Here is a 115,343-nt window from a genome sequence, read left to right on the forward strand (position 1 = left end):
CTGTTAGCCAGAGTAGGTGAGGAGCCAAATAACTCGTGAAAGGCTCTTGTATATAAGCAAGCATTATGCGCCTTGAAAGAGAAGCTGGAAGTTCGACCCCGTTGTCACTTCTTCCTCCTATCTCTACATCATACTCTTCCCAGCCCGCCGACCTCTTTCCATAGAAGGCTGTCCCGCTACTCCAATTTGCTTGCACTCCTACGATTTTGAACACATCTTCTCCTTCATTAGAAACCCCACCTAGGTCCCTGGAGAGAATAATGGAGCCACTAGATTTGACTTTCTCATGAACCTTGGCGTAGATAGCTTTGCCGAATTTTTCGCTTTTTGGTGAATCCCAAATTCCCTTTTTCCACTCTTTAGTGAATCTATCTCTGTGGGTTAGGTGAAATCTATAAGCAAACCAGAGCAAAATAACCCACGGGACCCAAATAATCTGATCGGGGGAGGAGAGCTCTAGGCTGAGGAGGCTTAGTGAAATTTTGTCTCCGTCTAAGGAGCCACCCCCAAAATAGAAAACAATAATAGCGCCAGACCAGAGGACTAAATTTCGTCGAGATACATTGTCGTCTTGAATGGGCATGCCAATTCCTTTTGGTAAGTTGTTGGAAAAGGAGATTCTACCAGCAGGAGTGGATGGTGCAAATATCAGGAGTTTTTCAAATCAAGGCCGTTCGAGGTGGTGCGTTTTACCTGCGAATTGAAAAGTTTTATGTTCTTTGTGTGGGTACCGAGCGCTATTGATGCGAAATTAAATTGCCTCAAAGAGGAGAGATTTAACCCTCTCCCTTTATTTTGGGGAAGAGATATACGTTATTTTTCAGCTTGAACCTTAGATTCCGTCTTTTGCGCTATTGGCGTAAAGCCTTCTTGCTGGCGAATCATGCTCATTTTTAATGAAAATTCCTTCTTGGTTATCACGCCATTGTCCAGCATAAGTCGATACTTCTTAATCTGGTCTTCACTTGAGCCATTCTTCGCCAGTTTTTTCTTTCGTTTAACCTCTTCCCGTATTTTGGGCCACACCTCTTTGTATAGATTGTGCGACAGGACTAAGAGCGTTATGGCGACCGAGGCAAAGAAAAAGAAATTGGCAAAGCTAGTTAGCTTTTTGGTATTTTGTCGAGACTCATATCTTGCATCTTTGACTGACTCGTAAACTAAATTGGTGAATTCCTCATCGGCCGCTTTAACTTGAGCAAGCATTTCTATTTTTTGCTTACTCATTAAGCCTGTTTCAGGATCGGTACTTTGCTCGACTGTTAACCCTTCAAGTTTATCGTTTAGTGCGGTTAACCTCTCTTGAGCTTCTCTTGCTTTTGAGTAAGCAAGGGAGTTAGGCTCAACTGGAAATAGACTATTTGACAGTTCATTTTTGAAGTAAAGCGCACTTAGCGAGAATAGCCCTAGTATTATTGGTAACGCTGTCCCTTTGAAGATTTTCATATCAAGTCCTTATGATTGCAAACGTAGTGAATATATTAGATTTAAGTATCAGAGTCATCATTGCTTGGTTTCCAAGTAGCCCGCAGCTCAATTAACCGAGCAATAGTTCGACTAACTCCTGTATCACCATTTTCGCTTTAAATATGTTGGTTTGATACTCAGTTTTGTAAGCGTTTTACTGCCTATTGTTCCGGATCTGAGGCTTAAAGTTCAAAGTCGCGTACATTGTCACGATTTTAGAAGGGCTCCAGGGTGGTCTCTAAGCATCCAGCGGTCTTATAGCCAGTAGGCAATTTTCAACAAAAAGAGAAGGTGCTGCGTAAGCCGGGCTGAAGGTGTAGATGGTCCTTTCTTTTTCAATTGCTCGTAGGAGTAAAACCCTTGCAGGTCATGGGATGCGCTCGAATTGTGGCTTTTTGAAGAAAGGAAGAAGGGACCTGAAAAATTCAGAAAAAATGAGGCTGAGCGGGCAGTTTAGCCACCCGTAAGGGGCAAATATGGCGCTTAAAGTACCTTTTTGTTTGGCGCACATATATTCATCCTTGGTATGTGTCTAAGAGGCCAGTAACGATAATTGCGCGGCGGCAAGCAGCTCGGCTTAGCAACTCAGTATCAGGTGATCATAAGGAGTAAGGTCAGTTCGATTGTGAGTGGAGCCCTTGTACGTTGTCGGTGTTACTAGGTTAGGCTTAACTGAGGTCTTTAATAAGTCAGGCTTCACGTTAAACCTGGTGGGGTCCGCTCATTAAGCTTGTTCAACCCCACCAATAACACCACCAAAAATGGTGGGTTTCTATTAGATCATCTTGGACTAACTTAGACTAGCCGAAAATTAAAAAGCCCCGCGTGCTCTGGGCTTGCGAGGCTTTCTTAGACTATGGTGGTCTTTGATTTGGTGCCCAGGAGAGGACTTGAACCTCCACGGCCGTGAGGCCACTAGCACCTGAAGCTAGCGTGTCTACCAATTTCACCACCTGGGCAGATCGTACAGCATCGCTGTTCGAGGTCGCGCATAGTATTGATTTCAAGAGCAGCTGTCAATCATTTTAGTAGTAAAAAATAGTGGTTTATATCTAAACGCTTCTAGTCCTCGGTCATTTGAGCCAAAAGGTGCATTTCGTCGCAAACTTCCGCTGGGCGGTATCAAGTTTGGCCGTTTTTTCAGCAATTGTTGCTTATTATTACTGGCATACAGCCATAAATTTCAGTTCGTTTTGACAGTGTGCGGTTTTAAACAGGGCGTTTTATGAATATAAACAGCGGGAACAGTTTCAGTATCGCTCAACAAGGCTTGCAGCGGAGTCAGGCTCGTGCCGTAGAGGCGGCCGAATCGATAGCGAACCCTGCCCGGTTTCACCCGGCTGAGGAAACAAAGGGGGTTTTAGAGCCTCTGGCTGAGCCCATCGTTCAGTTGAAGGAATCTCAGCAGTTATTTGATGCCTCGGCTAAGGTCATCGAGGTCAGTAATCGAACGGTGGGAGCGTTGTTGGATATCAGCGCTTAGTCGAGCCCACGGGCCGCAGGGAGAGTATGAACGGGAGTTTGATATGATCAGCTTCAACCCTCAACAACCTACATTAGCCAATACCGTCAGTCCTTTTGAGAATCAGGTCAGTCGCCCCGTGGGCGAAGCCAACCCAGAGGCTCAGCAGAGCACAATTCGTCCGGTCGAAGAAGCCAACAAATCAGAGAAAAGCCTACGTCGTAGTCAGAATGATGAAAATAGCGACAATGCCGATGCCGAACGCGACAGTGAAGAGCAGGAAAAGGGAGATAACCCCCAAGGCCAAAAGGGGGCTGATGGTGAGCCTTTAAGTCGAGAAGAGATGCAGCTGATTCAAAAACTGGCGGCTCGCGATCGTGAAGTTAAGGACCATGAACAGGCCCATGCTGCAGTGGGTGGGGAGTTGGCAGGCGCGCCCAGCTATGAATACCAGAAGGGCCCGGATGGTAAGAACTACGCGGTTGGAGGCGAAGTGCCGATCACTATCCAGGAAGTCGCAGGTGACCCGAAAGCCACTTTGGAGAATGCCCGCAAGGTTCAACGTGCCGCGCTGGCTCCGGCAGAGCCCTCAGATCAGGACCGCCGCGTTGCTGCCCGTGCTGCGCAATTGGAGCAACAAGCCTTGAGGGAGATTAGTCAGCTGGCTGAAGCGCAGCGCCAGGCTCGGGAAGAAGAGGCCGAGATCAGGGCTGAAAAAGCTGCCCAAGAACGTGAAGCGAACGATCTGAGGAAAGAGAAACAGAATCTGGAAGAGCAGCGTGTCAGTCAAGCAGAGCTCAACCGCAAGAGCGTTGAGCTGACCCAAACTCTGGTGGGCATTCAAAATGCGGGTTCTAACCCGAATATCGGCCAGTTGATAAATCGTGTCAGCTAAGGGCTAATCCCCTATAATGAGCCTATTCAATCGATAGGCTCATCCCTCTGCATGAGCCCTACAGGGACTCCATTTTGCCAAAAAACAAACATCCGCGTGATCCTCACGCCGAGCGCGAAGCCCAAAACTACGCCAAACCCATCCCGAGTCGGGAATTCATTCTAAAGCAGCTGGATGCTGCGCCAGGACCATTAACACACCCGGAACTCTGCCAGCTGCTGGAGTTACACGACGAAGAATCGATCGAAGCCCTGCGGCGTAGATTGATCGCGATGGAGCGTGATGGCCAGTTAATGCGGAATCGGCGTTGGGCTTATGGGCCGGTGGATCACCTGGACTTGATTAAAGGTCGGGTGCATGGCCATAAAGACGGCTTTGGTTTTGTGATTCCAGCGAATGGTGGGGATGATTTGTATCTTGCCGGTCGCCAGATGCGCAAAGTCTTCGATGGTGATGAAGTGTTGGTGCGCGACAGTGGCAAGGGGTATCGCGGTAAACGCGAGGGCCATATTGTGGAAGTGATTGCTCGCAACACCCATCAGGTGGTTGGTCGCTTTTACGCTGAGAGCGGCGTCAATTTTGTGCGTCCTGACAATGCCCGTTTGATTCACGACGTGATGATTCCGGCGACTGAAACGGCAAACGCCGAACCCGGTCAGTATGTGGTGGTTGAAATTACCCAACAACCCGATCGTCGTCAGCACCCAGCCGGACGCGTACTGGAAGTCCTGGGTGATCATATGGCACCGGGTATGGAAATTGATGTTGCGATCCGCTCGCACGGTATCCCCCATCTCTGGCCTAGCGATGTCAGTGCGGAAGCGGCCGCTTTAGACAGTGAGGTTGCCGATGGCGATAAGCAGCACCGTGTTGATTTAAGAGATCAGCCTTTTGTCACTATCGACGGTGAGGACGCCCGAGATTTTGATGATGCCGTACTGTGTATCCCCAATAAGAAAACCAAAGGGTGGCGTTTGTTCGTCGCCATCGCGGATGTTTCTCACTACGTTACCTTGGGTTCCGCGTTGGATCGCGAAGCGCAGGTGCGAGGGACTTCTGTCTATTTCCCGGACCATGTGGTGCCGATGTTGCCCGAGGCCATCTCTAATGGTCTTTGTTCTCTGAATCCTAATGTGGATCGTCTTGCAATGGTGTGTGAGATGACCATCAGTGCGAATGGGCGTGTCAGTGGTTATCAATTCTACGAAGGTTTAATTCATTCCCATGCTCGGTTGACTTATACCGAAGTCGGGAAGATGTTGGCGGAGCGTGGTAACCCGCAAAGTGGACCCCGTAAAGCGCGATCAAACATCTTGCCTTACATCGATGCACTCCACGATTTGTATCAAGTTCTCAGACAGAATCGCAATGAGCGCGGGGCCATTGATTTTGAAACAACTGAGACCCGCATACTGTTTGACGAAGATCGCAAGATTGAGCAGATTGTGCCGGTTGAGCGCAATGACGCTCATAAGTTAATTGAAGAATGCATGCTTTGCGCGAATGTATGCGCGGCGCGCTTTTTGGAGAAATTGGAGTTGCCGGCCTTGTATCGTGTGCACGAAGGCCCAGGTGACGAAAAGCTGGATAATCTGCGAGACTTTTTGGCCGAAATGGGCTTAAGTTTGGGTGGCCGGAGCCAACCCAAACCGGAAGATTATCAGCGCTTGCTGCAAAGCATTGCTGATCGCCCCGACGCAGGACTGATTCAAACCGTTATGCTGCGCAGTATGAAACAGGCGGTTTATAGCCCGGATAACCAAGGACACTTTGGCCTTTGTTATAAAGCGTACACTCACTTTACCTCTCCCATTCGTCGCTACCCTGATTTATTGGTACACCGGGCCATTCGTTCGGTGATCCGAGGGCGAGGTGGCTTGGGCCAGCAACTGTTGGCATTGTTCAGTAAGCCTCCTGTTCAAAAAGTGAAAGGAGCGAAGCCTTTACCCAAGGGGGATATCTACCCTTATGATATGGCAACGATGTTGAGCATGGGGGAAACCTGCTCGAGCTTTGAGCGCCGCGCAGATGAAGCCAGTCGTGATGTCGTGAGCTGGCTAAAATGTGAATATCTTCAAGACCGTGTGGGTGAGACTTTTGAAGGTATTATCAACGCCGTAACGGGTTTTGGTATTTTCGTTGAGTTGAAAGACATTTACGTTGAAGGCTTGGTTCACATCAGTGCTTTGCCCCATGACTACTATCACTACGAAGCTTCTCAGCATCGTTTGATTGGCGAGAAGAGCCGACAGGTTTTCCGCCTGGGTGATGAGTTACGAGTGCAAGTAGTTCGAGTGGACCTGGATGAGAGGAAAGTGGATTTGGAGTTGGTCGAACGCCTGCAAAGCGCCAGAAAAAAACGCAAAACAGGGAACTCCTCCCCAAAGATTAACGCCCGGGCGAATATGAAAAAATTACGCACCATGGCTGATGAAGATGCGGCATCAGATCAGTCGGGCGGGAAGTCAGCAAAGAAAACAACACAAAAGAAAGGTACTCCTTCAGGGAAAAAGAAACCCAGTAAGGGCAAGCAAGTTCGCAAGGCGAAATCAGCCAGCGCGTCCAAAAAACACCAGAAGAAAGTGAAGAAAGCGACCGGCGCAAAAAAGCGTCAGTAATCGCGCATGTAATCGATTGTTGAGTAATTGAATGGCTAAGTTAGAAACTGTTTTTGGTCTGCATGCCGTGCAGGCGTTATTGAAATCCAGTCCTCAGAGAGTGAAGGAACTCTGGGTGTTGAAGAACCGCAATGACCAGCGTTTGCAAAAGGTGTTGGCGGCGGCGCAGAAAATGTCTGTGGCTGTGACGTCCGTCAGCCGAAAGCAGTTGGATGAAAAAGTCGAGGGCAACCATCAAGGGGTTATTGCGTTTGCGAGCCCAGGTAAATTACACGATGAAAAATACCTCTATGAGCTGATTGATGGTCTGGATGTACCGGCGTTCTTGCTGGTGTTGGATGGCGTCACTGACCCTCATAATCTGGGTGCCTGTTTGCGTACTGCTGAGGCGGCAGGCGTTCAGGCCGTCATTGCCCCGAAAGACAACTCGGCGAGCCTGAATGACACCGCTCGAAAAGTTGCCTGTGGTGCGGCTGAAGTCTTGCCTTACATCAGTGTTACCAATTTAGCTCGCACCTTGAAGTCATTGCAGGAAAAAGGCGTTTGGATCATCGGCACGGCCGGCGAGGCTGATGGGGGTGTCTACCAGAGTGATCTAAAAGGGCCGATGGCTTTGGTGATGGGCGCAGAGGGGAAAGGCATGCGCCGTCTGACTCGAGAGTGTTGTGATTCCTTGATTAACATTCCAATGGCGGGAGAGGTGAGTAGTCTAAACGTTTCCGTGGCGACCGGTGTTTGTCTATTCGAAGCGGTACGTCAGAGAACATAAGGCTGCCAAGGTCATGAGGAGCGGGGCATTGGCCCCGTTTTTTGTTTCGATCCGGCCTTTTCCCCTGCATCAGGTATTTTTTTGCCTTCTGGTCATTCATCGCAGTCAGATTTCACTTCAACGGATTCCCCGTATTTTTCGGTTTTTTTCCGAATTCTCTGTGTCATTATTTTTCTAAGCATCGTCTAAGACAAAGATACTTAATAATGATTGTGCTGACAGCACTCGGAGGAAGGGCCCCATGAAACGTATATTGTTTACACTCGCTGCAGCATTATTGCTGCCATTGTCACAAGCTTCCGCCAATAATGGCCTGGCGGATATTCAGCAATCACCTGATCAGTCTCACTTTATTGCTCGAATGACAGCGGAGAACAATGCTGGGCGTATTCTGATCGTTGACGCAAAAGCAAAAAAAGCCATCACTGAATTTGCCAAACCACGTGACGCTATCATCGATTGGTATCGTTGGGTGGACAATGACCGCGTGGTTTATCAAATTAAGTTGGAGTCTGACAAAGCAGACGCGCTGAATGGTCTGGTAATGGTGTATGCCATGGATAAAGATGGCAGTAATCGTAAGCAAATCTTCGGCCATGGCTTAGAGCGCTTCAAGCGTGATACACGTATCAATAAACGCAAAGAAATCAAAGCCCAGCTGGAAATCGTAGATGTTTTACCTGCTGAGAAAAAACTGATTCTGGTGGCAGAATACCCATTAAAACGAGATGGCATGAACAACTATTTACGTGCAAAAGAACGCCCAGTCACATTAAGTCGTCTGGATGTGTATTCCGGTAAGCGTAAAATGGTGAAGAAGATCAGCTACACTGAGGCCCAGAAGTTGGGGTCTTGAACCTATTTAATCTGATAGGCTCAGGAATGCCCCTGAGCCTATCGCACTTCAGAATTCTGTCTCAGTTCGCTATCTGAATCGTACTTAAGTGCGGTGTTTTCTGGACTATTGCCTTTTCCCTATTTTCAAACACCTGTTCAATTGCTAGTCTTAGCCTCTTAATCAGGATAGGTGTTTTTAATAGGGAGGTCTCCATGCACTTTTACGCGCTGCGTATTTTCATATCGTTATTCGTTCTCACATCTTTTACCTTAAATTCAAACAGTCTTGTTGCCAAAACCCCTACAGACGGTGAAATTGCTCATTTTGTGAAAAAGGGGGACTACCTGGATGTGAAAATATCACCGGATGGTTCCAGCCTCGCCGCTCGGGTACGCCAAGGTGAGGATATGTTGCTGATGTTTGTTGATATTGCAACGGGCAAGCCTTCTGGGGCTATCAGAGCGAGTAATGGCGATATTGTTTACAACTATTACTGGGCTAACAATGAGCGTGTTGTGTACCAGTTTGCCAAAAAAGTAAGCAGCCTGGATGTCCCTGTGAGTTTTGGTATGTGGGCGATTAATAAGGATAATACCCGCAGGAAGCTAATCTATGGGCACGGTGTTGACAAAGGTAAAACCGGAACAAGACTCAATCAAAAGCAGGAAATCAAAGCCGTGGTTGAGTTTATCAGTCCGCTGGTTGATGACCCTAAAAATGTTTTGATCGTGGAGCATCCTCTGAGCCGTGTTGGTAATTATCTATATGATCTACGCAATATAGCCCCATCCATTTCCAAACTAAATGTATATTCGGGTAAGCGCTATAAATTAGAAACACTTCCTACACCAGGTGCAGATCCTGTTGCTTCGCGACATGGGCGACTGAATGTTTATACCAATCAGAAAGAAAACACCCAGTTGGAAGTGTTTTACCGAGAGGGAAAAGATAAGGACTGGAATCAGGCCAATTTACCATCTAATTACGCTGAGCCAAGAGTTGTTGGTGTGAGTGAGGATGGGAAAGAGGTATTCGTGCGGGCTCGTGATGCCCAAAATGGTTTTTTGACCTTGTACAGTTGGAGCCCGGAAGTTGGAGAAATTGTTCAACTCTTCGAAACAGAGATGGGTGATGTGAGCGACTGGATGGTGGATCCTGTCAGCAACTCACCAATTGCAGCTATTCACGAGCCGGATCTTCCAAAGTATCAATATCTTGAACAAGACTACGCTAAGTTCCACAAAATGTTGGCACGGGCGTTCAAGGGGCAGCGTGTAAGTTTTGCAGATCACTCTTTTGATGGTCGCTATATTGTTGCGTTTGTCGACAGTGATGTTAACCCTGGAGAGTATTACCTCTTTGATACGCACACCAAGAAAGCTGATTTCTTAATGGCGGCCAGGTCGTGGATTGATCCCAATACTATGCGCCCTGTGAAATCCGTCGAAGTAGAAGCAAGGGATGGGTTGACACTCAACGGCTATCTTACTCTCGCCCATCACGATAAAGCGAAGGCACCTCTTGTGGTGTTGCCGCACGGGGGGCCGCATGGTGTTCGAGAGTACTGGCAATATAACAGTGAAGCGCAATTGTTGGCTTTTGGTGGCTTTAACGTCTTGCAGATCGATTTTCGAGGCAGCGGTGGGCGTGGTTTAGAGTTTGAAAGTGCAGGCTATAAGAAGTGGGGTAAGGCCATGGTGGATGACGTTATTGATGCAACCAAATCCATGGTGAAAGACGGTTATGCCGAGGCTGACAAAGTATGTATTTATGGTGCCAGCTATGGTGGTTTCTCTTCGTTAATGGCTGCTGCGAAAGCCCCTGACCTATATAAATGTGCTGTGGGTTATGTGGGGGTTTACGATTTAAATATGATGTTTGAAGCCGGTGATATTCCTGAAATGAGGGTTGGACCGGGATACTTAAAAAAGGTATTGGGGTCAGACAAAGCATCTATGGCGGCTCAATCACCAGTTAATAATGCCGAGAAAATTAAAGCAAACGTTTTGTTAATTCACGGTGAAGAAGACCAGCGAGCCCCAATTGAGCAAGGTGAGGCAATGAAGTCCGCTTTGGAAAAAGCCGGGAATAAGCCGAAATGGATGGTGTTTGGCCGTGCAGGGCACGGTGTTTGGGATAACAAGGATCGCATCAAACTCTATCGAGAGCTGATCGACTTCCTAAATGAAAATATCGGTTCTTCCTAGAAACAAATAAAAAGGGCGCTCAGGCGCCCTTTTTATTTTTAATGGACTAGCGGGCAATTCGGCAGCGATCGATTAACGCATTTACATCAATACCTTTGGGCAGCATGCCGTAGGTATGCCCAGAGTTGCCATCTAAGCGGCCGGCGCAGAAGGCATCAGCAATATGACTATTACCGGTTTGAATCAATAAACTTCCTTGCAGCCCTAACGCCATTTGTTCGACGATGTGGCGAGCACGGTATTCAACTTCATCCAAATTACGAAATTCCTTGGCAAGCTTACTGAGGTGGGCATCAAAGCGCTTGTCGCTGCCTCGGGATTTTTCCAGCTCACTCATAAAAGCTTCCAGTGAACTGGGCTCCCGGCTCATGGCTCGCAGCACATCCAAACACTGAACGTTACCACTGCCTTCCCAGATGGAATTGATGGGGGCTTCTCGGTAAAAGCGGGGCATTAAACTGTTTTCCATGACAGCGGAGCCACCGATGGTTTCCATAGCTTCATAGGCATGACCAGGAGCGCGTTTACACACCCAGTATTTACATACAGCGGTGGCGATACGGGTGAAGGCATCCGCTTCTTCGTTCATTCCCGATTCGTCCATACCCCGCCCCAGGCGCATAGCCATGGCCGTTGCCGCTTCGGCTTCGAGCGAGAGATCTGCTAACACATTTTGCATCAACGGTTGTTTGTCCAAACGATTGCCAAAGGCTTCTCGTTGACTGGTGTGGTGCACAATCTGATACATATGTGCACGCATTTGCCCGGCGCTGCCGCTCACACAATCGAAACGGGTACAGGCAACCATTTCGAGAATGTTGGCGATCCCTCGACCTTCTTCACCGATTAACCAGCCAAAGGCGCCGCGCAATTCGGTTTCACTGGATGCGTTGGACACATTTCCCATTTTGTCTTTTAGTCGAATGACTTGCAGTGGGTTCTTACTGCCATCGGGTCGCCAGCGAGGAACCAGAAAACAGGAGATTCCTCCTTCTGCTTGGGCCAGCACTAAAAAGGCATCGCACATTGGGGCGGAAACAAAAAATTTATGGCCAACTAACTCATATTCCATGCCTGGGCCGCGTTGGCCGATGGGATAGGCGTGGGTTGAATTTCGACGCACATCCGAACCGCCCTGTTTTTCAGTCATGGCCATGCCAATGGTCAGGCTTTGTTTGTCCTGGTAGGAGACATTGCGAGGGTCGTACTCTGAGGACATCACTTTGGGCAGCCAGTGCTCTGCAATATTCGCCTGTTTTTTTAACGTAGGTACGCTGGCGTAGGTCATGCATACAGGGCAGAGGTGTCCCGCTTCCACTTGGCTTTGCATGTAGAAGCTGGCAGCGCGAGCAACGTGGGCGCCAGCTTTGGGTTCTGCCCAGGGAAGGCCGCCAATACCGTTCGCGAGCGAGGATGTCATCAGTTGATGATAGGCGGGGTGAAATTCCACTTCGTCGATTCGACGCCCATAGCGGTCATGGGTTTGTAGCGTAGGTTTATTCTGATTGGCTTGGGAGCCTGCGAGAATGGCTTCTCGGCTACCACACACTTCGCCGAAGGTTTGCAGGCGTTCAAGGGCCCACTCTCCCCCTTCGCGAAGAACGCCTTCTTTCAGGGCAGGGTCGTTATTGAAAACATTATAGTTTTCCAGGACAACAGGCATGTTTTCGACGTCATGGGTGTTGGCTTTAATTCGCTCAGCCATAGGGTATTGATTCATAGTGGCCTCCATTATCAGTTGCCTCCATTAATGTGATTCGTGAATAAGGAAATCCAAGTCTGCTTGCTTGGCCTGCTGGTGCGCGCCTAGGGCGTTCAGGCACAGGCGGCTGATATCGAGAGCCAATTGGTGGCTGTCATAGGGCGTCTTATCCCCACTGTAAAAGCGATGCAGGGGCTCTAAAAGAGGTTCGGCCAGCATGCCCACAATAGCGAGGCTGGCGGTTTTACTGTCCTGAGGGCTGAAATCCCCTGAGGAGATACCTCGCTCTATAACGTGTCGATATACCTCGGCGTAGGATCGGCGATAAACCAGGCGTTCCATTTCCAGAGCTGGATCCAAGGGTTCGGCGATCAAGGCATAGGACTGAGTCGGGGCTCGAAAGGCCCGTTGTATGAAGTTAAAGCAGCAGCGAGCCATCGCTTCAAGCGGTGTGAGATCCATTTGGGCAATGGTGTGCATTTCGCCTACCTCCCGGCCGCTGAGTTGGCGGAACAGTGCCGTGCACAACTCAACTTTATTGGGGAAATAGCGATACATAGAACCTGTTGCGAGGCCGGCCTGCTTCGCTGTTGCGGCGATGGTCAGTCCGCTGAAGCCACTCTGGGCCACTATCGTACGGGCGGCGGTAAGGATTTTAGCCTTGTTGTCGGCCTTCCGCGCCAGGGCCTTTTCTGTTACTCGATATACCATTTGGTGTCATATTGTGTAATAAGTTAAATAAAGTGAATCATGGTTCACACTTTGAAGTCAAGAATCTTATGACGGAGAGGGGGGTAATGTTGATTGGCGCCGTGGGGGCAGAGCAGCTGATTTTACAGCCAGAGGCCCAAGCGAAAGGCGGCTCCGGCGATCAGAAAACCCACAGACAGCAGGGTGACGGCAATAATATGCCAGGCCATATCCCATAGATTGTGTTGAGAAAGCTTGGGGATCACCCGAAAGCGGGCGTCCAGAGCGAGGGCCATCGTCAGGCCTAATAGGGCAAGCTTGTATTGAATACCTAAAGCCGTGGGGTTGCCACTTTGAAACCACAAGTTGGGGTCGGGAAGCCAGTGGTAGGCCAGCAAAACGCCTGTCACGATTTGGGTTAACAGGGCCGGCATGCCGACCTTTTCATAGGCCGACTCGAAATCCAGCAGCCTTTCCGGTGAGCGCTCTTTTAGCACTTTGGGGAGAATGACCAAGCACAAGACAATGTGGCCGCCGGTCCAGATCGCGGCGCCCAATAGATGGAGAATAAGCAGGCTGCTGTGGCCCAATGGTGTTACCCCATATTCATTACAAGTGTTGAATCTGAGCGTAAATCAAAGCAGCTTCCTGCGAATTGACGTCGATCAGTTGGTTCTATATTTCCAGGTGAATATAGCTTTCCGAACTCTTTTCATCGGTCTGAGTTTTGCAAGTTAGCAAACGTTCGGGTCCGATATTAAACTGCGTTTTCATAAAATCTCGAAGGGCATCCGTGCGGGCTTCAGCCAGTTGTGTCGCGTCTTTGATTTCCAATGTTCGATTGGTCTCAACCGCTTTGGTTTCTTCAGTTTGTGCTTGTGCCTGGACGGTTTGTTGCTGAATGATCCAAGCTTCTTCACTGGCGCTGATTACGGGGCAGGCACGTACGCGAAGTTGCTCTTTCTTTTGCAGCAATTGACCAAGCTTCTGCAGATAATCTTTTTGTTCCTGGCTTAACTCTGTCTGCCCGTTTGTGAAAGCGAGGGAATCCAAGCGTATTTTCTGTGCTTGATCGCTCAGCCAGCTGCCGACACTGATCAAGGTGCCGTATGGTTGGAAGGCGTATTTCAAATAGGCGACACTGGCTTCCTGCAGTGCTCGGCTGCTGACTTGCTTGAGAAGATCACCGCTGCCAAATTCCGGACTGTCGATATTGCCATCGACAGGTAATTCGAGATGAACATCGCCCTGGTCGTCGCGCAGCAAGCCCAGTGCTGAATCCAATGGCATGCTGATGCTTTGATCAACTTGATCGGCTTTGTCGGCCGAGACACGTTCTAACTCGATACTTCGCAAATCAATCTGGTTTTTACTTTGCAATTGTTTGCCATCCAGTTGACCTTGGCTGTCCAAAGACAATTGCCCGGTGTGAATAAAGTAGCCGGTTTGTTTTTCGATATAAGGAGAAAAGGTGACCAGCTTGATATGCTCAAGCTTTAACTTCGCCTGCAAGGCCATATTGTCGGCCAGTGGTTTAATGGCGCCTTCACTGTTCACGATGCCTTGTTTGTCTATATTGGCGGACAACACCCAGCGGCTTAAACTGTCCTTGTCGGCACTATTAAATTGATCGACAACCAAACGCTCAATAGCGATAGGAATGGTGACAGCCGGTTCATAGTTGTTGTCACGGATCTGAATGTCGCTGTTCAACAGTTGAATATCTTCCAGGGCAATGGTGAATGTGTTGCTATTTTCTTTTTGATGTTCTCCCTCGTTTTCCTTTTGGCCTTCCTCTGTATTGGTGGTGACGTTGGCGGTGTTCGCGGCCGGTTCATTGTGTGGGGGATGTGTGGGCGTTGATTGATTGTCTGCGGGTGCAATTGTGGCTAGTAGTGTATTCAGCTCTTCTTGTACACCCAGTTTATAGTTATCAAGAAAAGCCAACTGGCTACGTAAACCGGTAATGTGAATGCCTTGGGCATTCAGTGTGGCCCTGTCAGCGTCAGGGTGGTGCTCGATGTTAGCGATGCTGAGTTTTTGAAGTTCCTGCTCCTGTTGATGTTGTGGAAACAGGGCAAGATCTTCAATTAAAAAACCGGTCACTTGGCTGTTGGCTTTGCTTAAAAAAGCACTGTTGAAACGGTCCAGTTTGATTTTTCCAAGTGACAACAAGGCTTGCTCGCTATTGTTGTCATTCTGTAATAGTGAGGCGGCGAGCCTACTTAGTTCAAGTTGACCTTTGAGATCCGGAGTGCCTAAGGCACCTGTAGCGGCGAGTGTCAGATTGAGACGGCTGCCAGTGGCTATTTTGATGGTGTGTTGGGGGTTGAGGGAAATCGTTGTCTCATTAATGTTCAGGGCCAGTTCGGCCTCACTTGTTAACGTGCTGGATGCGGTGTCGAAGTGATCCAACTTCAATGATTCAACATCGAGATCAGTGTGCAGTTGTTCGGAACGAACAGAAACCGCAATGTCTTTGAGTTGAAAGTTGTTGAGGATAAGTTGCCAAGGGGCCGAGGCCTCAGGAATGTTGGAGTTGATGTCAGTAGGGGGGTGGGACTGTGAAGTTTGCTCTGCGTCGCTTGGGACCGGCAAAGACAGACCCCGTAAGCCCCATTGTCCCTGCTTTTCTTCAAGGGTCAGTTTGGCCTTGTCGATTCGAACACCATCAATAGTCAGTGTTTGGCCCAGAAGCCCACTCAGTAAACCTTGGTCGCGTATGTCTACAGAGAGACTCGCAATGCTTGCTTCGGTTTTACCATCTTTCGTCAGTTGAATGCCGTTCAGAGTGATGTCGGCCTTACGCCACTTAATGGCCAGCTCGCGAATATCCAGTTGGGCACCTGACATATAGTCGGGGCTGAACTTACGTACCGCAGCGGGTAGCCACAACTCCACCGAAGCCAAAATGCCTGCAAGCAGCAGAAACAGGCAGAGAAGGAAAATTAAAAGGGATTGAAGGGTGCGTTTCATAGGGCTATCTATCTAGAATAATATGTTCACATTATGACAACGAAATATGAAGTTTAGCTTAAGCGATTTGACGGTCGTTTCCCGAATTCTTGAATGGTCTGAATCAATGACTTGCAGGCCCTATCGGATTGCTCTCCCTTAGGAGTGAAGGGGGGCGACTTGGCTGTATTCGGTTAACGTAATTAAGTGACTGGTTAATTAATATGCTAGCACGATTGGTGGGCGAAGTGTGCGATATTAATGGACGTGTCCAGACGGCGTGGATGGTTGAGAGGGACAGGAGTGAGGCGTAGGGTGTGTTCCATACGCCTCATATTTTATAGCTTATGTTGTGCATTTAGCCAATAGCGCTTTGGCGGTTTTAGAGCCGTTATCGCGATTGATGGCTGTACAAATGAAATCGCCGGCGTGAATCAGTGCGTTCAAATCAATGCCGGTTTCGATTCCCAGGCCATTCAGCATATACACGACATCTTCTGAGGCTACATTACCGCTGGCGCCTTTCGCGTAGGGGCAGCCACCGAGTCCGGCGACGGAGCTATCGACGACGGCAATGCCGAGTTCCAGTGCGGCATAAATATTTGCCAATGCCTGACCATAAGTATCGTGCAGGTGCACAGCTAACTTGTCAGCGGGCACTTTTTTCAAAACCGCATTCAACATTGTTTTTACACTGGCTGGGGTGCCAACGCCAATCGTGTCGCCAAGAGAGACTTCATAGCAACCCGCTTCGATCAGCTTTTCAGCCACGTCGGCGACTGTTTCGGGGTCAATATCGCCTTCATAGGGGCAGCCCACCACACAGCTGACATAGCCGCGCACTTTTAAGCCGTCGGCCTTGGCCGCTTCCATAATAGGTGCGAAGCGTTCCATGCTTTCAGCGATGCTGCAGTTGGTGTTTTTCTGGCTAAACGCTTCACTGGCGGCTGCAAAAATAGCGACTTCATCGGCGCCAGAGGCCTGAGCACGCTCATAGCCTTTCATATTGGGTGTCAGGGCCGCGTATTCCACACCGGCTTGTTTTTGAATGCCTTCAAATACCGCTTCACTGCCGGCCATCTGTGGCACCCATTTGGGGTTAACGAAACTGCCGGATTCAATGTAGCGGTTGCCTGCTGCGGCGAGCTTATGGATTAGCTCAATTTTGGTTTCGGCACTGATCGGGGTGGCTTCATTTTGCAGCCCGTCACGCGGGCCAACTTCAACAATGCGCACTTGCTTGGGCATGCTCATAATTTAATTCTCTTGATACACAAATGTATGAATCACAAATGTTTCGTCTGGGTTTCTGCGGGTCGTTAGCCACTCGCAGAAACCCAGGTGGTCGTGAATTATTCCTCGGCAGTGAAATCGAGAAGCAGGGCACCACCATCTACCAGTTCACCGGGCTGGAAAAAGAAGCTGTTCACTACCCCGTCGGCTGGCGCGCGAATAGTGTGTTCCATCTTCATGGCTTCCATAACCAGCAGGGCATCGTCTTTCTTGACACTGTCTCCAACGGCGACCAGATGAGTCACCATGGTACCGTTCATGGGGGCTGTTAAGCCACCTTCACCGGCAGTATCCAAGTCTTCTCCGGTATCCGGCTTAGCTACTTTAAAGCTGACAGCGCCTTTGCTGGTATACAAGCTGAAACCACCATCGTGAGAGGCAACGGTGGCACTGAGGCGATGACCGTTCAGGTCGGCACGTAGGTGATTGCCCTCCAGTCGACCTTGTGCACTGATGACGTCACCACCCATATCGATCAGGTAAGTGGTTTGGCCGTGACGCTGTTGAACTTCCACATCAACGGGGCATTCCTGCTCGTGGTGCAACAGGTTTACCGTTTGAATGTGGGGTTCATTCAATCGCCAGTTGTCGCTGTTATGCCAGGGTGAGCTTCGATCGCCACAGGCAGTTGCGCGGGCATGGGCTTCTTCCGCTTGCTGCAATAACACAAACAAGGCGGCTAGAGGCAATTCATTGGTCAACGCATTTTCATCATCGTGGAAAATATCACCGTGGTGTTTTTCGATGAAACCGGTGTCTAAATCCGCTGCCTTGAACGCGGGTGCATTCGCGAGGTTGTACAGAAAGTCGAGATTCGTGGTCAGGCCGCTGATGCGATATTCTTTCAAGGCTTTGCTTAAGCGAGCCAAGGCCTTGTCTCGGTTCTCATCCCATACAATCAGTTTGGCAATCATTGGGTCGTAATACACGCTGACTTCATCGCCTTGGCGTACACCGGTATCGACACGGACATGCTCGCTTTCTTCCGGCGCTTGTAAAAATTCCAGTACTCCGGTTGCTGGCAGGAATTCATTGTCAGGATCTTCGGCGTAAACCCGTGCTTCGAAAGCGTGTCCACTGATGTTGAGTTGGTCCTGACTGAGTGGTAGATGTTCACCCGAGGCAACGCGTAATTGCCATTCGACCAGATCTTGCCCGGTGATGTATTCGGTAACGGGGTGCTCAACCTGCAAGCGCGTGTTCATTTCCATGAAGTAGAAAGAGCCATCGGTATCCAACAGGAATTCTACGGTACCGGCGCCCTCATAACTGATCGCCTGAGCGGCTTTCAGGGCGGCTTCACCCATTTGTTGGCGCAGTGCTTCGGTCATGCCCGGAGCCGGAGCTTCTTCAATAACTTTCTGATGACGGCGTTGAACAGAACAGTCGCGCTCAAAGAGATACACGCCTTTGCCAAAGGTGTCACAGAATACTTGGATCTCAACGTGACGAGGCTGGGTTAAATATTTTTCCACCAGCATGTGGTCATCGCCGAAGGCGTTCATGGATTCACGTTTTGCCGCCTCAAGGCCTTCGTCAAATTCGGCTTCATTCCAGACCTGACGCATGCCTTTACCGCCACCGCCGGCCGCTGCTTTTAACAGTACCGGGTAGCCCATATCGTCGGCGGCTTTTTTAATAATATCCCGGCTCTGATCTTCGCCGTGGTAACCGGGTACCAGAGGTACGCCGGCCTTTTCCATAATTTGTTTGGCGGCTGACTTGGAGCCCATCGCTTCTATTGCCGCAATGGGTGGACCAATAAAGACAATGTTATTGTCGGCACATCGACGGCAGAAATCAGCGTTCTCTGATAGGAAGCCGTAGCCGGGGTGGATAGCTTGTGCGCCGGTTTTTAGGGCGGCCTCAATGACGTTATCACCCAGTAAATAAGATTCCCGTGACGGAGCAGCTCCGATATGAATGGCCTCGTCGGCCATAGCAACATGCAAAGAATGCGCATCGGCATCTGAGTAGACAGCGACAGTGCGCACACCCATTTTCTGTGCTGTTTTGATGACCCGGCAGGCAATCTCACCGCGGTTAGCAATTAAAATTTTGTTAAACATAATCATCTTCCCGCTTATTGGATCCAATTAGCTTGGCGTTTTTCCAGAAAGGCTGTTAACCCTTCCTGGCCTTCTTCTGATACGCGAATGGCGGCAATACGCTCGCTGGTATTGGCAATCAATTCGCTGGTAATTTCTCGTTCAGCCACATCGGCCACGAGTGTTTTGGCTTGTGCCACGGCTTGTGGGCTATTGCTCAGTAGGGCGTTGATCAGCTTGTTCAGAGACTCATCCAGTTGTTCTTCAGCAACCACCTCGCTGACTAATCCTAGAGACTTTGCTTCCAGAGCCTTGAAACGTTCCGCCGTTAAAAAGTAGCGACGTGAGGCACGTTGACCCATGGCAGCGATTACGTAGGGACTGATTGTCGCCGGTATCAAACCAATTTTCACTTCGCTCAAACAAAAACTGGCTCGTTCACTGGCAACGGCCATGTCACAGCAGGCCACTAAGCCGACGGCGCCGCCAAAGGCTGCGCCTTGCACTCTGGCAATGGTTGGTTTGCTCATGAAGTTCAAGCGGCGCAACATGTCAGCAAGGGCATTGGCGTCACTCAAGTTTTCTTCATAGCTGTAACTGGCCATGCGTTTCATCCAACCGAGGTTCGCGCCAGCTGAAAAGCTTTTCCCTTCGGCTGCAAGCACGACGACGCGCACATTGCTATCTTGATCGGCGTCGGCAAAGGCTTCGCTCAATTCGGCAATGACGCTATCGTCAAAAGCGTTGTGTATCTCCGGGCGACCCAGGCTGATGGTGCGAACGCCGCGGGCATCAGTGCGGATCTTCAGAGTCTTTTCATTTTCGTTGCTCATGATGACCCCTTACATGCGGAAGATGCCGAACTTGCTATCGTCAATATCACGATTCAAGCTGGCTGAAATACTTAAACCCAGAACCATGCGGGTATCGGCTGGGTCGATGACACCATCATCCCAGAGGCGAGCCGAGGCGTAGTAGGGGTGCCCCTGATGTTCATAGCTGTCGATAATAGGCTGCTTAAATTTCGCCTCTTCTTCGCTGCTCCAGTCTTCCCCTTTGGCTTCGTACTGATCTCGTTTTACCGTAGCCAGTACGCCAGCTGCCTGCTCGCCGCCCATGACCGAAATACGTGCATTAGGCCACATGAACAGGAAGCGTGGGTCATAGGCTCGGCCGCACATGCCGTAGTTACCCGCACCGAAGGAACCGCCAATCAAGACGGTAAATTTAGGCACTTGGGCACAGGCAACGGCAGTAACCATTTTGGCGCCGTGCTTGGCGATGCCGCCGGCTTCATATTGTTGACCAACCATGAAACCGGTAATGTTTTGCAGGAACACCAGTGGGATTTTGCGTTGGGCGCACAGCTCGACAAAGTGTGCGCCTTTCTGAGCGGACTCGCCGAACAGGATACCGTTGTTGGCAACAATGCCGACGGGGTAGCCAAAGATACGGGCGAAACCACATACCAGTGTTGTTCCGTACAAGGCTTTGAATTCATCAAACTCGGAACCGTCAACAATACGCGCAATCACTTCGCGTACGTCATAGGGTTTGCGCGAATCTTTGGGAATCACTCCGTAGATTTCTTTGCCGTCATAGGCCGGTTCTACGCTATCTTGAATGTCCATGTTCAATGGCTTTTTGCGATTCAGGCGCGCGACGGCCTGGCGTGCCAGCTGCAAGGCGTGGTGATCGTTTTGGGCATAGTGATCAGCAACACCGGAGGTGCGACAGTGCACGTCGGCGCCGCCGAGATCTTCAGCACTGACAATTTCGCCGGTCGCCGCTTTTACCAACGGCGGTCCACCGAGAAAAATGGTGCCTTGCTCTTTGACGATGATGGATTCATCAGCCATGGCTGGAACGTAGGCACCGCCTGCCGTACAGGAGCCCATGACGGCGGCAATCTGTGGGATGTTCTTCGAGGACATATTGGCCTGGTTGAAGAAGATGCGGCCAAAATGTTCGCGGTCGGGAAATACGTCATCCTGACGTGGCAGGTTGGCACCACCGGAATCCACCAGAGAGATACAGGGCAGGTGGTTTTGTTCAGCAATGGTTTGCGCTCGCAAATGTTTTTTTACGGTCAGCGGATAATAGCTGCCGCCTTTTACCGTCGCGTCGTTGGCGATGATCATGCATTCCTGACCACTGACTCGACCGATACCGGTAATAATGCCGGCGGCGGGTACCTTATCTTCATACACGTCGTGACCCGCCAGCTGGGACAATTCCAGGAATGGTGAACCGGGGTCGAGCAGGTGTTTCACTCGATCACGGGGAAGCAGTTTTCCTCGGTTCACATGACGTTGCTGAGAGCGCTCTCCACCACCTTGTTTGATGGTGTCCAGTTTGCTGTGCAAGTCATCAACTTGTTGCTGCATATGCTCGGCGTTTTCTAGGAAATCGGCCGCGCGTGCATTTAGCTTGGATTGAATTTTAGCCATAGCGAATTCTCGCATTCCTGTTGGGTTATTGTTTCAAAATTTCTGGGGTCTCACCGCGGTGAAAGCCCTCGAAGGCGGGGTTGTTTTTTTCGGCAACTTTGAGATCGTACAAAGGTGAACTCAGGCACAGTGAGCTGCCACCATCGACGGGAATGGTCGCGCCATTGATGTAAGCAGCACCGTCACTTAATAGGAAGCATACGGCAGCGCTGACTTCCGATTCGGTGCCCATTCGACCGCTGGGTACGGATTGCCCAAATTTGGGGATGCGGGCAATCATGTCTGGGTCTTCGTAACTGTCCATGCCGGAAGAGGCGATATAACCGGGCGCAACGCTGTTGACGCGCACACCGCTGGCCGCCCATTCGATCGCTTGGGTTTGGCTGAGGTTTTCCATGCCGGCACGTGCGGCGCCGCTGTGCCCCATTAATGGCATGCCACCGAAATAATCGGCGGTGATGTTCACGACGCTGCCGCCGTGTTCTTGCATGCTTTGTTTGAAGGCTTCTCGAGCGACGATAAAGCCACCGACCAAGTTGTTGCGTACGACGGCGAGGAAGCCGTTGGCGCTGATGTCTTTCAGTTCGGCGGGGAATTGGCCGCCGGCATTGTTAACCAGTCCGTGAATTGGGCCGTGCGTTCTGATAAAGTGTTGGATCACCTCGCTTACACCGGCCTCGTCACGAATGTCGACGCTGCCCCAATCGGCTTGGCCGCCATCGTCCTGAATTTCTTGTTGCACATTTTTAAGTTTATCTTCGCTACGGCCAAGCAATAATACTTTGGCGCCGAGTGAAGCCAGTTCATGTGCGATGCAGCGTCCGATTCCTGAGCCACCACCGGTTACTAATACGGTTTTTTCTTGAAAGCTGTTTGCTGCGAGTGAGGATTGATAGCTCATTGGCTTTCCTTTGTTTCAGCGCTTTTTCTTTTGTGCTTTTAAATATGTATATGAATGGTCCGGTATGCTACAGGCTGGGATCTTTAAAAAACGCGTAAATACATCCCTGTAGCTCCCCCACTGCTTCCCTGCAGTGAGGATTTTTAAAGATCCCAGCCTGTAGCATCCCTGGTGTGTTGGTACAAAAACTTGTCTCGCATTTATACCCACACGAATCCTGTTACTTGGTTTCGTTAAACAGTTCGCGACCTATCAACATACGACGAACTTCAGAAGTACCCGCACCGATTTCGTACAGCTTGGCATCGCGCAGTAAACGACCCGTTGGGAATTCATTGATGTAACCGTTTCCGCCCAAGGTTTGGATCGCTTGCAGTGCCATTTGAGTGGCTTTTTCAGCGGTGTACAGAATGACGGCTGCAGCATCTTTGCGAGATTCTTCACCACGGTCGCAAGCCTTGGCTACGGCGTACAAGTAGGCGCGGCTGGCGTTCAGGTCGGCATACATATCGGCGACTTTACCTTGCATCAATTGGAATTCGCCGATGGATTGTCCAAATTGTTTGCGATCATGAATGTACGGTACAACGATGTCCATGCAGGCCTGCATAATTCCAATCGGGCCGCCGGATAATACGGTGCGCTCGTAATCGAGGCCGCTCATTAATACCGCAGCGCCTTTGTTAAGCTGGCCGAGGATGTTTTCTTCCGGTACTTCGCAATCTTCGAAAACGAGTTCACAAGTATTAGAGCCGCGCATGCCGAGTTTGTCGAGCTTCTGATGACGGGAGAAACCAGGGAAGTCACGTTCAACAATAAATGCGGTGATGCCACGGCTGTGGGCAGCCACATCCGTTTTGGCGTAGATTACATAGGTGTGGGCATCGGGACCATTGGTGATCCACATTTTATTGCCGTTCAAAACGTACTTGTCGCCTTTCTTTTCGGCACGCAATTTCATGCTGACGACGTCAGAGCCGGCATTGGGTTCAGACATGGCCAATGCACCAATGTGCTCGCCGGAGCACAATTTTGGCAAGTACTTTAATTTCTGCTCGTGAGTGCCGTTTTTACGAATTTGGTTTACACAAAGGTTGGAGTGTGCGCCGTAAGATAGGCCAACCGAGGCGCTGGCACGGGAAATTTCTTCCATTGCGATAACATGTGCCAAGTAGCCCATGTTGGTGCCGCCATATTCCTCTTCTACGGTCATGCCCAGCAGACCCATGTCACCGAACTTACGCCACATGTCCATTGGGAATTCGTTTTTCTCGTCGATTTCCTGGGCGCGAGGGGCCAGTTCTGCTTGTACAAACTGGTATACGGCATCGCGTAGCATGTCGACGTCCTGGCCGAGGTCAAAGTTCAGGGTAGGGTAGGAAACGTTCATTTTCGGGCTCCGTCAATTGGCAGAATTTAGTCAGTTTTCAATTGTTCGAGGGCTTCGAGCGCTCTATTTTCAGATTCTTGCAGATCCAGCATCATGACTTCGATGTCGTGGAGCTGTTGTTGCAGGTAACTTTTGCGTTCACGTATCTTGGCCAGCAAGGTCTGTAATTGGTCTTCATTGCTCTGGCCTGGGTTGTACATACCGATGATGTCTCGGCTTTCATCCAGGGTGAGCCCCAGGCGTTTGCCGCGCAGGATCAGTTTGAGCTTGGTGCGGTCGGCGGGTGCGTAAATTCGGGTCTGCCCGCGTCGGCCAGGGTTTAGCAGGCCTTTATCTTCGTAAAAGCGAATGGCTCGGGTGGTAATGTCGAACTCTTTGGCCAGTTCCGAGATGCTATAGGTCTTATTCTTCTGTTCCATATACCCGTGGCGCCATTGTTTAGATAATCGTCACTATAAATAAAGTTGACGTTAACGTAAAGGTAAACTTTGTGCTCTGTTTGGTTGACTGCCTGCACCCTTGACTTGGACTTATGTAGGTAAGCGGTAACTAACCTCTGAAGGCTCTGGTACTTTCAGCTTGAAGCTGATCTGTTTAACAGGTTAAATGTAAAAGCATGATTTTTGAGCAGTTCTAGAACTTATCAAGTCGACCAGGTATACGCTAGGACGGGTTAACGCTAATGACACGTGTGACATTCCATAATGCCAGTAAGCCATCCGATTCCTACAAACGCTGATCGCCAGCAACTCGATGCCACCCTGTTGTCCAATTGGGTGGAATTGTTGTATCGCTGCATTGCTTATCGTGGGCTGGATGCGAATGCGTTGTTCACCCAGGCCGGGGTAGATGAATCCATGCGTGGTGCTGATCAGCGGGTTCAGGCGAGTAAAGTCAAGCACCTGTGGGAATTGGCGGCACAAAGAACCGGTGACGATGCCTTTGGCTTGACGGCCGCTGAGGTGGCTTACCCGGTGATGTTTGATTCTTTGAGTGTGGCGATGAGCTCCAGTGCGACTTTGCTGGAGGCCTTGCAGCGCTTTATTCGTTTGCGACGAATTATCGATTCTCAGTGTGTGAATACGCTGGAAGAAGTGGACGGCGGCTACAAGTTTGGTTGGTCGAATGCCGAAGGTTGTGAGTCTCAGATCGGTGCTGAAGCCTTTGTGGCCGCGATGATTACGCTATGCCGATGGGGCAGTGGACCTGCCTTTTCTCCAGCATGGGTATCGCTTTGTCATGAAGAAACCGAATCCGCCCAGCGCTATCGTCGCTTCTTCAATGCGCCAGTAGAATTCCAGGCCAGTGAAAATGCCCTGTTGTTGTCAGAAGAGACCTTGTTGCGTCCTTTGATCACCGCCAACCGAGAACTGGCCTTGAGCAGCGAAAAACTGAGTCGGGCGTATCTGGCCCAAATTGAAAAAACCGGTGTGGTGAGTTTAGTTCATAACAAGTTGGTTGAATTCTTGCCTCAGCGCACATTCACGGAAGACATTCTGGCCGAAGAGCTGGGTATGAGCTTGCGTTCGATGCAACGGCGTTTGTTGGAAGAGGGCTCTTCCTATGAATCCCTTTTGCAGTCTGTTCGAAAAGAGACGGCCCTGCAGTTGCTTCAAAAAGATGCACTTTCCATTGCCGATATTGCCCAGCAATTGGGTTTTTCGAGTGCAAGTAATTTTGGGCGTGCTTTTAAGCGTTGGACCGGGCGCACGCCCGCCAGCTTCCGCTAAGGTTCTCCAATGATTCCCTCTATTTCACTTTGTGGCAGAAAAAGAATAGTGCTCTGTCGCCTAATGAATAGTCGATGTTTGTAGACTGAAATCATCATAATTGAGAGGTAATCCTATGGTGTTGGAAGTCAAAAGTCTTGGTTTATTGGAAGAGTCTCTAGGGGTACTTGAGCAATCCTTCAAGGAGATGCCCGCTTTTGAAGCGAAGCCTTTAGGGGATCGTGAGCGCGATATTCTTTTGCGAGTAGCCGAGCGCATGCAGGACAACTATCCCTATCCTCATCCTCTCTACGCTGGACAAATGCTGAAACCGCCTCACCCGATTGCGCGACTCGCGTATATGTTGTCGATGTGGGTGAACCCGAACAATCATGCTCTTGATGGTGGGCGTGCGAGTTCGGCGCTGGAAAAAGAAGCGGTTGCTGAGATTGCGGCGATGTTTGGCTGGGATCAATTTCTGGGGCATTTAACCGGTGGTGGCACCATGGCCAATATGGAAGCGTTATGGGTTTCCGGAAGGCTTCAACCGGGTAAACGCATTCTTGCGTCCAGCATGGCCCACTACACCCACGGTCGAATTTCGGAAGTGCTGCAATTGCCTTTCACCGCTGTTGCGGCCGATGAGTTGGCGCGCATGGACATCGCTGCGCTGGAGTGCGAGCTGAAAAAAGGTGATGTGGGTACGGTGGTGGTAACATTGGGGACTACCGGTGTGGGCTCGGTAGATCCTCTGCATAAAGTACTGGAGTTAAAGAAACAATATGGCTTCCGAGTGCATGTGGATTCAGCTTACGGTGGTTACTTTGGTTTGGTCGATAACCTGGAGACGAATGCGGCCACGGCGTACAGCCAGTTGAATGAGGTCGATTCCATCGTGATCGACCCCCATAAGCATGGATTGCAACCTTATGGTTGTGGCTGCGTTTTATTCCGCGATGCCAGTGTGGGTCGATTTTACAAACACGATTCTCCGTACACCTATTTCAGTTCCGACGATATGCATTTGGGTGAAATCACTCTTGAATGTTCGCGCGCGGGGGCTTCCGCTGTTGCGCTGTGGGCAACTCAAAAATTATTGCCGCTGCATAAAGGTGGTGAGTTTGCCAATGGTTTGGCGAATGGTCGTGAGGCAGCTCTGGCGTTGTATAAATGCCTGCAGGATGATCCGAAATACAAAACAACTTTTGAGCCTGAGTTGGATATTTTGATTTGGGCGCCAGAGGCCAAATCAACCCAGGAAATATCCAAACAGTCCCAAGCACTTTTCAATCTTGCCGAGAAAAATCACTTGCATCTGGCGTTACTGGAATTGCCCTTGAGTCTTGCAAAAGCGTGTTGGGGTGACAGCGTGGAATACAACAGTGAGACTGTCAGCTGTCTGCGGTCGACATTGATGAAACCAGAGCATCTGGAGTGGGTTGCGGAGATCAAGCGAATTATGGATGAATCTCTGGCTGGAATCTAATCTGGGTCTTGTTTATTCCAATGCCCCAATTGGGGCACTCTGATGGCATTTAATGAACTGGATGGATTGATACTCTTTTGCCGAATGTTTGATTGCTAATCAATGCATGGCGAGTCTTTTAAGCGAATTCAGCTCTGTTTTCTCTTCCGCTCCGTTTCGCTTAAAAACCCTGTATTTATGGCTCACTATTCACCAGAGGAATTTGTTAAGTTGGGGGGCTGGGTGTAACTTGGTACGAATTTTAATGACTAATTTTGGTCGAGATGGACAGCCCCTATGCCAATTAAGAAAGTATTGATCGCAAACCGTTCTGAAATTGCTGTGCGTATTGCTCGCAGTTGCCATTTGTCCGGTGTTAACAGTGTTGCGATATACGCCAAGGATGATCGTCATTGCCTGCATATTAAAGCCTGTGATGAGGCGGTGCCGCTGATGGGAAGTGGGCCTGCAGCGTATCTAGACATCGCTGGCGTTCTCTCGGCGGCTAAAGACTGCGGAGCCGATGCGATTCATCCCGGTTATGGTTTCCTGTCCGAGAGTGCCGAGTTTGCCCGTGCCTGTATTGAGGCCGGCCTGCGTTTTATCGGCCCGGATGTTGAACTGTTGGAAAAGTTGGGAGATAAAGCCAGCGCCAGAGAGGAAGCCGAGCAGGCTAATATGCCAATGTTGCAGGGTATTAATCGCCCTTGCAGCTTAAGCGAAATTGAAACGTTTTTTGACCGTTACAGTGACAGTGGTGTGATGATCAAGGCGTTGGCCGGTGGCGGCGGTCGGGGTATCCGGCCCGTGCAGCGCAAAGAGGATTTGGCGGAAGCCTATCAAGCGTGTCAAAAAGAAGCCTTGATCAGTTTTGGCAGTGATGAGGTGTACGTCGAGCAGCTATTGCCTTCAGCTCGACATATTGAGGTTCAAATTTTGGGCGATGGCCAGAAAGCAAGCCATTTAGCTGAACGCGAATGCAGCTTACAGAGGCGTAATCAGAAAATAATTGAGATTGCTCCCAGTCCAAGCCTTTCACCTGCGCAACGTGAGCGTATTCATGCGGCGGCGGTCCACTTTGCCGAGCGGTTGAGCTATCGGGGACTTGGTACCTTTGAATTTCTGGTCGATGGCCACAATCACGACAGTTTCTATTTTCTCGAGGTTAATCCCCGTATCCAGGTTGAGCACACCATTACCGAACAGCTATTTGATGTGGATTTGGTTGCTCTTCAAATGGCTTTGGCGGAAGGAAAGTCTCTGGCAGAACTGGGGTTTCCGATTCAGAAGGCCGGCCGTCATTTCGCCATTCAAGCCCGCGTGAATTTGGAAGCCTGGGATGAACACGGCAACAGTAAAGCCACCGCTGGAAAACTCAGTCAATATATGCCGCCGCGTGGGCCGGGTATTCGAGTGGATGATTGCGCGTTTATCGGTTTTCAGTACAGCCCGGCGTACGATCCAATGATCGCCAAGGTGATTGCCAGCGGGCCGGATTACCCCAGCACATTACGCATTCTGAATCGAGCTATCGAAGAGTTTGATATTCAGGGGGTCGATCACAATCTCGCGTTATTGACGAATCTATGTTCTCACCCCGCCGTTATCAATAACGATGTCGATACGAAGTTTTTGGAACGAAACCTCGATACCCTGATGAACCCGCGAGACCCGAGCCGCTTTGCAGTGGACATGCCTACAGCGAATGTGAATGCTGAAAATCGGCAGGTTGATCATCGTCAAACCATTCAGGCTGCCGAGGGTTGTGAATTACAGGCCGCATCGACCGCATCCGTTGTGGCCAGCTTGGCGGTAGAATCTGGGGACAGTGTTCAAAAAGGCCAGACGATTGTCGTGTTGGAAGCTATGAAAATGGAGTTTCCAATTAAAGCCAGTTGCGCTGGGTTCGTTGACGATATTTATGTTGCTTTAGGGGATGCGGTGAGCGAGCAGCAAGCGTTGCTTAGCATTCGTCGAGATGAACAACTGGAGCACATGGGAATCGCAGAAGAGACGATAGATCTCGACGCTATTCGCGATGACCTTCAAGAAGTTCTGGAGCGTCATCGAAAAACAGGCGATGACTATCGTGGTGAGGCTGTCGCCAAGCGGCACGCGAAGGGCATGCGTACCGCCAGAGAAAACATTGACGATTTAATCGATGCGGGCAGTTTCAATGAGTACGGTGCTATGGCACTGGCGGCTCAGCGCAAAATAAAAAGCGTGGAAGACTTGATTGAGCAGAGTCCTGCTGATGGTTTGATTGGTGGCACGGCGTCTATTAACGGTGAGATCTACCCGGAAGATAAATCCCGTTGCATGGTGTTGTCTTATGATTACACCGTCTTTGCGGGCACGCAGGGTTTGATGAATCACAAAAAAACCGATCGTCTGTTAGGCTTGGCAAAACAATGGCAGCTTCCCGTTGTATTTTTTGCAGAAGGTGGCGGTGGCAGACCATCGGATACGGATTTTGCCGGCGTGGCGGGTTTGGATTGCCATACTTTTTCTGCCATGGCCGAACTTTCGGGTTTGGTGCCCACCGTGGGTATTGTTGCTGGACGGTGTTTTGCGGGCAATGTCGCGCTATTGGGCGTGTGTGATGTCACCATCGCGACTCGAAACGCTACGTTGGGTATGGGCGGTCCGGCGATGATCGAAGGCGGCGGTTTGGGGCGCTACAGTCCGGAAGAGGTTGGGCCAGTTGATGTGCAGGGACCGAATGGCGTCCTGGATATTATTGTCGATGATGAGGCGGCTGCTGTTGCAGCGGCAAAACGTTATCTCTCCTACTTTCAAGGGCCACAATCGACTTGGCAGGCCCATGACGAGCGATTGTTGCGTCATGCCATTCCGGTCAATCGTATGCAGGTTTACGATGTTCATCAGTTGATTGAATATCTTGCGGATGTCGATAGCGTGTTGGAATTACGGGCCGAGTTCTCCAAGGGTATTGTCACGGCATTGATTCGAATTGAAGGTCGCCCGATGGGCTTGATGGCGAATAATCCAAAGCACCTTGGTGGGGCGATTGATGCTGAGGGTGGCGATAAAATGGCTCGCTTTATACAACTTTGCGATGCCCATGATCTGCCTATTCTGTCCTTATGCGATACCCCCGGTTTTATGGTCGGACCGGAGTCGGAAACCCAGGCGACCGTTCGCCATGTATCACGCATATTTGTAACCGCGTCCAGTATCAGCGTTCCGTACCTCACCCTGGTAACGCGTAAAGGTTATGGCCTGGGTGCACAGGCGATGGCGGCGGGGAGTTTTCATAATCCTATGCTGACGGCGGCCTGGCCCTCCGGTGAATTTGGGGCGATGGGTATTGAAGGGGCAGTGCGCCTTGGAGCCGCGAAAAAGCTGGCGGCTATTGAAGATGAACATGAACGACAGCGTGTCTTCCAAAAAATGGTCGATAAAATCTACGAACACGGCAAGGCATTGAATATGGCCAGTTATCTTGAAATCGATGCCGTTATTGATCCGATGGAGTCACGCCAATGGATTCTCAGAGCATTGAAGGCAACGCCGCCTGCGGCCCCAAGAACGGGTAAGAAGCGACCTTGTATCGATACTTGGTGAGGGTTCTTGGGCATGTGCTTATAAAAAAACAATATGATCCGAGTGTGGAATACTCTTGGCGCGCATCTCATAGATGGTTAGACTGCGCCCCTTGCTAAATCACCGTAGGAGAAGTGTATGAACAGTATTTATCAGGATATCGACAGTGCCCTGAGTGGGTTGCTGCAAGGTGAAAGCGACTGGGTCTGCAATCTGGCGAATACCGCGGCTGTGTTGTGGATGTATCTGCCCGAAATTAATTGGGCCGGGTTTTACCTGCGTCAGGGGGATGAATTGGTCTTGGGGCCTTTCCAGGGGAAGCCCGCCTGTACTCGCATTCCCATTGGCCGAGGTGTGTGTGGCACAGCAGCGGCCGAACAAGAGCCGCAATTGGTGGCTGATGTGCACGCTTTTGAAGGGCATATTGCCTGCGATGCAGCTTCCGAGTCTGAAGTGGTCATCCCAATGATCAAAGACGGAGAAGTGATCGGTGTGCTGGATATTGATGCGCCGGTAAAAGGGCGTTTTTCTCAGGAAGATGTGGTGGGCTTGCAGGCCGTTGTTGAGCGTCTGCTGGCCACTCGTTAAGTCGTTCAATGCTCGGGCTGTTCATAACAGCCCGATGTTACCTTTCTGCTCGTGCTTTCTGATTCCGGCTTTCTGCCTGAATCTCTCAGTTACCCAAATAGCGTTTGCGCTTAGCGGCCTTAAGTTTGCTCAGGTCAGCGATGAACAAGCCGTCCAGACAATCACCAAAATCAGGATCGACACTGAATGTCAGTAGCTGAAAGCCATCCCCTTCAAACAAGGCAGTATACTGTTTGAAAAGCACGGGCATTTTGTAACCCGCTTCAATAAACCGTTCCTGTAGCAATTTCATGGCGTCGTCTTTGCTCAGACCTTCATACTCCGCTGCCAATGTCTGCTGGCTTTCCAGGCTGAGTTTATAAGGCTGATTGGCCGTCGCCCAGTTTTCCTTCGCCGCATAAAAATGCTGGTAGTAGTGAACCAGCTGATCCATCAAGGTACGAGGATAGCGTGCACTCATGCTGACCGGGCCAATTAGGTAACGAATGTTGGGGTGGTGGCGCAGGTAGGCGCCAATGCCCTGCCAAAGGTAATCCAGGCTGGCTTTCCCCCAGTAATCCGGATTGACAAAACTGCGCCCCAGTTCGAGGCCCTGTTCCAGATAGGGGGTAAAGTCTTTTCGGAATTCGTAGAGCGAACTGGTGTACAGACCTTCTACCCCTTGTTCGGCCATGATCTTGCCCGCTTCGCCAATGCGGTAGGCGCCGGCAATTTCCAGTTGCTTGTTGTCCCACAGCACTAGATGACGATAGCTTTTGTCGTACTTGTCCAGATCGCGTTTTCCGCCTGTGCCTTCTCCTACTTTGCGAAATGCCACCTCGCGCAGACGACCGATTTCCTTGATCAGCGCAGTACCATTCTCATAATCCGCAAGAAGAATTCGATTCTGGTCTCGGGTTTCGCCAAGCAGGCGTGCCTGATTTAATTCCTGAACCAATTCTTGGCGATCTTCCGGGTGGGCGATGGTCTTTTCTGTTACAAAGATCGGTTGCCGGCGCTTGCCTATCTTGTACAAATGTTTACGCAGGCGCTTAATAATTCCGCGATCGCCCAGCTTTTCATTGTTGAGTGCGCTGGCGGGAATGGCCTCACCGACGCGGAATTGAATTTGTGCAGACTGCTTGTTAAACATCTCGCGGGCTAACAGGGCTGTGCCGAGAGGCTTGAACAACATGGAAGCGCTGTAAAACAACAGGGAATTCTTGGCGCCGATAAAAACTGGCAGCAGAGGCGCTTTCGCTTTGCGGGCAAAATGCAAAAAGCCTGAACGCCAGCGAGTATCTTTTACACCGGTTGGTCGGGCGCGAGACACCTCGCCAGAAGGGAAGATGATCACGGCTTCTTCCCGCTCCAGAGCTTCCATGATCGCTCGGTAGCTTTTGCGCGTGCCTGTGCCCGTCATATTGTCCAATGCAATAAACAGCGGATGCAAAGGATCAAAATTCATTAGCATATCGTTGGCGACAATTTTGACGTCGCGACGGACTTCTCCAACCAAGCGAAGAATGGCGAGACCATCCAGAGAGCCAATGGGGTGGTTGGCAATGATGACGACGCGCCCTTGAGAGGGAATATTATTGCGGTCGCGAGAACCAACTGAATAACTGAAGTTAAAATAATCGAAGACTTTATCGATAAACTCAAAGCCCTGAAGTTCGCCATGTTCCTCCAGAAACTCGTTGATCTCATCTGAGTGAGTCAGCTTTTTGATGAAGGACAGCGTCGGCTTACGGATTAAGTCCGGCTGCTGAGAAAAGTTTGGAAACTTATTGTTAACGGCTTGTTCGATGTCAATCATAGTCAATCTACCTGTGCTCATTCGGGGTAGATTGCGCTCAGAAAATGAACTGTTCATGACAGCTCGATGACATTTCTATGACTGACCTATGGGGCGAAGAGGAAGGCCCAAAGCCAAAGAGCTACCGTTGTTGGCTTTGTAAATGACGAAGCTGTTCTTTCAAAAGATCCAGATAGGGTGCCTTGATGGCCTCCACGTAGACATTGTGCTGGTCTTCTGTGAAGTCCAATTGTTCAAGTACATGCCGATCATCAAGCAAGCGTTTGTCCAACAATAGGCTGGCATGCGCCAGCGCGTCCAGTTGGCTGCGCTGCTGTTGGCTGTCCCGGTAGGCGGCAAACATTTCGCTGTAACTGTCGCCTTCGGCGGGTGGCAGAATAGCCGCTTTAAAATGCAGCTTGATACCCTGACGGCTGCGCCCCAGGTCGACCAATAACTTGGTGGAGCAAATCGCGTTAAAGATGCCCTGGTCACTGTTGTCCATTGAGGTTTGGCGAAAACCACAGTGGAAGGAATCACCATCGACCCAGAGCAGCTCGCCTTGGTAAAGATTCAAAACGGTTTGCAGTTGTTGATTGAATTCGTCGAGCAGTTCTTGGAGGGCCGCTGCACTGAGTTGTTTTTGCAGGCTTGCCAGATTGCCACTTTGAATCACCAGCCAGGCACAAATCGGAGGCGAGTCATTCCCCTCAGGTTCAAGCTCTTGGTCGCCTCCGTGCTCGGGTGTTTTACGGGAAGTGGTCGAGCTGCGTTGTGGCTCGAGGTACATATTAATCAAGGCCGCCGCGAGCAGCAGCAGGGCGAACAATTGTAAGCCATAGGCTTGAGGTTGCTGGCTGAGTTCGGAGCTGTTGAGGCCAATAGTCACATAGCCAGCCACTGAATCTTGCAGATTGATCGGGGCGCTGAAACTCTGCTGCGCTTTGTCAGCTCCTTTTTGCCGGGCGGTTTTGCCCGCCTGGGCCAGCAACTTATTGTCCACGCTGTGGAAGGTAACACTGGCGATGCCTTTTTCGCGTTTGGTGTTTTCAGCGAGAACTTGAAGGCTGACCCAGTCTCGAGTCATGGTTGGGTTTTCGGCCTGTTGGGCCAGCTTGCGTGCCAGCACTTCACCGTAATGCTGATTTAACTCTGCCTGCTGTTGTTGTAGTTGGTTTTGATTGGCCCAGCTTAAAATCAGCACCGTAATAAAGGCGCCAAGTAAAAAGGCGGATAGCTTGGGAATCGGCGGGAGACTCATGGATTAATCGTTACTGTTGTTTAAATCGTTTTTTTCTTGTTAATCACGGTGTTGGTGTGAATACCCTAGTATAGCTCGCCAATGTGAATCCCGGCTGGCTAGGATTATTTTAACCACTTGCCCGAGCCTTGGCCAACATGGCGATTCCTGCAGCGTGGCTTTATAATGGCTTCGCCTTTCATAGTAATACCACCAACACACAATAGCAGAACATACCATGAGCACAGCCGCTACACCCGTTTATCTGAGTCAAAGCAGTCAGCAATGTTCCTTGCTGCAACAATTCATTGAAAATCAGTCCTTTAGTCTGTCAGGTGATTGCCGGCCGAGAGAGGATCAAGCGCGCCTGATCATAATGTCTCCGGAATTCAAGCTGGATCAGCTCGACAAAGCTTGGGCTTGTATTGCCGACTTGAACTTGACCGAGGTCGCCATCGACAAATTGTCCGATCAGGCTTGGCAATTGCCCCTGAGCGAAGCCTTGAGCGATGAGCAGCAGGCTACATTGGCGAATGTGAAGCCCCGCTTGCTGGCATTGGATATCGAAATTAACTATCTGGCGGATGGGGTCGCGCCATTTTTATCGAACACGGGTGCATTGGCCTGTTTCGACATGGATTCCACGCTGATTCAAGTGGAAGTGATTGATGAGCTGGCCAAGGCGGCTGGTGTGGGAGAGCAGGTGGCTGCGGTAACGGAGGCGGCTATGCGCGGAGAACTGGATTTCCGCGAGAGTTTTATCCAGCGTATGTCGACACTTAAAGGGCTGGATGAAGCGGTTCTGGCGGACATTGCTGCTCACATTCCCCTTTCCCCGGGTATGCCAGAATTAATCCAAGGCTTGAAAGCCCTGGGCTTTAAAACCGCTATTTTTTCAGGTGGTTTTGATTATTTTGCGGGCCAGCTGCAACAGCGCTTCGGTTTTGATCAGGTTTTTGCCAATCGTCTGGATATCGTCGATGGCAAGGTCACGGGGCAGGCAAAGGGCGATATTGTCGATGCAGAACGCAAAGCTCAATTGCTTGAGCGCTTGGCGAACGAGTATGGCTTACCTTTGTCGAGCACCATCGCCGTGGGTGATGGTGCCAATGATTTGTTGATGTTGGCGAAAGCGGGAATGGGGGTGGCCTATCGGGCGAAGCCTATCGTTCGCGAGCAGGCACAGTTCAGCATCAGTCAGTTGGGATTGGATGCACTGTTGTATCTACTTGGGCAGAGACAAGACTGATCTGTCATAGAAGGTCGTACACAATGGACGGTTGTGTTAACCGTCCATTGTGAAGTCGTATTCCATCGCTGGGGCCGGGGCTTGCAAATAGTGCCCTTGAATATAGTGCACACCGGCTTGCCAGAGGCTGGATAGGATACTGGCGTTTTCAACCTGTGGAATGAAGCTGGTTTTTCCGGCGTCGTGCAGCTCCCCGAGCAAGGTAATCAGTGCATCTGGGCTTTGATTGTTGTTCTGGATATCCAATGCAAAAGAACCGTCGACCTTATACAAATCTGTGTTCAGGTGTTTGATGGTATTGGATGGGTTCAGTGAGCAGCCAAAGTTAGTAATGATGCAGCTGGCCTTGATACCTTGCACCTCAGTGATAAAGCTTTGGGTATCTTTCAGGTTCTGATTGGCGTCTTTTTCGCTGATCTGGAAGGCAACACTGTTGGCGCCAATTTTAGCAGCCTGCAATACTCGGCTCACCCAGGGAATCAAAGTTCGATCTTGAATGGATTCTGCACTGATCGTCATCATCAGCTTGGTTTTCGGGCTCTGGCTACGTTGTTTGGCCAGCGTCTTCATAGATTCCAGGATCACCCAGCGGTCCAGTTTTGTGGCACTGCCAATGGATTTGGCTAAGTCGAGAAAATGCGCTGGGGAAATTTCTTCACCGTGTTCGTCCAGCATGCGCAGCAATACTTCGTAGAACTCCTCTCCGGAGCCACGCAGTGAAATCACCGGTTGGAAGAGCAGGCGGAAGCGGCCTTGAGAAATGGCCTTTTGGATATCGTCGGCGCTGGTTTTCTCAGAACCTACCCGCTTGGGTTCGTAGATCTTGATCCGAGGGGCGTCATCATCGCTGTCGTTACGAACGCTGTTGATGGCTTCCGCGGCCTGGTCGATCACCGTATCACTGTCGCTGGAGTTTTCATTCACCACAGCCACACCAATACTGGCATTGACCTGAACGGTTTTATGGTTGGCCTCGATGATGCTGTCGCCACAACGTTGCAGGATGCTCTCGCAGCATTTTTGTACCGCATCCATGGTGGGGTGGTGACTGAGCACCATAAAGGCATCATCGGCGAAGCGAGTCAGAACGTCTTTCTCGCCGAGGTTGGGTTGAATCAGTTCGGCAATTTGTTTGAGGACATCATCACTGGCGCTCAGACCAACCTTTGGCTGAATCTGTTCAAAGAAGTTGTCGATCTCAATCAGCATCACAAAGGCTTGAGGCGCTTCGGTGTTGATCAATTGATTGAGGTGCTGGCTCATGTACTGGCGGTTGTAGAGACCGGTGCCGTGGTCGAGATGCTTCATTTTTTGCATCTCTTCGACCATATCCTGATCCTGCGCGTTACTTTGGGTGCGCAGCTCAATACAGGGCTCTTCTTCAAAGCGGCCGTGGTTCAGTGATACCAGTAATTCCTGGACACTGTCATCGGCACAGACACAGCGCAGTTTATATTGTTGCTGGTCCAGTTCATTGCCTTGCAACGTGAATTCCTGCAAAAAAGACTTCACTTCGGACTGCTGGGATTCTTCAACCAAATCGATGACCGGCGTGCACTCGACTTCTTCGGCGTCTTGATATTTCAGTAGTTCGGCAAAAGATTTATTGACGTAGAGACAGAGGCCGTCCTGGATAAACGCGATACCATCACGGGAACTGTCCAACAGCTCGTGGGCGCGTTGCTCCGCTTCCCGGCGTTTCTTGTCGGCTTGAATACGTTGCTGTCGTTGGCGTCGATTTTCAACTTCGCGATCGATCACCAGTAGCAGGTGTTGATCCTGGTCGAGCTGCACCACATCACAGGCGCCACGTTTCATCCCTTCAACGGTTATATGGCTGCCTTCGCGATCGCTTTGGAGAATAACCGGCACGTCTTTATTGTGGCGGCGAATGGTTTGGATACAGTGGTCGACATCAGCGGCACTGTCTTCCGCAATCAGAAGCTCCCAGTTTTGCTCTTGCAGTTGGGCTTCCATGGTTTCGGCGTTAACCAGCTGGGCACGAACGTTTTTGCCTGCATTGTGTAGCATGCTAATCAGGCGTTCTGCTTCGCTTTCTGAATCGTTTAGAATCAGTAGCCGTAATGTCTGGTCAGATATCATCATCGTCCATTAAAACTCGGGGCAAGTACTACTCAAAACATTGCCTAAACCCCTGTACAAGGGGGGCTAATACTAACCCATCAACTTGCAAGGCGAAACCCACAGCACAAGGGTATTTTTTGTTTTTGAGAAGGTCGTTTAGCCTGTCTCTAGGGTCCTGAACTCAAACTGACTGATCGAGCCTGTGTCCATAGTTTTCCTGGTAAGTTGAATGGTCTTTTCTTCTCCGCGTCGGTTCAAGCGGACTTTTTGGCCTTCCTGAAAAGGCACGGAAGGCGTCAACAAGCTCGTTTTACGTCGCAGGCTTTTTTGCTCAGGCAAAAAGAACACACGCATGTAATCGGCATTATCGCCGCTTTTGTGAATTAAAGAGGCCCCGTAGGGGCTGGCCAGTGCGGATAACAGCTCCACACCGAATGAGCTTGAACCGCGGCTTTGGCGAACCCAGCGAATGATTCCGAGAGTCCAGGAGGTGGCGCCAGATTCTTTCAGGGCGATGAGTTCGCCTGATTTCAGGGATTTGGGAACATTTTCCTGCCATTGCAAGCAGTAACCGCCCTGGCTGCGATCTTCACTGATGACGGTATTCACTGGGAATTTGTCTTTTGCCTGCTCGTGCTCACGCTTGGCCAGTTGGGTTTCAATGTCCAGGGTGGAAAACACCAGAGGATCAAAATTACGACCGGCCCCAACACCGGCATCAAAAGCGTTCGACCAGGGGTCATCGCCAATTCGCTCTTCGGTCTGGCCTTTCAAGTAGGGGTTGCCATCCTGTTGCAGGTTGACCTTTCCGGTACTCAGCACAAAGCTCTCAAATGGAATCCCGCCGCTCAAGTGGAAATGGATGCTGCTGATGCCAACCACCGCCTGCAGTTCCTGTTTGTAGCTCATGCGTTCGTGGGCGCGGTGATACTGAGTGCCCCAGGCTTTAATCAAATGGGACAGCAGGGAGCTGCTGATGCCTTTGGGGATACTGAGGACGTCGCCACCTTCCAGTTTGCCTTCCAATTGTTTGTCCAACAGGGACAGCAGTTGGGAAACGTCGACCTCTACGCAATCGCCTTGCTCAGAAATCGGCACCAGGTTTTTCGGGCTGGGCGGGCGATCACTTTGTGGGTTGACCAAGAACAGTGCGTTACTGTTGCTGTGATTCGGGCGCAGTCGGATATGACTCGACCAAAGTTCCAGCAATTTATAACTGGTGGACACATCAAACTGACGCAGTTTGTTGGGGTTGGCACAGGCCAGGAGCAAGATGCGCTGATAGGTCTCACGGAGGGTGCTTTGCTGGATATGAGTCAGCAGTTCATCGGCAATGGGTAGCTGTTCCAGGCTATTGCTCTGAGCCACTTGATACAGGCTGTGCAAGCTGAGCCAGAGCCCTGGAGTGGTGGCTGCGTACAGTTGATAGCTGCGCATCAGCTGGATACCCAGGCCGTTGATGGCGCGATGCAGAGCCATCGTTAGAGCTTGCGCGTGAGGACCTTCAGGGTTACCGTCATTGAGCTTTTCATCGCAGGCAATATCACGAGCCACAATGCAGTAGCCATGGGTAATGTGTTTTTGCAGCGCCAGGGCGACAATCGCGGCTTTCATGGCATCGTCGGGCAAAACCACGGGCTTGTTCAAAAAGCTCTGGGACAGGCCTTCGATGCTACGCTGAACATAGGGGCGAAGGCTCTCTAGCATGGCCAGGCGCTGATTGGGTTTGGCTTGCAGGCGGGCCACTTCAGGTAGGGCCTTATACAGAATAACGCTGGTGTGGTTAACGCGAGTTGCCGGTAAATTGTCGGCCCACGCAGCAACGTCTTGGGGTCGTGAGTTTCTGCAGAAGCTCAACGACTCCAAATCTTGAGGGGGCAATTTCATTTGCCCAAACAATTTAATTGCAATTCCTACAGCGCTCATTGACGACCCGGCGATTCCCATTGGATGCTTTTTATTTGTGCATCTTGATAGTTTCTTATCTAAGTAGCAGCAGTTATTCAGCGTCTATTCAATAGGCTGCTACTCAGCTTTTCTATTTTATGTGAAGCTTATCACAATAATAGACTAAACTAGGGGAGTTTTCGCAGCTTTGCCGGGTATTTCTTGGGTAAGAAGTGGAACCAGGTAACCCGGTAGTTTGGCTCTAAGTTGGTAGTAAAGTTGGCGAGCTTTCTCATCCTCAACTTGAAAATGAGCGGCACCTTGGACCTTGTCGAGTTGATGCAGGTAGTAAGGTTGAATGTGATTTTCAAACAGCGCTTCACTCAGTTGCGCAAGAATGTCGCTCCTGTCATTGATTCCTTTCAACAGAACCGATTGATTAAACAATCTTACGTCGGCGTCTTTGAGGCGTTTGCAGGCTTGGCTGAGTTCCGGTGAGATTTCCTGCGGGTGGTTTATGTGCAATACCATGGAGGTTTGCAAGCGCTCACTGCTGAGCCATTCCAGCAGTTTGTCATCGATTCGTTTGGGTAAAACCACCGGCAAACGGCTGTGGATTCTAAGGCGTTTGATGTGGGGTATCTGTTCCAATTGGCTTGCCAGCCAGGCCAGTTGCTTATCGCTTTGAGTAAGCGGGTCGCCACCGCTGAGAATGACCTCGCTCAGACTTTCGTCATGCGCAATATAGTCGACAGCATCCAGCCATTGCTTACGGCCCAGGTGATGCTCCTGGTACGGGAAGTGGCGGCGGAAACAGTACCGACAGTTAATGGCGCACTGATTACTCGCCATCAACAGCAGGCGCCCCTGGTATTTGTGGATCACACCAGGCAGGGGGGTAAACTGTTTGGTCTCTTCCAGTGGCTCGCTGCTGTAGCCTGGGGTCTCCACCGTCTCTGCGAGACCCGGTAAAACCTGCAGCAGCAGAGGGTCGTTGGGGTTTCCGGCTTCCATTAGCCCGACGAAGTGGCGGGTGACCCGAACTTCAAACTGCTCGGCGGCTTCAGGGCACAGTTGCTCCGTTTTCAGTGCCAGCAATTCCGCTAGCTCTGCAGGGTGCTTGATCAAATCCTGCAAGTCTTGTTGCCACGTTCTAGGGTGGGACTCGAGTGGGTGATGCGGCAGGATTGTGTTCATAGTTTTCGGGGCATTTGCGTACAACAGGGGGCGCATTGTAGCAGTTCTGTCAGATGCCGGGAGACTCTCGAACTGAAGCGCAATGCTGGGTATAATGGCCGGCTTTACGCTCGATGCCTCAAGTTGCCGACGGAAGTTGGTGCTCTGAATGTGTATTGAGGCAAGTCTTGAACATGAAATTGGGAACAATCATGGCAAATTACTCCACCAATGAATTTCGTAGCGGCCTGAAAGTGATGCTGGACGGCGAGCCATGCTCAATTCTGGATAATGAATTCGTGAAACCCGGTAAAGGCCAGGCCTTTAACCGCGTAAAGCTGCGTAACCTGAACTCCGGTCGCGTATGGGAGCGCACCTTTAAGTCCGGCGAGAGCTTAGAGGGTGCGGACGTTATGGATTACGATATGGAATACCTTTACACCGATGGTGAGTTTTGGCATTTCATGGATCCGAACAGCTATGAGCAGCACCAGGCCGATGAGAAAGCGGTTGGTGATTCCGCCAAATGGTTGCGTGAGCAGGACACTGTGACGGTGACCTTGTACAACGGTTCTCCTTTGGCGATTACGCCGCCAAACCACGTTGAGCTTGAAATTACCGAAACCGATCCAGGCTTGAAAGGTGATACCGCACAAGGTGGCACCAAGCCGGCGACGCTGTCTACAGGTGCTGTTGTGAAAGTACCTCTGTTCTTGTCCCAGGGCGAGAAGATTCGAGTGGATACCCGTACCGGTGAATATCTGGGCCGCGCTAAGGATTAAGCTGTTATCAGGCTGATGTCGGCCTGCCTTCAGCCATACTAAACAGGCCAGCTAATGCTGGCCTGTTTGCTTTCAGATATTAATATTGTTCACGCCCAAGCAGGATAAACCCATGAATTCCCAGGATTGGCAGCCCAATGCACATTCCGAGATGCTGCAACTCAGAGGCGCAGTCAATCGGACCGTGCGTGATTTTTTCCATCAACGCCGGGTATTGGAAGTGGAAACTCCGCTGCTTGCACAGCATCCTGTCAGTGACCCCTATATTGAATGTTTGCGCTGCTCCCATCAGGGGAAGCCTTACTATCTGCAAAGCTCACCAGAATATGCCATGAAGCGTATGTTGGCCGCCGGCAGTGGTGATATCTATAGTCTGGCGAAGGTGTTTCGGGCGGGGGAAAGTGGCCGCCGCCACAATACTGAATTCACGATGTTGGAGTGGTATCGAGAGGGTTTTGATGATCGGCAACTTATGACAGAGTTAGAAGCTCTGATTCAAAGTGTCATGCCGGTTTTCTCTGAGCATCACAGCAACCGAGCCTCAGCCGAAAGGGGAGCGTTTCGCTCCATTCTTCCGGTGGTTTACAAAAGCTATGGTGATTTATTTTGCGAGCATCTGTCCGTTGATCCTCACTCGGCCAGCTTGGCGGAATTGCAAGCTTGTATTGATCGACACCTCGATATGGGGGGATACCGTTGCGACGATATCAGCACGGCGTTGGATGTGTTAATCAGTCAGCATATTGAGCCCCAACTTCCACAGGGGTTGGTGTTTATTTATGACTATCCGGCGTGTCAGGCCGCTTTGGCGCGAGTGATGCCTGATGATCAGGGGCGGTTGGTAGCCAAGCGTTTTGAGGCGTTTGTTGATGGCATGGAATTGGCCAATGGTTATTGGGAGTTGCAAGACGCACAAGAGCAGCGCGAACGATTTACCGCAGACAATCAGCAGCGTCGGAACCGTGGTCTTACTGAAGTCAGTATTGATGAGCGTTTGCTAGCCGCGATGGCATCGGGTTTGCCGGATTGTGCTGGGGTGGCTTTGGGGCTTGATCGTTTACTGTTGCAACTCAGCGAAGCTGAGCACATTTCTGAAGTGCTCAGCTTCGCCTGGTCGCGGGCCTAGGAACTCGGGATCAGAGTTTGTCTAAATCGCAATTCAGCTGATGATCCATATTCAAAGCGGGTTGCTGGGTATCAGGACAGCCGACAACTTTAGCGGGCACACCGGCAACGGTGGTGTGTGGTTCAACATCTTTCAATACAACGCTACCTGCACCTACTTTGGCGCCTTCACCAATTTCAATATTGCCAATAATTTTTGCGCCTGCACTGATCAATACACCGGCTCGCACCTTGGGGTGGCGATCGCCAGAAACCTTGCCGGTTCCGCCGAGTGTAACGGCCTGCATAATGGATACATTGTCTTCGACAACAGCGGTCTCACCAATCACAATGCCTGTGGCATGGTCGAGCATAATGCCCTGGCCAATGGTGGCCGCAGGGTGAATATCAACTGAAAAAACCACTGAGATACGGTTTTGGAAAAACAAAGCCAAAGCCTGGCGTTCATGGCGCCACAACCAATTTGCAATGCGAAAAGCCTGCAATGCGTGGAAGCCTTTGTAATACAAAAAGGGAATCGATAGGGAATTGCAGGCGGAATCTCGATGTTTAACGGCAGCGATATCCGCACGCATGGCGGCACCAATCGTTGGGTCTGCGCGCAATGCCTGATGAATGACTTCTCGAATTAACAACGCGGATGCTTCTGGGCTCTCCAGTTTGTTGGCGAGATGGTAGCTGAGTGAGCACTCCAGAGATTCGTGATTCAGAATGGTGGCGTGCAGAAAACTGGCTAAAATGGGTTCTTTTTCGGCTTGTTGCTGGGTTTCCTGACGAATACTTTCCCAGACGAAATCACCGTGTTCAGAACCGCTGTTTGCTTTTGCGGTATGGGCTGTATTTGGGGCGCCTATATTCATTCGCCTTCACCTATATCATGATTTTCGCATGTAACTATATCCTATAAGCCCGGAGGCTGCCCCCAGGCTAACAAGGATTGGCTATCAATTTTTGTAAAGTCTGACCAGTTGCCCTGGAAAGCCGACAAGCCGAGTAAACGCGTTAATAAACCTGCAGGGCGGGTTCCTGCATGGCCGCCAATTGCTCCCGTAGGGAAAGGATATGTTCGGCCCAATAACGTTCGGTATTGAACCAGGGAAAGGCTTTTGGAAAAGCCGGATCACCCCAGCGTCGTGCCAGCCAGGCTGAATACTGCATCAATCGCAAGCTGCGTAAGGCTTCGATCAGTTGGATTTCAGCCGTGTCAAAATCACAGAACTCACGGTACCCCTCAAGGATTTCGCTCAATTGTTCGGTCTGTTGAAGGCGAGTGCCCGACAGCAACATCCACAGATCTTGTACCGCCGGGGCCATTCGCGCGTCATCGAAGTCCACAAAATGAGCGGTGTCGTGTCGCCAGAGAATATTGCCGATATGGCAGTCCCCGTGGCATCGAATCCACTTGGCATCACTGCGAGCAAAAGTCTCTTCGACCCGTTGCAAGATGTCCAGACTGAGGCTGTCATAGGCGGGAATTAAATCATCCGGAATAAATTTCTCAGCCAGCAAAAATTCGCGGCTGGCCCGGCCGAAACTTTCAATGTCCAGTTTGGGACGATATTGAAAGTCGCTTTGTTTGCCCATTTGGTGAATACGTCCCAAGGCTCGGCCAATGCTGAATAGTTGGTCCAAATCGCCAGTTTCAGGCGCGTGTCCTCCCTGGCGGGGGTACAGCGCAAAATAGAAACCGGCATGTTCGAACAAAGTGTCCCCCTGTCCATTTTCCCAAGGGGCAACCACCGAGAGATCCAAATCTCGCAGAGCTTGGCTGAACTGGTGTTCTTCCAAAATCTGTTCCCGGCTCCAGCGTTCCGGGCGGTAGAACTTTCCAATTAACGCCGGTGCATCCTCAATGCCTATCTGGTAAACCCGATTTTCATAACTGTTCAATGGGTATATACGCAGATCACAAATCAGCCCCTGGGATTCCACTGCGTCGATTACGGTCTCGGGATGTAAGGCATCGTAGGGGTGTTGCATAGGGACTCTCTTCATTCTGTCGCCGCGTGGGAACGCTTGTTGCTGGCACAGGTGGTTGTGCCCATCTCAGGCATAGGATACGCGAAAAGCCGACCCTGGGGATATGGGAATGTGTATAAGGCCCTGTCTTAATGCCTCATGGCAGGTATAATCCTTGGCTGATTTTTAATCCGCATTCAGAGGTGTAGGGCATGGCCATCCCAGGCATAAAAGACGTAATTCTCACATTGCTGTTCTCTGTGTTGGTGAGTTCTGGCTTGGCGGGTTCTGTATCAGCACAATCTGCTGATCAACCGCCTGTAGAAGTCGCGGCAACGGATGTGGGGCTTGATGAAGCAACAGGGGGCGACTCTGTTTCCGAAGCCGATGCGCAAGCACTAACTGAACCGGTGCCGGAGGCTGAGGAAAAGCAAGCCTATGGCTTTTTGCAAAGCCACAGTGTGTTCTCAAAGGTGTTGGATGAAGAGCGTCGTTACAAAGTTTATTTGCCTGCCAGCTATTACGCCAAGCCGGATTACAATTATCCTGTGCTGTACCTGGTTGATGGTGATTACAACTTCTTGAGCATTGCGGCCATGGTTGAGAATCTGGCGAAGGGGAATAATCCTTTGATTCCAGAGATGATCGTAGTGGGTATTTCGGCGAAAGGTATCGCCAGCTACCGAAATAATATGCAGCCTTCCTTGCCCCTGGGCAAAGGTGGAGATGCCGATGATTTTCTGAGCTTTATCCAAGATGAGTTGAAAGCTGAGATTCGGCAACACTATCGCAGTTCGGGTTTTGATATTTTGGAGGGACAATCCATTGGGGGGCTGTTTGTGGTGAACAGTTTGTTGACCAACAGCGACAGCTTTTCCGCGTACATTGCGATCAGCCCAATGATGTGGTGGGAAAGTTATCGCATGGAAGGCAAGGTTGAAGACTACCTGAAAAAAATCAAAGCGCCGACGAAGAAGTTGTATTTATCGCTAGCCAATGAGCCTCGCATGGGGGTGTACGGTTTGGTGGAGCAGCTTGATCGCCATCGCCCGCCTGCTGTGGATTGGGACTTCAAACACTTTAGCCAAGAGAACCATGATTCCGTGACGCTTCCGGCATTGCGTCATGCGTTGAAAGATCTGTTTGCGGGTTGGTACATCTCCTATAAAGATTTGGCGGCCTATGAGAATTTCGATGCCGTACGCAATCATTATCAAGGATACTTGCAGCGTTTTAATTTGCAGCAGGCCATTCCTGCCTACACCTACAAAGCCTTGATGCACCAATATCCGAAAGAGGAAAAAGCAGAAAAGGCGGCGAGCCTGTATTTGCAGACCACCCAGCATCTGCCACTGTCACTGATCGATCTGCGTAACCATTTGGCGGCTTTGGCCATCAAAGAAAAAGAATATGACAAAGCAGGTGAATTACTGCAGGCGTCTTTTAAGGAAAACGCCAACGACTTCAGTGTCCAGCAGGCGATCTCGAAATGGCATCGTGCTCAACGCCAATGGGATGAAGCGGAAGAAGCGGCAAGCAATGCTCTGGCACTGGCCAAACAGCAGTTACAGCGAGACTGGATGATAGCGATTCTTGAAGATGAGTTAGCGGAGATTCGAGAACGAAAATAAGAAACATGTACGAATAGACAATAAAAAAGCCGGCAAATATGCCGGCTTTTTTGTGTCGCTGTGAAGTGGGTTTACGCCTGGTGATTGTACAGATGCACATCGCGTTGTGGGAAAGGAATGCTGATTTTTGCCTTATCCAAAGCCACTTTCATTTGTTCATTGATGTCGAAGTATACATCCCAGTAATCATCTGGCGTCGCCCAAGGCCATACGGCTAAATTTACCGAGCTGTCACCCATGGAGTCCACACCGACAAACGGTGCTGGGCTGTCCATCACTTTGGGGTGTGACTCCATTACTTTCATGATCACTTTTTTCGCTTTGGCGATATCTGAATCATAAGAAATGCCAATGCTCAGGTCGACACGCAGCTGGCCTTCGCCACTGAAGTTCACCACATTGCCATTGGACATGGCGCCATTGGGGACAATGACTTGTTTGTTGTCCAGGGTAACCAGAACGGTGACAAAAATCTGAATATCTTTCACGACACCCAGTTCACCTTGAGCTTTGATTAAATCGCCAACCTTGTAGGGTTTGAACAAAATAATTAAAACGCCACCTGCAAAGTTAGCCAGGCTGCCCTGTAAGGCCAGGCCTACCGCCAAACCGGCTGCACCCAGAACGGCGATGAAGGAGGTGGTTTCGATGCCGACCATCGATGCAACGCTGAGTGCCAATAGGGCTTTTAAACCCCAGGAAACCAGATTGCTGATAAAGCTGATCAGGGTCTCATCGGTGTTGGATTTTTTCAGCCCGGACTGAGTAATTTTCACCACAATGCCAATCAGCCAAAGGCCGACAAGTAGAGTGGCGAGGGCCAGTAAAAGGCGTGGTGTGTAGCTCATAAAGAGCTCGACTGCGACTTGAGAGTAATGGTTAATCTGTTCCATTTTTATATCTCCATGATAGATAGAGTGGAACAGATGCTAGCAAGAGGGAATGAATTGAAGCTGAACTGTGCAGGGCGGGATCGCCCTGCGCTGTGTGTGCTCGTCGCGTGAACTAGCGTTTGCGAACGACCAGGCTGCCAATGGAGTAACCGGCGCCAAAGGAACAGATCACGCCGTGATCTCCGGCTTGCAGATCCTGAGAATACTTGTGGAAGGCAATCAGTGAGCCCGCTGATGCGGTGTTGGCAAACTCGTCCAGAACGATGGGCGCTTCTTCCGCGCTCGCGTCGCGGCCCAGCAGCTTTTTGCTGATCAATAAATTCATATTGATATTGGCTTGATGCAACCACCAGCGTTTTACATTTTCAGCCGTCAGATCATGGCGAGAGAGATGCTCGCTGATGTGTTCGGCCGCCAATGGGCACACCTCTTTAAACACTTTACGGCCGTTCTGGTGGAACAGGTTTTCCTTCCAGAATGGATCGACGTCGTTGGTGCGAGCCGCATGACCAAAGCTGGAACGAATATTGTTAGAAAACGAGGTGAAGGCCTTGGTGCTGAGAACATCCCAGCAGTTTTCTGAATTGGCGGTTTCTTCTGCCTCTACGATGGTCGCGGTGGCAACGTCGCCGAAAATAAAGTGGCTGTCTCGATCGGAGTAGTCAATCTGCGGCGTGGTGAGTTCAGGGTTGATGCAAAGCACGGCTTTGGCGGTACCAGCGGTCACCATTTCATAGGCTCGTTGCAGAGCAAAAGTTGCAGCCGAGCAAGCTACCAACATGTCGAAGCCGAAACCTTCAATACCCAAAGCGGTTTGAACCTCGATCGCAATCGCGGGGTAGGAGCGTTGTGTGTAAGCGCAGCTGACGATAACGGCATCGATATCCGCCGCTGTCTTATTGGCTGCAGCCATAGCATCTTTTGCAGCTTCAATGGCCATCAATGCCTGGTCACTGGTTTCGTCCTCCGCTTTCAGGGGGATCACAGGATACAGGCGATCAACATCCAAGATACCTTCTTTGCGATACACATAGCGGCTTTTGATGCCGGATGCCTTCTCAATAAATTCCGCACTGGATTTGGCTTTGGCGGTCAGTTCGCCAGCCTCGATGGCTGCGGCATTCTCTTCGTTGTACTTATCAGCATAGGCATTTAAGGCCTCAACCAGTTCTTCATTACTTACGCTGTGTGGGGGGGTGTACAGGCCCGTGCCGCTAATGACGATGTTCTTATTCATAATATTGTTGTGTTCCAAAATGCGGTAAAACTCATGGGATTTGCCGTTAAATGGTCAGCTTTATGGCGATATCAGCTGTTTTCCGGCGAACAGTTGCATAACAAAAGCATGTGGCTCAATTGTCGCCTAGGCCTGTAGTGAGTGTCTAATTTCGCTGTGGATTAACTGGTCATATGTTGGGGTGTTCTGGCCAGGCAGGCGATATCAACTGATGTGGCGTCATGCTCCATTAAAAGCTGGCTGATGACATTGGCTGTGCTGGCGGTTGTCATTACATCATCGACCAGCAACAGCTTGAGGCCGGCGACTGTGCTGCGAATCTGAAAGCTGGTTTTCAAATTATTCAGCCTTTGTTTGCGGCTTAATCCTTGCTGACTCCGGCTCCAGCGCCTTTTGGCTAATGTAGAGCGGTATGGAAGCTGACAGGTTCGGGATAGGGCCTTCGCCAACAGATAGGATTGGTTATAGCCTCGCCAAAACCGCTTCAATGGGTGGCTGGGTACGGCTAATACCGCATCAAATGTTTCACCGCTCTGTTCCAGATACATATCAACGGTTCGGCTTAATTGGGTTTCTAAAAAACGCCTCGCGGGCCGATCGGCCTGATATTTAAAGCGTTGAATCAAAGTGCTGATCGGGAATTCGTATCGCCAAAGGCAAAGACAATGCCTGAACGCCGGGGGTGCTTTCAAGCAGTGTGGACACAGTTCGGCACCGTGGCCTAAAGGCAATGCACAGCGCTGGCAGCAATGTTCAAGCCAGGGCAGGCCAGCGAGACAAGGTGAACAGGCGGGTTCGTCGGGTTTGCCGCAAAACAGGCACTGGTCGGGGAAGCACTTTTCGGCAATATTAAGAAGAAGACGGGAGGTTATTGGTGTGGGCATGATGGCTTGAGTATCTCCTTCGAGTGTGGACCTGGAAACCTTAGTTAACCGTTTGGGGTTTTTGGGTTGACAGGGTGATTTCAACTCTTATGATGCTAGCTCTATAAGATCAGGGCTAAAGCCCAAAGTGTGATTTAGCTGCCGAGCTGCCAAACAACGTGCACTTGCCCACATACGTATAAAACGAGAACAAGAGAGATCACCATGTTCAACGCCGACATTCGCCACGACTGGACCCGCCAGGAAATCAGTGAACTGATGAATTTGCCTTTCAATGAACTGATGTTTCAGGCTCAGGTGATACACCGCCAGAACTTCGATCCGAACCAAGTGCAGGTGAGTATTCTCTGTTCCATCAAGACTGGCGCTTGTCCGGAAGATTGTGCCTACTGCCCCCAAAGCGCCCGATACGATACCGGTCTTGAAAAAGAACGTCTGATGCAACTGGAAAAGGTACTGAACGAAGCCAAAGACGCTAAGGCCAAGGGCGCTACCCGTTTTTGCATGGGTGCCGCCTGGCGCTCTCCCAAGAAGAAAGATATGCCCCATGTAACCGCTATGGTTCGTGAAGTGAAAGCTCTGGGGCTGGAAACCTGCATGACTCTAGGGATGTTGAGCGAAGATCAGGCCGGTGAGTTGGCTGAAGCCGGTTTGGATTATTACAACCACAATCTGGATACGTCGCCTGAATTCTATGGCGACATCATCACCACTCGCACTTACGGCGATCGTTTGGAAACATTGGATCATGTTCGCTCAGCAGGCATGAAGGTGTGCAGTGGCGGGATTTTGGGAATGGGTGAAGAACAGAACGATCGTATTGGTTTGATTCAGAATTTGGCCAACCTCCCTGAACACCCAGAATCCGTACCTATTAATATGTTGATTCGTATTAAAGGCACGCCGCTGGAAAATATGGACGATATTGATCCATTAGAATTTGTACGAGCGATTGCTGTTTCACGCATTGTCATGCCCAAATCTTATGTGCGTTTGTCAGCGGGTCGTGAGCAAATGAGCGATGAGTTGCAGGCGATGGCATTTATGGCTGGCGCAAATTCGATCTTCCTGGGCGATAAGCTGTTAACGGCCGCCAACCCCGGTGAGGGTAAAGATGCCAAATTGTTCAAACGTTTGGGCATCAACGCAGAAACCTTGGAACAACCTCAGGAAGTTGAGCAAGACGATCAGGCTGTGGAAGAAGAATTACTGCAAGCCGTGAACGAAGCCAAATTCGATTCGCATTTCTACAATGCGGCAAAATGATCCGTGTCTGTACTGCTTCACCGTTTGAATCAGAAACTGGAAGAGCGTCGAGAACAACAGCTTTATCGTAAGCGATTGAATCTCGATTCTCCCCAGGGAGCTGAGATTCAAATGGGCGACAAAACCCTCCTGAATTTCAGTAGCAATGATTACTTGGGGCTGGCAAATCACCCCGCTTTGATTGCGCGTGCGAAACACAGTTTTGAGCAATTTGGTTTTGGTGCCGGCGCTTCACATCTGGTTTGCGGTCATAGCGATCTGCATGGTGAATTGGAACGGCGTTTAGCCGAGTTTACCGCTCGAGACCGTGCACTGTGCTTTTCTTCCGGCTTTGCCGCCAATCTGGCTGTTCAACAGGTGTTGCTGGCAAAAGGCGATGCCGTATTTCACGATCGTCTGAATCATGCCTCCCTGTTGGATGGTGCTCAGTTAAGCGGCGCAAGACTGTTACGCTTTTCCCACAATGATGTGTCGCATTTGCAACAGCGTCTGAATTCGACAACGGCTGCAGGTAAATTAATTGCGGTCGATGCGGTTTACAGCATGGATGGTGATCTGGCGCCACTGAAGCGCTTAGCCGACATAGCTCGAGAAGACGGCGCCCTATTGTTGGCCGATGATGCTCACGGCTTTGCCGTTCTGGGCGAACACGGTGCTGGTAGCGCCGAGTATTGGGGTTTGAGTCAGGACGAACTCCCTATTCTCATGGGAACATTGGGAAAAGCCATGGGCAGTTACGGTGCCTTTATTGCAGGCAGTGAAGCACTGATCGAAGGCTTGATTCAGTTTGCGCGACCCTACATTTACACCACCGCGTTGCCGCCCAGTGTGGCAGCAGCCAGTTTAGCGGCCTTGGACATTGTTCAGGGTGAGCCCGAACGTCGCCGTAAGCTGATGGACTTGATTGCTTATTTCAGGGCGCGCGCTCGGGATTTGGGCTTGCCTCTGATGTCCTCACCGACGGCCATTCAGCCTTTGTTATTGGGTGATGCCGGCTTGGCACTGGACACGGCGAACGCTTTGCGGAAGCACGGTATTTTCCTCGCGGCGATCCGACCGCCAACCGTTCCTCAAAACAGTGCGCGTTTGAGAATTACCTTGACGGCCGCCCATGAGCGAGCGCATGTCGATCACCTATTGAACATGCTGGATCAGAACGTGCCAGATTCAGTTCGTCAACAGTGAAAACGGGTTATGAATATTTTAGCGAGCAAGGTGCTCGAAAACGAAAGGCCCCAAAGAATCACTCTCGAACGAGTGAGTTACCCAGCGAATTGTGACGATGCTGAGCACTTTGTGCTGATTCACGGTTGGGGATTGGGAAACGATATTTGGCACCAGATCTTGCCACAGTTGACGCATGTTCATGTGCACTGTGTCAGCCTGCCGGGTTTTGATCAGTCCTCTGCAGCGGACTACGCTCTGGATGATCTGTTGGCGGCCATCGAAGATGCATTGCCCGCGACTTGTCATCTATTGGGGTATTCACTGGGGGGGTTATTGGCTCAGCGCCTGTTAAACAGCGACAAGGTTGCAACGGTGACGTGTCTTGCCGCTGGCCCTCAATTTGTTGCGAACTCCGATTGGGCCCATGGCATGGCAGCCGATACTTTTATCGAGTTCTGTGCTTTCTTCGAGCGAGCCCCTGAAGCTTGTTTGCGTCGTTTTATGGGCTTACAGAGCCAGGGAGATGGGCAGCAGAAAAAATGCCTTGTTCGGAGCCTTGGCTTGATGAAAAACAATGGTCTGGATACGGACTACTTTGAACGCCCTCAATACAAATCTGCCTGGAAAAGGGCTCTTACGTTGCTGGGTGAAATCGATAATCAAAGCATACTCATCGAGAACATTAACAAACCCGTTCACTTTGTGTTTGCAGAGCAGGATGCCCTGGTTCCTGTCGCGTCTGCTGATGCTGTTCGGGCTTTGTCTTTGGATAATGTTCAGGTAAGCACGATTCCTGGCGCTCATTGTGTGCCCTTTTATTTGGGACAAACTGAGCATGCGGCGTTACTGCTTGAAGCGAGCCAGCATGACAACCAAAATCGTTATCGCCTCGATAAAACACGTGTTGCCCGAAGCTTTTCACGGGCCGCGTCAAACTATGACAGTGTCGCGGGGCTACAGCGCCAGGTTTGTGAGCAGTTGTTTGAGACATTGTCTACCATCGGTTTTCAGGGTAAAACGGTTGTAGATCTGGGCTCAGGCACCGGTTACTTCAGTCAGTTGCTCAAGCAGAATTCGAACTTGGGTCAGCCGGAAAGTCTGCTGAATCTGGATTTAGCTGAAGGCATGCTTCGGTATTCAAGAGAACAAGTTCACAATATCCTGCCTGCAAGTCGCTGGATTGCCGCTGATGCAGAGAGGCTTCCACTGGCCAACTGCAGTGTAGAATGTCTGTTTTCAAGCTTGGCAATTCAGTGGTGTCAGCAGGAAGACCAGCTATTTCGAGAAATCTATCGAGTGCTTAAGCCCGGAGCGAAGGCGCATATTGCTACTTTGGGGCCTGACAGCTTATGGCAATTGCGTGAGGCCTGGGCCCAGGTCGACAATAAGGTGCATGTAAACCGATTTACGCCTTGGAGCGATTTAAAGCGTTCAATACAGCAGGCGGGTTTGCAGGCTAATTTTCACAAGGCCGACATAGTATTGGGGTTTGACACCTTCAAGCAGTTACGTTTTGAATTGAAAACCCTAGGCGCACAAAATATGAATTCTGGTCAGGTGAATGGCTTATCAGGTCGACATCGTCTTCAGAAATTGTTGTCAGCATACGAGCTGTTTCGTCAGCCGTGCAGCGAAGGCGGACAGCTGCCGTTAAGCTATGAAGTGTACTACTTAACACTGGAAAAACCGGAAACCTAACGACAAAAGCTATGGCTAATAAAACGTTTTTTATCACAGGTACTGATACCGATGCTGGGAAAACATTTGTTTCCGCAGCACTATTGCACAAGGCAAATGCAGAAGGCCTGAGAAGTCTGGCGTTAAAGCCCGTCGCTTCAGGTAGCGAGATGCATGAAGGTGGCTTGCGGAACAGTGACGCTTTGATTTTGCAAGAATCGATGTCTGAATCTCTGGATTATGATCAGTTGAACCCCTTTACGTTTGAGCCGGCAATTGCACCGCATATAGCCGCAGAGCAAGCCGGCCTTCGATTGACTGCGTCTCGCCTTGCCGGTTTTTGCCGTGGCGCATTGTTTACCCCTCACGATTTTTCGCTCATCGAAGGTGCAGGGGGATGGCGCGTGCCTCTTAATGAACGCGAAGACTTCTCCGATTTGGCGAAGGAAATGAATCTGCCCGTTATATTAGTTGTCGGTTTACGCCTAGGGTGTATTAATCATGCTTTGCTCAGTCTCGAAGCCATCACTCGTGATGGTTTGCAAGTCGCAGGTTGGGTAGCCAATCACGTCGATCCTAATATGAGTTGCATGGAAGAAAACCTAGCTACATTGCAGCGAAGGGTCAGCGCACCTTATCTAGGTTTTGTTCCTAACCTTGCTGGACAAGCCGATGCAATGAAAAAGGCGGCAGAATATCTGGACTTACCCGGCTTGCGCTGATCTCGCTGAATGCTCCGATAGAGTTTCTTTTCAGCATGGCTTTTTGCTCATCGCTACATCTCCGTGAATCGACAATGAGCGAAGCCTGTCTCTGAGGAGAAAGCATTGCAGCCTTCAAATGGTGACAAGGATGCAGAGACAGGGGCGAGCTGGGCATCAGCGCCAGCTGATTGTCTAAGTATTGATAAACGTTTAATGCCTGGCATAAACCCTGGTACGTTGAGCAAAGAACAGGGCGAGGGACATAATTATGAGGCTCCAGAGTGGTGAAGCAGGTACTGAAGAGGCCTGTATGGCGGGTCCTGCAGAAACCGTTTGGTCATTCAGGGCACGTTGTATACCTGCGGAGGCCCAAGCCCCTAACGCACCAGGAGTGAGGGCTACGCCCAGGCCATCGGCATCCAGCTGATTGTTGCTGAAATTGACATTCGCTGGCGTCGCGGGATCGTTGGCAAAGTTCAAGGGAATGGCCCCTGTAAGCTGGTTATTCGATAAATCGATAAGAGTCAGGTTTGGGAGGTCCCCAAGATTGTTCGGAATGCTGCCCGTTAAACCAGAGTTTTGTAGAAAAAGGCGCTCCAGGCTGTTGTTGCTACCAAGTGAGCTGGGAAGAGTGCCCCCTAGGTCGGGGTTTTCGGCAATCGAAATCAGTAGCACGTTCGCCCACCCGCCAAATATATCCGGAATGCCACTGTTTAATTGATTGTTGAATAGAAAGAGGCGTCTCATATTGATCAATGCGCTAAAGCTGCTGGGTATAGGGCCCGTCAAGCTATTTTGGCTAAAGTTTAATTGCCGCAATTCGGTGAGGTTGCCCAAGCTGCTATTTAAGCTGCCAACCATATTGTTGTTGTCCATCGATAGGGTAATCACGTTTTGATTCGGGGCAACCCCAATCAACGCTACTCCATCCCAGTCTCCCGGGTTGCCGGTTCCCCAATTATTCTTGTTGGTCCAGGATTCTCCTGCGGTAGAGGCAAACAAATCTTTTAGCGCATTGCATTCTGCTGTCGGTATTTGACTCTGAGCACTGCAATCGTAAGCCCCGACCGAGGCTTGGGTTTGGGCCTGGCTAACCAGTGGAGTGCAGGCGGCTGCCAGCAACAACAATGAGCCATTTAAAAGGTTTAAGTATTTTTTCATGTGGTATTCCCATTACATATTCCTCTGCTTTGATACCAGCATCGGATTTAAACGATAGTAGGTCGCTTGAGAACGGGTGGTTCTCGATGTCAGATCGTGTATCTGTGTCTTTTGGTCTCTAGCTAGGCAGCTCGAGCGGCGGGAGTAGAATACTGGCGTGGCGAAAGAGGTAACTGAAAAAGGATGATGAATTTTGAAAAGTTTTGAATGCTTGATAAATGAGCAGCTTGGCAAAAATTAGACGCGTTTTTATAAGTTTGCTGTCTATGTGTGGCGCCTGCCTGAACAGGTTTTTCGAGGCGCCATTCGTCTAACTCGAAGGTTCCTATGTGTCATATTACCTGTACAAGGATCTCCTGACTTGCCACGCTGCAATCGCAGTGCTTAACATTGGACTGGTAGCGAGTGCAGATAGTGAAGCGTATGTGGCGAATTCCCAAAGCATCAATTCCCCATTCTTCATAGCATGGCGTGCAGCCAGATAATATTGGCAGAAGAATATAAGCAGAATGCCTGTGCCACGAAGCCAATCTTTAGCCAGCCTGACTTTCCCTGATGATGCTGATGTCTGAACTTTGTTCTGAATCCGAACATAAACCAAGAGAACACTGGCAAGAAGTAAGATGGATAAGTATGCGATGCTCAATATATAACCAAGTTCGATCAGTCTTAGGGTTGAAATCACAGGAAATATCAGTGGGAGAATCGACAGCTGAATCACGCTTGCGGTTCTATCACGGCTCTGCCAAACCGCACAGACCAGCAGCACCAAAAATAGGGGATAAACCCAGAGGGGGGTTCCTGCAATTACACTCATTGTCTGAATCCTCGCTTTATCGTAGGGAAATACTATGTCGGATTCAGATCGCTAATGAGTGCTAAAAGTCATGTTTTTTGTTTAGCGGGTAGAAGCAGCGTTGCACCCGCAGGCCTATCTTGATCCAAGTGCGAATCTAATTTTGGATAGATTAAGGCCCTTGTGGGTGGCTGTGTGGGTTTAAGGGCTTCAAACGATATCTACTCAAAACAGCTCAATTGAGCTCTTTTAGGCGTGAGAGTGCACAATGTTTAACTATTAATTTTATATTCGCTTGTTTAAGCTCTTTATTAAGACGTTGAATGGTCTCTTATGTTTCCCGATACATTCGTTAGAGATCTCCAGGCTAATATACTTTGGATAAGGTATGGACTATACAGAGCTTGTTAAGATTCTTGGTGCATTTTTTGCGATTATGAATCCGTTTGTGAATCTACCGATCTTTCTGGTCATGACGGATGGGCTTGAGCGATCCAGACAAAGGAAACTGGCCTTTAAAATTGTCTGTTACTCAGCGCTTATGTGCATGGTTATTCTTGCCACCGGGCAAGCTATCTTAAGTTTCTTTGGGGTATCTATTGATGATTTTCGAGTGGCAGGAGGTGTTGTGCTTGCTTCCATTGCCTGGTCGATGCTCCATGGTGAACAATCGGCTTCCCATCACGGTTCCGCCTCGGAGAAAGAAGAGATGTCAAATCTCAGTTTGATGGCGTTTTATCCGATGACATTCCCTATGATTGTGGGGCCTGGCACTATCGCCACGATTATCATTTATGTGGCACATGCAAAAACGTATGTTCAGAGTTTAGAGGTCGCTGCAGTTCTACTGGTGATTTTGTCGCTTCTATTGCTTGTTTTCTATAATGCTTCTTCAATTGGCAAGGTTCTGTCTCAAAGTGTGCGCTTGATTATGAACAGATTGATGGGGATGATTCTTCTGGCTATTTCGGTGGAGATGGTGTTTTCTGGAGCAAAGGCGCTCTTATAATTTACAACATAGTCATTTTTATGGGAGTGTTGGTAAGTTAGATCGTGAAAGTCTTACAAATAGTAGTGCTAATGATATTGCGCTACTCATTTTCCTCGAAAAATGAATTTCCCTCTTACAATGTGAAGTTTTTGTGCAGTTTCTTGATTTCACTATTCCTCAGTGCTTTTATTCTTCTATTGCAGACCTAAAACTTAATCAGGTGGATTCTGTTTGTTTTAAGTCGTTGTGTTGATCTATTAGCCTGGGTGAGTCTATGAACAATTTGCTAAAATCTCTCGTCTTTTGTTTCAGTGCTGGAATGGCTTTCGATGCAATTGCGCATGGATACCATCCAGATGTCAGTATTGACGAGCAAACCAAGCAGGCGACGATTCGTTCTGAGGCTGCTGTGATCAGTGAGGAGGCCAATACTCGCTTGATTGAAGCTGATGCCATACCAGATCACGATACTGGGCAATTTCCCAATGCGAGTAACCCCAATAGTATCAGCTCACAGAATTTGAGTTATCGTCTTAGTTTGAATCCCGAACGTTATGTACGTTTGTTGAATGGAGATTTAAATACATTTGGTATTGCAGTAAACGGCGTACCTTTTGATCCTGCCGCAGCAGAGTATTATCAGAATGATCGCGTTAATGGCTGGCGTTATGAGGCCACCAGCGATGCCATTAATCTGGGCCTGGATCAGCACAATGCCCATGTGCAACCCAACGGGACTTATCACTATCACGGTATTCCTCATGGCCTGTTGGAAAATCTGAATGAGCAGGCTAATCAACATTCGCCGTTAATAGGTTGGGCCGCGGATGGCTATCCTATTTATGGTCGGTATTCCTACAGTGATCCCGGTGATGCCAACAGTGTTATCAAGGAAATGAGCAGCAGTTATGTGCTGAAAACCGGAACACGCCCGGACGATGGCAGTAATCCTGGTGGAGTTTACGATGGTAGTTTTGTAGAAGATTATGAGTACCAATCAGCGCAAGGTGATCTCAATGAGTGTAACGCTCGCTTGACAGTAACACCCGAGTTTCCCGATGGCACTTATGCTTATTTTATTACAGGTGGCTTTCCAGTGATTCCTCGTTGCTGGATAGGTATTCCCAACGATTCGTTTTTGCGGCAAGCGGTCGACACCACCCCTTATCTTGGTAAAAGTTCGTCCGGTGCCTGGTACGATATGAATCGAGATGGCGAAGGCTTTCTGGTAGAAATGAACGAGAGTAGCCTTGTTAACAATCAATTGAATGCTTACTGGTTTACCTACGACCAACAAGGTAATCCTTTATTTATTTTCGGTGCCGGGTCTTACAATGATGACGATGAAAAAGTCACGGTCACGGCTTATACCGCCGATGGTACAAGCTGGGGTGAAGACTTTGATAGCAATGCAGTGCAGCGTAGCGAGTGGGGGAATTTGAGTTTTTCTTTTGATGGCTGTAACAGCGGTTTAGTGGAATACAATGGGCAAGTAGCGGGGTTTGGAAGCGGGCAATTCGATGTCAGTCGACTTTCGGCTATTTTAGGTTCGGGTTGCTTTGAAAAAGTTGGTGATAACAGTAGCTCTAAGGCTTCGGGCACTTGGTACAACAGCGAGCGAGATGGCGAAGGCTTGATGGTGCAAGCCTTGAGCGGGAATCGCCTGAACATATATTGGTTCAGTTATCGCCCGGATGGTGTGCCGGTTTATATTTCGGGTGTTGGAGAAACGGATTCGGAATCCCAGCTTACAGTTATTGATGATGCCTATATGACAGAAGGCGCGCGCTTTGGGGAGCTGTTTGACCGCGATGATGTTCAGCGTATTCCTTGGGGTAGTCTTCGCTTTGAATATATCGATTGTCAGAATGCTCGTATCACTTATGAATCGAGTGACGCTGAGTATGGTTCAGGACAGCATACCCTGACGCGACTTTCTATTAACGAAGGTTCCGGCTGTGGCGAGTAGCGGGTGATATTTTTCACAACAGCTTTGGAAGGAGGCACAGTTCAAACCTGTTGGCCCTAAGGGCATGTTTTTTTCTACCTTTTGATCAAGCCTGCCTATTCAAGCTGCCTCAAGTTTCCAATTAGTACTGATGGTCTAAAATTAGACAAACTCACCTTTCCAGTAAAATCCGACCACATAAATAATCGGCTGAATAATTGCTTGGGGTTTTGTTAACTTATTGATATTTAATTGAATTGTGTGTTTTCGGTTTTGCTGAAGATGGACGATCATCATTTGAAACCCGAGATGGCAATCACTATCGTCATTGACTTTCACGCTTCATCTGGGTAATTTCAAACACCTGTTTGAATGACCGGTTTGTCCTTATCACTTGGCTGTATTGTCAGGAGAGCTAAACTGGTACATAACTACCTGATAATCAACGTGAGAGAATCCCCATGGCCGAGTATCAAGCCCCCCTGAAAGATATGCATTTTGTGCTGAAAGATGTATTCGACACAGAGAAATTATGGTCTGAATTGCCTGGTTTGGCGGGCGCTGTGGATATGGATACAGCCGATGCCATTATGGAGGAGGCGGCTAAAATCGCGGGTGAGGTCGTGGGGCCTTTGAACCGTGAGGCGGATGAGCAGGGGTCTCGCTGGGACGATGGTGAGGTGACCGCTCCCGATGGCTTTAAAGAAGCCTATGCGACCTTTTGCGAAGGCGGCTGGAATGGTCTCGGTGGTAACCCTGAGTACGGCGGCATGGGCATGCCAAAAACCTTGACCGCTCACGTGGAGGAAATGCTTCAGGGGGCGTCGATTTCATTTGGTTTGGCGCCGATGTTGACGGCAGGTGCATGTTTATCGATCGATGCACACGCCAGCGATGAGTTGAAGGACAAGTATTTGCCGAATATGTATTCTGGCCAGTGGGCCGGCGCGATGGATTTGACGGAGCCGCACGCGGGTACAGATCTTGGCATCATTCGCAGCAGCGCGAAGGAAAATGACGACGGTAGCTACACCATTAATGGTAATAAGATTTTTATTACCTGGGGTGAGCACGATATGGCTGAAAACATCATCCATTTGGTATTGGCTCGTTTGCCGGATGCGCCAAAGGGACCTAAGGGCATCTCTTTGTTCTTGGTGCCTAAGCTGATGGTCAATGATGATGGTTCTCTTGGGGAACGCAATGGTGTGAGCTGTGGGTCCATCGAAAAGAAGATGGGCATCAAGGGCTCAGCGACTTGTGTAATGAATTTTGACGATGCCAAAGGCTGGCTGGTCGGCGAGCCAAATCAGGGGCTCGCTTGTATGTTTACCATGATGAACTATGAACGTTTGGTCGTAGGCATCCAGGGATTGGGCGCTGCTGAACGGTCTTGGCAATCTGCAGTTGAATACGCGCGTGAGCGTCTGCAGAGTCGTTCTCCAAGTGGTGTGGTCGCGCCTGAAAAAGCCGCGGATCCCATTATTGTTCATCCTGATGTTCGTCGTATGCTTCTCACCATGCGTGCCTATACTGAGGGCTCCCGCGCACTGAATCACTACACCGCGATGTGGTTGGATAAATCCAAGTTTGGTGAAGGCGAGGAGAAACAGCAGGGCGCTGCTATGATGGCGTTGTTGACGCCTGTGACTAAAGCTTTCGTGACCGATAAGGCTTTGGATTGTACCGTTCTGGGGCAACAGGTTTTTGGTGGCCACGGTTATTTGCGTGAGTGGGGGCAGGAACAGTTGGTTCGTGATGTGCGCATCTGTCAAATTTACGAGGGCACAAATGGCGTGCAGGCGATGGATTTGATGGGGCGTAAAGTTGCCGCGAATGGCGGTCAGTTTGTTGAATTGTTTGCGGCAGATATTAAGGAGTTTATTGCAAGCTGCGACGATAGCATGTCCGAGTTTATTCCTGCGCTGGAAGCGGCGTTAACCGGCTTGCAGGAATCGACTCAATGGGTACTGGACAATGCAGGCGACGATGCAGCAATCATTGGTTCTTCGGCCTACGATTATCTGCATCAGTTCGGTCATGTCGCCCATGCTTATATGTGGGCACGTATCGCTAAAGCGGCCATGGCCAAGCAAGGAAGTGATGAATATTACAAAGGTAAGTTGGCTGTGGCACGCTTCTTTTACTCTCGTTTGTTGCCTCAGGCAAATACCCATAAAGAAAATATTCGTGCTGGCAGCGAGCCAATTATGAGCCTGGCGGCAGAGCTGTTTTAAGCTCTCTCGTGTTCTGTTTCTGAAAGCCCCGCAATGCGGGGCTTTTTTGTGCCTCGAGTGAACATACATCGCTTGTGATAAACTACTTTCGGTGCAAGCTATGATGTGAAGGAATCGAGAGGGAAAACGATGTCTGCTATTGGAAGGTATTTGAAGTATCTATTGATTGTTGCCCTGGCCGTCCTGTCTTTTATTGCGGTTTGGGTCTACATCGGATCAATCGACGCCGATGTTTATGACGATCGAGGCATGGAAGCAGAATATCAGAGTTTTCTTGCCAAGAAGGCGAACTCCGATGGCATGAAGCACATGCCGTTCTTGCGAGATCGCCATTTTTCAATATTGAACAATGGCCGGGATCGTTATGCGCTAAAAACGTATTTGAGTAATTTACGTTGGGATAAATCTCGCGTTGAGGTCTACCGTACATTGGGTCACGACAGACTCCCGGCCGTTATGAAATCGTTAGAAGCAGACTACTATCTGATTTCGGAACTCAATTATGCGGATTTAAGGCAGGCCTTTCCGCTTTCCGGTGCAGAAGATTTGTTTTTGCTGCTGCTTCTGGAATCTCAGTGGCAGTTCCATGAAGAGCGATCCGTCGATCAAGCCTACCTGTACCTATCGGCCGCAATGAAGATGAATGTTCGCATGGCAGAGCTAGTCGAAGAGGGGTTTTTAGGCGTGAATATTGCCTCACAATATCGAGCCCTAAGCTACCCATGGTTTTCCTTTTTATCCCAGAGACTTAGCCAGGCGCAGTTGGGAGAATTGAAAGGTAGACTTGTGCAATGGAATTCTCGCTATGAAGAGGCATTAAAGCTTGCATATATTGGCGAGTTCATGGTCGGAAAGCGTTATATGGAATCTGGATTGATGCAACAGAGTGTCTTGAGTCGCCCCAAGTTTCCGAAGGAGGGTGGCCCAGGTTTGCGTTCTGTAAGTTGGAGTGAAAAGCGTTTATATCTATGGGATTTTTTCTATCAATTGCTGTCGAGTGATTATGCAGATAATGACAGCATGCGATCGTTTCTGATGGATTATTTTCCTAGGTATTTTTATCACAAAAACAGGAACCTCCATCGTAATGCCGCCTATTTCTCAAAGCGCCGTGACAGTGTTCTGTCTTTGTGTAAAGACAAGCGTGTTAGCAATGAAAAAAGCTTGGAGGAGTTAAACGGAGCTCGTGATAAACAAAAGAGTATCCCTTGGTATGTGAACGATATTGGCCGATACGAACAGGCAGAGCTTCCCAAAGAAACCATGGAACAATACCAGCATGATGAATGCTTGTATCGTCAATGGAGCCAAGTTTTTTTGGCAAGATTGGGTATTGCTGAGTATCTACACGAGAACAAGGAGCTCCCTGACACTCTCGCGCAACTGCATCCGGGTTTTCTGGCGGAGCTTCCCCGAGATCGTTTTAATGGTGAAGGGCTGGGTTATTCAAAGGAAAAAGCATGGTTATATTCAAGTGGAGCTGATTTCCTCAATGATGGTGGCAGCGCGGATGCCTTGGTGAGTAATACTGGTCGTTGCTCACGGCTGCCTTGCAAGAACAAACCGACGTATCCTTTGTATATTCAGCCGCCCTTTCCGTTGTGGCCAGGCCCAGACTCTACAGAACGAGAATATCGTTGGGAAGCTCATGGAAAACTTTAAAATGAGCTCGCATTTTGTTCTAATCTCCTCTTTTATTTAGAGGGACTGCCGCTATGCGGATTATGAGTTTTAATGCCAATGGCATTCGTGCGGCAGCGCGTAAAGGTTTTTTTGAGTGGTTCGCAGCGCAGGATGTGGACGTGCTCTGTGTTCAGGAGACCAAAGCTCAGGAGCACCAGTTGGATGATGAGGTGTTTTTCCCGGAAGGTTACCATCGTTTTTTATTCGACGCTGAAAAGAAAGGTTACAGTGGGGTAGCTATCTACTCCAAGGTCAAGCCCCGTGAAGTCACGCGCGGTCTGGGTTGGGATCCTGCAGATAATGAAGGGCGCTGGATCGAAGCACGTTTTCGCAATGTGACGGTCATCTCCCTTTACATGCCATCGGGTTCAAGCTCGGAAGCGGCACAGGAAAAGAAATATCGTTTTCTGGAGCTGTTTGAAGCGCGTCTTCAGGAAATGATGGCCTCGGGTGAAAAATACATTATTTGTGCTGACTGGAATATATGCCACAAGGAAATTGACCTTAAAAACTGGCGGGGTAATCGCAAGAACTCGGGTTTCCTTCCGGAAGAGCGTGCTTGGCTTGATAAAATCTACGATGAATTTGGCTGGGTCGACGTGTTTCGGGAGCTTACTGAGGAAGAGGTCTATACCTGGTGGTCTAACCGTGGGCAAGCGTTTGCCAAGGATGTGGGCTGGCGTTTGGATTATCACGTCGTTACCCCGAATATTGCCAAAAAGGCTTACGACTGGCATATTCAAAGAGAGCCCCGTTTTTCTGATCACGCACCGATGTGGATCGATTACAAATTAGTACTGCGCTAGGCTTGAGGTCTAGTGTTAAAGATAGATCAGGCGAGATAATATGAATAATAGTGATGAGCCCAAGCTAAGCCCCGAAGATCAAGCCAAGGTCGATAGATTTGTATCCACGGGCGTGAACAGTATTGAACGCAAACCTTTTCGGCCCTGGTATCTATTGGGTGTTGTTGTTTTGTTGCTGACAGTGTTGAGTGGCGTTAGTTACTGGATCGCTATTGATGCCGGTCTGGTTTAGAGGGGCATAGATGAGTATAACCTAGCTTCGAGCGCCAATTCCGGACGCTTTTAACCTCGGCAGTTGTGATTCAATCCATGGCATAAAATCTCGCGCGGGCATTGGACGCGATATATAAAATCCCTGTGCGATATCACACTGTAAATTACTCACCATTTCCCAATCGGATTCATGTTCAACTCCTTCGGCGACACACTTCAATTGGAGCTTTTTGGCGAGGTCCACGGTTGCCTCAAGAATTCTTCGGCTTGCGTCATTGTCGCTGGCGTATTTAATAAAGCTGCGATCTATTTTCAGTTCATTAAACGGTATCTGTTGCAGCTTATCGAGTGAGGAGTGACCTGTGCCGTAATCGTCAATGGAAAGTTGAAAGCCCCGAAGTCGAAGTCGCGATAAGATATCAATGCTGGTGCCAATGTCTTCCAACATGCTGGCTTCAGTCAGTTCGATAATCAGGTTTTTAGGCTGTATTCCATGGTGTTCTGCCATTGCGCATAGAACATCTGGTAGATCCAGTCGATTTAAATTTAAAGGAGAAATGTTGATGGATAGGCTGATATCGACCCCTTTAGATTGCCAGTGTCCTAACTGCACACAGCAGAAATCGAGAATATAGTTCCCAATCATCTGGATAAACCCATGCCGTTCTGCCATCGGAATAAAGTGTTCGGCAGTGATCAGGCCCTTACTCGGGTGACGCCAGTGAGCCAAGGCTTCTGCTCCGATCAAACGCCCGGTTCTCACGCAGATTTGCGGTTGAAAGTAGGCTTCTATTTCTTTATTCACAACCGCTTGGTGCAATTCAGACACACTGATAGCGGGTTGTTCACTTTTGAGCTCAAGTTCAAAGTTGGCGTTGTATTTACGGAGCAGTGTTTCAATGCGTGATCGGGTCAGAGGTTTAAGCAGAGCCCCGAGGAATTGCAGTCCAAGCTCTCTCGCCAGATGGCGGATGCTGTTGGTTATTCTAGGATCTTCTTCTGTCACTAAAATAACAGCGCTGTTGATATGCAGCTGATGGATATGGCGAATTAATTCGATGCCATCGACGCTTGGCATGTTGATTTTGGAAAAAACAATATCAAATGTTGAATCCGGCTGAAGCATGTCGAGAGCCATGCTTGCATTGTGGCACTGTGAAATATGCTGAATGCCTAAAGCAAGTAATTGTTGCTTCAACATCAGAAGTGTACCGGGATCGTCATTTACGATTAAACAACGTAGGGTGCTCAGATTGATATTCATGATAATGCTTCCAGCAAGCTCATGGCTTGTAATCGAACTACCCGATGTTCAGCAGATGATTAGAGGGTGTGTTTCGAAGAGGCTGTGTTGCACGAACAGAGCTATGGAAAGCTTTGCGCGGCATTAATCATCAACAGTGCTTCCTGTAAGCGGGTGGGTAGAACATCTTGTTAGGCAGACTCACAAGCCTGTCATATCTCGTCTTGAGGCTTAGTATCGACCTCTTTGTGCTTTGGGAGAAGGAAAAAGCTGCTTGAGCATGGAAAACAGTCTCAAAGAACCAAATTGGCCTCTTGTTTTGTTGATATCCAATAAGACTTAAGGATGAGAAGATAATGCCAAAGTGATGAAAGCTTCAATTTCGAGTGTAGTAATAAAGTGCAGGGTGCGAGTTTAGCCCTGGCTATCTTGCCAGACCCAGCGGATAGGGTCCCCAAAATCATCTTTGAGCAGGATCTTTTTAGGCTTGCGCTTGGCAATGGGGTTTTTGCTGTTTTGGCGGCGGGAATCAATGGCTTTAACCACGTCAACAACCGGGGTTCTACTCTGAACTTGGCGTGGGCTAAAACTGTTTTGAATAGCAGCTCCATCGGGTAAGCCGCTCACTCCTTTTTGGAAACTGACCACTTCACCACCCTGATTGAGGAAGCTCTCAATCTGGTTCTCGATCTCAGCGCGAATCTGGGCTTTGGTTTTTGCCGGTTTCACAGTGGGGCCAATTGGTCAGTTCAAAGCGCCAATTATAGCACTGTTGGAAGAAAACCACCGTTAATACTCGGCGAAATACTGTACAGCAATAAAAAAGCGGCCCTAAGGCCGCTCGAATGACAGGCGATGTCACACACTACATTTAAAAGCGGAACTTGGCCTTCGCATAGAACAGGCGTCCCAATGGGCTATGCTGCTTGGGATCATAGCTGTAGTTAGCGGCGTCATACACGCGTGGTGGCTCTTCATCCAGAAGGTTCTTAATACCGAAGGTTAAGGTTGTTTCCGAGTCATCAGTGAAGCCCAGCGGTAGATTAATGCTGTAGTTGGCATCCAGGGTGACGTAGGAATCAATGTTCTGGCTTTCATTTGCTGGAACCACACGGGTGGTTTCATAGCTTGAAATGTAATTTAGAACCAGGTTGGCTCGTTGGTTTTCGTCAATCCAGCTCAGAATCGCATTTGCCTTGGTTTCCGGCAATGAGCGTGCAAAGTTGTCGTGGTTAAAGAAACCGGCCGCTTCAACAGTGCGTCCATCGGCGAGAGTGAGGTCGTAGTTTAGGAAGTGAGATAAGTTAGCCTTCACTGACCACGCATCGCCCAAGCTCCAGATGGCTTCGAAATCTATACCATCCACTTCCACCTCTGAGGAGTTGAAGTAGCGAGTGTTGATGCCAATCAACTGGCCGCTCGGAGTACGGATCACATTTGGATCATTTGGATTAGCCAGCACGATACCTTGGGCACTTTGCTGGGTAATCAGGTCCTCATAGTCCACACGCCAGTAATCCAACTTGAGTTCAAGATCCTCATTAGGTTGGAAAATAAGGCCCAGGTTGTAGTTGGTGGATTCTTCTGGAGTCAGATCCTGAGCGCCCTGAGAAGCTACGCGAATAAACGCTACGCCGCCCTTGGGAGTGCCGTCAGGGTTGATGTCCTGAATACCTTGCAGGCTAACTGCAGTCGCATTCAACTGTGAGAGGGATGGCTCACGGAAAGAGGTCGATACAGAAGCTCGAGCGATCCACTGATCACTGATCTGCCAGCGCATGCCCAATTTGGGGTCGAGACTATTATCATTGTCGAGTTTCTCGTAGCGTACCGCTGCCGTGACCTCCAGATCATCCGTTACCGGCAATTTGGTTTCGGCAAAGACTGCGTAACTGCTGCGATCAACCTTGACCTCTGAAACACCGCCCAAGAAGATCAAGTCAACTGGAATTGGGTTGCCATTGGCATCGAAGGTGATTTCATACACATCGTCGGTTTCGACCTCGTAGTTCTCCTGGCGAGCTTGCACACCAAATGCGAAGCCTGCACTTCCACCCGACATTTCAAACAGCTCTCCTGACACAACAGCATCCCATACCATGAGATCAGTAGTACGGCGGGTGTTGGTGTCATAGGAAATGAAATCGATCAGCTCCTGGCTGTTATTCGCTGGGTTAAACGGATCAAAATATTCATTCCCGCTTGGTCCCCCTTGACCGGCCAGTGCGGCATTCAATCGGGATTGAATGGTATCCGGCTGAATCTGGCGGTATTTGTTTTCCGAGTAGGTCAAGGCCGTGTCGTAAGACCAGCCATTATCAAACTCACCACTCAGGTTTATTGAAAAGCGGCGGTTGTCGTTTTCCCGTGGCGCTTCTGGAGAGGGGAATCCTGCACCCAGTGGTCGGCCCAACCAAACAACTGGGGCACCAAATGGATTACCTGGGTGATTCGGTAAAATGACCGGGAAGGCCAAATAGGGGTAGGAGGGTGATTGGGGGTTGTCTTCCACATTATTGTTGGCCCAACCAGCTTCGGCAAACAGCGTCATACCATTGTCGAATTCATGAGTCAGGTTGGTGTAGATCTGGCGGCGATGTTCGCTGTTCACCAAATTAAAACGCGGGCCATAATGGAAGCCACAACGAGCACCGCTCGGCTGAGGAATCAGGACGCCATCTGGGCTATCGGTACAGCCAGCCAATGGTACATTTTCGAATTGCCCGTAGCTTCCTGCATAAGGGCCATCCGGAACCGTTACCGGCGCAACCGGTAAAAACGTGGTGCCAAGGCTACTGATGGCGTTATCGGCTAACTCAGGACGCTGAGCAACACTGAGCGGTGTGCGATCGAGAAAGTGACCAGAAATGGTGACGTGGGTTTTGTCATTACCGCCACCCCAGATGAAGCCGACGTCGCGGTCTTCCTGGTCATCATCGTCGGTTGTCTGGAAGCCTAGATTAACTTCTAAACCTTCGAAATCTTTGCGCAAAATAAAGTTCACCACACCGGCAATAGCGTCGGAACCGTAAGTTGATGCCGCACCTTCTTTCAAAATTTCAACGCGTTCAAGCGCTTCGGCGGGAATGGTACTGGTGTCGACAAACACACTGCCATCATTGGTCAGTGAGCCGGATATGGTTTGTCTGCGGCCATTAATCAGAACCAGAGTTGAACTCAGGCCCAAACCGCGGAGGTTAATGTTAGAGGTACCTTGGGTCGAGCCCTGGGTGAATGAATCGGATTGGTTTTCCGAACCGGAGCTGATCGCCAGCTTGCTGATGACATCAGCAACCGTAGTGGCGCCAATGGCATCCAGATCTTCACGGCCTACCACTTGTACAGGCACTACAGCATCACCGGGACTACTTTTGATATAGGAGCCTGTGACCATAACTTCTTCAAGTTCAGGTTCTCCGGCTGAGCTTTGGTCCTGTGTCCAACCGGTTTGAGCAAGGCCTATCGAGGCCATGGAGACTGCTATCGATAGCAGCTTTTTACGGGCGAGAGTGTGTTTCAACACGTTGGATTTCCTCCGCAATTATTATACTTATGTAGCGAAGTCATCTTCGAGATGACTATTACAGACGGTGCGCTGCAATGCAGTCAGTGTAATAAAAGCATGAGGCAGTGAATACGGGTTTCTCCTGACTATCACCCCGGCTTATCGATGGGTATACGCTCAATTGATAAAAAAGGGTAAAAATGACACTAAACAGGCGGAATAGGCGTATAAATTCACTCTGGAATAACTTTATTTTCTATCTCTAATTTCGTTTATAAATAAAAAGTCTAATACCTATTTTCGAGAAGGTTGATTTTGGCGACATGTGTTCACACTTTTCCTTGAAGGTCTATTCGTACTTGTTCGTAGATATGGTTGAGCTGTTCCATGTCGAGCTGCTTAACTCCCATGACCATCAGGAGATGAAGAAACAAGGGGGTTCCCAGTTTTCCGGTCGTCATCTTAACCCGCAGATTTCCCTCAGATTGTTCTACACCTGCTTCGGCAAGCCGTCGACTTAGTTCCCGGTAATCCAGGCCTCTCATATTCTTTTCCATGGCGAAATAACGTCGAATGGTTTCGTTCATTTCTGGGCTGTTGAATATTTTGCTCATTTTTCACCCTCTAAAAAATGATTTTGGTGTCATATTTGTTAATTATACTTAACAATAATTGCTTTTAAATTATTTTTCTCATAATATTCATTCCGCGTTAATAATATGTAACAAATTACATTAATAAAGGGCTAATGTTATGTTTGATGCGAGTGTTTTTGTTTGGGCTTTGTTGGCATTTGGTCTGGTTCTCATCTTTAAGGGGGTTCGTCAGGTGCCCCAAGGGGAAGAATGGACAGTGGAGCGATTTGGTAAGTACACCCGAACCCTGAAACCGGGTTTACGTTTAATTGTGCCTCTGGTGGACGGAATCGGGCATAAACAAATTGTGATGGAGCAAGTGCTGGATGTTCAGCCACAGGAAGTCATCTCTGCAGATAACGCTATGGTGACTACAGATGCGGTTTGCTTCTATCAAGTATTGGACCCGGTGAAAGCATCCTATGAAGTGAACAATCTTGAGCGTGCAATGCAAAACCTGGTGATGACCAACATTCGTGCTGTGCTGGGCTCCATGGAGCTGGATGCTATGTTGTCAAATCGAGACGCCATTAATACTTCTTTGTTAACCAAAGTGGATGAGGCGACGAATCCATGGGGTATCAAGGTGAACCGTATTGAGATTAAGGACATCACTCCACCACGCGATTTGATTGACGCCATGGCAAACCAGATGAAGGCCGAGCGAGAAAAACGTGCACAGATTTTGCTGGCGGAAGGTGAGCGTGAGGCGGCTATTAATGTGGCGGAAGGTGAAAAGCGTTCGCAGATTTTGAAAGCAGAGGGTGAACGACAGTCGGCCTTCCTGGAAGCCGAGGCACGTGAGCGTGAAGCCGAGGCTGAAGCCAAAGCTACTCAGATGGTCAGTGTTGCAATTGCAGAAGGCGATGCCAAGGCTATCAACTACTTTGTGGCGCAAAAATATGTCGATGCGCTTGGCAATATTGCAAGTGCCGATAATTCCAAAATCATCATGATGCCTCTGGAAGCGTCGAGTGTTATCGGTTCAGTGGCTGGAGTGAAAGACCTTCTGGATGCGGGTAAATCTGCATAAGGTCTCCGCACTACAGGCCTCCTGGTGAGGCCTGTTCATATACGAATGAATACAGAGGGATAATAATGGAAGCGATACAATTTATAGCCGATATGAACTTTTACCACTGGCTCACCCTGGCCGCAGTGCTTTTGATTGCCGAGATTGCTTTGCCCGGTGGTTTTTTCCTGGGGGCGGCGGCCGGAGCCTTGTTCACCGGATTGATTCACCTGCTCATGCCCGATATGGACTGGCAGGCTGCTCTAGCGATGTACTCAATCAGTTCCGTTGTCTTCAGTTTTCTGGCGGTGAATAAAATGCGAGCCGTTCTGGATTTTCAATCGGACCATGAAGATCTCAATGATCGGATGGCCAACTTGGTCGGGGCTCAGGGAACCATCATGATGATTCCTGGAGAGCCCAGCAAAGTGAAAGTTGGCGATACTCTTTGGGGGCTTGAGCACGATGACCGCTTTTATGATCAAGCCCCGGTCACCGTTGTTGGTGTAGAAGGTATGAACGCTGTTTGCCAGCTGCTTGATCATTAGCTTTTGCGTGCGCATTTTGGAAGTGCCTGATGTGGTGTAGGGCAAACCGAAAAACGAATAAGACACACTCTTGAATGCGCTTGATAATCAATTGTAAGCTAATGATTTATAAGGAAAAACTGGAAAAATAGTAAAATTAAGGCTATGCTGCGCGAAATGGAAATTTCATCTAAAGGTGTTCTTTATGCAAGGTGATAGCGCAGTCATTGATTGGCTTAACAAATTACTTGAATATGAACTGACCGCTGTTGATCAGTATTTTATTCACTCACGCATGTATGAGGACTGGGGCCTTACTAAACTCTATGAGCGTATTGGTCATGAGCGTGATGATGAGTTGGGTCATGCCGATCTTTTGATTCGCCGCATTTTGTTTCTTGGGGGGGTGCCGAATATGGCGAAACGCTCTCCAATGAATATCGGGCAAGACGTACCGGCGATGCTGCAAAGTGATTTGGACCTAGAAATTCACGTAGGCAACGAGCTGAAAGAAGCGATGGCTTATTGTGAATCGGTAAAAGACTATGTGACTCGCGATATCATGCTGAAAATGCTGGATGATACCGAAGTGGATCATGAGTATTGGTTGCGTCAGCAGCTGGGCTTGATTGACCGAATGGGTTTACAGAATTATCTTCAATTTGTTGCTTAATCTTTTTTGGGCCCAGTGACTGGGCCCACTTCTTTTCATTCAGACCTCTCTTCTTTCCTTGGTTTACCTATTCGGTGAGGCCTTCCAGAAAACTGTCTACAAAATCTGACACCAGAAGACTCGATTCCGGCTTACTGGATGACAGAACAACACGCGTGAGTCCATCCACAAGTTCCATCATGAGGAAAAGATGTCTGCGCAGTTTCTTTTTGTCGAGCTGAGGCTGGGTCTTCAACACATAATCAGCCCATATTTCGGCATTTCTTTTTGATTCAGAAATTTCCAGTTCCGAGATGCGTGGGTCCGTGTGTATGGCACAAAAAAGTCGGATTCGAAACGGCTCCTCTCTATGCAGTTCACAGTATTCCAAAAGTGCTTCTTTCAGTTTATCCCGTGCGGAAGTGGGATTCTCAGAGAGTGTCTTAATCAGCCTCTGGCGGTTTTCTTTAAACATCTCACTGGCCATGGAATAAATCAGAGACTGCTTATTATCAAAATATCGATACAAGGCCGCCTTAGTCATGCCGGCGGCTTCGGCAATGGCTGTCATGCTAACGGCTTCGGTGCCGCGTGAGCCGAACAGGCTTGCGGCGGCACAGTGAATGGCTTCCACAGTGGCTTTGCTGCGATCCTGTTCTGGCGTTCTGCGAACTTTCAAGGGAGTGAGTGATTTCGACATGGTGAGCTCTTAAATCAATGCGCTTCATTGACGATAGTATCCCAGCCAATACGGCGAATCAAAACTCGGTAACGTAAGAGAATGACCATTGACAGCTATTGATGGTTTCGGTAATTTTAAAACGTGACCAATGGTAGTGTTTTATGAGTTTAGATAAATACATCCAAAGTGCATTGTATATTTGCCGGCAGTGGGCTCAGCTGAAACGACAATCGTCGGTGTGCCGGGGTGCGTCGAGCTCGAGTATGTTGAAAGTGCGTAGAGAGAAGGTTGAGGGCGTGTGATGAAGACAGTTTCAGAACAAAGGTATTGTCTGCAAGGCGGCTTTGTTGTGGATGGCTCCGGTCGTCCGCCTTTTAAAGCCAGTGTTTTGGTCGACAAGGGAAAGATTGTCGAGATCTCGCAAGAACCGGTGGTAGATGCCGGCGAGTATATTGATTGCACGGGTAAATTCATCGCGCCTGGGTTTATCGATGCTCACTCTCATATGGACTATTACGCAGCGACCGAAAACCCGGACTTTTTTGAATCGTTCACCCGTCAGGGAATTACCTCATTTGTGGGTGGGAACTGTGGTTTCAGTCCCTGCGCAGCAAAGAAAGATGGGCCGCACAAAGAACTTCTGGACAACACATTATTTGAAGTGCCAAGTGACAAAAGTGTGGTGATGGATGATCTTCACCGCTTTGATCAAACTCTCGCCTATAGTGACATCGAGCATGGATTCTATTCCATGGTTGGGCATGGTAGCTACCGAACTTCAATCTCCGGGCATGAAGCTCGAGATCTGACTGAATCAGAAGAGACATTGCTGTTTCAAAAGCTTGAAGATGCTCTGAGTAAAGGGGCCATTGGTGTTTCACTGGGCTTGCAGTATAAGCCTGGCGTTTTCATATCACGAGATGAAATCGTAAAAGTGGCGAAACTGTGCAAAAAACACGGGAAAGTCATGGCCGTTCACGCAAGAGCATTTTCGAAGCTTTCCGGCACCTATCCATTAAAGCCGTTTGGGCGGGCACATAATCTTCTCGCAATTGACGATATGATCAGTGTTGCTGAAGAAACCGGGGTGAAGCTGCAGTTCTCTCATTTGATCTTTGTGGGCAAGCAAACCTGGAAAACGTCCGATGAAGCTTTAGACTTGATTCAAGGTGCTCGTGAGCGCGGTGTTGACATCTGTTTTGATATCTTTCCCTACGATTGTGGTGCAACCTTACTGAATACCATTTTTCCTGATTGGTTTATGGCGGGAATGCCAGAAGCCGCCCAATCCACAATGGCGCGTCTGCGTTTGCGGGCTGAACTAGAAGTGGGATTTCGTTTGGTGGGTTTTGGGTATGAAGATATAGTCATCAGCTTTTCAGGCTCAGAAGAATACAAAGGGTTTGAAGGTAAAAATGTATCCGAAATTGCTTGTCTGAAAAAACAAAGCAGATTTTACACCTTGATCGATATTCTCGAGAAGAGTAAAAGTTTAGCGCGTGTACTGAATAAATCCTACTACGGTCCCGGGCATATTGAGAGGCTGATGAAAAACCCTGCCGTTTTATTTTCAACGGATGCGTGGCCAGAGTTGCATGGTATTCAGAATCCTGCGGCGTTTGGCTCGTTCCCCAAGTTCCTTCAGATATCCAGGGACGAGAATAATATTCCCTTAGAAAACTGCGTTCGCAAAATGACAGGCGCGACGGCGGATCGTTTTGGAATTGCTGACGTGGGTTATTTGAAGCCCGGGTATCAGGCTGACATTGTAGTGTTCGATAGGGAAGAGGTTCAAGACACCACTTCAGCCAAAAATCACTCAGCGAAACCTCTTGGTATAGAGCAAGTATATATCAGAGGGACCAGAATACCTTTGGAAAATAAAGGCGTATCTGTTGGTTAGCTTCACATATACAACAAAGTTGCGCTGAGCAATGTATAAGCGATCGCAGAGGCGATAGCTGACAGTCGGATGTCAATTCGCTTCTGGCTTTCGAGATAGATATACGTCAGGCTGGCACACGCAAGGCTGCTTCCCAAAGCGCTAAGTGTTGGGTAAATGACTAAATGGGTCAGTAGAAAGACTGAGGCAACAAATGCAGTAATGACGATTTTATTTTGTGTTACCTTGTGAATGAGGTGGACCAGTGTAACCTGAAAAATCAGTGTTTCCAGAACCGGGGAAAATACGCCGATATTCACTCTGACATTGATGTCCGGCTGCGCTACCCAACCCGTTAACACAGAAAGATAATCGAAATCGGACAGCACCTCTGGAGTCGTCACAATTGCGAAGAACAGTTCGAACAGCGTAATTGCCAGACAACACCATACCAAGCCCTTGATACAGTGAAGAAAAAAGAATGGGATGTCTTTGTACATATTGTCTCCCTTGAGATATCAAAAGGGAAACTGTAAAGGGGCGGGCTTAATCAGCTCAATGAGCAAAAAGTCAGTTATTCCTATAGCGGATGTAAATAGATGGTCTGAACAAACAGACCGAAGATTAAAAGTTGCACTTTTGCTTTACTAGTGACGGTTTGTCAAACAGGGCTACGCTTCGTTCGGTGAGATCGCCAGCCAAGCAATAGCAGCATGACACTCAAAGCCATCAGGCTTGTAGTACTCATACTCGGGACAGCCTGTGCGCCAGAGGTTGATGCCGGAAATCCGATACCCGTTGGGGTGATGCCGCTGATGTCTGAACCAGGCCAACCTGAATTACCAATGTAATAAGTAATGGTTGCCAAACCCGGGTTATTTCCAAAGCTAGCGAGTGGGTCTGTATCCGTCAGGGTTGGCCGTGTGCCGTCGAAATGCACAGTGGTAAGCGAATTAAAACTGAACGCAAAGTTCTGTATCGTTGTAACACTGGCTGGAATGGTGAGTGTGGTCAGTTGATTGTTGCCAAAGCTTGCTACTCCGATATCTTCAAGCCCCTCATTTAGCGTGAGGCTGTTCAGTGAGGTGTTTGCAAAAGCCTGATTGCCAATACTGGTAATGTGACTGGGAATGCTGAGGTTAATGAGCGGATTTGAGGCAAATATCTCCTCGGGGATGTGTGTCATGTTCGATGGGAGCGTAAAGCTACTGATGTTATTGGATTGAAATATCTGAACACCGAATGTAGTGATACTGCTTGGAATGTTTACGCTGGTCAGAGAGTTATTGATAAAAGCCCGTGTGCCGATGCTGGTCAGTGTGTTGGGCAAATTAATACTGGTGAGATTGTTCTCTCGAAACCCATCTAATCCAATGTTAAGCAAACCATTGGGCAAGTTAACGCTGTTGAGGTTGTTGCCTCGAAAGGCATTATCGCCAATCGTTGTAACACCGGAAGGCAAATTGACACTGGTCAGATTATTATCTCTAAACGCTTGATTCCCAATTGTCACCAGGCTACTGGGCAAGTTTATCGTGTTGAGTATGCCGCTCGACGCTCCGAACGCATTGAAAGCGTCGTCTGCAATTTCAACGACGGGTTTTCCGGGATCGCTCGCCAAGGTATCTGGTATGGTCAGATTGGCAGGACAAACACCGGTGCAACCATCGATTCGCAAAGTGCCGCCAAGGTCGGTGAATTCCAATCCTGAAACGGGGTCGCTCGCGGCGAGCAAATTCTGCTGCATGAGTAAGCAGAGGGAAATCAGAAGACTGTATGTTTTATACATTGTTAATACCTTATTAAACGTCTTTGATGTCGGTATTTAGCCATGGGCGTGTATTACTTTGCCTGTGTGAAAATGAAGACTTTCTGAACAACAGCGTGCAATTGAAAATATAGCCTAGGAAACTACTGGTCGTTTGAATCTTTTTTGGGTTTTGCTTTTCATTTCGGGACGAAATTTTTATTTCTGTCCCCACGGGAAAAGAATTTTAAAGTTTGAAGGAAAATCAAAAGGAAATAGATAGGGAGTTGTTAATCAGAGATCTACTGGGTTGGATTTGGTATCAATGATGAATCATGAATGCCCCTGAAAAGATAATTTAAAGTGATGCTCTAAAAAGGGCAATCGCGAAACTTAACGCAATGAGTAAAGTTTGGACATTTGTTTTCTGAAGTCTTTCTCACCTCCATAGCTTGGATGGCGAACTTTGTATATAGGAAGGTGATTAAACACCTTGGCAGCGTTGGTATAGGCATCGTTTCCAATGGCAACAATTCTTTTGGGTTGTAACAAACTGATGATGCTTTCCAAAACACTCAATCCGTAATCACGTTCCTTACTGGTATGACTTCGATTGCTCAGTGGCTTATTTTCTTCGTAAGGGTGAAAAGGAAATACATTCCAAGTGAAAATATTTTCATTGGATTTTTCGAGAAAGTTCCAGATGTTCAAGGCTGTGCGTTCGGCAAATGCCTCTCCCTTAGTCGCTCGATTGATTTCGGCTTTCCAAAAGTGCTTAGCTTGTTCAAAACGAGCTTCATCGGTCAAGGCAAGGCCGGTTCGTCGTCCGCCTCGGTGCCCCAAATCTCGACCAATCCAGATCGAGTCGACTGTGTTAGTCTGAAGCGAATTCAAAATATTAGAAAGGTTCTTGGAGCGAATGGCGCTGGCATTGTAACGATCGTATACCGGGCAAATATCCGTGTAAGGGTTGAAGACATTACTGCCCTGATAGGATTTGAGTTCACGGATAAATCTGGAGGTGTTCATGGGGTGGTCGATAGCCAATTGTTATCAAGTTCTGAATGTTGATTATATCACCTTGTTCATGGTTCACTAAAGGCAATGCCTTGCGCTTTTAATGTATCGAATAATAAAAACTAGGTGCCTCATGAATCTGGACTATAGCCATGCCACAGGGGAGACAGGGAGCTCTCTGCTCAACACTACGATTGGGGATCAGCTGGAAAAAACAGCTGAGCTTTATCCCGAAAAAACGGCCTTGATCGTGGAACACCAAGGCATTGAGTGGAGTTATCAACAGTTCAATGACAAGGTAAACAGTCTGGCAATCAGTCTTATTAATCTTGGCATCCAGGCGGGCGATCGGGTTGCGATCTGGGGGCCAAATTCTTATGAGTGGGTGCTGACGCAGTTCGCCACGGCTAAGATTGGCGCGATATTGGTCTGCATCAATCCAGCGTATCGCCTTTATGAACTGGAATACGCGTTGAACAAAGCATCTTGTAAGGCGATTGTGTTAGCGGGGGAATTTAAGAGCTCTGATTATGTTTCGATGTTAACAAACTTGGTACCTGAGTTGTCTCAAGAACAAGACGTTCTGAACAGTGAAAAACTGCCTCATATGAAACAGGTTGTCCGTATGGGGGCGCAAACAAGTAGCGGAATGAATAATTTTGATGATTTGCTCGAGATTCAGGCTTCGAATGCAGACGTTCGCGCTTTAAGCCCAGGGTTATCCCCGGACGATGCCATCAATATTCAGTTTACATCGGGCACCACGGGTAGTCCGAAAGGTGCTACTTTGAGCCACAATAACATTCTCAATAACGGTTACTTTGTGGGCGCTAGTATGGCCTTAACGCCTGAGGATAGACTCTGCATTCCGGTCCCGCTGTATCACTGCTTTGGTATGGTTATGGGGAATCTGGCCTGTGTAAGTCATGGCGCGACCATGGTTTACCCTAGTGATGGCTTCGACCCGAAGGCCACACTGGAAACTGTAGAGCGCCGTCGTTGCACCGCTTTGCACGGCGTGCCCACCATGTTTATTGCTGAGTTGGATACCGCAGGGCAATACGATTTATCGTCTCTTAGAACCGGTATCATGGCCGGCGCTCCCTGTCCTGAAGACGTGATGAAAAAAGTGATGGACAACATGCACATGAAACATGTGTTGATAGCTTATGGCCAAACGGAACTCAGTCCGGTAAATCATATCACCTCACATGACGACTCTTTGGTGCGAAGAATTTCCACTGTGGGTAAGCCCGGCCCACACTTGGAAGTTAAAATTGTTGATGAGCATGGCAAAACCGTACCCGTCGGTGAAAAAGGTGAGATCTGTACCAAAGGGTATTCTGTTATGAAGGGTTACTGGGATGAACCGGAAAAAACTTCAGACACGATTGATTCAGATGGCTGGCTGCATTCTGGTGATCTTGGGGTGATGGACAACAGTGGTTATGTCAAAATTGTGGGTCGCATCAAGGATATGATTATCCGAGGTGGCGAGAATATTTACCCCCGGGAAATCGAAGAGTTTTTGATCCGTCATCCTAAAATTGAAGACGTTCATGTGTTCGGCATTCCCGATGACACAATGGGTGAAGAAGTGTGCGCTTGGGTAAAGTTGAGCGGAAAGAATACTTGCTCAGAAAACGATATTCTCAACTTTTGCAAAGGGCAAATCACTCACTTCAAAATCCCCAGACATATATCCTTTGTGTCCGAGTTTCCAATGACCGTAACGGGTAAAGTTCAGAAGTTCAAAATGCGAGAAATCATGGCTCAACAGCTGAACGATAGGCGTTAGAGGGAGTGATTTTTCGAATGCCCCTTGGTATCCAGTATTGAGAAAAGCTGGATACCAAGGAGAGTAAGAATTAATAGCGGAAGCGTTTGACCAGCGCCAGCAACTCATCAGACATGTTACTGGCCTCTGTCATTGCTTCTGTAATGGTGCGAGTGCTGCGGGTGTTTTCAGCGCCCATATTGGAAATGTGCGCAATATTGCGATCGATTTCTTCAGTAACGCTGATTTGCTGTGAAGAAGCGTCCGATATTTGTCCGCTCATCATATTGATGTGATCAATAGAGCCCGCAATGGATACCAGCGTTTCACCGGCATTCTTTACCTGTTCCACCACGGCTTCCGATTGAGAGCGGCTGATGTCCATTACATTGACGGCTTTCTTGGAGCCGGCTTGCACAGTTTCGATCATCTCGCGAATAGATTCAGTTGATTCCTGTGTGCGCCCGGCCAATGTGCGCACTTCATCGGCGACTACAGCGAAACCTCGTCCTTGTTCGCCAGCACGGGCGGCTTCAATAGCCGCATTTAAGGCCAGAAGATTGGTTTGTTCTGCAATACTGCTGATGACTTCCAGGACAGAGCTAATGTTTTCGGTATCTTGCTCAAGTTGACTGATGACCAACGAGGCGTTTTGAATTTGATCGGCAAGCTCCAGCACTTCAGAGGTGGCTGTCCGCAGAACTTGTTCCCCATTGTTGGCCTCCCGACTCGCTTGATTAGCCGCCGCCGCTGTATCGCCTGCGTTGCTGGAAACCTCCTTCGAGGTGTCGTACATTCGGATGGTAGCTTGGGCGACTTGCTCGGTTTCTCTTTGCTGCTCCACAATATTGCGGTCCGCCTGGTAGGCGGTCGTGGAAACGTTCGATACGGTACTGCTCAAGCGTTCAGCCGAAGCATGGATCGTGTCCATAACCTCGATTAACTGGTTTTGCATGTTCCGAATGGGAGTATGAATTTCGTCTTCGCCGGGAATGTCATGGCTTAGATCACCTTCGGCAATGACTTTGAGCCTATTCCCGACCCTATTCAAATGCTCTTGAGTGATTGTGGCGATGCGCCAGCATAAAAGAAAACCAATCAATGCTGAAAATACAAACAGCGTGATTTGTTTGGACTCTGCATCGGCTTCGAGCGTTGTTGCGGTTCGGGCGGCTTGCTCGGTGAAGCTTTCGATTTCAATCACCAGAGTACTCAAACGACTATCCAGTTCGCTTTCAATGTTTACAATATCTTGGGACAGCGCGTGAACCTCGGTAAGATCGCCAGCGGCGAGCGCTCGAAAGATATGGCTTGCTTCTTTGTCGTAGACTTTGTGAAGCTTCTGAACGTCTCGAAGGCCTTGATCGACAGTGCGGAACTCTTTTTCATGCTCTTGGCTATGGGGAATGGCAAGAATCGCCTGGGTCTTCTTCAGGGCGTCTGCAATTTCCACATCCACTTTTTGCGATAATTGTTTATATTTTTCCTTCTCTTCTTGCATAAGGGCAACAACCGTACTGGACGGGTCAGTTTGTTCCCCATAGCGAATAGCGCGTTCGAAATGAACGGCTTGCTCGAGCTGGTGAATCGTGATCTTGGTCAAAACCTCAACAAGAGGAAGGTTTTCCTCAGTAATGTTCTTCAGCTCTTTGCCAATGGAATGCATCGACAGAATAGCGGTTAAGGAGGAGGCGATAAGTAAAGACAATAGAGCGGCGGTAATCAATAAGAACCTGCCGCGAATGGACATGCGCGAAATTAAACTGGACATCAGAATACCTAATGGTCAAATTTTGTTAACAACTAATTTTCATGCGACTGTAGGTAACGCAGTTGCTCACAGGGCTGATGCCCTTTCTCCTAGGTTGAGGCCCAGTGGGTGAGCTGTATTTGATAAGAGCTTGGCTTACGGTGGCGGGAAGTTGAAACTCACTGTCGTAAGCATTTGGCTCAAGGCCTTTATCGGCGACAAAAAGGGATTCTTTAGAAATTTATATTGGATTTTCCACGTGCTAGAGTAATATGAAAAAGAGCAAAACCTTGTAAAAATAAGTGCACTAAAAACGGCTGATGCATTATGTAGCGGCTTATTATTCAAGGTGTTCGTTGTTGACCCGAATGAATCTGACTGCACTTAAGTACTGGTGTTTTGATTTAAGTGAAGCCTTCCACTGGAGGCTTGATTGGCAGCGGAATTTGATTGTGTGCTTTTGAACTATAACTCAAAGTAATGTGTTGTATACATGCCTCCAATGTCTAATGAACTACCGAGTTGGTTGATATCGGCGAAGTGGATGCCCCCAAGGCATCACGTGTCTACTATTGATCGTCCACACCTGATCAACGCCTTAAATAAAGGGTTTCAGCAAAAACTCTGTCTGGTGACGGCACCAGCAGGTTTCGGTAAAACGACTTTGCTCAGCCAGTGGCGCCAACAACTGTTGGCCGAAGGCAATCAAGTGGCCTGGCTTACCTTGGATGAGGCCGATGGTGATGTGAATAATCTGGTGTGTTATCTGATTTTTTCATTGATTTCGGCAGGTATGGATCTTGGGCGTTTGCAGATGCTAGCGGAGCAGGGCTTGTCGGATACTTCTCCAAGGGCTTGTTTGGCGTTGTTGCTGGCCAGTATCGAGAACAGCCGTTCAAATACGGTTTTGATTTTGGATGATTATCATCGTTTCAATTCCAGCAGCGTTGATCAATTTGTGAATGAGCTTTTGGCGAATGTTAGTGATAACTTTCATTTGATCATCAACTCAAGAGAAAAACCTGACTTGGACATTAGCCGTTTGCGATCCCAAGGGCAAATCCTTGAATTTGGCCCTGAACAGCTGCGTTTTAACAGTGAGGAGCTGCAGTTGATAATGGGGCCGGATATGGCTGCGGTGCAGATTGAGTCCCTGCTGGAAAAATCGGAAGGCTGGCCGGTGACGATCCAGCTTTTACGTCAGGCTATTGCCAACGGCAGTAATCGGGAGGATTTGCTCGCTAATTATTCTGGTACGAGTAGCCATTTATCGGAGTACCTGTCTCAGCAGATCCTTGATAAATGCGACATTGAAGTGCAACAGTTTCTGTTGACCACGTCTATTTTGGAGCGAGTGAATAACAGTTTGGGTCAAGCATTGAGCGGCGTTGCTGATGGCTTTGACAAGCTGGAAAAAACCAGCAGTATCGCAACGCTGTTTGTGCCGCTCGACGAAGGTAAGCAATGGCTGCGCTATCATCACCTGTTTTCGGATTTTCTTCGTGAGCAGTTACAACTGCGGTACCCGGAGCAGGTAACCAGGTTGCATTTGCGAGCCAGTGGCTGGTTTGAGCAAGACAATAATCTGATCGAGGCTGTGCGCCATGCCTGCTTGGCGAGCGACTTTGACCATGCCGCCGAATTGATTGAGCAGGCTGGTGGTTGGGAACTGATTCTGTATGGTGGCATTGGGTTCTTAAGGCGCTTATTGCAATACTTCAGTGAAGAGCAACTCAAACAGCATCCGCGCTTACAGGTGGCTCGGGCATATCTGTGTCAAAAAGAAGGTGAAATTCGCTTGTCGCGTGACTATCTCGAGCAAGCTCGAGCGAATAAAATCGTCAGCAGTATCGATTTTCTGGACAAGCGCCAAATCTTTGAGCGAGACCACTCCATCGTAGAAGTGTTGCAAGGCAATTATGAAGATGATTTCAGCATTAGCCGAAAATACCTACAGCGTCCAAAGGCGTCAGAACTTAGGCGTTTAAGCGGTGAGGACAGTATTTTTGATGGTGTTCTGAATTGCTCCTTGTCCCTCTATTTGATGGCGGATTCCAAATTCAGCGACAGTATCAGTCATATTCAACAGGCGACTCAGCAAATGCGCCAAGCACAGAGTATTTTGGGGACGAACTACTGCTATTTGCACTTGGGTACGCTGGCGTTTTACCAAGGTAGCCTCCGCCAATCCGAAGCCTATTGTCGGGAAGCGCAGGCAATGGCCGATGAGAACTTTGGTTCAGATTCAGGGTTGAAATACTTGGCAGATATCTTGATCTATTCGCTGAAAGACTGGCGTTCAGAACTGGATGAAGACCTGCAAGGGTTTGAAAAGGTTCTTCAGCATATTGAAAGTTATGATGGCTGGTTTGAAATTTATATTGCTGCCTATGAGTTATTGCTGGCGAGGGCCTGGCAGGAAAAAAAGGAAGATCTGCTTAGGAATCTTGTCAGTCGAGTGCAAAACGTCGTTGATGAACGGCTCAATCAACGCCTTCAGATTTTTGTTGATACCTGTCAGCTCAGTCTTGCTATTCTCGAAAACAATGAGCTTCATGCCGAGCGTCTTCTCCATCAGCATCGAAATCTATTCGAAGGGGCGTCGGAGCTGAGCTGGCGGCCGATGCAGTATTTTGGGGCGATGGCGGTTCATTGGTATTTACACAAACGGGATTTTCACAAGGCAGAGCAGTGTCTCCAGTTCATGGAACAACGCTGCCGAGAAGCCGGTGCCCAATGCTTCTTGGTGAATTGCCTGGTGCTCAAAGCTGAGTTGGAATTTCATCGTAAGCAATCGAATGTTGCCGCCCAATATCTTTTCGAGGCTGCAAGCTTGGCGTGGCCTGAAAGCATTATGCGGCCATTTATTCGTAACGAACATGCGATTGCCTTGATTGCTGCAGCCAATAACTATAGCCAGGAATTGCCCGTTGACCGCCTCAGCTTGAACTTTCTTCAACAATGCAGTGATCAGGCCAGAAAGCTTAAAAAACACAGTTTGCAGCAACAGCAATTGCTGAGTAGCCGGGAAATGGAAGTGCTATTGCAGCTCCAGCTGGGCCTATCCAATAAAGAAATCGCCCGAGCTTTGGAAATGACTGAACATACGGTCAAATTTCATCTCAAGAACGTCTTCAGCAAGCTCGGCGTTGATAAGCGTACCAAGGCTGTGATTGCCGCCAGGGAGCAAGGAATACTGGATTAAAACGGCTGTTTCGAACGATGAACCTACCCAAAAGGGTAGGTTTCAGTAGGGCAGGCTGAAAACCTAGACATAAAACCCCTCTGGCTACCCTTCTCGTTCGTTGTCGTCTCGCTCCACCCTCCCAATAATAGGCTTCGCAAACAATAACAACACTACTTGCCTGGAGAGATCAGTATGTCAAATACCCGAATTGGAGCATTCGCCTTGCTTGCCCTAATCGGTGGTGGTCAAAATGCCATAGCCCAAGCTGTCAGCGAAGAAAACAGCCTCGCCCTTGAGGAAATTGTGGTTACCGCACGTATGCGTGCCGAAAGCTTACAAGATGTGCCTATTTCAGAAACCGCCTTCTCGGCGCAAGCTATCGAAGATTCCCGCATTGAAACTGCTGATGACTTTCTGGCGTTGTCTCCGAACGTCACATTGGCGAACTCGCAGAGTGCCGGAGTGTCGTTCATGACCATTCGCGGAATTTCCCAGGTGCGCAATGGTGAAGCGCCGGTAGCGGTCGTGGTGGACGGCGTTTTGCAGATCAATAATCGTCAGCTTACACAGTCCATGATTGATATGCAGTCGATCGAAGTGCTGCGAGGGCCGCAGGGCGCCTTGTACGGCCGAAATGCGGCCGGTGGTGCGATTCTGATCAGCTCCAATCAACCGAGTGATGAGTTTGAAGGCTTTGTTAAAACCACCGTGGGTAAAGGTGATGAGTTCGCGGTCACCACGGCTTTTGGAGGCCCAATCATCGAGAACACCCTGAAGTATCGTGTGGCGGCACGCTATCAGGACATTGATGGTTACTTAAACAATAAGCAGCTGGGGCAGAAAGTCGACGGAATTGAAGACAAGACATTCCGTGGCATTCTACAGTGGGATATTTCTGATCAGTTCACAGCAACACTGCGAGGCAGCACCGTGCGCACAGAGGGCGGCGGCCTCAACTTCCAGTTTCAGCCAGTAGAGTTTGATGGCGACAGCTGTAATACCAGTAATCCTTTTGGTGGCCCGACGCCGGACGCGGACTCAGTGTCACGAGAATTTTGTGCCAACAATCTGGGGTATAACGAACGTGAAATTGATGAGCTGTCAATCAAACTGGATTACGACACAGACGGTTTGAGTTTTACCAATATTTTCTCCTACAACAAAGTGACCGAATACGGTGAAGCTGATCAATTTCCTTACACCAATGAGGTCGATGTATTTGGCGTATTTGATGGCAGCCAAACTCAGTTTGTCGATGTCAGTGCCTGGAGTTATGAAACTCGTCTGGCCTCTAACGATGAGTCCCCCTTGCAGTGGATGGTCGGAGCGTATTACCTCGATACAGAGCGTTTTATCTCCACAACGACTGGTGATGATAATCGCTTGGGTATCGAACGTATTGAAAGAACGCCAAGATTTGATAGTGCAATTAACCCAACCCTGTCGTTCATTGCCGATGACAACGATAACCGAGCTTGGGCGCTGTTTGGTAATGTCTCGTATGACATCAGCGAAGATTTGGAAATAGCTCTGGCATTACGCTATGACGAAGACAAACGAGAGCAGAATATTTCACCGTTGAATACGGCCGGTTTGCCTGCTGGTTGCACCCTAAATAATTCCCAGGCCTGCCAGCAAAAAGAAACCTACAGCAAACTGCAACCTAAAGTGTCTGTTCGTTATGCGCTGGGCGAAGATGCCAATGTTTACGCCTCATACGGTGAAGGTTTCCGAAGCGGTCAGTTTAATCAGTTTGGTGTCGCGGCGGCCGCCGCCGGTGCCGGCGTTATTGGTGTAAGTGATCAAGTCGATGCGGAAGTCACCAAAACAGCTGAAATAGGAATCAAATCTGAATTGTTGGACAATCGCTTGCGTTTAAACGCCGGTATTTTTCATACGAAAACCAATCCATTGTATTTTGTATTTGTGGGTGCCGTGGGTGCTCAGGTCTTGGTCAATATTGATGATGTCCGTTTGATTGGTGGCGAACTGGAGGCGGCTTTCAGTGTGTCAGAAGGTCTGGACGTGTACGCTGGCTTTGGGTACACCGACAGTGAAATCCAGCGAAATACATTGAATCCAACCACAGTTGGTAATGAAGCACCGTATATTGCTGAGAATACTTTCAATATGGGCGCACAATACCGCACCGAGATCACAGACGATATTGGTTTTATCGCTCGCATCGATTATGAGCGTCGTGGTGCCCAATTCTGGGATCCGGAAAATTCGACTGACCGAAGTGCATTGAATTTGGTCAACGCCAGAATGGGGATCGAAGCCATCGATGGGAAATGGTCCCTGACCGCGGCCAGCAAGAATCTGACCGACAAGGCGTATAACTCAGAATGGGTGTTGGGTGGTTTCGCTCACCCCGCCGCGCCGCGTACTTGGCATGTTGACTTTAAGTACAACTTTTAAAACCTGAAATCCCTCAATAAGGTAAACGATAGTCATTGGAGCCATCCAGGGCTATCGGCTTGCCTGAAGAAAGTGAACGCTATGGCTAATACCAGAATTTTGTGGATAAACCCCATCAATGTGGATGCCTATGATCTGCCCATGGGTGAATTTATTGACAGCATCCGTTTGCCCGGTACTGAGGTGGAAGTCATTTCCTTCAATGGTGATGTTCCTTTGAACAACTTGGAGTATCGAACCTTTGAAGCGATGACGGTTGCTGACACAGTACGTGCGGCGCGTTATGCCGGAGAGCAAGGCTTTGATGCGGCGGTGGTCGGTTGTTTCTACGATCCGGCACTGGAAGATGCTCGGGAGATTTCCGGTGATGCACTCGTTATCGGTCCTTGTCAGGCCAGTGTCCAGCTCGCGGCAAACTTGGCCAATAATTTTTCGGTGATCATAGGTCAGGAAAAATGGCGAGCTCAAATGAGTGAGTGCATTCACGCCTATGGCTACGGTTCTCGGCTTGCTTCCATGCGGTCCATTGATATCGCTGTTCCGGACTTGCAAAAGGACTGTGAGTACACCGCACAGAAGATTATCGATGCAGGCCGCTTAGCCATCGAGGAAGACAAAGCTGAAGCTCTGATTTTGGGTTGTACCTGTACATTCGGTTTGTTTGAAGAAGTACAGCGAGAACTGGAGGTTCCGGTCATTGACCCTATCGTTGCCGCATTCAAGGCGGCGGAATTCATGGGCAGTTTAAAAAGACAGTTTCAATGGCGCCCCAGTCGTCAATGGACCAGTGCAGCCCCTCCTGAGGAGTTGATTCAATCTTTTGGTTTGTTTGATCAATCTCCTCCTATTGGTAATCGTTACTTATTGAAAGAAAAGCTATGAAAATTTATCCAACTCGAAATATCAGCACTGACAGCCTGGATATTGCTGAATTGTTTACCTTATGCGGCAAACAGAAAAGCCATGATCTTCAGGTCGGTGTTGCCGGTTTTCCCATGGCCTTACGTCACCCAGCAAAGGGGATGGCCGCTCATGAACAAGATGAAATCTCCATCATTTTGGAAGGAGAGTTCACTCTGGAAACAGAAGAAGGCGTATTTACCTGTAAAGCAGGTGATGTGACTTATATTCCGGCTGGAGAAGCCCACGCTTCCAGTTCCAGTACCGGCGGAAAAGTGTTTTACGTTTTATTTGGCCCAGGAGCTTAATACCATGCGAGCAGCAAGCGATGTAGGCGGTACTTTTACCGACTTGGTGTACTACAACTACGATGAAGCAACCGGAGAAAGTGGCCCAGTCAGCGTTGCCAAGGCGGACACAACGCCCCCCAATTTTGAACAAGGGGTTCTGAATGCGATCCACAAGGCCGGTATTGATCCTGAAGCGTTAGGTTTCTTTGCCCATGGCTCTACCGTTATTATCAATGCGCTCACCGAGCGAAAGGGTGTTAAAACCGCGTTGATCACGACCAAAGGCTTTCGGGATGTTTTGGAAATTGCGCGTGGTAACCGCCCGGACTTGTTCAATTTCAATTTCAGAAAGCCCAAGCCTTTTGTCGACCGTTATTTGCGATTGGAGCTTCCAGAGCGTGTGAATCATAAGGGCGAACTTCAGCAAACAGTCGATCTTTCTGAGTTACCGGCAATGATTGAATACCTGAAGTCGGAAGGTGTCGAAGCCATCGCGATCAGTTTTCTGCACGCCTATCTCAATTCAGAGAATGAAATCAAAACCGTATCGGCCATCCAGAAACTGTGGCCAGAAGTGTCCATATTGGCTTCGAGTGATATTTCACGAGAATGGCGTGAGTACGAACGAAGCAACACCACTGTATTGTCGGCGTATGTTCATCCCATTGCTAAAAAATACATCGAATCTTTACAGGATAAATTGGCGAAAGATGGCTTTAAACACCAACCTTATATGATGCAATCAAATGGGGGGATTGCGACCGTTCACAGCGCGAAGAACAACCCTATCACGATGGTTGAATCGGGCCCGGCGAGTGGCATCTTTGCGGCGGCGTATCTGGGTAAGAAAATCGACGAGCCCAATCTGATTGTTTTGGATATTGGTGGCACCACTGCAAAATGCGCCTTGATCGAAAATGCTGAAGTCAAAGTCACCACGGAATATTACATCGAACGAGATGAGAAATCGCCGGGGTATCCAATCCAAACCCCGGTCTCAGAAATTGTAGAAATTGGTAATGGTGGTGGCAGTATTGCCTGGACAGATGAAGGTGGGAAGCTTCATGTAGGCCCTCAATCGGCGGGTGCCATGCCTGGGCCAGCGGCTTATGGCCGTGGGGGCAATAAGCCGACAACGACGGATTCTAATCTCATTCTCGGGCGCATCGACAAAAAGTGTTTTGTCGGTGGTGAGGTTGAACCGGATATGTCTGCAGTGGAACAGGCGTTTGCACCCATCATGGAAACGTTGGACGTCAGTTTGGAAGAGGCCGCACGCGGAGTCGTCCGCATTGCGAATGCCAATATGACCAATGCTCTGCGATTGGTTTCAACCAACAAAGGGTATGACCCTCGCGATTTTGCTCTGGTCGCTTTTGGTGGCGGTGGCGCTATGCATGCCGTGGCATTGGCGGAGGAATTAAAAGTACCCAAAGTGATTGTCCCAGTGAACTCGTCGGTATTTTCTGCCTGGGGCATGTTGCTGACGGATTTGCGACGCGATTATTTGCAAACCCAGCCGATGGGGCTGAACGCAGACAATGCCGCGGCTATTCATGCGCGTTTTGAGCAACTGCAGCAAAGAGCGGTGGAGGACTACAGTCAGGATCAGGTGGGTGAGAATCAGGATCTCGTGTTTGAGCACTTGGCAGACTTGCGTTATCAGGGCCAAGAACATACTGTGAAAATAGCATTGCCCAAGCTCAAGGATGGTGGCATAGACCTCGCCGCGGCGGTAGATGATTTCCATCAAGCACACCTTAAACGCTTTACCTACCGCTTGGATGCCGACGTGCAATTGGTTAACTTCCATCTTATTGCCCGGGTCGAAGTGCCTAAACCGGACATTGCCAAGAAAGCCATTCAGGGAAGAGCCTTAGCCGATACTTTATTGCATAAGCGCATGGTGGATTTTGATCAGCACGGTTGCCACGACAGTTGCGTATATGATGGTCTGGCTTTGGAGCCGGGTATGAGTTTCCGCGGTCCGGCAATCATTCAAGAACCCTCGGCGACACTGGTGATATCACCGGGCCATCGAGCGGAAGTCGATGATTACGGCAATTACATTATCCACCTGCAGCAAGCTGAACAGTAAGGAGCGAACAATGGATATCTTTACGACAGAAATTATCAAAGATTCACTGGTGGCGTTGGGTGATGAAATGTTCAATGCCATGGTGCGCACCAGCATGAGCCCGATCATCTATGAAACAACGGACTTTGCGGTTGGAGCAACCGATGCAAAAGGCAATTTGCTGGCCCAGGGAAATGGCGTGACCGCGTTTCTCGCGACCCTGGACACAGCCGTGCAAAGTTGTTTAGAGCACTACCCTAACAAGGGCGATATTGAGCCCGGTGATGTCATCATCACCAACTCGCCATATCACGGCGGGGGAACTCACTTATCGGACGTTGTTATAATTCTGCCTGTTTTCTTTGACGACGAGCTGGTGGCTTTCACTGTCAATAAAGCACATTGGACAGAGGTGGGTGGTGCCCAGCCGGGTAGTGTGTCGACGTGTGCGACTGAAATTTATCAGGAAGGTTTGCATTTCAAGTTTTTGAAATTATATAACCGTGGGGACATTAATCAGTCGCTGGTGGGCCTGATCGAAGCCAATGTGAGATTACCGGAATCCACGTTGGGTGACATGCATGCGGGAGTCGCTGCGGCGCGCGTAGGCGCCAAACGCATCGGCGAGCTGATGCAGAAATACAATAAGTCTCAGGTTTTACATGCCATGGATGAGCTGCTGGACTACGGTGAGCGAATGACTCAAACCGAGTTGTTGAAATTACCTCAAGGCGAGTATCAAGCGGAAAGCGTTGTGGAAGAAGATGGCTTGGGGAACGGACCGTTTACCATTCGAGTGAAAGTCACCATCGCAGATGGGCGCATGACGGTGGATTACACTGGCACCGATCCTCAGGCCGAGGGGCCGATTAATTGTTCTTACACGGGATTGGTGACCGGTGCCCGCTGTCTGTTCAAGGCGGTAACCAATTCGGAAATTCCCGCCAATGGAGGATGCTTCCGTGCACTCGATATTATCTGCCCTCCGGGAACGGTTGTCAGCGCCCAGTCTCCTGCGCCCGTGTCTTTGTATTACGAGCCTTTGATTGCTGCAATTGATGTGATGTGGCAAGCCCTGGCTCCGGTAGTGCCGGATCGTTTACCTGCGGGTCATCAACGCAGTGTAGGAGCCACGTTTATCAGTGGTGAGCATCCGGATAATGGTGAGTTGTTTGTGATGGGCGAACCCCTGGTCGGTGGTTGGGGCGCCAGTGCGGACATGGATGGTGACAGTGGCCAATTCTGTTGTGCCAATGGTGAAACGTTTAATATTCCAGCAGAGCTGTTTGAGAACCGGTACGGCGTACAGATTCAGCAATACGCGTTTCACAATGAGGATGGTGGCGCTGGAGAGTTTCGCGGTGGTAAAGGGGTGGTACTGGACTATGAGGTCACCGCTGATGTTGCTTATCTGACGTATGCCGCTTCGCAAACAGTAACTCGTCCTTGGGCGATGCAGGGTGGTCAGCAGGGTTCCAATAACTACGCGCTTATTCTACGCAAAGATGGCCGTGAAGAACGACACCATATGTGTACCACGATACCTGTGGAAAAAGGCGAAGTGATTCGTTTATACACGGGAACCGGAGGCGGTTTTGGTGAGCCGAGCCGACGTCCGACTGAAAAAATTGCCGCCGATATTAAGAATGGTTACATCACTGCCGAGCAAGCTCAGCGCGACTACGGTTTTGATGCTCAGCAGGGCGGCTTCAATGGATAACACCCGGGAAGATTTTTCCCGCGAACCGGTACCGCAGGAAAAAACTTTATCTGGGGTTCATATTGCGCTTGTGATTATTGGCGGCACGATTGGCATCCCTGTGTATTTAATGTCCGCCAAATTGGGCAGCAGCCTGGGCCTGGCCCAGGCTGGGCCCGCCTTTTTAATGGGTTGCCTGGTATTGGGCGGATTGGGGGCGCTCACGAGTTTGTCTGGGTCTCGCAGTCATTTATCCACGTATATGTTGGTCGCCTTTGCCTTCGGGAAGCGTGGTGCGAAGATCGTCAATCTCATTATTGCCCTTTCATTGTTAGGTTGGTACGCCGTAACCATGAATGTGTTCGCTCAAGCAATGGATTCGATGGTGTTCGACCTTAGCGGTTATAGCTTTCAGCATGCCTGGTATATTGTTATCGGCAGTTTGCTCATGTGTGCGGTGAGCATCGCTGGCTTTCAGGGCATAGACAAATTGGCCTTGATGCTTGTCCCCATCATGCTGTTGTTTTTACTGTATGCGGCTCTACTTGCAACGGAAACCAGACCTCTTTCGGAAATGTTACATACCCAACAGTCGGCGCTGAGTTTCAGTCAGGCTGTTTCGGCGGTTATTGGTAGTTATATTGTCGGGGTTGTGATTCAGCCCGATTACAGCCGATTCGCGAAGAATGATCGTCATGCAATGTGGGCCGTGTTTTTTGCATTAGGCATTTCTTTCCCCATTGTTATGTTGCTATCTGCCGTACCCGGTGTGGCGACGGGTGAACAGGACCTGGTCAAAATAATGATTCTTCTGGGGATCGGCGTTCCCGCATTTGTGTTGCTATTGCTTGGTTCCTGGTCTAGCAATGTACTTTCCTTGTACTCTTCCAGTCTGTCAGTGGCGACCATTTTTACGCGAGTACACTTGTGGCAAATCATTGTGATGATTGGTTTCTTGGGAACCGTGCTGGCGTTCCTGAATGCTCAAGCCTACTTGGTCGATTTCCTGTTATTGCTGGGAATCGCTATTCCACCGGTGGCGGGAATTTATGCAATTGAAGTTTTACTGTTTCGTCGCGGGCACTGTGATGTCAATTCATTGAGTCAAGAAGCGTCGTTTAACATCGTCGCATTTTCCGCCTGGATAGGAGCCATCATATTCGGCTGGCTCTCCCAGAATCATGCGGTGAGTTTAGTGTCCGTTTCCGCTATCGATTCCCTGATTGTTGCGTGTGTACTGTATTCGACGCTTAGTTGGTCCAAGAAGGCTCTGGCCAAGCGAGTATTTCAGGCCGAAAGGTGAAATATCAGGAAGGTGACCACACTCGAATGCCCGCCAATGATGCCAGACAGGCCTGTTGAGCTAAATGGCAGGCTGGAAGCCTGCCTGGCTACAGAATTTTCTTCATCACCTCACCTAAAAATGTTTCCCCAATGGGGATTTCTGCACTGCCTATCTCAACGTCGTGTTTCGTATAGGCTGAGATGTGTGCAGGGTTGATAATGTAGGAACGATGGGTTTGTATGAAAGAGGGGGGCAGTTTCTTTAAAAAAGCAGAGAGCGTGCTTTTAACCACCCACTTTTTTGTTTCCGTATGAACCTCTACATAGTCCTTGAGGCCGCGAACATACAGCACTTCATCAAAATTGATCCTTACGTCTTTTCGGTCGCAGCGGACAAAAATATGTGTGCTGTTCTCCGACGGGGTTGATACGGACGGTACCTGTAGAGACAAGAAGCGCTCGATCGCCTTGAAAAATCGAGAGAAAGTAATTGGCTTAAGCAGGTAGTCCACTGCTTCCAGCTCAAATCCATCCAGTGCATAGTCGCGATGAGCGGTTGTGAAAATAACCCTTGGCTTGTGTGCAAGGCTCCCGTAGAAATCGGTACCTTTGAGTACGGGCATTTCAATATCCAGAAACATTAGGTCTATGTGCTTCTGGCTCAAAACCTGACTGGCTTCTATCGCACTGGAACACATGGAAGCAATTTCGAATTGAGGCAGTTGTTGTATATGTGCGGCGATCAGGTCTCGCCCCAGGGACTCATCATCAACAATCAAGCATTGGTATCGTTTATCAGTCATGGCATTTGGGTGTTTGAATGGTCAGTTTGGCGGTATATCGGCTTTCGGTTTCATTCAGTGTCAAACGGTGAGAGTGCGGATAGAGCAGTTCAAGTTGTTTTCTCAGATTTTCCAATCCTATGGGAGGGTTTTCGGGCCTGGCCTGTTGAGTTTTGGGCTTGGTGTTGTTGATTTCGAAATCAATTTCACCAGCCTTGGCTGAAAGGCGTATATCAATTTTTGATTGTCCCAGTTCCTGGCTGGTGCCATGCTTGAATGCATTCTCGACCAGAGTCAGTAAGAGCAATGGTGCAACGCTAAGAAGCTCGCTGACATCGTGATGAAATGAAACATTCACTCGATCTCCGAAACGCAGCTTCTCGAGGGCGATGTAGTCGCTGATCATCTGCACTTCTTTTGTCACCAAGACGGTTTTGTCGTGAGTGTGATGGAGAACATAGTCTAGAATACCAGAAAGGCGCTCTACGGCGACCGCTGTCTGATCGGAACGACACAGCGCCAAGGCGTATATGTTGTTCAAGGTGTTGAAGATAAAGTGTGGATTGAGTTGTCCTTTCAGAGCTCGAAGTTCAGCGGCTTGTTTTTGCTCACGTAATTCCAACAGTTGCTTTTGTCTCTGGTAGAAACTGGCAGAAATCAGCAAAGCTGAAGGGAACAGCAACATTGGCCACTTCCCAAGTACGATGTATTTAATCGTTCCGGAGAGTCCCAGCCGTTGCCATATGGATAAATCGGATAAGTTAGCCAGATAAAAGGCACCATATGTGCTTGGATAGCTCGCCTCAAGGTACAGATAGCTGACGAGTACGTAAATTTCCGATGCAAAAAAAACCGTCGCAATCATTGATGTTACAAAAGCAAACAGGCGGTTTCTATCCAGAAGGAGAGGTACCCAGAACGTTAAAGCGATAGCGGCTACCAGCCATTGTAAAACAGTGGCGAGACCGGCAACTTCAATGCCTTCTCGAATCGATGAATAGCGTTGCCATTCAGGCCCCAGGTTCACCATAAATACCACAGCCCAAAACCCAATAAGTAAAGGCAGTTTCTGAAGCTCTATCTTAGACCTACTCACAGTGACAACCAGATGCCAGAATCAAAGCAGCACTATACCTAAATCGGCACAATCTGACATCTCCCGTCGCTGAAGCCGATGCCTCAGTCGACGAAGCCCAGATACGCATCGACCAACCCCTTCAGTTCATCGCGATAAGGCTTGGGCGAGGACAGCTCAAGCTTCGTCTACAAAATCACTCCCATAATCGGTATGTATTTATGGTGCCCTCTCACTTAGTTGCTGGAGGTCACCATGCCATTTTTGATTCGCACCATAACATTTGTATCGATTATCTTTTTGAGTACAACCACAAGCTTTTCCCTCGCCCAGAATGCGAGTGATGAACGCTCCCAGAAGGCGGTTCTTGTAACCGGCGCATCTTCCGGGATTGGTCATCAAATAGCCCTGACTTTAGCGGATAATGGGTATTTTGTGTATGCAGGGGCTCGTAAGGAAAAAGACATTGCAGCGTTAAGTAAGCTGAAAAACATGCAAGGGGTTCGCCTGGATGTTACGAAGAATGAAGACATTAACGCAGCAGTTACCCAGATTAAAGCGGCAGGTAGAGGTTTGTATGGTTTGGTCAACAATGCCGGCGTTTTTGTCTACGACCCGCTAATCGAGATTTCCGAAGATGACATGAACTTCGTCAACAACGTCAATGTGATGGGCCCATATCGAGTCAGCAAAGCATTTGCGCCTCTCATCATCGAAAGCCAGGGACGAATGACGACGATTGGGTCTGTTTCCGGCCTATTCGCAGGCCGATTGTTCGGACCTTATAGCATGGGTAAGCATGCAATGGAGGCCTATTCCGAAGCGCTCGCCAAGGAAATGGAGAAGTTTGATGTCCAAGTCAGCATTGTAGAGCCCGGAAATTTCCGATCCAACATCATGAAAAATATGGAGAGACGTTTGCAATCCATTGATCAAGGAAAGCGTAAAACCCAGTACCGTGATGAAATCGCTAAACTGGCCTCATTTGTTCAGTCTGACCGCTCGCATCATGCCTCGCCAGCCCCGGTGGCGAATGCGGTTTTAGATTTTATGTCGGTAGAAAAACCAAAATTTCGATACTTGGTAACACCGAACAAAAGGGAGTCCGACTACGCGATTAAACGCTCTCTACAAAAAGTAATTGAGCTTAATCGAAATCACGAGTTTAGCCTTCAGGATGAGGAATTAATTGAAATGTTTCAGTCACTTTTGATTCGGACAGAAAAATGACTTCTCTTAGACGGACGATATCCTTGCTTACGCTCATGAGACCTCATGAACAGAAGTCTGCGCTAGCAGCATTTTTCATGGCGCTCATTCTAATGATGGCTTACTTCATATTGCGCCCGGTGCGCGACGCCATGGCAAGTGACTGGAGTGATTCAGAAGTCAGCATGCTGTGGAACATTCAGTTTTTCTTAACGGTAGGGGTTGTAGCCTTGTATGGCTTTGCGGTATCCCGAATGACCTTAAGGCAGCTGGCACCGGTTATCTATGGATTTTTCTCCTTTAGTTTTGTGTCATTTTATTGTGTTACGCCCTTGTTTGAAGACCCTGTTCTTCTTGAAAAAGGGTTCTATCTCTGGGTGACCGTGTTCAGCTTGCTGAACCTGTCTGTGTTTTGGAGTTTCGTGAGCACTATTTTTACGCAAAAACAGAGCAAGCGGCTATTTCCATTTATCAGTGCCGGCGCCAGCGCGGGAGCGATTTTGGGCCCTACGGTGCCACTGTTGTTCAGCCACTCCATGGGTTTAGACAATTTAATGCTCATTGCTGCGATCACGCTATTATTGGCGATTCCCATTGCGATATATTTGAATGGGGCCCAGGGTGTTGACAAGAACGAAGTTCATCATCAAAAAAATAATAATCAGGTCATAGGGGGCGCTTGGTGGAAGGGATTTTCCGGTGTTTTGAATAATCGTTATCTTCTGGGTATCGCGGCGTTTATCTTGTTGTACGTCTTTCTCAGCTCGTTTATGTATTTTCAACAAAAAAACATCTTGGCTGAATTCAGTCGACCTGAACGCACCCAAATACTGGGCGGTATTGATTGGGTTGTAAACCTGATGACATTTGTCTTTGCCTTTGCTCTTACCAGCAGAATGGTTAAGTACTTGGGCATGGGGCTAACCCTCGCGAGCGTTCCTCTGCTATTAGTGCTTGGCATGGGCATCTTGGCCTTTGCGCCGTGGGTAACTGTTTTATTGGGTATTCAAATTGCGCGTAGAGTGGGGAATTACTCCATTACTCGGCCTGCTCGTGAAATGTTATTCACTGAAGTTAGCCAGGAAGAGCGCTTTAAAGCTAAGCCGGTTATTGATGTTGTTGTCTATCGAGGTGGTGATGCGGTCAGTGCCTCAATGTTTGCACTGCTCTCAGATGGCGCTGGTCTCGGGCTTGGGGCGCTTTCCTGTATTGCTGCGGGTATCGCTGCTATTTGGGCAGGACTTGGTGTTCGGCTCGGGCGTTTGTATGAGCGCTCCCACTCTGATGGCGAAGAGGGTGGTCGAGACAGTGGCTATTCAAACGGTAGCTCTTCTTTAACGTCGGCACCTTAATGCTGGATTTGTACGAAAGTATTCAGGAAAGCACTCATGAAGGTGTGGTCGTTATGAAGCCTTTTCCCTGTGCGGCTCTGTACTTTCAGGAAACCAATTGGATGATTCTATGTTTAAACACAAGCCTGCGGTGTTACTTATTTGGATGATCTCAGCAGTTATTGCTCAAGTCTCTTATGCCGATCATACCATTATTGATACAAGCACATTGAAAGTGGTGCAGGCGGCCGTGCAAGACTCAACTCGTCTTGAAAAGGCTCGGGCACGGGATTCGGCGAGAAAACCTCTTGAGGTACTTCTCTTTTCCGAAGTCAAACCCAATGACAGTGTGCTGGAAATTACTCCAGGGGAAGGGTATTACACAGCGCTTCTTTCTCGAGTGGTGGGCGATGATGGCACCGTACACGCTGTGGACCCGGCGCGGGCCTTTGAGCATCTACCCAGGATTCGTAACTTCTTTACTGAATATCAAGAAATGGATGCCCGCAAGAATGTGCAATATTCCGTTCAAAAACTGGATGAGATTCAGCTGCCTGAGAAAGTCGATCAGATTTGGATGGTACTCTATTACCACGATACCTATTGGACAGGTGAAGACAGAATGGAAATGAATCGCCGTCTTTTTGATTTGCTTAAGCCAGAAGGTACTTTGCTGTTAATCGATCATCATGCCAGGCCTCAAGACAGCGATCAGGTTAGCCGAAGCTTGCATCGTATACATGACAGTATGGTGATGACAGAATTAACTCAATCTGGTTTTGTGCTGAATTCCAGCAGTGATATTCTGTCGAACCCCAATGATCCCAGAACTGATTCCGTGTTCTCTCCTAAATGGCGAGGACGTACAGATCGCTTTGTATGGCGTTTTAAGAAACGAAGTTCGGATTCTCTTGGTGAATGAATGGCCCGTATTATTTGAAGTAAAATAATCGATGCTGGGAAAATGATACGCTGTTACAAGTGTTAATGGGTCATGTGGATTAGCAATGACATCACACGATAGTAAATGAAGATAATTTATGGTTTCAACACTATACGCTAATGTGAAGACAAAGTGCCCTGAATTTGAAACCATAAATTGTTATTGGTCTAAATTTCACCAAAGCTTGATTAAATACCAGACTATTATTATGCGATGACATGTTTAATCATCTGATGCAACTTGAGCGCACTAATATTGACTACAATTGCCAGGATAATCCCACTTTAATTACTTGTTGGTCATAAATATAGGTAGATATTGTTGAATCATTATCAGTGTAGCCATATTCTGCAGTGGCAGACCATTGCGGAGAGAGGGACCATTCAAGTTTTAATCGGGCTTTGATATTGTTATCCTTTCTCAGTGTATTAACGATACCAAAATCAGAGTTTTCTTTCCGGTAGTTGCTGTCTCTATAGTCAAGGTTCAAACCGAGCTCAAAATTACCAAGGTAAAGGCGTACTCTACCACCAATGCTATGGCGTATAGGGGAGTAACTTCTGAAGAAGAATGGCGCTTGATTGGAATCTTGTCGGTTTTCATCAATCACCTGATAATTCAATTCCCAATCCCATGTCGCGCTAGGGTGACGCCCTAGTGCGAGTTTAAGCTTCTGTAAGTTCCCATCGAAAACATTATACTCGTCGCCGAGGCTGCTGATATCCCTATAGTGGTAATTGGCACTCCAGTATGAAGACTGTCCTAGTCGTTTAATGGCTCCGATATCGGCCGAAACATTTTGAAGATAACCACTGTGATCTAGCTGGCTTGAGTCAATGGCCACTCCGGTGTGAATATAGCCGTTTGTAATAGGGAAATATTTTCTTACGTCTATTTTTGCAAACCGAGCATTGTAGTCTTTGGTTTTTTCGTATTCAGATTGGTAAACGAACGCGGTAACTAACCATCTATCATTACTATGTTCATTGTCTTGCCAGCGAAAGTATAGCTGAGTCTCAAATATGGAGTCGCTAATTCCTGAGTTTTCTTCCCTCGATGGGGTCAGTAGATTGTCATAGCTTCCCATTTGAGCTTTTGCACCAATGCTCCATTTTCCTGAACCCTCGTTTCCAAGAAACTGATTGTCGGTCTGGGGCAGGTTTTTTAACTGTCTTCGGGACAATTGCAATATTTCCTCATCAAGTGATTTTAGGCTTAAAGAGGCAAAGCGTTTTTTGGCGGAAATAGTATTTCCGAGTTTCTTTTCGGTAATAGCCAAATTGTAACTGATCAAGTCGTCCTCAGGATGCTCGCGCACTAAGTCCAACAATAGTTTTTGGGCTTCACGCCATTGTTCTAGTTTGAAGTAGCAAATTGCCAAGTTATATCGAACTTCGCTGCTGTCGTCAGTTTGGGTTAATGCCAAGAAAGATTCGGCGGCTTTTTGATAGTTGCCTTCACTAAAAGCCTGGGTGGCCAAATGGAATGGGTCGTTTGTTGAGGCACAAACAGGGGGAGCGCACGCAATGATGCATGCGAGAACGCATAGTTTCATATTCATGTAAACTTCTCTAGAGAATAAGGTTGGCGTATTTCTTATCTATTGTGATTATTCTGACTACTTAATCTTGTTGGAAATTAATTCACCTGGTTCTGTTTGGCCTAGGTTGATCAGGTCTACGTTGTCTCCACCTAGTGATTCTGGCCTCATCTTAAGGTTGTCGGCGTCAGCCATCATTTTCAGCTTTAGCAGTTGTTTTTTGGGGCCTGATATCTTCTTCCCGCTGATGCTGTCTTTAGAGACCAGCTTTATTTTTATTTCGTCTAAATCCACTTTGTCGCTACTTGGCTCTTTGCCTTCCGCGGACCAAGCGAGAGAGCAAGGCGATAACAAGAAGATAAAGAAAGCCAAGCGAACGATTTTCGATGCATACGTCATGATCAGGTGAACCTCAAGCTTCACAGTGAAATGGCATTTTGGGGGGCTAGAACGGAATCGGTTTCCAAATGAGAGGAAACGCGAACTGGCAGACTAAAGTTCCGACTGTTTTCTTGATATTGAATGCCTACCAATATATTTTGGCGCTTATCCTTTATCATATCCATACTGAATGCTACGGGAATATCCAATATGTTCATTCCTGCCGCTAAATCTACACGCCAAGCAACGGTGGGCATTTTCTCTAAGCCTTGCCAACGTAGACCTTTAGGAAATTGTAACGATAGCTCCGCTTGTTGCATTGGAGAAGGGACTTCGATGACAATGGATACATTGGTCTGATCTACTCCCTGCCAATGCGATGTGGCAGGATTGTCGTGTGCACGGTGCTCATGCTGGAATAGAAAATATCCTAAGCCAAGGCTCCAGCTCAATAGGCACGCCAGCGCAAAGCCTCTGTAAAAGTTTAGTTTTTCACGATCACTTTTTTGAGTCGTTGTTTTCCAAGGGGCAAGCAATCTTTGTTCTTTTTCCGCATTCCAAATGGGTTCTTTAACCGACTGCATAAGTTCTAAATAACCCCTTGTTTGGAGATACTCAGCCTGGCAATGAGTGCAGTTCTTAATGTGAGGGTAGAGTAAGCTATCCCGGATTCTGTCTAAATCAGCCAGTCCACAGCTGCACAAAAAATCTTCTACTGAGCGGCAACTCATGATCATCTTTCCTCTATTGCATAGCGCTGTAACATGGTGGGCTCTAGCTCTAAGTGTCTCTGTAGAGCCTTTCTGCCGCGATGCAGGTGAGATTTCAATGTGCCTATAGGGAGAGACATGGTTTTCTCTATTTCCGGTAATGTAAATCCACACAGGTCATGTAGGGTAATAACTGCTTTTTGATGCATGCTCAACAGATCGAGCCCTTTAATAAGTTGTTGTTCAAAATACTGTTGCTCATCAAGCAGATCACCGTGTAAGTGTGCTTGCAGCTCGGGATCATCAATATCATTCATGGAGGGTTTTCGGCCTTCGCGACGATAGTGATCGACAAATCGATGATATAGACACCTATTTAACCAAGCTCCAGTATTTTCAATACATTCAATTTTGTCTTGGTTTCGGAAAAAATCCAAAAGAACATCTTGCAGCAAATCCTCTGCATCGAACTCATTCGAGACATAACGATAGGCCTGTCTATATAATGTTTCCAAGTGAGGCTTTAACGATTCTTCAATGGATTGTTTACGTCGACCTAGACTCAAAAACCTAAAAATCTGATTCATACTTACTGTCGACGTTAGTGATGCAGAAAAGGTTGCACTGAGTAACTATTCTTTTTGATAGCAGCATGGCGTGGGCCATGCTGCTGAACATGCGGTCTGCCTATTTAACGACTTTCTTGGTTTTCAGCAGCCCGCCTTTGGCGCCAGCCAGATCATCCAGCTGTAGAGCTTGTTCTTGTTCGATGCCTTTCAGCTCAGGGATCCCGGTAAAATCTTTATTGAGTTCTGGTACACCAGATTGAGCGATAATGTCGGCTGGCTCAGTTGGTAGAACGTCATCGTTGGATATCCCAGACTGAGAAATGATGCTACCAGGGTCAGTAGGAAGCTCTTCATTTGCAAGAACAGGAATTGCCATAGATAAAGTCAGTGCCATTAGGCTTACTTTCAGTGTTTTCATAGTAATAACCTTGTCAGTTTGAATTCCGATCGAGTTATTCGACCGGCCAATAGGAGTTTTAATATTACTCCCACTACTATCGACGGATTCATCAATGAATCGGTTGCAAAACAGAAAGGCGATGTTCGAGCTTGATCGTTTCGGTGCCGTTATTTACCTTAAATCTTGATTCCACCTAACGAGTAACACTGACCCTGCTGTTGTTGGAAGAGGAGTATGATTAATGAGGTTGGTTTTTCTGGCGAGAACGTGATTTATGTCTCGAGACCGCATTCGACTTAATGCCGGTAATGGCTTGGAAACGCCTATGAAGCTTAGGGCAATCGACATTCAAGCACAGGGTAGCCATCTTTCATAAACGTTGAGGGTGATACTCCATGCCAGCGTTTGAAAGCTCTAGAAAAACTTCTCTCATCGCTATAACCCAGTAGCTCAGAAACTTTTTTAATATCATGCCCTTTTACCAAATACTCACTCGCCAGTTTGTTGTTACAATCGTCCCTGATCTCGCGAAAACTGCTTCCATGTTCTCGTAATCGGCGTCTTAGTGTTGCTACGCTCATGCCGAAATCCTCGGCAATATGGTCTTGCTCTACCAAAGAGAAGTTGGCACTGGCGTTAAGTATTTTTGTTTTACAACATTCCAGAAAATTCGACTTCTTGCTTTGCTGCATGAGTTCCAAAAAGTACTGATAATGATGCTCTTGAACATCCAGAATGTCTTCGAAAGAGGGGTGCTGAATATCAAGTTTTGCTTGGCTAATATCGTAACTTAGCTCATATTGACCGTGATCCACGCCCAATTCAGTTTGAAATATGTCCAAATGATGATCATATTTGGGGGGCGTTACACGTTTACTTTGAAATCGCACGACGTTCAGCGGACGGCGGCATAAATAGGATAGGGTGCAATGAATACCTAAAAGCGCTAATTCAATTGCCAGCGGAACCGCTTTCTCCTTATAGTGAAAGTTGCGGTCATCCACACAATAGCTAATGGTCTTGTCGTCCTTGATCACCTGATTAAACTGGCCGCCGTGCAAAATGTTATAGTTCTCCGCCAGGCAAAACAATCCATCCTCTATGGTTTTACAGTTTTGTAATGCCGAAAATATAAGCCGAGTACTTCCTTTACTGAGCTTTCTTTTCGATATCATATGGCTTTCATCAAGAGTTTGATCTTGATGCCGGGCAATCATTTGAAGAGCCTGACCTAATTCAACTAACTCATCCTGATTCGAGTGCCGCCCTTTTTTGGACTTTAATGATTCTGTGTCTCCTTTTGTGTTTCGAGAACAGACCTTTACGTCACCCGTTAATGTTTTTTCAAGGTTTGTATCCCCGTCTCCACCCGCCGATCCGAAACCTTTAATTAAATCCGCTAGCTCGCTAGCACTCACAAAATAGGGTCCCACAATTTACCTGCTACAAGCTTATCCAATTATTCGTTATGCACTATCTTCAGGCTGCATTGACAATGTCAGCGCTTCATTATCTAAGGGGGGGTAATGAAATCCTATTTGGCAAGTTGTCAATATAGGCGATCGTATTGTAAGTAAAAATTTATCCTTGTTTTACTTCGGAATGTATCTTTTTGTATCAATTGGTCCGGCAAAAGCCTGGTAATACGCCATAAACCTTTCAGCTTCAGCCTTGCTGACCCGTGCCAATATTCAGCTGAGCGAAAATGTTACTTGTTGTTGTTCGCTAGGGTCATCGGAATTCCGTTGAATTTACGTATGATGGCGCCCGGATTAAACAGGCAGGACAGGAGTAACCGGCACCGGTGATCTGTTGAGCACTCGAAGTGATTACCAAGTTTAGGTGGAGAGTGGATCAAATCGTTTTCTGCCAAAGCCTGGCTAAGACACAAAAATTTGTCTTCCATAAAATATTAAGTGATTGATCGTTAAGTAAACAGAGGACTGCAATGCTCAAACTATTTTCAGCCAAAATCAATTTGTTTATCGCTTTTATACTCGCGTCGAGTGTGTTTTCGTCCTACTCACATGCGCAGTTGTATACTAACGATTTTGGCGCAGCGCTGGTTACGGTCAGTAACTGTGATGATTGCTTTGAAGGCCCGGTATCTTTCCCCGGTGGTTCCAGCATTAATTTCTTTGGTAACAGCTATAGTGGTTTGTACATTGGTAGCAACGGCTATGTTACTTTCGGTATGGGGGGAACCTCTTTTAGCGCGGATCCATTAAATACACAGGCTGTTGCCCCAATGATTGCGGGCTCATTTACTGATCTTGATTCCAGTTCAGATGCCGCCTCTCTTATCTACTTAAATACCTCTACCCCCCATCAAATCATTGTGACTTATGTTGATCTCGGGCACTTTGATAAGAACTATACAGTTAGAAGTACTTTTCAGCTCGTAATCAGAGCAGACGCCTATAGCGTCGCCGCGGGCGAGGGGCAGGTTGGATTCTTTTACGGTCAAGTAACTGACCCAGCGGTTACCAGCAGTGGCTTTGGTGATGGCTTGCCTGCAAGCAACCCAGGTGAGATTGCGATTACGTCAAGAGCTCCAGGGACCACATTGAATAATAGAGCAGGAGCATGGTACAGCCTAAGTGCTACTGGAGTGCCCAACTCGCCAAATGCTCAAGCTCAATCGGTACCAGTACTACCACTGCCTTTACAGATAGCCTTGGTTTTCGCGATGCTGTCATTGGTTGCTACCAGGGTAAAAAAGTCGTGAGCGAAGTGTCGTTACATGGTGATGTTTTTGAAAGCAGTGCGGGCTTTAAGAAAGTGAGTTCCTCCTAAGTGGAACTCATATCAAACCTTACTTTGAATCGCCACCGGTTTGCTAATTATCTGTCATTCAGGGAATGACAGAGAGAGGCGTTTGCGAGCTTTCAACGTTCTTTATGTCCTTTCATGTTGTAAATGGGAGGGCGACTTTTTGTTCAAGTGTAGAAGAGGCCCTTGTTCGGTGCTCATCACCCAGGCTGATTACCAAAAGCATACCCAGACAACTCAAGTTACTGCCCTTATCGTATGTGGAATTCGGCGAACAACAGGAAAGGCTTATCGCGCCGGAAAACGGTCTTCTGCACTATTTATGCATATTTTGGAGCGTGCTTCTGGAGAAAAGATAAGCCCCTGATCTTATATGGGAAACAGTGTTGCCCATATGGAAAGGCTCTGTCTATAATAGGGCTTATTGTGCACCCAAGTTCAAGGATGAAATGGTACAAAAAAGATACAGCGATAAAGGTTTTTTCGCACTTCGTCTCCAGAGACTCTTTCGCTCGCTAGAGGTATCGGTAACCACTTTACCGATCCTGCCGGTACAGATTGATCGGGGTCGCTTGGTTGCCAAGCGGTCTATTACCCCGAATACTATCGATACTGAGCTGTTGTATCTGCTCAAACCTAAAATCCAGCGTCTACTCGACGCCAAGAAACACCCAGCCTACCGTTTGATTCTCGACCTGACGTGGACTACCAGTGCGCGGGTGTTTGCGGTCCTGACGCCAAAGCCAACATCCTTTGCCGGTGATAGCTACGATTATGGAGTGATCCTCAAAGCACTGAAACCGAGGCCCTGCCAGCCGATACAAAAGGCCTTACAGTGCTCCCTCAAACCTTACATCGCCATGACTGATCATACCCTATCAGACCGAATCCAAAATTACTTCATCACGGGCATTTCGAGAAAGCCGAGCGAGTTTTCCAATGTGCCGGCAGGTGGTGAGTCAGTTATTAGAGTGCGAGTTGGTGGGCACTGCCGAGGGCCCACCGTCGATGGTGTACATTTTTAGAGTGGGTGGATTTTCATTGTTAGTCTGTTTTCGACCCTAAGCGGACGTTTAAGTTTACCCTGACCTGAAGTTTCCATTGGATTATTAACTTCAAGGTTATCTCATAAGTAAAATTCAGTTCCATAAATAGCTTTCAGCAAGGAGGCAGAGTTGAAACTTGAAAATAGCATTACGGGTGAAGTTGTAGAAATTGATGATGAGTATGAAGCTCAAAATTGGATACAATCGACTAGCCCTTGGCAAAAACTTAGCAGTGAAACCATCTCTGCTTCATCTGATGAGGCTTTTGATGAGGACTCATTGTTAGGGCAAATTTTTGAATGGACATCCGGTAAGCTTCCTTTATGGCAGAGAGATGCCGTAAGAAGGTTATTCAAGCAAGATAATGGTTTATCTTCTACTGATTATGATCAGCTTTATCTGCTTCTTAAACACGAGCAAGGTATCTCTGTAGAAAGTCCTCCACAAGCAGTACCCCTCACAAAATCTGATTTACCTGCTACTTCAAGGGTAGGCGAAAAAGTTCTGATCCGCTCGGTAAGGGACTTGAGTAATGTTAACCGTTTGGCAGAAGGTCAAAAATTAGAGTTTGCTGGCAATGGAATGTCTACTATTTATGGAGGAAATGGAGCAGGTAAATCTGGTTATGTGCGTGTACTCAAAAAGGTGTGCCGTGCCCGTGGCGCACCGGAGCTGGTTAGGCCTGACGCAAATGACCCCGAATCTCATAAGCATGTTCCTGAGGCTTTATTTGATATAGATGTTAACTCTGTTTCTAAGCAAGTGAAGTGGTTAGATAGTAGCGAGCCGCCAGAGGATCTAGCGAAAATATCAGTTTTCGATTCTCGCTGTGCGAGAGCATATCTAACAGAAGAGCAAGATGTTGCTTTTCTCCCATATGGGTTGGATGTAATTGAAGATTTAGCAAATAAGGTTATTCCTGAAATCAGCCATCGATTGACTACAGAACTGGCTAGCATAAGTGTTGACAAATCTAGTTTCATGCATCTTGAGGGTGAAACTAAAGTTGGGAAAACTATTTCGTCTCTTAGCGCAAAAACTGATACAAAATCCTTGGTAAAACTTGCAGCCGTTTCAGAAGATGAAATCAATAGGCTTATTGAACTTGATGCCGCGCTTGCGGACTCTGATCCCGCCACTAAAGCAGAAGAGTTTAGAATGTCTGCAGATAGAATTAAGGCTTTAGTGGGGCGCATAGATAAGTCCTTTAGCTGGGTCAGTGAGGACGGTGTAAAGAAGCTAAATGATTTATTGATGAGTGCGGATGCCGCAGGAAAAGCTGAAATTGCAGCAGCAGGGTCACTTCGATCTGGAGAAGATTTGCTGCCAGGCACTGGTGATATTGTTTGGAAGTCAATGTATGAGGCAGCGAGAAACTTTGTTAAAGAAGCTGCCTATCCTGAGTGTGATTACCCTCATTTTGAGAACGATCAGCTTTGTCCTTTATGTCAGCAAAATGTTGGTCCAGCAGTAGATCGTTTGGCTCGTTTTGAAAAATTCATACAAGATGATGTGGCAAAGGAGGCGGAACAAGCAAGGAAAAAACTGGAAACAGCTCAGGGTAAAATAGAGCGGGCAAATTTAGATTTCGGATTTGATACAGCTTTAAGTAATGAAATCGATCAACTGGACGGTAATTTAAAGTCAGTTATTAGTGAGTATTCTGCCTGTATTTCATCTAGGCATGACTGGATGCAGAAGCAAAATAGTGGATTTGAATTATCTAATATGCCTGGTTTATCTCTATCTCCACGAGCAGCTCTAAGAAAGTTGGCTGCAAAGCAGTTGCAGGCTTGTCGTACTTACTTGAAGGCAATAGATAAAGATAAAAAGGAGAAATTATCAAAAGAGAGAGATGAATTAAAATCCAGAGAACAGTTGTCAGTATGTGCTGAATCAGTTGTTGATCTAGTCGAGCGGATAAAGAAAAAAGAAAAGCTCTCTAGATGTTCAAATTACTTAAAAACAAGGCCTATCTCTGATAAATCGAAAGAACTTTCATCAACGGCAGTTACTCTAGAGTTAAAAAAGGCGCTTGATGAAGAGTTTAGTGATCTTGGGATTGGCCATATAAAAACAAAGTTAAAAGATAGGAATCAAAAGGGTAAAGTAAAACATCAGTTGTTGCTCGATCTCCCTGCGGCTAGTGATTTAGGTGAAATATTAAGTGAAGGTGAACAGCGAGCTATTGCCTTGGGGGCTTTTTTGGCAGAGTTAAAATTGTCTGACCATGCCTGTGGGATTGTTTTTGATGATCCAGTCTCATCACTTGATCATCGTCGAAGAAGAAAGCTGGCGAGAAGGCTTGTGAAGGAGTCAGCCATCCGGCAGGTGATAGTTTTTACTCATGATGTAGTTTTTCTTACTCAGCTCCGTGATGAGACTGAAAAGCAAGGCTTGTCCATAGAATTTAGCTTTTTGGAACCTAATGGTGGCTATTATGGTAATGTGGTTAAAGGTCTCCCTTGGGTCCATAAAAGCTACAAGGAAAGGATAGACACGCTTGAAAAAAAACAGCGTGAGTTCGACAGGCTGCCGTGGCCCGCTGATCCCAATGAAGAGCTTTCGCAAGATATGATTAGGCAGTATAGTTTTCTTCGTGCAACAATTGAGCGCGTTATTCAGGACTTTATCTTAGGTGGTACTGTTCAGCGATTTAATGAATATATAAATGTATCTCGTTTGGAAAGGGTTGTTGGTCTTGAAAGTGATGAGGTGACGGAGTTGCTGAGAATCAATCAGCGATGCAATGAGGTTGTCGAAGCACATGACCCATCGTCGATTGACGATGAGCCAGCACCAACTGCGGCAGAGTTGAAGATGGATATTGATGCACTAAAAGAACTTATAGCGAGAGTTGAAAGTAGACGTAAAGCGGCATGATTCTTTGATATGGAAGAAAAAGGGATGCATTTATTTTATGTGATGTCCGCTTTTGGCCGTTGGTGGACAGGTATAAGTTTGTTATAACAACCTAAAACAGAAATTAGCACAGAGAGGCTGGGGTAAGCTCGTCCAGGCCTTAATATAAATATGGATAATATTCTCGGCGTTCAACTAACCAAATATTCATTATCATTTACATCACCATGCTATTTCGGAAATCCAAATAGAGATGATGCAAAGGTAAATAATGGAACAGTAACTCTTATTAAGTTCAGAGGTGAAAGATTTGGGCTCACATGCTTTCACGTGATAAATGAATATAGAAAAAGAGTCGAAGAAGAAGGAGATGTTTCATTATATATTGGGAATATCCTAGTCGAGTTAGACGAGATATGGTTTGACGAAAACGAGGGTTATGATCTCTGCACACTCTATCTAGAGCCCTATGCCGAAGAGAAATTTGGTGCGTATGGAGAAGTACCAACCCATTTTTTTGAGCTAGAAGAATTTACTAATGAGGGGGTTGAAATTGGCAACTTTGTCCTTTGGGGTGGTTATCCCGGTGTTTGGAGAGAGAGGCCATCATCAGACAATGTTATTTTCGACACTATAAGCTCAGGATCTACACTAATCGATGATGCAGCCGCGGATATAATTACCTGTAGATTGGAGGTAGATAAATGCCTAATCACAATCCAGAATGGTCGTGATATGACCGGCGATTTGGGTGGTATTAGTGGCGGGCCTTTATTTTTACACAAAATATCCAGCGCTGGCATTTCATCATTTAGCTTGGTTGGGATTATCTACCAATATAGTCCTAATGTGGATGTATTGCTTTCGCGCCCAGTTACACTAATTAGAGATAATCTTTGGCTTAATGGCTGATAAAGATTAAACAATCAGAGCCAGTCAAGACCTCCGCAAGCAAGCTTGCTCCGGAGCGGCTGTAGCGTCCCTGAATGTCCGCTTCTGGCCGAAAGGCGACTATTATATGTTCTTCATTGCATTCTCTAGAACTGCCTCGGGAGGTCTCCATAAATTGAAGTGGTTGAAGAGTTAACGCGCCTTGTAAATTTTAGGGCTATTTTGACAGATTTCCTCTGCTTATGGATGATGTTAGTAATTAGCGAGCGGCGGCTACGGTGTAAACCGACGGTCTCAATACTGACCCAGTTTCTACAGCGTTAAAATTATATATTCTTATCATGTGTTGGGAGAGGATGGCTTTGGCTTCTCCTCTTTGCCGATAGAAGCTTAGCATTCTGGCTCGGTGGCCAAGTTATGGTTACGACACCAGGTCAGTAAAGGAAGGGGAAGTGGTGGGCCCTCGCGGACTTGAACCGCGGACCTATCGATTATGAGTCGAGTGCTCTAACCAGCTGAGCTAAGGGCCCTGATGTGATGAAAGTCATCAAACAGGCGAGGGATTATAATCGCCTCGCCTGTATTTCGCTAGATCTCTAGCGCTTTTTTTCTCGTGCTTTCAAGGGCTTAGCCAGCTGGGTATACGTAGCTGGATTGCAAGCCAAGTGGGAAGCCTAGGCCCCAGTAGATGAGCAGGAATACGGTCCAGGCAATGATGATGGCTACAGAGTAGGGCAGCATCAGAGACAGTAAGGTGCCGATACCGGTGCTCTTCACATAGCGTTGGCAGTAAACCACAACGAGTGGGAAGTAAGGCATCAGTGGGGTGATGATGTTACTGGAGGAATCGCCCACTCGGTATGCGGCCTGAGTCAGATCGGGGGAGATACCGATTTGCATCAACATCGGAACCAGGATGGGGCCGATCAATGCCCATTTGGCGGACGAAGAGCCAACGAAGAGGTTTACAAACGCGGTCAGGAAGACGATGCCGGCCATGGTTACCATGCTGGGCAGGGCCAGGGTTTTCAGCACTTCGGCGCCGTTGACCGCTAACAATGCACCCAAATTGGATTTACCAAACGCATCAATAAACAGGGCGCAGAAGAAGGCCATGACCACGTAGTACGACATGCCTTCCATGCCTTTGCTCATGGCGCCGATGACGTCTTTGCTGCTTTTGAAGGTGCCGGCGATGTACCCGTATACGGTGCCGGGAATCACAAACAGTAAGAAAATCAGTGGCACGATGGAGCGCATGATCGGCGCGCTGAACGAAGCCAGTTCTCCATTAGCGGCGCGAAGCGGGGAGCTTGTTGGCCAAGCAACAGCAACCAGAATGGCAAGGCCAGCGATCATGGTGACAGTGGCCCAGCGCAGGGCGGAGCGTTCTTTATCGGTCAGTTCACCAAACTTCGGCAGGTCTTCGGTATCGCCATCCACTTTGGTGTTGGCCAGGCGTGGTTCGATAACTTTGTCGGTCAAATACCAACCCAGCAGAATTACCAGCACGCTCGAGGCTGAGGTGAAGAAGTAGTTGTTCAGTGGGTTGATCTGAATCTCTGGATCAACAATCTGTGCAGCACTCAGTGTGAAACTCTGCAAGAGTGGGTCGATAGCCGATGGCACAAAGTTCGCGCTGAAGCCGCCGCTCACACCGGCAAAGGCCGCTGCAATACCCGCCAGTGGGTGGCGGCCCATGGCGCTGAAAATAATACCCGCCAGTGGAATCACCAGTACATAACCGGCATCGGTCGCGGTATGGCTCACAATGGCCACGAGAATTACGGAGGGCGTCAGTAAGCTTTTCGGGGTGGCATCCAACATGCGTTTGATGCCGGCGTTAATAAAGCCAGCGTGTTCCGCTACCGCAACACCCAGCATGGCGACCAGTACTACACCTAATGGGGCAAAGCCGGTAAAGATGGTGACCATTCGTGAAAGAAAATCGGCAATCGAAGCGCCGGTGAGCAAGTTGTTGACCACAATGGCTTCGCCAGTTCGTGGGTCAATGGCGTCGAACTGAAGGTTCGACATAATGGCGGAGAGGGTCCAAACAATAATTAAGCTGATTAAGAAGATGATAGCGGGATCGGGGAGTTTGTTGCCGATTACTTCCACCTTGTCGAGTAGGCGGCTCAGGCGGGTGGATTCCGCGTTGGCCGTTGTGGTCTCGCTCATAAAAAAGTCCTGTGCTTAGAATGATGGGGAGCCTCTGTATACATCCCCTTTTTATACGTCTCTTGTGAAGACGTTGCGACAGAGCGATTATGTCACTATGTGTCAGGAGCGAAAACCGTTAAAGGCAGAAGTTTGCCAAACAGCAGGCACAAAAAAGGCGGCCAAGGCCGCCTTTTTGCTCTGCTTGCTCGATTATTCGTCGAGGAAGCTGCGCAGATGGTCAGAGCGAGAAGGGTGGCGCAGTTTGCGCAAGGCCTTCGCTTCGATCTGACGAATACGCTCACGGGTAACATCGAACTGCTTGCCCACTTCTTCCAGGGTGTGGTCAGTGTTCATGTCGATACCAAAGCGCATGCGCAGAACTTTGGATTCGCGAGCGGTCAGGCCGCCCAGAACATCGCGAGTTGCTTCGGTCAGACCTTCACCAGTTGCCGACTCCACAGGGGAGGTGATGGTGTGGTCTTCGATAAAGTCGCCCAGATGTGAATCTTCATCGTCACCGATCGGGGTTTCCATGGAGATCGGTTCTTTGGCGATTTTCAGTACCTTGCGAATCTTGTCTTCTGGCATGTCCATACGTTCGCCCAGTTCTTCCGGAGTTGGCTCGCGGCCCATTTCCTGAAGCATTTGACGTGATACGCGGTTGAGCTTGTTGATGGTCTCAATCATGTGTACCGGAATACGAATGGTGCGGGCCTGGTCGGCAATCGAGCGAGTGATCGCCTGACGAATCCACCAGGTGGCGTAGGTTGAAAACTTGTAACCACGGCGGTATTCAAACTTGTCTACCGCTTTCATCAAGCCGATGTTGCCTTCCTGGATCAGGTCGAGGAATTGCAAGCCACGATTGGTGTACTTCTTGGCGATCGAAATTACCAGGCGCAAGTTGGCTTCCACCATTTCTTTCTTGGCGCGACGGGCGCGAGCTTCACCGATCGACATGCGACGGTTGATCTCTTTGATGTCGGCCAGGGCCAAGTGGCTGTTCTCTTCAATTTGCTGCAGCTTGCGCTGGGCACGTTGAATGTCTGGCAGGAAGCGCTTCAGGGCTTCTGAGTAGTCGCGCTTCTTCTTGATGACTTCTGGAATCCAGTCATCGTTGATCTCATTGCCAGGGAATTCCTTGATAAAGGTTTTGCGTGGCATTTTCGCTTTGCGTACCACGCGATCCATAATCAGGCGCTCTTGTTGGCGTACTTGATTCAAGGTGTCGCGGATATCGTTATACAGCGGATCAAACTGGCGAGGTGGCAGTTTGAAGAATTTGAAGATTTCACCCAGTGCGGCTTGCTCTTTGGCGGCCTGCTTGCTGTCAGGGCCGTGCTTTTCGAGTGCCTTGACGGTTTTCTTCAACTGGGCTTCCAGTTTGCCAAAGCGCTCTTTGGCTTCTTCTGGGTCAATGCCGTTGTTGTTGTCGTCCTCATCGTCATCGTCGTCACTGTCGGACATGGCTTCTGCTGCTTGGGCTTGAGCCAGGGCAGAAGGTACATCGTCAGCAGGGTCGAGCCAGCCAGAGATAACATCGGGCAGGCGGCGCTCTTCTTTGTCGATCAGCTTGTATTCATTGATCAGGTTTTCCACGGAGCCAGGCCAGTAAGACATGGCCTGCATGAGTTCGCGAACACCTTCTTCGATGCGTTTGGCGATTGAGATTTCGCCTTCACGGGTAAGCAGTTCTACGGTACCCATTTCACGCATATACATGCGCACTGGGTCGGTGGTGCGGCCGGCTTCGGTTTCTACCGCAGCCAGTGCAGCGGCCGCTTCGGCGGCGGCGATTTCGTCGGCGGAGGAGTCACCATCCGTCATCAAGATTTCATCGGCGTCTGGTGCGGTTTCATACACCTTGATGCCCATGTCATTGATCATTTGGATGATGTCTTCAACCTGATCTGGGTCAGAAATGTCCTCAGGAAGGTGATCATTGACCTCGGCATAGGTAAGGTAGCCTTGTTCCTTACCGCGGGCAATAAGTTCCTTGATTCGGGACTGTTGCTGTTGCGTGTTATCGCTCATTCGTGACCTATAAAATATGCTGGCGAAGTAAACAGGAGATTATAGCCCATAAATAGGGGCTTATTCTAGAAAATCAAGCCTGGAGGGTGCTTTTATTTACTCCTGTTATGCTTGATTTGCGGAGGGGTTCAATGGCCCTGCTGGATGAGTTGGCGAAACAGGGTTTTTTCCTCGGTGCTGAGCTCGTTAAAGGCTTTGCTTTTCAGCTCTTTGAGCTTGTTTTGGCGCGATTGTCGTTGTTGCTGCTGGAGCAGTTTGTCTTCGCAAGCTTTGAGTTCGGCGTTGTCGTCAAAGTTTCCTTCTCGCATGGCCGCTGAGAGCACGGATGTGCTCTGTTCGGCGATACCTTTGAGTTTCTGCCATTCCTGTTGTCCATAGCTTGCCAGCCAGTGGCCAGTGAGTTGGTGGATGTTGAAATGGGGGCGGCTCTGCAGACAGCGGGCCAAGCGGAGGAGCAGCTGACTGTCGGCGTCCTTGAAATGGCTGAACAGCTCGATGTCGTCCAGTTCCTTGGCCAGCTCCGGGCGGCTCATCAGCAGGCCAATCAGCAATTTCTGGGGGCTGAGCTTGTTATCCTGCTCCTTGCTGCCGCGGCCTATTGAGTCACTGCTCAGTGGTGCCGAGGGCGGTTCAGACTCTCGGTAGCTGTCAATGGCTGTCGTATAGTGGTCATTGCTGTCCTCGACGTGCTGTTCGGCCAGGGCTTCATAGGCTTGCCAAGGGTTGTCGCCATCGGGTGGCAACTGCTCAGGGAATTCCTGAGGCGCTGTCGTAGTCAGTGCTTCAGCCTGGGGTTCTTCTTTCGGTGCGGGGCTTTCCTTGGGCAGAGGTGGCAAGGGTTGATCGATGAGTTCAAGCAGCGTGTCCAGACTAAGCTCAGTGCGCTTGGCCAGGTGCTTGAACATCAGCTCTCGATAGACGCCCTTGGGCAACAGGTTAAGCATGGGCGCGGCGCGTTTACTCAGCTGGGCCTTGCCGCCCATGGTGCTGGCGTCGATGTCTTCGCATAGGCTGTCAAACAAAAAGTCTTCGAGCGGGCTGGCGGTCTCATCAATGCGTTGCAGGAATTTGTCTTTGCCAAATTGGCGGACGTAGCTGTCTGGGTCTTGCCCGTCTTCCAGAAATAAAAATTTGATTTGCAGGCCGTCGGTCATAACCGGCAGGGAGTTGCTTAACGCGCGCTTGGCCGCATTGCGGCCGGCTTCATCGCCATCGAAACAGAAAATGATTTCCTGGGTGTATTTGAACGCCAGGCGAAGGTGCGCTTCGCCGCAGGCCGTGCCGAGTGTGGCGACGGTGTAGTTAATATCAAACTGAGCCAGGGCGACCACGTCCATATAGCCTTCCACGACCAATAGGCGCTGTATCTGGGAGTTTGCCTGGCGGGCTTCCCAGAGGCCGTAAAGCTCTTCGCCTTTGTGGAATACGGGTGTTTCTGGCGAGTTCAGGTATTTGGGTTTTTCGTCGCCCAGCACTCGTCCGCCAAAGCCGATAACTCGCCCGCGCCGGTCGCGTATCGGGAACATGATGCGTTCTCGGAAGCGATCGTAATAGCTGTTTTTGTTTTGGTTGTGGATCAGCATGCCGGCCTCTTCGAGGCGCTTGCAGGTCGACTGATCGTTGGCCAATTCCTGTTTTAAGTTATCCCAGCCCGCCGGGACATAACCAATGCCGAAACGTTTGCAGATTTCACCACTCAGGCCCCGTGATTTGAGGTAGTTGATGGCTTGGGTCTTATGGGTGTTTTGGCGCAGTTGCAACTGGTAATAGGCGTCGGCCTTTTCCAGTAACGTGAAGATTTCCTGGCGTTGTTTTTCCCGCTCTTTTTGCGCTGGCGAGATATTTTGCTTTTCTTTGGGCACCTCGACGCCGGCCAGTTTGGCGAGTTCGTCCACGGCATTCGGGAAGTCGAGGTGCTCGTATTCCATGACGAAACCGAGGGCGTTACCGGATGCGCCGCAGCCAAAGCAGTAATAGAACTGTTTGTCGGGGCTGACAGTAAAACTTGGGGTTTTTTCTTCGTGGAAGGGGCAGCAGGCGCTGTAGTTTTTGCCGGTTTTTTTCAGCTTCACACGATGATCAACCACATCGACAATGTCGATGCGGTCAAGTAGATCATCGAGAAAACTTTGGGGTATGCGGCCGCTCATGGGCTTAGTTTAGCGAGCCGTTGTGCGGGGCACAATTGGGGCTTGCATGCCCTCAGGACAGCTTGGCTTTGACCAGCTGGCTGACCGCGCCCATGTCGCCGCGACCCTGGATCTGCGGCTTAACGAGTGCCATCACCTTGCCCATGTCGCGCGCAGACTCGGCGCCACTGCTTTGAATGGCCTCGTCGATGATTGCCGACACTTCGTCTTCGCTCAGGGCGGCAGGCAGAAACTCCTGAATGATGACGGTTTCAGATTCTTCCTGTTCGGCCAGATCGATACGGTCGGCGTCACGGTATTGCTGTGCGGAGTCTTTGCGCTGCTTGAGCATTTTGTCGAGAACCACTAATACGCGGGCATCGTCCAGCTCAATACGCTCGTCCACTTCGATGCGCTTGAATTCGGCTTGTACCATACGCAATACGCCCAATCTGGCTTTGTCTTTTGCTCGCATGGCGTCTTTTACAGCGGTGGCAATGGTCTTTTTCAGCTCAGACATGATCATTCCTTATGTGCACAGTGAATTGGGGTATGGCAGCCCTTGTTGAATTGCAAAGGGCCAAACGCGCAAGCCCAGCTCGAGGCTGGGCTTAGATACACTCACTCAAGC

At 48.8% G+C, this 115,343-nt stretch carries 89 protein-coding genes and 2 tRNA genes; 43 read left to right on the top strand and 48 right to left on the bottom strand.

The window, feature by feature from the left end; all coding sequences use genetic code 11:
* From ABWW03_RS15860 to ABWW03_RS15870, 3 genes are all read right to left on the bottom strand, one after another.
* The coding region (locus ABWW03_RS15860) for a hypothetical protein (protein ID WP_353409880.1) at positions 1-583 on the bottom strand (583 nt) is incomplete at its 3' end.
* A gap of 230 nt (positions 584-813) precedes the next feature.
* Entirely contained in the window at positions 814-1,446 is a 633-nt protein-coding gene (locus ABWW03_RS15865) for a hypothetical protein (protein WP_353409882.1), read from the bottom strand.
* An 893-nt stretch (positions 1,447-2,339) separates the two neighbouring features.
* Positions 2,340-2,426 (bottom strand) — tRNA-Leu (locus tag ABWW03_RS15870).
* Between the two features lie 266 nt (positions 2,427-2,692).
* Between ABWW03_RS15870 and ABWW03_RS15875 the strand changes: the two genes are divergently transcribed.
* The 6 genes from ABWW03_RS15875 (at position 2,693) to ABWW03_RS15900 (ending at position 10,256) form a co-directional block, all read left to right on the top strand.
* Entirely contained in the window at positions 2,693-2,950 is a 258-nt protein-coding gene (locus ABWW03_RS15875) for a hypothetical protein (RefSeq protein WP_353409884.1), read from the top strand.
* Between the two features lie 43 nt (positions 2,951-2,993).
* Positions 2,994-3,824 (top strand): putative metalloprotease CJM1_0395 family protein, encoded by an 831-nt coding sequence (locus ABWW03_RS15880; RefSeq protein WP_353409886.1) that lies wholly within the window; start codon positions 2,994-2,996, stop codon positions 3,822-3,824.
* 74 nt (positions 3,825-3,898) lie between these two features.
* On the top strand, positions 3,899-6,442 hold the full coding sequence (rnr, locus tag ABWW03_RS15885; protein WP_353409888.1) for a ribonuclease R: 2,544 nt from the start codon (positions 3,899-3,901) through the stop codon (positions 6,440-6,442).
* A 31-nt stretch (positions 6,443-6,473) separates the two neighbouring features.
* Positions 6,474-7,211, top strand: coding sequence for a 23S rRNA (guanosine(2251)-2'-O)-methyltransferase RlmB (rlmB, locus tag ABWW03_RS15890; protein ID WP_353409890.1), 738 nt, complete (start codon positions 6,474-6,476; stop codon positions 7,209-7,211).
* A 241-nt stretch (positions 7,212-7,452) separates the two neighbouring features.
* Entirely contained in the window at positions 7,453-8,067 is a 615-nt protein-coding gene (locus ABWW03_RS15895) for a hypothetical protein (protein ID WP_353409892.1), read from the top strand.
* 389 nt (positions 8,068-8,456) lie between these two features.
* On the top strand, positions 8,457-10,256 hold the full coding sequence (locus ABWW03_RS15900) for an alpha/beta hydrolase family protein (protein WP_353409894.1): 1,800 nt from the start codon (positions 8,457-8,459) through the stop codon (positions 10,254-10,256).
* Positions 10,257-10,302: 46 nt separating this feature from the next.
* On the opposite strand, the gene ABWW03_RS15905 is transcribed toward ABWW03_RS15900, so the two are convergent.
* The 11 genes from ABWW03_RS15905 to ABWW03_RS15955 all read right to left on the bottom strand — a co-directional run bounded on the left by ABWW03_RS15905 (position 10,303) and on the right by ABWW03_RS15955 (position 24,104).
* A complete protein-coding gene (locus ABWW03_RS15905) occupies positions 10,303-11,976 on the bottom strand; it encodes an acyl-CoA dehydrogenase family protein (protein ID WP_353409896.1) in 1,674 nt (557 codons plus the stop codon).
* 27 nt (positions 11,977-12,003) lie between these two features.
* Positions 12,004-12,669 (bottom strand): TetR/AcrR family transcriptional regulator, encoded by a 666-nt coding sequence (locus ABWW03_RS15910; protein ID WP_353409898.1) that lies wholly within the window; start codon positions 12,667-12,669, stop codon positions 12,004-12,006.
* Between the two features lie 122 nt (positions 12,670-12,791).
* The gene (locus ABWW03_RS15915) at positions 12,792-13,238 is read right to left on the bottom strand and encodes a CopD family protein (protein WP_353409900.1); all 447 of its coding nucleotides are present in this window, start codon (positions 13,236-13,238) and stop codon (positions 12,792-12,794) included.
* Positions 13,239-13,323: 85 nt separating this feature from the next.
* Entirely contained in the window at positions 13,324-15,624 is a 2,301-nt protein-coding gene (locus tag ABWW03_RS15920; protein WP_353409902.1) for a DUF748 domain-containing protein, read from the bottom strand.
* A gap of 324 nt (positions 15,625-15,948) precedes the next feature.
* Positions 15,949-16,857: a hydroxymethylglutaryl-CoA lyase gene (locus tag ABWW03_RS15925; protein WP_353409904.1), complete on the bottom strand. Its 909-nt coding sequence runs from the start codon at positions 16,855-16,857 to the stop codon at positions 15,949-15,951.
* Between the two features lie 98 nt (positions 16,858-16,955).
* A complete protein-coding gene (locus ABWW03_RS15930; protein ID WP_353409906.1) occupies positions 16,956-18,965 on the bottom strand; it encodes an acetyl/propionyl/methylcrotonyl-CoA carboxylase subunit alpha in 2,010 nt (669 codons plus the stop codon).
* Between the two features lie 14 nt (positions 18,966-18,979).
* On the bottom strand, positions 18,980-19,777 hold the full coding sequence (locus ABWW03_RS15935; RefSeq protein WP_353409908.1) for an enoyl-CoA hydratase/isomerase family protein: 798 nt from the start codon (positions 19,775-19,777) through the stop codon (positions 18,980-18,982).
* A 9-nt stretch (positions 19,778-19,786) separates the two neighbouring features.
* Positions 19,787-21,394, bottom strand: a complete 1,608-nt coding sequence (locus ABWW03_RS15940; RefSeq protein ID WP_353409910.1) for a carboxyl transferase domain-containing protein — start codon at positions 21,392-21,394, stop codon at positions 19,787-19,789.
* Positions 21,395-21,419: 25 nt separating this feature from the next.
* Positions 21,420-22,295 carry an SDR family oxidoreductase gene (locus ABWW03_RS15945; RefSeq protein ID WP_353409912.1) on the bottom strand — a complete coding sequence of 292 codons (876 nt, stop codon included), beginning with the start codon at positions 22,293-22,295 and terminating at the stop codon, positions 21,420-21,422.
* A 220-nt stretch (positions 22,296-22,515) separates the two neighbouring features.
* Entirely contained in the window at positions 22,516-23,685 is a 1,170-nt protein-coding gene (locus tag ABWW03_RS15950; protein ID WP_353409914.1) for an isovaleryl-CoA dehydrogenase, read from the bottom strand.
* Positions 23,686-23,711: 26 nt separating this feature from the next.
* Positions 23,712-24,104 (bottom strand): MerR family transcriptional regulator, encoded by a 393-nt coding sequence (locus tag ABWW03_RS15955; protein ID WP_353409916.1) that lies wholly within the window; start codon positions 24,102-24,104, stop codon positions 23,712-23,714.
* Positions 24,105-24,389: 285 nt separating this feature from the next.
* On the opposite strand from ABWW03_RS15955, the gene ABWW03_RS15960 reads away from it, so the two are divergent.
* From ABWW03_RS15960 to ABWW03_RS15975, 4 genes are all read left to right on the top strand, one after another.
* Positions 24,390-25,415 (top strand): AraC family transcriptional regulator, encoded by a 1,026-nt coding sequence (locus ABWW03_RS15960; RefSeq protein ID WP_353409918.1) that lies wholly within the window; start codon positions 24,390-24,392, stop codon positions 25,413-25,415.
* Between the two features lie 115 nt (positions 25,416-25,530).
* A complete protein-coding gene (locus tag ABWW03_RS15965; RefSeq protein WP_353409920.1) occupies positions 25,531-26,880 on the top strand; it encodes a pyridoxal phosphate-dependent decarboxylase family protein in 1,350 nt (449 codons plus the stop codon).
* A 276-nt stretch (positions 26,881-27,156) separates the two neighbouring features.
* Positions 27,157-30,447 (top strand): carboxyl transferase domain-containing protein, encoded by a 3,291-nt coding sequence (locus ABWW03_RS15970; RefSeq protein WP_353409922.1) that lies wholly within the window; start codon positions 27,157-27,159, stop codon positions 30,445-30,447.
* Positions 30,448-30,564: 117 nt separating this feature from the next.
* Complete coding sequence (locus ABWW03_RS15975) at positions 30,565-31,014, top strand: GAF domain-containing protein (RefSeq protein WP_353409924.1); 450 nt, start codon at positions 30,565-30,567, stop codon at positions 31,012-31,014.
* 85 nt (positions 31,015-31,099) lie between these two features.
* Here the strand turns inward: ABWW03_RS15975 and ABWW03_RS15980 are convergent, their stop codons facing one another.
* A complete protein-coding gene (locus ABWW03_RS15980) occupies positions 31,100-32,812 on the bottom strand; it encodes a lysophospholipid acyltransferase family protein (RefSeq protein ID WP_353409926.1) in 1,713 nt (570 codons plus the stop codon).
* Between the two features lie 121 nt (positions 32,813-32,933).
* Positions 32,934-34,052 carry a hypothetical protein gene (locus ABWW03_RS15985; protein ID WP_353409928.1) on the bottom strand — a complete coding sequence of 373 codons (1,119 nt, stop codon included), beginning with the start codon at positions 34,050-34,052 and terminating at the stop codon, positions 32,934-32,936.
* A 217-nt stretch (positions 34,053-34,269) separates the two neighbouring features.
* Between ABWW03_RS15985 and serB the strand changes: the two genes are divergently transcribed.
* On the top strand, positions 34,270-35,280 hold the full coding sequence (gene serB, locus ABWW03_RS15990) for a phosphoserine phosphatase SerB (RefSeq protein ID WP_353409930.1): 1,011 nt from the start codon (positions 34,270-34,272) through the stop codon (positions 35,278-35,280).
* A gap of 36 nt (positions 35,281-35,316) precedes the next feature.
* Here serB and ABWW03_RS15995 read toward each other — a convergent pair whose 3' ends face one another.
* The 3 genes from ABWW03_RS15995 to epmB all read right to left on the bottom strand — a co-directional run bounded on the left by ABWW03_RS15995 (position 35,317) and on the right by epmB (position 40,449).
* Positions 35,317-37,386, bottom strand: a complete 2,070-nt coding sequence (locus ABWW03_RS15995) for an EAL domain-containing response regulator (protein WP_353409932.1) — start codon at positions 37,384-37,386, stop codon at positions 35,317-35,319.
* Positions 37,387-37,521: 135 nt separating this feature from the next.
* The gene (locus tag ABWW03_RS16000; RefSeq protein ID WP_353409934.1) at positions 37,522-39,291 is read right to left on the bottom strand and encodes a hypothetical protein; all 1,770 of its coding nucleotides are present in this window, start codon (positions 39,289-39,291) and stop codon (positions 37,522-37,524) included.
* A 144-nt stretch (positions 39,292-39,435) separates the two neighbouring features.
* Positions 39,436-40,449, bottom strand: a complete 1,014-nt coding sequence (epmB, locus tag ABWW03_RS16005; RefSeq protein ID WP_353409937.1) for an EF-P beta-lysylation protein EpmB — start codon at positions 40,447-40,449, stop codon at positions 39,436-39,438.
* Between the two features lie 191 nt (positions 40,450-40,640).
* On the opposite strand from epmB, the gene efp reads away from it, so the two are divergent.
* A complete protein-coding gene (efp, locus tag ABWW03_RS16010; protein WP_353409939.1) occupies positions 40,641-41,210 on the top strand; it encodes an elongation factor P in 570 nt (189 codons plus the stop codon).
* Between the two features lie 112 nt (positions 41,211-41,322).
* Positions 41,323-42,336, top strand: a complete 1,014-nt coding sequence (gene epmA, locus ABWW03_RS16015; protein WP_353409941.1) for an EF-P lysine aminoacylase EpmA — start codon at positions 41,323-41,325, stop codon at positions 42,334-42,336.
* 10 nt (positions 42,337-42,346) lie between these two features.
* Here epmA and cysE read toward each other — a convergent pair whose 3' ends face one another.
* Positions 42,347-43,195, bottom strand: a complete 849-nt coding sequence (gene cysE, locus ABWW03_RS16020; RefSeq protein ID WP_353409943.1) for a serine O-acetyltransferase — start codon at positions 43,193-43,195, stop codon at positions 42,347-42,349.
* A gap of 142 nt (positions 43,196-43,337) precedes the next feature.
* Positions 43,338-44,315, bottom strand: a complete 978-nt coding sequence (locus tag ABWW03_RS16025; RefSeq protein ID WP_353409945.1) for a serine/threonine protein kinase — start codon at positions 44,313-44,315, stop codon at positions 43,338-43,340.
* A gap of 191 nt (positions 44,316-44,506) precedes the next feature.
* Between ABWW03_RS16025 and ABWW03_RS16030 the strand changes: the two genes are divergently transcribed.
* Entirely contained in the window at positions 44,507-45,925 is a 1,419-nt protein-coding gene (locus ABWW03_RS16030; RefSeq protein WP_353409947.1) for an alpha/beta hydrolase-fold protein, read from the top strand.
* Positions 45,926-45,996: 71 nt separating this feature from the next.
* Here ABWW03_RS16030 and ABWW03_RS16035 read toward each other — a convergent pair whose 3' ends face one another.
* From ABWW03_RS16035 to ABWW03_RS16045, 3 genes are all read right to left on the bottom strand, one after another.
* Positions 45,997-46,818 (bottom strand): mechanosensitive ion channel family protein, encoded by an 822-nt coding sequence (locus ABWW03_RS16035; protein WP_353409949.1) that lies wholly within the window; start codon positions 46,816-46,818, stop codon positions 45,997-45,999.
* Between the two features lie 112 nt (positions 46,819-46,930).
* Positions 46,931-48,055, bottom strand: coding sequence for a beta-ketoacyl-ACP synthase III (locus ABWW03_RS16040; RefSeq protein ID WP_353409951.1), 1,125 nt, complete (start codon positions 48,053-48,055; stop codon positions 46,931-46,933).
* Between the two features lie 161 nt (positions 48,056-48,216).
* Positions 48,217-48,939 (bottom strand): ComF family protein, encoded by a 723-nt coding sequence (locus ABWW03_RS16045; RefSeq protein ID WP_353409953.1) that lies wholly within the window; start codon positions 48,937-48,939, stop codon positions 48,217-48,219.
* Between the two features lie 204 nt (positions 48,940-49,143).
* Between ABWW03_RS16045 and bioB the strand changes: the two genes are divergently transcribed.
* From bioB to bioD, 4 genes are read left to right on the top strand one after another with little or no spacing between them, the layout of a single operon-like run.
* On the top strand, positions 49,144-50,205 hold the full coding sequence (gene bioB / locus ABWW03_RS16050) for a biotin synthase BioB (protein ID WP_353409955.1): 1,062 nt from the start codon (positions 49,144-49,146) through the stop codon (positions 50,203-50,205).
* 3 nt (positions 50,206-50,208) lie between these two features.
* Positions 50,209-51,390, top strand: coding sequence for an 8-amino-7-oxononanoate synthase (bioF, locus tag ABWW03_RS16055; RefSeq protein ID WP_353409957.1), 1,182 nt, complete (start codon positions 50,209-50,211; stop codon positions 51,388-51,390).
* A 9-nt stretch (positions 51,391-51,399) separates the two neighbouring features.
* On the top strand, positions 51,400-53,070 hold the full coding sequence (gene bioC / locus ABWW03_RS16060) for a malonyl-ACP O-methyltransferase BioC (protein WP_353409959.1): 1,671 nt from the start codon (positions 51,400-51,402) through the stop codon (positions 53,068-53,070).
* Between the two features lie 11 nt (positions 53,071-53,081).
* The gene (gene bioD / locus ABWW03_RS16065; RefSeq protein WP_353409961.1) at positions 53,082-53,771 is read left to right on the top strand and encodes a dethiobiotin synthase; all 690 of its coding nucleotides are present in this window, start codon (positions 53,082-53,084) and stop codon (positions 53,769-53,771) included.
* Between the two features lie 192 nt (positions 53,772-53,963).
* On the opposite strand, the gene ABWW03_RS16070 is transcribed toward bioD, so the two are convergent.
* Together ABWW03_RS16070 and ABWW03_RS16075 are read right to left on the bottom strand one after the other, a co-directional pair.
* Positions 53,964-54,914, bottom strand: coding sequence for a hypothetical protein (locus ABWW03_RS16070; RefSeq protein WP_353409963.1), 951 nt, complete (start codon positions 54,912-54,914; stop codon positions 53,964-53,966).
* Positions 54,915-55,251: 337 nt separating this feature from the next.
* Entirely contained in the window at positions 55,252-55,731 is a 480-nt protein-coding gene (locus ABWW03_RS16075; protein ID WP_353409965.1) for a hypothetical protein, read from the bottom strand.
* 367 nt (positions 55,732-56,098) lie between these two features.
* Here ABWW03_RS16075 and ABWW03_RS16080 point away from each other — a divergent pair, with 367 nt between their 5' ends.
* The 6 genes from ABWW03_RS16080 to ABWW03_RS16105 all read left to right on the top strand — a co-directional run bounded on the left by ABWW03_RS16080 (position 56,099) and on the right by ABWW03_RS16105 (position 63,607).
* Entirely contained in the window at positions 56,099-56,719 is a 621-nt protein-coding gene (locus ABWW03_RS16080) for a MarC family protein (RefSeq protein ID WP_353409967.1), read from the top strand.
* A gap of 256 nt (positions 56,720-56,975) precedes the next feature.
* Positions 56,976-58,670, top strand: a complete 1,695-nt coding sequence (locus tag ABWW03_RS16085) for a YHYH protein (protein ID WP_353409969.1) — start codon at positions 56,976-56,978, stop codon at positions 58,668-58,670.
* Between the two features lie 440 nt (positions 58,671-59,110).
* Positions 59,111-60,886: an acyl-CoA dehydrogenase C-terminal domain-containing protein gene (locus tag ABWW03_RS16090; protein ID WP_353409971.1), complete on the top strand. Its 1,776-nt coding sequence runs from the start codon at positions 59,111-59,113 to the stop codon at positions 60,884-60,886.
* 129 nt (positions 60,887-61,015) lie between these two features.
* Positions 61,016-62,548: a hypothetical protein gene (locus ABWW03_RS16095; RefSeq protein WP_353409973.1), complete on the top strand. Its 1,533-nt coding sequence runs from the start codon at positions 61,016-61,018 to the stop codon at positions 62,546-62,548.
* Between the two features lie 53 nt (positions 62,549-62,601).
* A complete protein-coding gene (locus ABWW03_RS16100; protein WP_353409975.1) occupies positions 62,602-63,375 on the top strand; it encodes an exodeoxyribonuclease III in 774 nt (257 codons plus the stop codon).
* A 40-nt stretch (positions 63,376-63,415) separates the two neighbouring features.
* Complete coding sequence (locus ABWW03_RS16105) at positions 63,416-63,607, top strand: DUF3094 family protein (RefSeq protein ID WP_353409977.1); 192 nt, start codon at positions 63,416-63,418, stop codon at positions 63,605-63,607.
* Positions 63,608-63,628: 21 nt separating this feature from the next.
* On the opposite strand, the gene ABWW03_RS16110 is transcribed toward ABWW03_RS16105, so the two are convergent.
* The 4 genes from ABWW03_RS16110 to ABWW03_RS16125 form a co-directional block, all read right to left on the bottom strand.
* Positions 63,629-64,852 carry an EAL domain-containing response regulator gene (locus tag ABWW03_RS16110; RefSeq protein WP_353409979.1) on the bottom strand — a complete coding sequence of 408 codons (1,224 nt, stop codon included), beginning with the start codon at positions 64,850-64,852 and terminating at the stop codon, positions 63,629-63,631.
* A 393-nt stretch (positions 64,853-65,245) separates the two neighbouring features.
* On the bottom strand, positions 65,246-65,560 hold the full coding sequence (locus tag ABWW03_RS16115; RefSeq protein ID WP_353409981.1) for a hypothetical protein: 315 nt from the start codon (positions 65,558-65,560) through the stop codon (positions 65,246-65,248).
* 142 nt (positions 65,561-65,702) lie between these two features.
* The gene (locus ABWW03_RS16120) at positions 65,703-68,354 is read right to left on the bottom strand and encodes a TonB-dependent receptor plug domain-containing protein (RefSeq protein ID WP_353409983.1); all 2,652 of its coding nucleotides are present in this window, start codon (positions 68,352-68,354) and stop codon (positions 65,703-65,705) included.
* Positions 68,355-68,665: 311 nt separating this feature from the next.
* On the bottom strand, positions 68,666-68,950 hold the full coding sequence (locus ABWW03_RS16125; protein WP_353409985.1) for a DUF6471 domain-containing protein: 285 nt from the start codon (positions 68,948-68,950) through the stop codon (positions 68,666-68,668).
* 139 nt (positions 68,951-69,089) lie between these two features.
* Here ABWW03_RS16125 and ABWW03_RS16130 point away from each other — a divergent pair, with 139 nt between their 5' ends.
* The 3 genes from ABWW03_RS16130 (at position 69,090) to bfr (ending at position 71,183) form a co-directional block, all read left to right on the top strand.
* The gene (locus tag ABWW03_RS16130) at positions 69,090-70,004 is read left to right on the top strand and encodes an SPFH domain-containing protein (protein WP_353409987.1); all 915 of its coding nucleotides are present in this window, start codon (positions 69,090-69,092) and stop codon (positions 70,002-70,004) included.
* Positions 70,005-70,069: 65 nt separating this feature from the next.
* Entirely contained in the window at positions 70,070-70,531 is a 462-nt protein-coding gene (locus ABWW03_RS16135; protein WP_353409989.1) for an NfeD family protein, read from the top strand.
* Positions 70,532-70,715: 184 nt separating this feature from the next.
* Positions 70,716-71,183: a bacterioferritin gene (gene bfr / locus ABWW03_RS16140; RefSeq protein ID WP_353409991.1), complete on the top strand. Its 468-nt coding sequence runs from the start codon at positions 70,716-70,718 to the stop codon at positions 71,181-71,183.
* A 67-nt stretch (positions 71,184-71,250) separates the two neighbouring features.
* On the opposite strand, the gene ABWW03_RS16145 is transcribed toward bfr, so the two are convergent.
* On the bottom strand, positions 71,251-71,862 hold the full coding sequence (locus ABWW03_RS16145; RefSeq protein WP_353409993.1) for a TetR/AcrR family transcriptional regulator: 612 nt from the start codon (positions 71,860-71,862) through the stop codon (positions 71,251-71,253).
* 331 nt (positions 71,863-72,193) lie between these two features.
* Between ABWW03_RS16145 and ABWW03_RS16150 the strand changes: the two genes are divergently transcribed.
* Positions 72,194-73,747 carry an N-acyl-D-amino-acid deacylase family protein gene (locus tag ABWW03_RS16150; protein WP_353409995.1) on the top strand — a complete coding sequence of 518 codons (1,554 nt, stop codon included), beginning with the start codon at positions 72,194-72,196 and terminating at the stop codon, positions 73,745-73,747.
* Positions 73,748-73,749: 2 nt separating this feature from the next.
* On the opposite strand, the gene ABWW03_RS16155 is transcribed toward ABWW03_RS16150, so the two are convergent.
* The 3 genes from ABWW03_RS16155 to ABWW03_RS16165 all read right to left on the bottom strand — a co-directional run bounded on the left by ABWW03_RS16155 (position 73,750) and on the right by ABWW03_RS16165 (position 76,502).
* Positions 73,750-74,226, bottom strand: coding sequence for a hypothetical protein (locus tag ABWW03_RS16155; protein WP_353409997.1), 477 nt, complete (start codon positions 74,224-74,226; stop codon positions 73,750-73,752).
* 161 nt (positions 74,227-74,387) lie between these two features.
* Entirely contained in the window at positions 74,388-75,515 is a 1,128-nt protein-coding gene (locus ABWW03_RS16160; RefSeq protein WP_353409999.1) for a leucine-rich repeat domain-containing protein, read from the bottom strand.
* Between the two features lie 351 nt (positions 75,516-75,866).
* On the bottom strand, positions 75,867-76,502 hold the full coding sequence (locus ABWW03_RS16165) for a uracil-DNA glycosylase (protein ID WP_353410001.1): 636 nt from the start codon (positions 76,500-76,502) through the stop codon (positions 75,867-75,869).
* 121 nt (positions 76,503-76,623) lie between these two features.
* Between ABWW03_RS16165 and ABWW03_RS16170 the strand changes: the two genes are divergently transcribed.
* Complete coding sequence (locus ABWW03_RS16170) at positions 76,624-78,288, top strand: AMP-binding protein (RefSeq protein ID WP_353410003.1); 1,665 nt, start codon at positions 76,624-76,626, stop codon at positions 78,286-78,288.
* Between the two features lie 70 nt (positions 78,289-78,358).
* On the opposite strand, the gene ABWW03_RS16175 is transcribed toward ABWW03_RS16170, so the two are convergent.
* Positions 78,359-80,038: a methyl-accepting chemotaxis protein gene (locus ABWW03_RS16175; protein WP_353410005.1), complete on the bottom strand. Its 1,680-nt coding sequence runs from the start codon at positions 80,036-80,038 to the stop codon at positions 78,359-78,361.
* Between the two features lie 541 nt (positions 80,039-80,579).
* Between ABWW03_RS16175 and ABWW03_RS16180 the strand changes: the two genes are divergently transcribed.
* From ABWW03_RS16180 to ABWW03_RS16210, 7 genes are all read left to right on the top strand, one after another.
* Positions 80,580-83,222 (top strand): LuxR C-terminal-related transcriptional regulator, encoded by a 2,643-nt coding sequence (locus ABWW03_RS16180; protein WP_353410007.1) that lies wholly within the window; start codon positions 80,580-80,582, stop codon positions 83,220-83,222.
* A 174-nt stretch (positions 83,223-83,396) separates the two neighbouring features.
* Positions 83,397-85,625: a TonB-dependent receptor gene (locus ABWW03_RS16185; protein ID WP_353410009.1), complete on the top strand. Its 2,229-nt coding sequence runs from the start codon at positions 83,397-83,399 to the stop codon at positions 85,623-85,625.
* 81 nt (positions 85,626-85,706) lie between these two features.
* Positions 85,707-86,507, top strand: a complete 801-nt coding sequence (locus ABWW03_RS16190) for an aspartate/glutamate racemase family protein (RefSeq protein WP_353410011.1) — start codon at positions 85,707-85,709, stop codon at positions 86,505-86,507.
* The gene (locus ABWW03_RS16195) at positions 86,504-86,833 is read left to right on the top strand and encodes a cupin domain-containing protein (RefSeq protein WP_353410013.1); all 330 of its coding nucleotides are present in this window, start codon (positions 86,504-86,506) and stop codon (positions 86,831-86,833) included. The genes ABWW03_RS16190 and ABWW03_RS16195 overlap by 4 nt, the downstream gene beginning before the upstream one ends.
* Positions 86,834-86,837: 4 nt before the next feature.
* Positions 86,838-88,913, top strand: coding sequence for a hydantoinase/oxoprolinase family protein (locus tag ABWW03_RS16200; protein WP_353410015.1), 2,076 nt, complete (start codon positions 86,838-86,840; stop codon positions 88,911-88,913).
* 10 nt (positions 88,914-88,923) lie between these two features.
* Positions 88,924-90,612, top strand: a complete 1,689-nt coding sequence (locus ABWW03_RS16205) for a hydantoinase B/oxoprolinase family protein (RefSeq protein WP_353410017.1) — start codon at positions 88,924-88,926, stop codon at positions 90,610-90,612.
* Entirely contained in the window at positions 90,605-91,894 is a 1,290-nt protein-coding gene (locus ABWW03_RS16210) for a cytosine permease (protein ID WP_353410019.1), read from the top strand. The genes ABWW03_RS16205 and ABWW03_RS16210 overlap by 8 nt, the downstream gene beginning before the upstream one ends.
* An 88-nt stretch (positions 91,895-91,982) precedes the next feature.
* On the opposite strand, the gene ABWW03_RS16215 is transcribed toward ABWW03_RS16210, so the two are convergent.
* Together ABWW03_RS16215 and ABWW03_RS16220 are read right to left on the bottom strand one after the other, a co-directional pair.
* Entirely contained in the window at positions 91,983-92,654 is a 672-nt protein-coding gene (locus tag ABWW03_RS16215; protein WP_353410021.1) for a LytR/AlgR family response regulator transcription factor, read from the bottom strand.
* Between the two features lie 16 nt (positions 92,655-92,670).
* Positions 92,671-93,753 (bottom strand): sensor histidine kinase, encoded by a 1,083-nt coding sequence (locus ABWW03_RS16220; RefSeq protein WP_353410023.1) that lies wholly within the window; start codon positions 93,751-93,753, stop codon positions 92,671-92,673.
* 234 nt (positions 93,754-93,987) lie between these two features.
* Between ABWW03_RS16220 and ABWW03_RS16225 the strand changes: the two genes are divergently transcribed.
* From ABWW03_RS16225 to ABWW03_RS16235, 3 genes are all read left to right on the top strand, one after another.
* Entirely contained in the window at positions 93,988-94,962 is a 975-nt protein-coding gene (locus ABWW03_RS16225; RefSeq protein WP_353410025.1) for an SDR family NAD(P)-dependent oxidoreductase, read from the top strand.
* Positions 94,963-95,039: 77 nt separating this feature from the next.
* On the top strand, positions 95,040-96,293 hold the full coding sequence (locus ABWW03_RS16230; RefSeq protein WP_353410027.1) for an NTP/NDP exchange transporter: 1,254 nt from the start codon (positions 95,040-95,042) through the stop codon (positions 96,291-96,293).
* 109 nt (positions 96,294-96,402) lie between these two features.
* Positions 96,403-97,194, top strand: coding sequence for a class I SAM-dependent methyltransferase (locus ABWW03_RS16235; RefSeq protein WP_353410029.1), 792 nt, complete (start codon positions 96,403-96,405; stop codon positions 97,192-97,194).
* 280 nt (positions 97,195-97,474) lie between these two features.
* On the opposite strand, the gene ABWW03_RS16240 is transcribed toward ABWW03_RS16235, so the two are convergent.
* The 6 genes from ABWW03_RS16240 to ABWW03_RS16265 all read right to left on the bottom strand — a co-directional run bounded on the left by ABWW03_RS16240 (position 97,475) and on the right by ABWW03_RS16265 (position 102,233).
* Positions 97,475-98,776, bottom strand: a complete 1,302-nt coding sequence (locus ABWW03_RS16240) for a tetratricopeptide repeat protein (protein ID WP_353410031.1) — start codon at positions 98,774-98,776, stop codon at positions 97,475-97,477.
* 57 nt (positions 98,777-98,833) lie between these two features.
* Positions 98,834-99,178, bottom strand: a complete 345-nt coding sequence (locus ABWW03_RS16245; RefSeq protein WP_353410033.1) for a hypothetical protein — start codon at positions 99,176-99,178, stop codon at positions 98,834-98,836.
* Entirely contained in the window at positions 99,175-99,867 is a 693-nt protein-coding gene (locus ABWW03_RS16250) for a hypothetical protein (RefSeq protein WP_353410035.1), read from the bottom strand. Before ABWW03_RS16250 ends, ABWW03_RS16245 begins: the two co-directional genes overlap by 4 nt.
* 2 nt (positions 99,868-99,869) lie before the next feature.
* Complete coding sequence (locus ABWW03_RS16255; protein ID WP_353410037.1) at positions 99,870-100,433, bottom strand: RNA polymerase sigma factor; 564 nt, start codon at positions 100,431-100,433, stop codon at positions 99,870-99,872.
* A 100-nt stretch (positions 100,434-100,533) separates the two neighbouring features.
* Entirely contained in the window at positions 100,534-100,833 is a 300-nt protein-coding gene (locus ABWW03_RS16260) for a hypothetical protein (RefSeq protein WP_353410039.1), read from the bottom strand.
* Positions 100,834-101,147: 314 nt separating this feature from the next.
* Positions 101,148-102,233 carry an AraC family transcriptional regulator gene (locus ABWW03_RS16265; protein WP_353410041.1) on the bottom strand — a complete coding sequence of 362 codons (1,086 nt, stop codon included), beginning with the start codon at positions 102,231-102,233 and terminating at the stop codon, positions 101,148-101,150.
* A 530-nt stretch (positions 102,234-102,763) separates the two neighbouring features.
* On the opposite strand from ABWW03_RS16265, the gene ABWW03_RS16270 reads away from it, so the two are divergent.
* From ABWW03_RS16270 to ABWW03_RS16285, 4 genes are all read left to right on the top strand, one after another.
* Positions 102,764-103,543, top strand: coding sequence for a hypothetical protein (locus ABWW03_RS16270; protein ID WP_353410043.1), 780 nt, complete (start codon positions 102,764-102,766; stop codon positions 103,541-103,543).
* A 493-nt stretch (positions 103,544-104,036) separates the two neighbouring features.
* Positions 104,037-104,612 (top strand): hypothetical protein, encoded by a 576-nt coding sequence (locus ABWW03_RS16275; protein WP_353410045.1) that lies wholly within the window; start codon positions 104,037-104,039, stop codon positions 104,610-104,612.
* Between the two features lie 150 nt (positions 104,613-104,762).
* A complete protein-coding gene (locus ABWW03_RS16280; protein ID WP_353410047.1) occupies positions 104,763-107,516 on the top strand; it encodes an AAA family ATPase in 2,754 nt (917 codons plus the stop codon).
* Between the two features lie 150 nt (positions 107,517-107,666).
* A complete protein-coding gene (locus ABWW03_RS16285) occupies positions 107,667-108,407 on the top strand; it encodes a hypothetical protein (RefSeq protein WP_353410049.1) in 741 nt (246 codons plus the stop codon).
* Between the two features lie 432 nt (positions 108,408-108,839).
* On the opposite strand, the gene ABWW03_RS16290 is transcribed toward ABWW03_RS16285, so the two are convergent.
* From ABWW03_RS16290 to ABWW03_RS16310, 5 genes are all read right to left on the bottom strand, one after another.
* Positions 108,840-108,916, bottom strand: a tRNA-Ile gene (locus ABWW03_RS16290).
* 97 nt (positions 108,917-109,013) lie between these two features.
* Positions 109,014-110,567: an AbgT family transporter gene (locus tag ABWW03_RS16295; RefSeq protein ID WP_353410051.1), complete on the bottom strand. Its 1,554-nt coding sequence runs from the start codon at positions 110,565-110,567 to the stop codon at positions 109,014-109,016.
* Between the two features lie 192 nt (positions 110,568-110,759).
* On the bottom strand, positions 110,760-112,583 hold the full coding sequence (rpoD, locus tag ABWW03_RS16300) for an RNA polymerase sigma factor RpoD (protein ID WP_353410053.1): 1,824 nt from the start codon (positions 112,581-112,583) through the stop codon (positions 110,760-110,762).
* Positions 112,584-112,711: 128 nt separating this feature from the next.
* Positions 112,712-114,733, bottom strand: a complete 2,022-nt coding sequence (dnaG, locus tag ABWW03_RS16305) for a DNA primase (protein ID WP_353410055.1) — start codon at positions 114,731-114,733, stop codon at positions 112,712-112,714.
* Between the two features lie 52 nt (positions 114,734-114,785).
* Complete coding sequence (locus ABWW03_RS16310; RefSeq protein ID WP_353410200.1) at positions 114,786-115,235, bottom strand: GatB/YqeY domain-containing protein; 450 nt, start codon at positions 115,233-115,235, stop codon at positions 114,786-114,788.
* Between the last annotated feature and the right edge of the window lie 108 nt (positions 115,236-115,343).

It is taken from the genome of Pseudoteredinibacter isoporae (assembly GCF_040372805.1).
GTDB classification, from domain to species: Bacteria; Pseudomonadota; Gammaproteobacteria; order Pseudomonadales; family Cellvibrionaceae; genus Pseudoteredinibacter; species Pseudoteredinibacter isoporae_A.

Bases quoted from the DNA above. Each gene is read 5' to 3' on its own strand.
- ABWW03_RS16155 (WP_353409997.1), bottom strand. From the start codon at position 74,226: ATGTACAAAGACATCCCATTCTTTTTTCTTCACTGTATCAAGGGCTTG.
- ABWW03_RS16250 (WP_353410035.1), bottom strand. From the start codon at position 99,867: ATGAGTTGCCGCTCAGTAGAAGATTTTTTGTGCAGCTGTGGACTGGCT.
- ABWW03_RS15940 (WP_353409910.1), bottom strand. From the start codon at position 21,394: ATGGCTAAAATTCAATCCAAGCTAAATGCACGCGCGGCCGATTTCCTA.
- bioC (WP_353409959.1), top strand. From the start codon at position 51,400: ATGAATATTTTAGCGAGCAAGGTGCTCGAAAACGAAAGGCCCCAAAGA.
- rlmB (WP_353409890.1), top strand. From the start codon at position 6,474: ATGGCTAAGTTAGAAACTGTTTTTGGTCTGCATGCCGTGCAGGCGTTA.
- ABWW03_RS16095 (WP_353409973.1), top strand. From the start codon at position 61,016: ATGTCTGCTATTGGAAGGTATTTGAAGTATCTATTGATTGTTGCCCTG.
- efp (WP_353409939.1), top strand. From the start codon at position 40,641: ATGGCAAATTACTCCACCAATGAATTTCGTAGCGGCCTGAAAGTGATG.
- ABWW03_RS15875 (WP_353409884.1), top strand. From the start codon at position 2,693: ATGAATATAAACAGCGGGAACAGTTTCAGTATCGCTCAACAAGGCTTG.
- ABWW03_RS16185 (WP_353410009.1), top strand. From the start codon at position 83,397: ATGTCAAATACCCGAATTGGAGCATTCGCCTTGCTTGCCCTAATCGGT.
- epmB (WP_353409937.1), bottom strand. From the start codon at position 40,449: ATGAACACAATCCTGCCGCATCACCCACTCGAGTCCCACCCTAGAACG.
- ABWW03_RS16285 (WP_353410049.1), top strand. From the start codon at position 107,667: ATGGATAATATTCTCGGCGTTCAACTAACCAAATATTCATTATCATTT.
- ABWW03_RS16075 (WP_353409965.1), bottom strand. From the start codon at position 55,731: ATGAGTGTAATTGCAGGAACCCCCCTCTGGGTTTATCCCCTATTTTTG.
- ABWW03_RS16175 (WP_353410005.1), bottom strand. From the start codon at position 80,038: ATGTCCAGTTTAATTTCGCGCATGTCCATTCGCGGCAGGTTCTTATTG.
- ABWW03_RS15965 (WP_353409920.1), top strand. From the start codon at position 25,531: ATGGTGTTGGAAGTCAAAAGTCTTGGTTTATTGGAAGAGTCTCTAGGG.
- ABWW03_RS16045 (WP_353409953.1), bottom strand. From the start codon at position 48,939: ATGCCCACACCAATAACCTCCCGTCTTCTTCTTAATATTGCCGAAAAG.
- ABWW03_RS15945 (WP_353409912.1), bottom strand. From the start codon at position 22,295: ATGAGCTATCAATCCTCACTCGCAGCAAACAGCTTTCAAGAAAAAACC.
- ABWW03_RS16275 (WP_353410045.1), top strand. From the start codon at position 104,037: ATGGTACAAAAAAGATACAGCGATAAAGGTTTTTTCGCACTTCGTCTC.
- ABWW03_RS15900 (WP_353409894.1), top strand. From the start codon at position 8,457: ATGTTGCTGATGTTTGTTGATATTGCAACGGGCAAGCCTTCTGGGGCT.
- ABWW03_RS16110 (WP_353409979.1), bottom strand. From the start codon at position 64,852: ATGAATATCAATCTGAGCACCCTACGTTGTTTAATCGTAAATGACGAT.
- ABWW03_RS16190 (WP_353410011.1), top strand. From the start codon at position 85,707: ATGGCTAATACCAGAATTTTGTGGATAAACCCCATCAATGTGGATGCC.
- ABWW03_RS16090 (WP_353409971.1), top strand. From the start codon at position 59,111: ATGGCCGAGTATCAAGCCCCCCTGAAAGATATGCATTTTGTGCTGAAA.
- ABWW03_RS15960 (WP_353409918.1), top strand. From the start codon at position 24,390: ATGCCAGTAAGCCATCCGATTCCTACAAACGCTGATCGCCAGCAACTC.
- ABWW03_RS16105 (WP_353409977.1), top strand. From the start codon at position 63,416: ATGAATAATAGTGATGAGCCCAAGCTAAGCCCCGAAGATCAAGCCAAG.
- ABWW03_RS15995 (WP_353409932.1), bottom strand. From the start codon at position 37,386: ATGATGATATCTGACCAGACATTACGGCTACTGATTCTAAACGATTCA.
- bioD (WP_353409961.1), top strand. From the start codon at position 53,082: ATGGCTAATAAAACGTTTTTTATCACAGGTACTGATACCGATGCTGGG.
- ABWW03_RS16230 (WP_353410027.1), top strand. From the start codon at position 95,040: ATGGCGCTCATTCTAATGATGGCTTACTTCATATTGCGCCCGGTGCGC.
- ABWW03_RS16125 (WP_353409985.1), bottom strand. From the start codon at position 68,950: ATGAGCAAAATATTCAACAGCCCAGAAATGAACGAAACCATTCGACGT.
- epmA (WP_353409941.1), top strand. From the start codon at position 41,323: ATGAATTCCCAGGATTGGCAGCCCAATGCACATTCCGAGATGCTGCAA.
- ABWW03_RS16025 (WP_353409945.1), bottom strand. From the start codon at position 44,315: ATGCAACACCCCTACGATGCCTTACATCCCGAGACCGTAATCGACGCA.
- ABWW03_RS16240 (WP_353410031.1), bottom strand. From the start codon at position 98,776: ATGAATATGAAACTATGCGTTCTCGCATGCATCATTGCGTGCGCTCCC.
- ABWW03_RS16080 (WP_353409967.1), top strand. From the start codon at position 56,099: ATGGACTATACAGAGCTTGTTAAGATTCTTGGTGCATTTTTTGCGATT.
- ABWW03_RS15920 (WP_353409902.1), bottom strand. From the start codon at position 15,624: ATGAAACGCACCCTTCAATCCCTTTTAATTTTCCTTCTCTGCCTGTTT.
- ABWW03_RS16235 (WP_353410029.1), top strand. From the start codon at position 96,403: ATGTTTAAACACAAGCCTGCGGTGTTACTTATTTGGATGATCTCAGCA.
- ABWW03_RS16260 (WP_353410039.1), bottom strand. From the start codon at position 100,833: ATGAAAACACTGAAAGTAAGCCTAATGGCACTGACTTTATCTATGGCA.
- ABWW03_RS15865 (WP_353409882.1), bottom strand. From the start codon at position 1,446: ATGAAAATCTTCAAAGGGACAGCGTTACCAATAATACTAGGGCTATTC.
- ABWW03_RS16270 (WP_353410043.1), top strand. From the start codon at position 102,764: ATGCTCAAACTATTTTCAGCCAAAATCAATTTGTTTATCGCTTTTATA.
- ABWW03_RS15910 (WP_353409898.1), bottom strand. From the start codon at position 12,669: ATGGTATATCGAGTAACAGAAAAGGCCCTGGCGCGGAAGGCCGACAAC.
- ABWW03_RS16225 (WP_353410025.1), top strand. From the start codon at position 93,988: ATGCCATTTTTGATTCGCACCATAACATTTGTATCGATTATCTTTTTG.
- ABWW03_RS16205 (WP_353410017.1), top strand. From the start codon at position 88,924: ATGGATATCTTTACGACAGAAATTATCAAAGATTCACTGGTGGCGTTG.
- ABWW03_RS16145 (WP_353409993.1), bottom strand. From the start codon at position 71,862: ATGTCGAAATCACTCACTCCCTTGAAAGTTCGCAGAACGCCAGAACAG.
- ABWW03_RS15985 (WP_353409928.1), bottom strand. From the start codon at position 34,052: ATGAGTCTCCCGCCGATTCCCAAGCTATCCGCCTTTTTACTTGGCGCC.
- ABWW03_RS16160 (WP_353409999.1), bottom strand. From the start codon at position 75,515: ATGTATAAAACATACAGTCTTCTGATTTCCCTCTGCTTACTCATGCAG.
- bfr (WP_353409991.1), top strand. From the start codon at position 70,716: ATGCAAGGTGATAGCGCAGTCATTGATTGGCTTAACAAATTACTTGAA.
- serB (WP_353409930.1), top strand. From the start codon at position 34,270: ATGAGCACAGCCGCTACACCCGTTTATCTGAGTCAAAGCAGTCAGCAA.
- ABWW03_RS16135 (WP_353409989.1), top strand. From the start codon at position 70,070: ATGGAAGCGATACAATTTATAGCCGATATGAACTTTTACCACTGGCTC.
- ABWW03_RS16170 (WP_353410003.1), top strand. From the start codon at position 76,624: ATGAATCTGGACTATAGCCATGCCACAGGGGAGACAGGGAGCTCTCTG.
- ABWW03_RS16255 (WP_353410037.1), bottom strand. From the start codon at position 100,433: ATGAATCAGATTTTTAGGTTTTTGAGTCTAGGTCGACGTAAACAATCC.
- ABWW03_RS15880 (WP_353409886.1), top strand. From the start codon at position 2,994: ATGATCAGCTTCAACCCTCAACAACCTACATTAGCCAATACCGTCAGT.
- cysE (WP_353409943.1), bottom strand. From the start codon at position 43,195: ATGAATATAGGCGCCCCAAATACAGCCCATACCGCAAAAGCAAACAGC.
- ABWW03_RS16030 (WP_353409947.1), top strand. From the start codon at position 44,507: ATGGCCATCCCAGGCATAAAAGACGTAATTCTCACATTGCTGTTCTCT.
- ABWW03_RS16070 (WP_353409963.1), bottom strand. From the start codon at position 54,914: ATGAAAAAATACTTAAACCTTTTAAATGGCTCATTGTTGTTGCTGGCA.
- ABWW03_RS16195 (WP_353410013.1), top strand. From the start codon at position 86,504: ATGAAAATTTATCCAACTCGAAATATCAGCACTGACAGCCTGGATATT.
- ABWW03_RS15980 (WP_353409926.1), bottom strand. From the start codon at position 32,812: ATGATTGACATCGAACAAGCCGTTAACAATAAGTTTCCAAACTTTTCT.
- ABWW03_RS15925 (WP_353409904.1), bottom strand. From the start codon at position 16,857: ATGAGCATGCCCAAGCAAGTGCGCATTGTTGAAGTTGGCCCGCGTGAC.
- ABWW03_RS16210 (WP_353410019.1), top strand. From the start codon at position 90,605: ATGGATAACACCCGGGAAGATTTTTCCCGCGAACCGGTACCGCAGGAA.
- dnaG (WP_353410055.1), bottom strand. From the start codon at position 114,733: ATGAGCGGCCGCATACCCCAAAGTTTTCTCGATGATCTACTTGACCGC.
- ABWW03_RS16200 (WP_353410015.1), top strand. From the start codon at position 86,838: ATGCGAGCAGCAAGCGATGTAGGCGGTACTTTTACCGACTTGGTGTAC.
- ABWW03_RS15930 (WP_353409906.1), bottom strand. From the start codon at position 18,965: ATGTTTAACAAAATTTTAATTGCTAACCGCGGTGAGATTGCCTGCCGG.
- rpoD (WP_353410053.1), bottom strand. From the start codon at position 112,583: ATGAGCGATAACACGCAACAGCAACAGTCCCGAATCAAGGAACTTATT.
- ABWW03_RS16040 (WP_353409951.1), bottom strand. From the start codon at position 48,055: ATGAATAAGAACATCGTCATTAGCGGCACGGGCCTGTACACCCCCCCA.
- ABWW03_RS16130 (WP_353409987.1), top strand. From the start codon at position 69,090: ATGTTTGATGCGAGTGTTTTTGTTTGGGCTTTGTTGGCATTTGGTCTG.
- ABWW03_RS15950 (WP_353409914.1), bottom strand. From the start codon at position 23,685: ATGAACGTTTCCTACCCTACCCTGAACTTTGACCTCGGCCAGGACGTC.
- ABWW03_RS15970 (WP_353409922.1), top strand. From the start codon at position 27,157: ATGCCAATTAAGAAAGTATTGATCGCAAACCGTTCTGAAATTGCTGTG.
- ABWW03_RS16165 (WP_353410001.1), bottom strand. From the start codon at position 76,502: ATGAACACCTCCAGATTTATCCGTGAACTCAAATCCTATCAGGGCAGT.
- ABWW03_RS15975 (WP_353409924.1), top strand. From the start codon at position 30,565: ATGAACAGTATTTATCAGGATATCGACAGTGCCCTGAGTGGGTTGCTG.
- ABWW03_RS16000 (WP_353409934.1), bottom strand. From the start codon at position 39,291: ATGAGCGCTGTAGGAATTGCAATTAAATTGTTTGGGCAAATGAAATTG.
- ABWW03_RS15935 (WP_353409908.1), bottom strand. From the start codon at position 19,777: ATGAGCAACGAAAATGAAAAGACTCTGAAGATCCGCACTGATGCCCGC.
- ABWW03_RS16100 (WP_353409975.1), top strand. From the start codon at position 62,602: ATGCGGATTATGAGTTTTAATGCCAATGGCATTCGTGCGGCAGCGCGT.
- ABWW03_RS15905 (WP_353409896.1), bottom strand. From the start codon at position 11,976: ATGAATCAATACCCTATGGCTGAGCGAATTAAAGCCAACACCCATGAC.
- ABWW03_RS16035 (WP_353409949.1), bottom strand. From the start codon at position 46,818: ATGGAACAGATTAACCATTACTCTCAAGTCGCAGTCGAGCTCTTTATG.
- ABWW03_RS16085 (WP_353409969.1), top strand. From the start codon at position 56,976: ATGAACAATTTGCTAAAATCTCTCGTCTTTTGTTTCAGTGCTGGAATG.
- ABWW03_RS15895 (WP_353409892.1), top strand. From the start codon at position 7,453: ATGAAACGTATATTGTTTACACTCGCTGCAGCATTATTGCTGCCATTG.
- ABWW03_RS15955 (WP_353409916.1), bottom strand. From the start codon at position 24,104: ATGGAACAGAAGAATAAGACCTATAGCATCTCGGAACTGGCCAAAGAG.
- bioB (WP_353409955.1), top strand. From the start codon at position 49,144: ATGTTCAACGCCGACATTCGCCACGACTGGACCCGCCAGGAAATCAGT.
- ABWW03_RS16295 (WP_353410051.1), bottom strand. From the start codon at position 110,567: ATGAGCGAGACCACAACGGCCAACGCGGAATCCACCCGCCTGAGCCGC.